The 115,343-nt window shown below is 66.1% G+C and carries 99 protein-coding genes, 1 other RNA gene and 2 pseudogenes (2 of these 102 running past the window's edge); 44 read left to right on the top strand and 58 right to left on the bottom strand.

The features are described from left to right. Positions 1-145, bottom strand: the start of a protein-coding gene (locus tag SB764_RS18605) for a DapH/DapD/GlmU-related protein (RefSeq protein ID WP_237181319.1). The gene continues 536 nt to the left of window position 1, outside the view; 145 of the gene's 681 nt are visible here — the first part of the coding sequence; it begins with the start codon at positions 143-145; the stop codon falls past the left edge of the window. A gap of 175 nt (positions 146-320) precedes the next feature. Between SB764_RS18605 and SB764_RS18600 the strand changes: the two genes are divergently transcribed. After that, the gene (locus SB764_RS18600; RefSeq protein ID WP_176080384.1) at positions 321-1,019 is read left to right on the top strand and encodes a hypothetical protein; all 699 of its coding nucleotides are present in this window, start codon (positions 321-323) and stop codon (positions 1,017-1,019) included. An 80-nt stretch (positions 1,020-1,099) separates the two neighbouring features. On the opposite strand, the gene SB764_RS18595 is transcribed toward SB764_RS18600, so the two are convergent. The 8 genes from SB764_RS18595 to SB764_RS18560 form a co-directional block, all read right to left on the bottom strand. Further along, entirely contained in the window at positions 1,100-2,443 is a 1,344-nt protein-coding gene (locus SB764_RS18595; protein ID WP_065065076.1) for a glycosyltransferase WbuB, read from the bottom strand. A 184-nt stretch (positions 2,444-2,627) separates the two neighbouring features. After that, a complete protein-coding gene (locus SB764_RS18590) occupies positions 2,628-3,587 on the bottom strand; it encodes a GDP-L-fucose synthase family protein (protein WP_065065077.1) in 960 nt (319 codons plus the stop codon). A gap of 5 nt (positions 3,588-3,592) precedes the next feature. Beyond that, positions 3,593-4,711 (bottom strand): GDP-mannose 4,6-dehydratase, encoded by a 1,119-nt coding sequence (gene gmd, locus SB764_RS18585; protein WP_065065078.1) that lies wholly within the window; start codon positions 4,709-4,711, stop codon positions 3,593-3,595. Positions 4,712-4,788: 77 nt separating this feature from the next. After that, a complete protein-coding gene (locus tag SB764_RS18580; RefSeq protein WP_321852830.1) occupies positions 4,789-7,014 on the bottom strand; it encodes a polysaccharide biosynthesis tyrosine autokinase in 2,226 nt (741 codons plus the stop codon). 108 nt (positions 7,015-7,122) lie between these two features. Further along, complete coding sequence (locus SB764_RS18575; RefSeq protein WP_410864285.1) at positions 7,123-8,511, bottom strand: undecaprenyl-phosphate glucose phosphotransferase; 1,389 nt, start codon at positions 8,509-8,511, stop codon at positions 7,123-7,125. 31 nt (positions 8,512-8,542) lie between these two features. Then, positions 8,543-10,024, bottom strand: a complete 1,482-nt coding sequence (locus SB764_RS18570; protein WP_074981754.1) for a mannose-1-phosphate guanylyltransferase/mannose-6-phosphate isomerase — start codon at positions 10,022-10,024, stop codon at positions 8,543-8,545. Positions 10,025-10,353: 329 nt separating this feature from the next. Further along, complete coding sequence (locus SB764_RS18565) at positions 10,354-11,349, bottom strand: GlxA family transcriptional regulator (protein ID WP_410864283.1); 996 nt, start codon at positions 11,347-11,349, stop codon at positions 10,354-10,356. Positions 11,350-11,807: 458 nt separating this feature from the next. Beyond that, positions 11,808-12,113 carry a hypothetical protein gene (locus tag SB764_RS18560; protein WP_124261797.1) on the bottom strand — a complete coding sequence of 102 codons (306 nt, stop codon included), beginning with the start codon at positions 12,111-12,113 and terminating at the stop codon, positions 11,808-11,810. A 223-nt stretch (positions 12,114-12,336) separates the two neighbouring features. On the opposite strand from SB764_RS18560, the gene SB764_RS18555 reads away from it, so the two are divergent. Both SB764_RS18555 and SB764_RS18550 read left to right on the top strand, forming a co-directional pair. After that, positions 12,337-14,220, top strand: coding sequence for a hypothetical protein (locus SB764_RS18555; RefSeq protein WP_143064401.1), 1,884 nt, complete (start codon positions 12,337-12,339; stop codon positions 14,218-14,220). Positions 14,221-14,500: 280 nt separating this feature from the next. After that, entirely contained in the window at positions 14,501-14,953 is a 453-nt protein-coding gene (locus SB764_RS18550; protein ID WP_065065084.1) for a GDP-mannose mannosyl hydrolase, read from the top strand. Positions 14,954-15,229: 276 nt separating this feature from the next. Here the strand turns inward: SB764_RS18550 and galU are convergent. Further along, positions 15,230-16,090: pseudogene (gene galU / locus SB764_RS18545) on the bottom strand (UTP--glucose-1-phosphate uridylyltransferase GalU); the annotation flags it as partial. A gap of 407 nt (positions 16,091-16,497) precedes the next feature. On the opposite strand from galU, the gene SB764_RS18540 reads away from it, so the two are divergent. After that, positions 16,498-17,430 (top strand): GlxA family transcriptional regulator, encoded by a 933-nt coding sequence (locus SB764_RS18540; RefSeq protein WP_231957756.1) that lies wholly within the window; start codon positions 16,498-16,500, stop codon positions 17,428-17,430. 97 nt (positions 17,431-17,527) lie between these two features. On the opposite strand, the gene hmpA is transcribed toward SB764_RS18540, so the two are convergent. Next, positions 17,528-18,730 (bottom strand): NO-inducible flavohemoprotein, encoded by a 1,203-nt coding sequence (gene hmpA / locus SB764_RS18535; protein WP_065065086.1) that lies wholly within the window; start codon positions 18,728-18,730, stop codon positions 17,528-17,530. 199 nt (positions 18,731-18,929) lie between these two features. Further along, positions 18,930-19,511: a cob(I)yrinic acid a,c-diamide adenosyltransferase gene (locus tag SB764_RS18530; protein ID WP_074981574.1), complete on the bottom strand. Its 582-nt coding sequence runs from the start codon at positions 19,509-19,511 to the stop codon at positions 18,930-18,932. A gap of 277 nt (positions 19,512-19,788) precedes the next feature. Between SB764_RS18530 and SB764_RS18525 the strand changes: the two genes are divergently transcribed. From SB764_RS18525 to proC, 6 genes are all read left to right on the top strand, one after another. After that, positions 19,789-21,204, top strand: a complete 1,416-nt coding sequence (locus SB764_RS18525) for an FAD-binding oxidoreductase (protein WP_321854910.1) — start codon at positions 19,789-19,791, stop codon at positions 21,202-21,204. Positions 21,205-21,381: 177 nt separating this feature from the next. Beyond that, positions 21,382-22,887 (top strand): FAD-linked oxidase C-terminal domain-containing protein, encoded by a 1,506-nt coding sequence (locus SB764_RS18520; RefSeq protein ID WP_065065089.1) that lies wholly within the window; start codon positions 21,382-21,384, stop codon positions 22,885-22,887. 282 nt (positions 22,888-23,169) lie between these two features. Continuing rightward, positions 23,170-24,258 carry a glycolate oxidase subunit GlcE gene (gene glcE / locus SB764_RS18515; RefSeq protein WP_410864373.1) on the top strand — a complete coding sequence of 363 codons (1,089 nt, stop codon included), beginning with the start codon at positions 23,170-23,172 and terminating at the stop codon, positions 24,256-24,258. 18 nt (positions 24,259-24,276) lie between these two features. Continuing rightward, positions 24,277-25,506 (top strand): glycolate oxidase subunit GlcF, encoded by a 1,230-nt coding sequence (gene glcF, locus SB764_RS18510; RefSeq protein ID WP_410864279.1) that lies wholly within the window; start codon positions 24,277-24,279, stop codon positions 25,504-25,506. A 271-nt stretch (positions 25,507-25,777) separates the two neighbouring features. Further along, the gene (locus SB764_RS18505) at positions 25,778-26,476 is read left to right on the top strand and encodes a YggS family pyridoxal phosphate-dependent enzyme (RefSeq protein WP_065065174.1); all 699 of its coding nucleotides are present in this window, start codon (positions 25,778-25,780) and stop codon (positions 26,474-26,476) included. Between the two features lie 21 nt (positions 26,477-26,497). Then, positions 26,498-27,313, top strand: a complete 816-nt coding sequence (gene proC, locus SB764_RS18500; RefSeq protein ID WP_065065091.1) for a pyrroline-5-carboxylate reductase — start codon at positions 26,498-26,500, stop codon at positions 27,311-27,313. Between the two features lie 216 nt (positions 27,314-27,529). Here the strand turns inward: proC and ubiA are convergent, their stop codons facing one another. The 6 genes from ubiA to recG form a co-directional block, all read right to left on the bottom strand. After that, positions 27,530-28,393 carry a 4-hydroxybenzoate octaprenyltransferase gene (ubiA, locus tag SB764_RS18495; RefSeq protein WP_065065175.1) on the bottom strand — a complete coding sequence of 288 codons (864 nt, stop codon included), beginning with the start codon at positions 28,391-28,393 and terminating at the stop codon, positions 27,530-27,532. A 232-nt stretch (positions 28,394-28,625) separates the two neighbouring features. After that, positions 28,626-29,114, bottom strand: a complete 489-nt coding sequence (locus tag SB764_RS18490; RefSeq protein ID WP_065065092.1) for a Dps family protein — start codon at positions 29,112-29,114, stop codon at positions 28,626-28,628. Positions 29,115-29,281: 167 nt separating this feature from the next. Next, positions 29,282-29,458 carry a hypothetical protein gene (locus SB764_RS18485; RefSeq protein WP_156773907.1) on the bottom strand — a complete coding sequence of 59 codons (177 nt, stop codon included), beginning with the start codon at positions 29,456-29,458 and terminating at the stop codon, positions 29,282-29,284. A 159-nt stretch (positions 29,459-29,617) separates the two neighbouring features. Then, positions 29,618-31,069 carry a catalase gene (locus SB764_RS18480; RefSeq protein ID WP_065065093.1) on the bottom strand — a complete coding sequence of 484 codons (1,452 nt, stop codon included), beginning with the start codon at positions 31,067-31,069 and terminating at the stop codon, positions 29,618-29,620. 427 nt (positions 31,070-31,496) lie between these two features. Further along, positions 31,497-32,456, bottom strand: coding sequence for a hydrogen peroxide-inducible genes activator (locus SB764_RS18475; RefSeq protein WP_065065094.1), 960 nt, complete (start codon positions 32,454-32,456; stop codon positions 31,497-31,499). Positions 32,457-32,638: 182 nt separating this feature from the next. Beyond that, positions 32,639-34,936 (bottom strand): ATP-dependent DNA helicase RecG, encoded by a 2,298-nt coding sequence (gene recG / locus SB764_RS18470; RefSeq protein WP_074981569.1) that lies wholly within the window; start codon positions 34,934-34,936, stop codon positions 32,639-32,641. A 317-nt stretch (positions 34,937-35,253) separates the two neighbouring features. Between recG and queA the strand changes: the two genes are divergently transcribed. The 5 genes from queA to secF all read left to right on the top strand — a co-directional run bounded on the left by queA (position 35,254) and on the right by secF (position 41,501). Beyond that, the gene (queA, locus tag SB764_RS18465) at positions 35,254-36,315 is read left to right on the top strand and encodes a tRNA preQ1(34) S-adenosylmethionine ribosyltransferase-isomerase QueA (protein WP_321854916.1); all 1,062 of its coding nucleotides are present in this window, start codon (positions 35,254-35,256) and stop codon (positions 36,313-36,315) included. A gap of 112 nt (positions 36,316-36,427) precedes the next feature. After that, on the top strand, positions 36,428-37,627 hold the full coding sequence (gene tgt, locus SB764_RS18460) for a tRNA guanosine(34) transglycosylase Tgt (protein WP_176080377.1): 1,200 nt from the start codon (positions 36,428-36,430) through the stop codon (positions 37,625-37,627). A gap of 337 nt (positions 37,628-37,964) precedes the next feature. Continuing rightward, complete coding sequence (gene yajC / locus SB764_RS18455) at positions 37,965-38,294, top strand: preprotein translocase subunit YajC (RefSeq protein ID WP_065065097.1); 330 nt, start codon at positions 37,965-37,967, stop codon at positions 38,292-38,294. A 186-nt stretch (positions 38,295-38,480) separates the two neighbouring features. Then, the gene (secD, locus tag SB764_RS18450) at positions 38,481-40,535 is read left to right on the top strand and encodes a protein translocase subunit SecD (protein WP_065065098.1); all 2,055 of its coding nucleotides are present in this window, start codon (positions 38,481-38,483) and stop codon (positions 40,533-40,535) included. Positions 40,536-40,550: 15 nt separating this feature from the next. Next, positions 40,551-41,501: a protein translocase subunit SecF gene (gene secF / locus SB764_RS18445; protein ID WP_065065099.1), complete on the top strand. Its 951-nt coding sequence runs from the start codon at positions 40,551-40,553 to the stop codon at positions 41,499-41,501. Positions 41,502-41,618: 117 nt separating this feature from the next. Here secF and SB764_RS18440 read toward each other — a convergent pair whose 3' ends face one another. Then, entirely contained in the window at positions 41,619-42,188 is a 570-nt protein-coding gene (locus SB764_RS18440; RefSeq protein ID WP_410864371.1) for a YceI family protein, read from the bottom strand. Positions 42,189-42,332: 144 nt separating this feature from the next. Further along, the gene (locus tag SB764_RS18435) at positions 42,333-42,869 is read right to left on the bottom strand and encodes a YceI family protein (RefSeq protein ID WP_065065178.1); all 537 of its coding nucleotides are present in this window, start codon (positions 42,867-42,869) and stop codon (positions 42,333-42,335) included. Between the two features lie 672 nt (positions 42,870-43,541). Here SB764_RS18435 and SB764_RS18430 point away from each other — a divergent pair. The 8 genes and pseudogenes from SB764_RS18430 to SB764_RS18395 form a co-directional block, all read left to right on the top strand. Continuing rightward, positions 43,542-44,153 (top strand): annotated as a pseudogene (locus SB764_RS18430) (paraquat-inducible protein A); the annotation flags it as partial. A gap of 311 nt (positions 44,154-44,464) precedes the next feature. After that, the gene (locus tag SB764_RS18425; RefSeq protein WP_065065100.1) at positions 44,465-45,130 is read left to right on the top strand and encodes a paraquat-inducible protein A; all 666 of its coding nucleotides are present in this window, start codon (positions 44,465-44,467) and stop codon (positions 45,128-45,130) included. Continuing rightward, on the top strand, positions 45,123-46,775 hold the full coding sequence (locus SB764_RS18420; RefSeq protein WP_110325454.1) for an intermembrane transport protein PqiB: 1,653 nt from the start codon (positions 45,123-45,125) through the stop codon (positions 46,773-46,775). The genes SB764_RS18425 and SB764_RS18420 overlap by 8 nt, the downstream gene beginning before the upstream one ends. Next, the gene (locus SB764_RS18415; RefSeq protein WP_074981564.1) at positions 46,772-47,530 is read left to right on the top strand and encodes a membrane integrity-associated transporter subunit PqiC; all 759 of its coding nucleotides are present in this window, start codon (positions 46,772-46,774) and stop codon (positions 47,528-47,530) included. The genes SB764_RS18420 and SB764_RS18415 overlap by 4 nt, the downstream gene beginning before the upstream one ends. Before the next feature lie 165 nt (positions 47,531-47,695). Continuing rightward, a complete protein-coding gene (locus SB764_RS18410) occupies positions 47,696-49,888 on the top strand; it encodes a site-specific recombinase (protein ID WP_110325450.1) in 2,193 nt (730 codons plus the stop codon). A 228-nt stretch (positions 49,889-50,116) separates the two neighbouring features. Beyond that, entirely contained in the window at positions 50,117-50,395 is a 279-nt protein-coding gene (locus tag SB764_RS18405; RefSeq protein ID WP_074981560.1) for a type II toxin-antitoxin system RelE/ParE family toxin, read from the top strand. Between the two features lie 23 nt (positions 50,396-50,418). Then, positions 50,419-50,727, top strand: a complete 309-nt coding sequence (locus tag SB764_RS18400) for a HigA family addiction module antitoxin (protein ID WP_065065105.1) — start codon at positions 50,419-50,421, stop codon at positions 50,725-50,727. A 162-nt stretch (positions 50,728-50,889) separates the two neighbouring features. Next, positions 50,890-52,194, top strand: coding sequence for a class I SAM-dependent RNA methyltransferase (locus tag SB764_RS18395; protein WP_410864273.1), 1,305 nt, complete (start codon positions 50,890-50,892; stop codon positions 52,192-52,194). Between the two features lie 102 nt (positions 52,195-52,296). Here SB764_RS18395 and SB764_RS18390 read toward each other — a convergent pair whose 3' ends face one another. Further along, the gene (locus tag SB764_RS18390; protein ID WP_074981558.1) at positions 52,297-53,091 is read right to left on the bottom strand and encodes a glycosyltransferase family 2 protein; all 795 of its coding nucleotides are present in this window, start codon (positions 53,089-53,091) and stop codon (positions 52,297-52,299) included. A 313-nt stretch (positions 53,092-53,404) separates the two neighbouring features. Between SB764_RS18390 and SB764_RS18385 the strand changes: the two genes are divergently transcribed. Both SB764_RS18385 and SB764_RS18380 read left to right on the top strand, forming a co-directional pair. After that, the gene (locus SB764_RS18385) at positions 53,405-53,797 is read left to right on the top strand and encodes a VOC family protein (protein ID WP_065065108.1); all 393 of its coding nucleotides are present in this window, start codon (positions 53,405-53,407) and stop codon (positions 53,795-53,797) included. A gap of 219 nt (positions 53,798-54,016) precedes the next feature. After that, the gene (locus SB764_RS18380) at positions 54,017-54,703 is read left to right on the top strand and encodes a helix-turn-helix transcriptional regulator (protein ID WP_110325446.1); all 687 of its coding nucleotides are present in this window, start codon (positions 54,017-54,019) and stop codon (positions 54,701-54,703) included. A 117-nt stretch (positions 54,704-54,820) separates the two neighbouring features. On the opposite strand, the gene SB764_RS18375 is transcribed toward SB764_RS18380, so the two are convergent. Genes SB764_RS18375 through SB764_RS18365 form a run of 3 tightly spaced genes read right to left on the bottom strand, consistent with a single transcriptional unit; the run spans position 54,821 to position 57,766 of the window. Beyond that, the gene (locus tag SB764_RS18375; RefSeq protein ID WP_065065110.1) at positions 54,821-56,275 is read right to left on the bottom strand and encodes an NAD(P)(+) transhydrogenase (Re/Si-specific) subunit beta; all 1,455 of its coding nucleotides are present in this window, start codon (positions 56,273-56,275) and stop codon (positions 54,821-54,823) included. After that, the gene (locus SB764_RS18370; protein WP_065065111.1) at positions 56,275-56,601 is read right to left on the bottom strand and encodes an NAD(P) transhydrogenase subunit alpha; all 327 of its coding nucleotides are present in this window, start codon (positions 56,599-56,601) and stop codon (positions 56,275-56,277) included. Before SB764_RS18370 ends, SB764_RS18375 begins: the two co-directional genes overlap by 1 nt. Before the next feature lie 13 nt (positions 56,602-56,614). Next, complete coding sequence (locus SB764_RS18365) at positions 56,615-57,766, bottom strand: Re/Si-specific NAD(P)(+) transhydrogenase subunit alpha (protein WP_074981556.1); 1,152 nt, start codon at positions 57,764-57,766, stop codon at positions 56,615-56,617. A gap of 350 nt (positions 57,767-58,116) precedes the next feature. On the opposite strand from SB764_RS18365, the gene SB764_RS18360 reads away from it, so the two are divergent. From SB764_RS18360 to SB764_RS18350, 3 genes are all read left to right on the top strand, one after another. Next, positions 58,117-58,641 carry an NUDIX hydrolase gene (locus SB764_RS18360; protein ID WP_176080375.1) on the top strand — a complete coding sequence of 175 codons (525 nt, stop codon included), beginning with the start codon at positions 58,117-58,119 and terminating at the stop codon, positions 58,639-58,641. A 33-nt stretch (positions 58,642-58,674) separates the two neighbouring features. Beyond that, positions 58,675-59,901, top strand: coding sequence for a tRNA 2-thiouridine(34) synthase MnmA (mnmA, locus tag SB764_RS18355; RefSeq protein WP_074981552.1), 1,227 nt, complete (start codon positions 58,675-58,677; stop codon positions 59,899-59,901). Between the two features lie 274 nt (positions 59,902-60,175). Continuing rightward, positions 60,176-61,783, top strand: a complete 1,608-nt coding sequence (locus SB764_RS18350) for an FMN-binding glutamate synthase family protein (RefSeq protein ID WP_065065115.1) — start codon at positions 60,176-60,178, stop codon at positions 61,781-61,783. 137 nt (positions 61,784-61,920) lie between these two features. Here the strand turns inward: SB764_RS18350 and SB764_RS18345 are convergent, their stop codons facing one another. Continuing rightward, positions 61,921-62,532 (bottom strand): glutathione S-transferase, encoded by a 612-nt coding sequence (locus SB764_RS18345; protein WP_065065116.1) that lies wholly within the window; start codon positions 62,530-62,532, stop codon positions 61,921-61,923. Between the two features lie 191 nt (positions 62,533-62,723). Here SB764_RS18345 and SB764_RS18340 point away from each other — a divergent pair, with 191 nt between their 5' ends. The 9 genes from SB764_RS18340 (at position 62,724) to SB764_RS18300 (ending at position 72,416) form a co-directional block, all read left to right on the top strand. Next, positions 62,724-64,175 carry an aminopeptidase P N-terminal domain-containing protein gene (locus SB764_RS18340; protein ID WP_156773908.1) on the top strand — a complete coding sequence of 484 codons (1,452 nt, stop codon included), beginning with the start codon at positions 62,724-62,726 and terminating at the stop codon, positions 64,173-64,175. Positions 64,176-64,201: 26 nt separating this feature from the next. After that, complete coding sequence (locus tag SB764_RS18335) at positions 64,202-65,515, top strand: UbiH/UbiF/VisC/COQ6 family ubiquinone biosynthesis hydroxylase (RefSeq protein ID WP_410864269.1); 1,314 nt, start codon at positions 64,202-64,204, stop codon at positions 65,513-65,515. A gap of 248 nt (positions 65,516-65,763) precedes the next feature. Next, positions 65,764-66,864 carry a tRNA dihydrouridine synthase DusB gene (dusB, locus tag SB764_RS18330; RefSeq protein WP_065065180.1) on the top strand — a complete coding sequence of 367 codons (1,101 nt, stop codon included), beginning with the start codon at positions 65,764-65,766 and terminating at the stop codon, positions 66,862-66,864. Beyond that, on the top strand, positions 66,861-67,094 hold the full coding sequence (locus tag SB764_RS18325) for a Fis family transcriptional regulator (protein ID WP_065065118.1): 234 nt from the start codon (positions 66,861-66,863) through the stop codon (positions 67,092-67,094). The genes dusB and SB764_RS18325 overlap by 4 nt, the downstream gene beginning before the upstream one ends. Before the next feature lie 64 nt (positions 67,095-67,158). Further along, positions 67,159-68,724 carry a bifunctional phosphoribosylaminoimidazolecarboxamide formyltransferase/IMP cyclohydrolase gene (gene purH, locus SB764_RS18320; RefSeq protein ID WP_065065119.1) on the top strand — a complete coding sequence of 522 codons (1,566 nt, stop codon included), beginning with the start codon at positions 67,159-67,161 and terminating at the stop codon, positions 68,722-68,724. A 185-nt stretch (positions 68,725-68,909) separates the two neighbouring features. Then, positions 68,910-69,452 (top strand): crossover junction endodeoxyribonuclease RuvC, encoded by a 543-nt coding sequence (gene ruvC / locus SB764_RS18315; protein WP_065065120.1) that lies wholly within the window; start codon positions 68,910-68,912, stop codon positions 69,450-69,452. Positions 69,453-69,578: 126 nt separating this feature from the next. Next, a complete protein-coding gene (ruvA, locus tag SB764_RS18310; RefSeq protein ID WP_410864266.1) occupies positions 69,579-70,160 on the top strand; it encodes a Holliday junction branch migration protein RuvA in 582 nt (193 codons plus the stop codon). Positions 70,161-70,348: 188 nt separating this feature from the next. After that, complete coding sequence (gene ruvB / locus SB764_RS18305; protein WP_065065122.1) at positions 70,349-71,437, top strand: Holliday junction branch migration DNA helicase RuvB; 1,089 nt, start codon at positions 70,349-70,351, stop codon at positions 71,435-71,437. A gap of 28 nt (positions 71,438-71,465) precedes the next feature. Then, the gene (locus SB764_RS18300; RefSeq protein WP_410864264.1) at positions 71,466-72,416 is read left to right on the top strand and encodes an oxygenase MpaB family protein; all 951 of its coding nucleotides are present in this window, start codon (positions 71,466-71,468) and stop codon (positions 72,414-72,416) included. Positions 72,417-72,541: 125 nt separating this feature from the next. On the opposite strand, the gene SB764_RS18295 is transcribed toward SB764_RS18300, so the two are convergent. The 4 genes from SB764_RS18295 to tyrS form a co-directional block, all read right to left on the bottom strand. Then, positions 72,542-73,687, bottom strand: coding sequence for a branched-chain amino acid ABC transporter substrate-binding protein (locus SB764_RS18295; protein WP_074981545.1), 1,146 nt, complete (start codon positions 73,685-73,687; stop codon positions 72,542-72,544). Positions 73,688-74,056: 369 nt separating this feature from the next. Further along, positions 74,057-74,728, bottom strand: a complete 672-nt coding sequence (locus SB764_RS18290) for a histidine phosphatase family protein (RefSeq protein ID WP_065065125.1) — start codon at positions 74,726-74,728, stop codon at positions 74,057-74,059. Positions 74,729-74,763: 35 nt separating this feature from the next. Then, entirely contained in the window at positions 74,764-75,246 is a 483-nt protein-coding gene (gene dtd / locus SB764_RS18285) for a D-aminoacyl-tRNA deacylase (protein WP_065065126.1), read from the bottom strand. Between the two features lie 49 nt (positions 75,247-75,295). Then, positions 75,296-76,561 (bottom strand): tyrosine--tRNA ligase, encoded by a 1,266-nt coding sequence (tyrS, locus tag SB764_RS18280; RefSeq protein WP_065065127.1) that lies wholly within the window; start codon positions 76,559-76,561, stop codon positions 75,296-75,298. A gap of 256 nt (positions 76,562-76,817) precedes the next feature. On the opposite strand from tyrS, the gene SB764_RS18275 reads away from it, so the two are divergent. Further along, complete coding sequence (locus SB764_RS18275) at positions 76,818-77,972, top strand: anhydro-N-acetylmuramic acid kinase (RefSeq protein ID WP_183712716.1); 1,155 nt, start codon at positions 76,818-76,820, stop codon at positions 77,970-77,972. Positions 77,973-78,050: 78 nt separating this feature from the next. Here the strand turns inward: SB764_RS18275 and erpA are convergent, their stop codons facing one another. The 3 genes from erpA to rplM form a co-directional block, all read right to left on the bottom strand. Further along, positions 78,051-78,416, bottom strand: a complete 366-nt coding sequence (gene erpA, locus SB764_RS18270) for an iron-sulfur cluster insertion protein ErpA (protein ID WP_065065128.1) — start codon at positions 78,414-78,416, stop codon at positions 78,051-78,053. A 213-nt stretch (positions 78,417-78,629) separates the two neighbouring features. Next, on the bottom strand, positions 78,630-79,022 hold the full coding sequence (rpsI, locus tag SB764_RS18265) for a 30S ribosomal protein S9 (protein WP_065065129.1): 393 nt from the start codon (positions 79,020-79,022) through the stop codon (positions 78,630-78,632). Between the two features lie 11 nt (positions 79,023-79,033). Further along, the gene (rplM, locus tag SB764_RS18260; protein WP_065065130.1) at positions 79,034-79,462 is read right to left on the bottom strand and encodes a 50S ribosomal protein L13; all 429 of its coding nucleotides are present in this window, start codon (positions 79,460-79,462) and stop codon (positions 79,034-79,036) included. A 669-nt stretch (positions 79,463-80,131) separates the two neighbouring features. Between rplM and SB764_RS18255 the strand changes: the two genes are divergently transcribed. Then, positions 80,132-80,554, top strand: a complete 423-nt coding sequence (locus SB764_RS18255) for an OsmC family protein (RefSeq protein WP_065065131.1) — start codon at positions 80,132-80,134, stop codon at positions 80,552-80,554. Positions 80,555-80,645: 91 nt separating this feature from the next. Here SB764_RS18255 and rnpB read toward each other — a convergent pair. The 3 genes from rnpB to pyrC all read right to left on the bottom strand — a co-directional run bounded on the left by rnpB (position 80,646) and on the right by pyrC (position 83,179). After that, positions 80,646-81,056: RNase P RNA component class A (gene rnpB / locus SB764_RS18250), an RNA gene on the bottom strand. Between the two features lie 87 nt (positions 81,057-81,143). Next, positions 81,144-82,118, bottom strand: a complete 975-nt coding sequence (locus tag SB764_RS18245; protein ID WP_410864369.1) for a DUF3025 domain-containing protein — start codon at positions 82,116-82,118, stop codon at positions 81,144-81,146. Between the two features lie 5 nt (positions 82,119-82,123). Continuing rightward, positions 82,124-83,179: a dihydroorotase gene (gene pyrC / locus SB764_RS18240; RefSeq protein WP_065065132.1), complete on the bottom strand. Its 1,056-nt coding sequence runs from the start codon at positions 83,177-83,179 to the stop codon at positions 82,124-82,126. A gap of 314 nt (positions 83,180-83,493) precedes the next feature. Here pyrC and SB764_RS18235 point away from each other — a divergent pair, with 314 nt between their 5' ends. Next, on the top strand, positions 83,494-84,414 hold the full coding sequence (locus SB764_RS18235) for a class II glutamine amidotransferase (RefSeq protein WP_082992260.1): 921 nt from the start codon (positions 83,494-83,496) through the stop codon (positions 84,412-84,414). Between the two features lie 164 nt (positions 84,415-84,578). Here SB764_RS18235 and SB764_RS18230 read toward each other — a convergent pair whose 3' ends face one another. The 7 genes from SB764_RS18230 to SB764_RS18200 form a co-directional block, all read right to left on the bottom strand. Further along, a complete protein-coding gene (locus SB764_RS18230) occupies positions 84,579-85,304 on the bottom strand; it encodes an amino acid ABC transporter ATP-binding protein (protein ID WP_065065134.1) in 726 nt (241 codons plus the stop codon). Further along, positions 85,301-85,978, bottom strand: a complete 678-nt coding sequence (gene gltK, locus SB764_RS18225; RefSeq protein ID WP_065065135.1) for a glutamate/aspartate ABC transporter permease GltK — start codon at positions 85,976-85,978, stop codon at positions 85,301-85,303. Before gltK ends, SB764_RS18230 begins: the two co-directional genes overlap by 4 nt. Further along, entirely contained in the window at positions 85,978-86,718 is a 741-nt protein-coding gene (locus SB764_RS18220; protein WP_065065136.1) for an amino acid ABC transporter permease, read from the bottom strand. Before SB764_RS18220 ends, gltK begins: the two co-directional genes overlap by 1 nt. An 81-nt stretch (positions 86,719-86,799) precedes the next feature. Continuing rightward, positions 86,800-87,693, bottom strand: a complete 894-nt coding sequence (locus tag SB764_RS18215; RefSeq protein ID WP_065065137.1) for a glutamate/aspartate ABC transporter substrate-binding protein — start codon at positions 87,691-87,693, stop codon at positions 86,800-86,802. 305 nt (positions 87,694-87,998) lie between these two features. Continuing rightward, positions 87,999-89,300 (bottom strand): Glu/Leu/Phe/Val family dehydrogenase, encoded by a 1,302-nt coding sequence (locus tag SB764_RS18210; protein ID WP_065065138.1) that lies wholly within the window; start codon positions 89,298-89,300, stop codon positions 87,999-88,001. 282 nt (positions 89,301-89,582) lie between these two features. Further along, entirely contained in the window at positions 89,583-90,539 is a 957-nt protein-coding gene (locus SB764_RS18205) for a LysR family transcriptional regulator (RefSeq protein WP_065065139.1), read from the bottom strand. A gap of 55 nt (positions 90,540-90,594) precedes the next feature. After that, entirely contained in the window at positions 90,595-92,385 is a 1,791-nt protein-coding gene (locus tag SB764_RS18200) for a tetratricopeptide repeat protein (RefSeq protein WP_410864258.1), read from the bottom strand. A 234-nt stretch (positions 92,386-92,619) separates the two neighbouring features. Between SB764_RS18200 and purB the strand changes: the two genes are divergently transcribed. Then, complete coding sequence (gene purB / locus SB764_RS18195; protein ID WP_321890815.1) at positions 92,620-94,008, top strand: adenylosuccinate lyase; 1,389 nt, start codon at positions 92,620-92,622, stop codon at positions 94,006-94,008. Between the two features lie 112 nt (positions 94,009-94,120). On the opposite strand, the gene SB764_RS18190 is transcribed toward purB, so the two are convergent. The 4 genes from SB764_RS18190 to edd form a co-directional block, all read right to left on the bottom strand. Then, entirely contained in the window at positions 94,121-94,624 is a 504-nt protein-coding gene (locus tag SB764_RS18190; RefSeq protein ID WP_065065142.1) for a gluconokinase, read from the bottom strand. A gap of 66 nt (positions 94,625-94,690) precedes the next feature. Next, positions 94,691-96,052, bottom strand: coding sequence for a GntP family permease (locus tag SB764_RS18185; protein WP_065065143.1), 1,362 nt, complete (start codon positions 96,050-96,052; stop codon positions 94,691-94,693). A gap of 432 nt (positions 96,053-96,484) precedes the next feature. Then, positions 96,485-97,126 carry a bifunctional 4-hydroxy-2-oxoglutarate aldolase/2-dehydro-3-deoxy-phosphogluconate aldolase gene (gene eda, locus SB764_RS18180; RefSeq protein WP_065065144.1) on the bottom strand — a complete coding sequence of 214 codons (642 nt, stop codon included), beginning with the start codon at positions 97,124-97,126 and terminating at the stop codon, positions 96,485-96,487. Between the two features lie 79 nt (positions 97,127-97,205). Beyond that, the gene (gene edd, locus SB764_RS18175) at positions 97,206-99,092 is read right to left on the bottom strand and encodes a phosphogluconate dehydratase (protein WP_065065145.1); all 1,887 of its coding nucleotides are present in this window, start codon (positions 99,090-99,092) and stop codon (positions 97,206-97,208) included. A 277-nt stretch (positions 99,093-99,369) separates the two neighbouring features. On the opposite strand from edd, the gene SB764_RS18170 reads away from it, so the two are divergent. After that, positions 99,370-100,227 carry a MurR/RpiR family transcriptional regulator gene (locus SB764_RS18170; protein WP_065065146.1) on the top strand — a complete coding sequence of 286 codons (858 nt, stop codon included), beginning with the start codon at positions 99,370-99,372 and terminating at the stop codon, positions 100,225-100,227. Between the two features lie 178 nt (positions 100,228-100,405). On the opposite strand, the gene SB764_RS18165 is transcribed toward SB764_RS18170, so the two are convergent. Continuing rightward, positions 100,406-102,106: a YadA-like family protein gene (locus tag SB764_RS18165; RefSeq protein ID WP_410864255.1), complete on the bottom strand. Its 1,701-nt coding sequence runs from the start codon at positions 102,104-102,106 to the stop codon at positions 100,406-100,408. 745 nt (positions 102,107-102,851) lie between these two features. Between SB764_RS18165 and SB764_RS18160 the strand changes: the two genes are divergently transcribed. Beyond that, positions 102,852-103,310 (top strand): nuclear transport factor 2 family protein, encoded by a 459-nt coding sequence (locus tag SB764_RS18160; RefSeq protein ID WP_065065148.1) that lies wholly within the window; start codon positions 102,852-102,854, stop codon positions 103,308-103,310. A 36-nt stretch (positions 103,311-103,346) separates the two neighbouring features. Here SB764_RS18160 and SB764_RS18155 read toward each other — a convergent pair whose 3' ends face one another. The 9 genes from SB764_RS18155 to SB764_RS18115 all read right to left on the bottom strand — a co-directional run bounded on the left by SB764_RS18155 (position 103,347) and on the right by SB764_RS18115 (position 113,206). Then, positions 103,347-103,763 (bottom strand): CopD family protein, encoded by a 417-nt coding sequence (locus SB764_RS18155; RefSeq protein ID WP_065065149.1) that lies wholly within the window; start codon positions 103,761-103,763, stop codon positions 103,347-103,349. A 36-nt stretch (positions 103,764-103,799) separates the two neighbouring features. Continuing rightward, positions 103,800-105,071: a glutamate-5-semialdehyde dehydrogenase gene (locus SB764_RS18150; RefSeq protein ID WP_065065150.1), complete on the bottom strand. Its 1,272-nt coding sequence runs from the start codon at positions 105,069-105,071 to the stop codon at positions 103,800-103,802. Between the two features lie 213 nt (positions 105,072-105,284). Continuing rightward, positions 105,285-106,481, bottom strand: coding sequence for a DNA polymerase III subunit delta (gene holA / locus SB764_RS18145; protein ID WP_110325426.1), 1,197 nt, complete (start codon positions 106,479-106,481; stop codon positions 105,285-105,287). An 83-nt stretch (positions 106,482-106,564) separates the two neighbouring features. Beyond that, positions 106,565-107,116 (bottom strand): LPS assembly lipoprotein LptE, encoded by a 552-nt coding sequence (gene lptE / locus SB764_RS18140; protein ID WP_321852817.1) that lies wholly within the window; start codon positions 107,114-107,116, stop codon positions 106,565-106,567. A gap of 80 nt (positions 107,117-107,196) precedes the next feature. Further along, positions 107,197-109,791: a leucine--tRNA ligase gene (gene leuS, locus SB764_RS18135; protein WP_321919728.1), complete on the bottom strand. Its 2,595-nt coding sequence runs from the start codon at positions 109,789-109,791 to the stop codon at positions 107,197-107,199. Between the two features lie 256 nt (positions 109,792-110,047). Next, a complete protein-coding gene (locus tag SB764_RS18130; protein WP_065065153.1) occupies positions 110,048-110,479 on the bottom strand; it encodes an ExbD/TolR family protein in 432 nt (143 codons plus the stop codon). 24 nt (positions 110,480-110,503) lie between these two features. Beyond that, a complete protein-coding gene (locus tag SB764_RS18125) occupies positions 110,504-111,238 on the bottom strand; it encodes a MotA/TolQ/ExbB proton channel family protein (protein ID WP_410864252.1) in 735 nt (244 codons plus the stop codon). Between the two features lie 46 nt (positions 111,239-111,284). After that, entirely contained in the window at positions 111,285-112,082 is a 798-nt protein-coding gene (gene dapB, locus SB764_RS18120) for a 4-hydroxy-tetrahydrodipicolinate reductase (RefSeq protein ID WP_065065155.1), read from the bottom strand. A 191-nt stretch (positions 112,083-112,273) separates the two neighbouring features. Next, positions 112,274-113,206, bottom strand: coding sequence for an outer membrane protein assembly factor BamE (locus SB764_RS18115; RefSeq protein WP_065065156.1), 933 nt, complete (start codon positions 113,204-113,206; stop codon positions 112,274-112,276). 136 nt (positions 113,207-113,342) lie between these two features. Here SB764_RS18115 and fur point away from each other — a divergent pair, with 136 nt between their 5' ends. After that, positions 113,343-113,771 carry a ferric iron uptake transcriptional regulator gene (gene fur / locus SB764_RS18110; RefSeq protein WP_065065157.1) on the top strand — a complete coding sequence of 143 codons (429 nt, stop codon included), beginning with the start codon at positions 113,343-113,345 and terminating at the stop codon, positions 113,769-113,771. A gap of 211 nt (positions 113,772-113,982) precedes the next feature. On the opposite strand, the gene gap is transcribed toward fur, so the two are convergent. Both gap and tkt read right to left on the bottom strand, forming a co-directional pair. Beyond that, positions 113,983-114,993: a type I glyceraldehyde-3-phosphate dehydrogenase gene (gene gap / locus SB764_RS18105; RefSeq protein WP_065065158.1), complete on the bottom strand. Its 1,011-nt coding sequence runs from the start codon at positions 114,991-114,993 to the stop codon at positions 113,983-113,985. A gap of 143 nt (positions 114,994-115,136) precedes the next feature. Then, positions 115,137-115,343, bottom strand: the 3' portion of a protein-coding gene (tkt, locus tag SB764_RS18100) for a transketolase (protein WP_074981522.1). The gene runs 1,836 nt beyond the window's last position; only the last 207 of its 2,043 coding nucleotides appear in the window; its start codon lies off the right edge, out of view — the gene reads right to left on this strand; the stop codon is at positions 115,137-115,139.

Raw genomic sequence — 115,343 nt, 5'->3', positions numbered from 1 at the left:
TCACGGGCAGATCGGCGGGCGTGGCAAACGTGGTGGACGTGGCGGACGCTTCCTGCGCGCGCAACGGCGGCGCCGCACCGCCTGCTGCGTGCGTCGCGCCGCCCGCATCGTGCCGCGCGGCGAGTCCTTCGACCAGATCAGCCATGAGCGCTCCTCGCCCGTTCGGGTCTGTGCGGGTGACGGCTCCATTATCCGGCGACGACCGGCGCGCCTCGCACGCGTGGCCGAGATGGCCGGGGTTTTGGCGCAGCGACGCGAAGCCGCGCAGGCACCATGCAAGCATGGCGCCGCACCGTTCGCGGCGCGCGGGAACCATGCTCATGACCACGCTTCGCCGACCGGGCCCACCGATTCCGCCGATTTCATCGCATGCCGCGTCGGCGAGGCGCGGCGCGGTGCGTTCGCCGGTGGCGTTCGCCGCCCGGACAACGACGCTGCTCGCCCTCTGCGCGGCGCTCGCCGCCTGGCCGTCGCCGACGCGTGCACAGGACGATGCCGCGTCCGGGGCATCGGCATCGGCGAACGGCCGGCACAGCGACTCCGACGACACCCTGACCTCCGCCGCGCGCCGCACGCGCGCCGACGCGCAACGTCTGCTCGGCAGCCCGACCGCCTCGCACAATCCGTACAGCGGCGGCGGCGCGTATAGCAGCGACGGTTCGTCGCCCGGCGCGCAGGAGAAAGCCTTGATGAGCGAGTCGCGCATGCGCATCGTGAGCCCGACCGACTTCTATACGACGGGCAGTCCGGCAGCAGGCGGCAGCGGCGGAACGCGCGCGGGCGCATCGAGCCGCGCACGCGGCGCGAGCGCGCTGAACAGCGCAAGCGGCAGCCGCAGCAGCACGCACAGCCGCCTCGCGCGCGCCGCGTCGCCCGACGCGGCATCGAGCGCCCAAGGCGGCGCGTGGGGCGCCTACGACTGGGGCGCGAGCACGACTTCGCCGAGCGCGAAGATCTACGGCAATCCGTACGGATCGCAGCGCGCGGCCGCCGCGCAGCTCTATCGCTCGCCGTGGTGAGGCGCGGCGTCGCGATACTTCGAACCCGCTTCTGAATGGCAGCGGCATCCTGCTTAATCGGCGCAAACGCCACTGCACACTCACGCGTCGCGATGCTCGACCTCGCTCAGCGCCGCGCCCTTCGCCTCGGCCCGCTCCTGCGCCGAGGCCTGTGCCGACGCCTGCGCCGCCACCACCGCTTCCTCGCCCACGATCGCGCCGACGAGTCCCGCCAGCCGCGCTTCCAGCGCGCCGATGATCGCGTGCGGCGACAGCATGCGCTGCGCGTAATGCCGCGCGGCCTGCCCGAGCGTCGCGCGCCGCGCCGGATCGGCGGCCAGCGCGACGATGGCCGATGCGAGCGCCGCGCCGTCTTCCGGCGGCACGACGATGCCCGTTTCCGCCACCACATCCGCGAGACTCGTGCCGGGCCGCGCCATCGCCACCACCGCGCGCCCGCTCGCGAGCATGCCGGTCAGCTTCGACGGCATCACGAGATCGGCGGCATCGTTACGCTGCGGCAGCACGTGAATGTCGGCGACGTTGAGCAGTTCGTTGAGCATCGCCGTCGGCTGCAAGGGCAGCACGTGGCAGTTCGGCAGCGGCGCACAACGCGCTTCGAGATCGGCTTTGCCCGCGCCGTCGCCGCAGAACACGAAGCTGATGTCGGGCCGCGCCGCGAGCGCCGCCGCGACATCCGCGAGAATCTCGATGCCCTGCTTCGCGCCCATGCTGCCCGAGTACAGCACGACCGTGTGATCGAGCGGAATGCCGAGCTTCGCGCGATAGACGCTCGGCTGCGGCAGCGGAAAGATCGCGTGCGTGTCGACCCAGTTCGGCAGCGACACGGCGCGCGCGGGCTCCACGCCCTTGTCGACGGCGCGCTCGACCATGCGCGGCGAAATCGACGACACCACGTCGAAGCGGCGCAGCACCGCGCGCTCGAACGCGCGCGCGAGATTGGCGACGCGCGAGCCCGCGCCGCCTTGCAGCAGCCCGAGATCGAACGCGGCATCGACTTCGAAATCCTGAATATGCAGCCAGGTTTTCGCGCCGATCAAGCGCGCCACCGTGAGCAGACCGGGCGCGCAAAAGAGCGTCGGCGCGATCAGCATCGCCGCCTGCGGACGCCAGCGCGCCTCGCGCACGAGCACCGGCAGCGACATCAGCGCGAAGCTCGCCAGATGCACGATGCGCTTGAGTCCGCCCGGCTTCGACGGCACCCACAGCGGCGCGCGCGACACCGGCACGCCGTGCCAGCTTTCGCGCCGGTAGCGCCACGCGCGATAGCCGTCCTGCACGCGCCATTGCGGGTAATACGGCGGCGCGCAGACCACGCGCACGTCGTGGCCGCGCGCCACGAGCTGGTCGACCATCTCGGCCGTGTACTTGCCCACGCCCGCGACTTCGGGCGCGAAGTTCAGTCCGTAGATCAGGATTCTCATCGGCTCGTGCCTGGTTCGTGTTCTGTCGCGATGTTCGCGATGTTGCGCGTTGCGTCGCGATGTATCGATTGCAAACAGCGCGCGCCGGCGCACCCGCGCGGCGCGAGGACGGACCGGAAAAAAAAGCGGGCGCCATTCGCCGGTCCGCACAGGACGCCCGCCGCCAACAACAACCGAATCCCGGTCAGGCTTGCGCGTGCGCTTCGAGCACCGGCGCGCCGTGCGTATGCAGAAAATCGCCGTAGGTGCGCGCGAGCCCTTCTTCGAGCCCGATATGCGCGCGCCAACCGAGTCCGCCGAGGCGCGACACGTCGAGCAGCTTGCGCGGCGTGCCGTCGGGCTTGCTGGTGTCGAACACCAGTTCGCCCTCGAAGCCCACCGTCTCGCAGACGCGCTCGGCCAGTTCGCGAATCGACAGATCCTCGCCGACGCCCACGTTGTAGACGCCGTCGCCGGTCTCGTGTTCGAGCACGAAGATCGTCGCGTCCGCGAGGTCGTCGACGTGCAGGAACTCGCGCCGCGGCGTGCCCGAGCCCCACACGGTCAGCGACGCCGCGCCGGATGCGCGCGCCTCGTGCGCCTTGCGGATCAGCGCGGGCAGCACGTGGCTGCTGCCGAGGTCGTAGTTGTCGTTGGGGCCGTACAGATTGGTCGGCATCAGCGAGACATAGTGCGTGCCGTACTGGCGGTTATACGCCTCGCAAAGCTTGAGGCCCGCGATCTTCGCGATCGCGTAGGCCTCGTTGGTCGGTTCGAGCGGCGACGTGAGCAGATAGGTTTCGCGGATCGGCTGCGGGCATTCGCGCGGATAGATGCACGACGAGCCGAAGAACACCAGCCGCTCCACGCCCGTTTGATACGCCGCGCGAATCACGTTGGTTTCAATCGCGAGATTGTCGTAGGCGAATTGCGCGGGCTGCGTCGAGTTCGCGAGAATGCCGCCGACTTTCGCGGCCGCGAGCAGCACCGCGTCGATCTGCGCGGTGTCGAAGAACGCGTCGACGGCCGACTGATCGGTGAGGTCGAGTTCCGCGCGCGTGCGCGTAACGAGGTTGCGGTAGCCGCGCGCCTGCAACGCGCGCACCAGCGCCGAACCCACCATGCCGCGATGGCCGGCCACGAAGATGCGGGAGTTCGTGTCCATGCCCGTCACTCGTGATGTTCGAGCGCGCGGAAGCCCGCGAGCGTGACGAGCGCGTCGCGCCGCGCGATCTGGTAGTCGGAGCGCACCATTTCCTTGACGAGCGAATGGAACGACGTGGTTGGACGCCAGCCGAGCTTTTCCTGCGCCTTGGTGGCGTCGCCGAGCAGCGTCTCCACTTCGGTCGGCCGGAAATAACGCGGATCGACGCGCACGATCACATTGCCCGGTTCGAGGCGCGTCTCGCGTCCTTCCACGTGCTCGACGATGCCCACTTCATCGACGCCATTGCCTTCGAAACGCACCGTCACGCCGAGTTCTTCCGCCGCCGTGCGCACGAAGTCGCGCACGCTGTACTGCACGCCGGTCGCGATCACGAAATCTTCCGGATGATCCTGCTGGAGCATGCGCCATTGCATATCGACGTAATCGCGCGCATGGCCCCAGTCGCGCATCGCCGACAGATTGCCCAGATACAGCTCTTTTTGCAGCCCGACCGCGATACGCGCGATCGCACGCGTGATCTTGCGCGTGACGAACGTCTCGCCGCGCTGCGGCGACTCGTGGTTGAACAGAATGCCGTTGCACGCGTAGATGCCGTGCGCTTCGCGATAGTTCACCGTGGTCCAGTATGCGAACAGCTTCGCAACCGCATACGGGCTGCGCGGATAGAACGGCGTGGTCTCGCGCTGCGGCACTTCCTGCACGAGCCCGTAGAGTTCCGAGGTCGAGGCCTGATAGAAACGCGTCTTCTGCGTGAGGCCGAGAATGCGGATCGCTTCGAGAATGCGCAGCGTGCCGAGGCCGTCGGCGTTCGCCGTGTACTCGGGTTCCTCGAACGACACCGCCACATGGCTTTGCGCCGCGAGGTTGTAGATCTCGTCGGGCGCGACGCGCTGGATCACGCGCAAGAGCGCCGTCGAATCGGTGAGTTCGCCGTGATGCAGTTGAATGCCCTGCTCCGGGTCGTGCACGTCGCGATACAGATGATCGATCCGATCGGTGTTGAACAGCGACGAGCGGCGCTTGATGCCGTGCACCTCGTAGCCCTTGCTCAACAGCAGTTCTGCCAGATACGACCCGTCCTGACCGGTGATGCCGGTGATCAACGCAACCTTCCGAGCCATCGTTCTCTCCTCGCGTCAAAGCGAAATGGATTGTTCGGCGCGCCGGCCGCCCGCATGCGGGCCGAGGCGCCGCTCACTTACCCTGCGATGCTTTCGTAACCGTAGTAGCCGCCGCGATAGCCGCCGCCGACGAATGCGCCCGTCTGCGGCACGTCCGTGAGCAGCACGCCGCACAGATTCACGCCGCCGTTGCGCAGCCGCTTGGCCGTCTCTTCCAGTTCGGAGAGCGGATGGCGGCCGTGCCGGATCGCGAGGAGCGTCGTGCCCGCATAACGCCCGATCACTGTCGAGTCGGTCACCGCGAGCACCGGCGGCGTATCGACGATCACGAGGTCGTACTTCGACTTCAGTTCTTCGAGCAGCCTTTCGAAACGCGCGCTCATCAGCAGCTCGGACGGATGCGCGTGCAGCGAGCCTTTTGCGAGCACGTCGAGACCCGGCAGCACTTCGCGCTGGATCGCCGCGTTCAGGTCGGCGCCGAGCAGCACATCGGAAAGGCCGGGCTGATGCGCGATGCCGAAGTGCGAGTGCACGTCGCCGCGCCGCATGTCGCCGTCGACGATCAACACGCGCTTGTTCACCGACGCGACCAGCGCCGCGAGATTGACCGAGAGGAACGATTTGCCGATGTCGGGCCGCGAGCCGGTGAGCATCACGATGTTGTTGCTCGCCTCGTTCAGCGACAGTTGCAGCGTGGTGCGCAGGCTGCGCACGCCTTCGACCGCGATGTCCTGCGGCGACTGCTGCGCGAGCACGTGCAGGCCGCGCCGGCGCGTCGCGACGTGATGTTGCAGACGCAGCTGCTTGTGGCTGCGCGGCACCACCGCGAAGACCGGCACGCCAAGCGCCGCTTCGAGTTCGTCGGGGCGCTCCACGCCGCCGTACAGCGACTTGCGCATGAAGGCGATCAGGATGCCCAGCACGATGCCCGCGCCGATCGACAGCACGATCACGAGCAGACGCTTCGGACGCACGGGATCGTCGGGCGCTTCCGCGAAGTCGACCACGCGCACGTCGCCGACCTGACCCGCCTTCGCCACGCGCAATTGCTGCGCGCTGTTCAGCAGGTTCGTGTAGAGCTCGGTATTCACGTGCACGTCGCGCAGCAGACGCACGGCCGCCTGTTCGGTATCGGGCAGACTCTTCACCTTGCCTTGCAGCGTGGCCTGCGAGCTGGCGAGCGCGGCGATCTGCGCATCGAGCGCGGCCACGGCCGGATGATGCTCGGTGAAGCGCTGCGCGAGTTCGGCGCGTTGCTGTTGCAGATCTTCGAGGCGTGTCTTGTTGTCCACGACCTGCTGAAGCAGCAGACGGCTTTCCTCGCCGAGATCGACGGTGCCGTGCTGGTTGCGGAAGTTGTTGTACTTCTGCTCGGCGTCGTCGAGCTGCTTGCGCAGTTGCGGCAACTGTTCGTCGAGGAACGCGAGCATATGCTCGGCTTCGGCCGAGCGGCTCTGCACGTCCTGGCGGATGAACTCGCGCGCCATGTTGTTGAGGATGTCGGCCGTGAGCTTGCTGTTGTGGCCTTCGAGGCTCGCGCGGATCACGCCCGACTGCAGCCCCACTTCGGACACGTCGAGCGCGCGTTGCAGGCGCTCGACGGTGGTGAGCGTGGAGGCGCGCGTGAGCGTGAACGGCGTGCCCGCGGGGCCGCTCAGGCTGTCGACGTGCAGCGAGATCGGACCGTCGGCCGTGTTGGCCGTCACGTCCTCGCCCACGCGGCCCTGCAGCAGCGCCGCGCCTTCGGCGTCGCGCAGCACGTACGCGCCGTCCTCGCCCGCGATCAGCGTGAAGTCCTGATCGTAGAGCGCGTCGGGCGTGTCGAAGCGCGACACCGCGATCGCGCCGCGTCCCCACGCGTAATTATTCGAGCGCAGGAACGACGGCAGCCGGATGCCCCAACTGCCGTTCTCCAAGCCCGCCAGCATGCCGCCGAGCACGGGCATTTCGCGCGGCCGCGCCGCGATGTCGAGGTGCAGCCGGTTCACGGTTTCCTGCGTGACGAGCCGCGACTTCAGCATCTCGATCTCGCCGTTGGCCGAAGTCTTTTCGTCGAACATGCCGTTGATCGGCGGCAGGCCCGGATCTTTCTTGCTGCTGTCCGTCTTGTCGACGAGATGGAACATCACGTCGGCGCGATACGTGGGCGTCGCGAGAAACGCGTAAGCCGCGCCCAGCAGCGTGACGGCGAACGTCACGACCACGATGGTGCGCCAGTTCGCGACGATCGTTTGCAGGTAGTCGCCCAGATACCGCTCTTCGGTGCTCACGGCGTAGCCGCCGTCAACATAGTTCATCGCCATCTTCCGTCTCCCGAGATCCGGTGAAGCCCATGCGCCGCACGTCGTCCGCGTGCGTTGCATGCGGGAGCCGCGCGGGGACCGGACCGCGCGGCTCCAGGGCCCGAGCGCTCAATACGCGTTCGGGCTGAACAGTCCGTGCGCAATCGTCGCCGCGATGATGCGCATGTCGAGCCAGAACGACCAGTGGCCCAGGTAGTAGAGATCGTGCGCCACGCGCAGCTCCATTTTTTCGAGCCGGTCGGTTTCGCCGCGAAAGCCGTTGACCTGCGCCCAGCCGGTGATGCCGGGCTTGATGCGGTAACGGTGGATGTAGCCCGTCACCACGCGCTGGTAGAGATCGTCGTGTTCGAGCGCGTGCGGACGCGGGCCGACCACCGACATGTCGCCGCGCAGCACGTTGTAGAACTGCGGCAGTTCGTCGAGACTCGTGCGGCGCAGGAACGCACCCACGCGCGTCACGCGGCGGTCGCCGCGCGTGGCCTGGCTGAGCGTGCCGGCCGCCTCGCTGTGCACGCGCATCGTGCGGAACTTGTAGATCGTGAACACGCGCCCGTCCGCGCCTTTGCGCCGCTGCTTGAACAGCACCGGTCCCGGCGACGAAATCTTCACCGCCAGCGCAATGCCGAACAGCACCGGCATCAGGCTCACGAGCGCGCACGTTGCGAACACGCGGTCGAACACGGCCTTCTTGAACTGCGCGCTCGCGGGCAGCGGCGAGGCCACCAGATTGATCGCGGGCACGCCGAGCAGTTCGATCACGCTGCTGGTGTCGAACAGCGCGAGCGAACGCACATCCGGAATGAAGCGGATGTTCACGAGATCGTTGCGAAACTCGGTGACGAGACGCACCACCGTGCGCTCCTCGGCGAGCGAGAGTGCGAGCCACAATTCATGCACATCGTGCTCGCGGATGAACTGCGCGAAGCCCTCGATGGTGTCGCACAAGGCGGCGCCGGTGCCGTTGCGCGGCGGCGTGTCGGGCACGGTGTTGTAGAGCGCCGTGGCGCGAAAGCCCGAGCCGGGTTCCGAATCGATGCGCCGCACGATCTCGTCGCATTGCGCCGCCGATCCCGCAATCGCCACCTGATGCAGATTCATGCCCGCGCGCCGCACGTGCGAGAGCACGCCATGCGCGATCACGCGCCACGCGATCAGCAGCCCGGCCGCCACCGCGGTCCAGTACGCGAACCACAGCCGCGACACCGCATCGACGTGATGCATGGTCGAGTACATGGCGATCAGCGCGCAGCCCTGCACGACGATCCACGCGAGCGCCACCTGGCCCGCCATCAGCGCCTTCGAGCGGCCGCGCCACGACTGATACAGTTCGAACGCCGGAAAGATCACGAGCACGAACGCCGCCGCCAGCAACACAAAAGCCTCGTTCATGCCGCGCGGCGCGAGATCGTCGAAACGGATCTGCGCCGCCACGCTCGCGCCGACGAATACCGCCGTCACGTCCAGCACTCTCGCCATCAGATTTTGAAGCTCGCGCATGTCGGTCACCTTGCCGATCGTGCCGGGCCGCTCAATTGCAGCGTCCGTAAGTGTCGTCGAAACGGACGATGTCGTCTTCGCCCAGATACGCGCCGGACTGCACCTCGATGATCTCGAGCGGCACCTTGCCGGGATTCTCGAGCCGATGGCGCGTGCCCAGCGGAATGTAGGTCGATTCGTTTTCGCTCAACAGGAAGGATTCCTCACCACGCGTGACGAGCGCGGTGCCGCGCACGACCGTCCAGTGTTCGGCGCGATGATGATGCAGTTGCAGCGAGAGCCGCGCGCCCGGCGTCACGACGATGCGCTTGACCTGAAAGCGCTCGCCATGATCGATCGAGTCGTAGAAGCCCCACGGGCGCTGCACCTTGCGGTGCGCGTCGGCTTCGGGCGCGTGCTGCGCCTTGATGCGCGCGACGAGCCCCTTCACGTCCTGCACTTTCGAGCGGTCGACCACGAGCACCGCGTCGGCGGTTTCGACCACCACGAGATTGGTCGTGCCCACGCACGCCACGAGCCGCCCTTCCGAATGCGCGTAGCTCGCCACGGCGCCTTCGAAGATCACGCGCCCGCGGCCCACGTTGCCCGCTTCGTCCTTGTCCATCGCGGCCCACACTGCGTCCCACGAGCCGAGGTCGGACCAGCCCGCGTCGAGCGCGACCACCACGCCTTCGGGCGCCCAGCCGTTGCTGCCGGACAGACGCTCCATCACCGCATAGTCGATCGAGTCGGCGGGCGTGCCCGCGAAGGCTTGCGCGGACGGACGGAACACGTCGCCGTCCTGCTGGCCGCCGACGAAGGACGCGAGACACGCCGCGTGCATGTCAGGCTGCAACGCGCGCAGCGCTTCGAGCCACACGCTCGCGCGCATCACGAAGATGCCGCTGTTCCACCAGTAGCCGCCTTGCGCCACGTATTGCGTGGCGAGTTCCGGCGCGGGCTTTTCGACGAAGCCGTCGATTCGATGCGCGCCCGCTTCGAGCGCCTCGCCGATGCGGATGTAGCCGAAGCCCGTTTCCGGCGAACGCGGCGGCACGCCGAGCGTGACGATGGCGCCGCGCTGCGCGTGGCGCGCGGCGCATTCGAGCGCGCGCTGCAAGGCCTTGACGTCGGCGATCGCGTGATCGGACGGCATCACGACGAGAATCGCATCGTCGCCGTTGGCGCTCGCGAGCGCGGCGCCGAGCGTGAGCGCGGGCGCAGTGTCGCGACGCGCGGGCTCGACGACGAGCCGCGCATCCATGCCGCACGCGTGCAACTGATCGGAGATCACGAATCGATGCGCCTCGCCGCACACCACGATCGGTGCGCCCGCGACCTGCCATTCGGGCGCGAAGCCGTCGAGACGATGCACGGTGGCCTGCAGCAGCGTGTCGCTGCCGACCACGCCGATCAACTGTTTCGGAAAGTGTTCGCGCGACATCGGCCACAAGCGCGTGCCCGAACCGCCGGCCAGCACGACGGGCACGATGCGCGTGCACGCGGTGTCCTCCGAGCGCGACGCTTGCGACATCGGCGTATCGGCCGTCGACGAAACCGGCGGCGACGACATCGGCTGCATCGGCGGCAAGGGAGCTTGAACCGTGGCCTGCTGAATCCCTGATCTTTGCATCATGTTCGGACTCCTGCATATCGGGCGGGATCGCCGTGTCTCGCGACAAGCGACCCGAAACCGCGAACAAGCGGCGGCAAAACGATATAGGCGATGGACGGCCGCGTCGGCGTGCGGGCAGGCGGCTATCGGACCTCTGGCTTGTGGCTCGGCCGCCGGGCGGCCGGCTCATGCGCCGCCGCGCCATACCGCGCAACCTCGCGCGGCATGCCGTCGAGCGGCCGCGAGGTTCATCCGCCGGCTTCCCGGCGGCTCTGCTCGCGATATTCGGAAGGTGAAATCATCATGCGTTTGCGGAAGATTTTCGCGAGACGGTCGCCGTTGCCCATGCCGGTACGGCGCGCGATCTTGTCGACCGGCAACTCCGAATCGGTGAGCAGACTGCAGGTGATCGCCAGCCGCGCATGCAATAGATAGTCCGATGGCGTGATGCCCATCTCCAGCTTGAAACGGCGCAGAAAATTACGCTCGCTCATCGCCGCAACCTGCGCGGCGTCGGCGATCGAAATGGTCCGCTGGCAGTTTTCCTGCAACCAGCGCGCGGCCGCCCTCACCTTGTCGGCGGGCGCGCTGCCGAGCGCATCGCCGAGAAACGGCAAGAGGTTGCCGCCCGAATCGGGGATCAGGCGCTCCGTCACGGCGCGCGCGACATCCACGCCGAGATCGCGTTTGACGAGCGTCAGCGCACTCTTCATCGACTCGAGCCGGTCGCCGGCGTCGCCGCCTGCGTCCTCACGCGTGTTCTGCATCGCGTAAGAGCCGAACTCGCGCTGCGTGCGCTGACCACACAGATTCGCGGCTTCGAGCAACGAACGCCCTTCACCGATCGGCCGGATGGTGGCGGTGTTCGCATGCACGTGACGCAGCCACGCAATCAGGCGTTCATCGTTGGCCGCGGCGAACGCGCCCTTCCCGCCCGCAACGAACAGCGCGTCGAAGCCGACGTAGTGGCGCGCATCGAGACCATCCGTCCAGACGCGTACCGACGACGAGCAGGTGACGTTGCCGCCATCTGCGGAAAGAATGCTGACATCGTAAGGCGAGCGCCTGGCGGTATCGGACGACAATTCATTGGCGACATGAAACACTTCCGCCACGATACCGGCACCAAGCAACGAACAGCCATCGAAAAGCAGTATTGCGATATGACGCACTTCACGACTCACACCCGCGGTAACGAAATGCGGATGAGCAAACGACGGCAAATCCAGACTTGCGTATGCCATGCTTTTCCCCTAAACAGCCCCCGTCCTAGTGAAAAGTCCTGGTAATAGCATTCCGTGTGCAGTGCATCATAGGCAGATAAAAAATCGCGCAACGACGACTGACCGAAAGTGGCGAGACATTGGCGCATTTAGTCCGGTCGCGGACCGATTTGAAGCATGCACATTACGGCTTTTATCGGAAACAATCCGCCCCGGCGGGAAATCGCTCAATGTGATGAACGAAAGCCGGTGGTCCGCGGAATGGCTCAGATTAAAGCTTCGACAAACGCACCATTGATACGACGAATACTGCGAAGTTTTCCGATCTTTACGCCAGGCGCAGGATGGAATGAGGCGGGAACTCAAAGACAGTGCGCTGATTCGTCTGATTTAAAGACGTGAAACCAGGCTGAAAACGCCATTTCTCTGCGCACTGAGAGGATATTAGACGTTTTTAAATCAGGTTGCAGCGCACAATATCAGATAACCATTACAGTTGTTTTATCGATACGCATTGCCATATTGGTGTGAATTATGTTGGGCAACGCACAGAATTGCGCGAAATGACTGGAGCCTGGCGGCGCACGCTCATCGGCAGCCTTTAGGCTTGCCTTTTGATGCTTTTTTAACCCGCGAAACCGGGCGAGGAATCCGCCGATGAATGCCATGCGCTTTCTTACGATGTCCGCATTCGCGTGTTCGAGTGATGCGTGGCCGACACACAAATCGGGCGACAGGCGATCGATACGCGTAGCGGCTGTTGCGACGCACACGACTGCATTCATCGCACGAGACGTAGTTGCAGCGCCATCGACAGACGTATCGAGCTCATCGGTCCCTGACGCGCGGCTGACGAGCAGCTTCCGAACAACCCTCTCGCGGCGCATCGCGCATGCGTCGGCACAACGAGAGCGTTCGAAACATCAGCACGATAGCAATGCGCAACGCGACGCATGCTGCACATTGGCGTGCTTCAAGCTCGCGCGCTTCAAGTTCGCATTCTTCGCCATGACACTGGTGTTCGGCGTGCTGGCTTCAGCAAGCTGCCGCGCCGACGAAGCCGCCTCGTGCCGCAGCGCGCCGGGCAACGCCGCCGCGCCCGCGGGCGACGAACCGATCACGGCCGATACCCCGGGCAGCGACGGCACGCGTCTCTTTGCGCGCGGCAAGAGCGTGCGCATCGACGTGGTGACGCGCGCGAAAGGCGACGACAAGGTGCAATGGCGGATCGACGATACATGGAGCCGCACGCAGGCCAGCGGCAGTTTCGCCGTGACCGGCGGCACGCGCGTGACGACGCTCACCTGCACGCTGCCGCAAGCGGGTTATTTCGCATTTTCGGCGACGCTCGCGTCGATGGCTTCGGACCCCACCGGCAGCTTGCCTCAACGCGGCACGCGGCCGGCCGGCATCACGAGCTTCGGCGTGTTGCCCGACGTGAACGCCGTGCTGCCCGCGCCGCGTTACGCGCGGCAGGACCTGCATCGCTTCGGCGGCCAGGGCACCGCGTTCATCGCGCCCGGCCAGCATTGCTGTGGCGGCGACGGCTATCGTCCGCTCTATACCGATCTCGGCCTCTCGTGGGCCAACGACGAGCGCAAGTGGTACACGATGGAGCCGAACGGGCCGAACACCTTCGATCCTTCGAAGCCGCAACTCGCAAGCTGGTTCGAGCGCGGCGACATCATGCGGCTGATCCTGCTCGACGGCATTCCGAAATGGGCCGCGCCGCCCGACAAGGCCGCGCAGATCACCGACACATTCACGCACAGCTACGCGCCCGCCTCGCAGGCCGCGCTGCGCGATTTCATGACGCGCGTGGGCACCGAGTCGGCGCGCGTGCGCGCGAAGACCTTTCCGCGCCAGTCGCGCAATTACTATCAGGTGACGTGGGAGCCCGACCCCGATGGCGGCCTGCCCTGGCGCGACACCGATGCGAATTTCGTCGCGACCTATGCGTCGGTGTATCAGGGCATTCACGCGACGGACCCGAACGGCGTCGTGATGGGGCTCACGTACTCGGGCGTCGGCGACAACGCGAAGTGGCTCAAACACTTCGCACAACTGGGTATTGCGCGCTATCTCGACGGCATGACGATCCACGGCTATTACGATTTCGGCACGAGTCCCTCGCATCCGCCCGAACGCGTGATCGATACAGGCGTCGGAAAAGGGCCCGCGCTGCCCACCGCGATGCGCGATCTGCGCGCGACCATGCGCGATCTGCTCAAGCCCGGCGCGCCGTTGTTCGTCACCGAAACCGGCATCAGCTACGACATCGGCAAGACCTACGGCCCGCACTATCCGGATGCGCAAACGCTCTACGCGCAAGGCGCGGTGGTCGCGCGCACGCATCTGATCATGCTCGGCGAAGGCGCGGACGTGACCTACGTGTTCTATTCGCAGGACATGCCGCAAACGTCGGCGGGCTATGGCGTGTTCTTCGAACTCGATCACGCGCAAGGCGCGTACGGCGCGGGCAACATCAGTCCGAAGCCCGCCGCGCTCGCGGTTGCGGCGATGACGCGTCTGGTCGACGGCACGATCACGCTCGGCCCGCTGCGCAACACGCCGCCGGGCGTCTATGCCTACGCGTTCGCGCGGCCCGACGGCAAGGTGATCACGGCGCTCTGGAGCCACGACGACGCGCGCTGGAGCGCGAGCGCCGGCTTCGACGCGAAGCGCGCGACCAACTGGACGTTGCAGGTGGACGCGCGCGGCAGCGCGGGCAACGTGAGCGTGTTCGACATGATGGGCAACGCGAGCACGATGAGCTACAAGGACGGCATGCTGCCGCTGAGCCTGACCGAATCGCCGGTCTACGTGGTGTCGGGCAACGCGGCCATCGCAAAAGCGAACGCGATCACGCCGGCGGGTTACGTCACGCGGTAGCGCTTGCGGAGGCCGCGCGGCCTCCGCCTTCATTTCGCGCCATTCCAATAGCTGGGATCGTGACGCCGATCGAACCGGCAAGGCAAGCGCGAATGCGCAACTTGGCCCGCGATAGCGAAACTTCGGCGGCAAACGACAGTGCGCCACGAAATTGACACGCCTAGACTGCTGTTGAACGCGCTGCGGCCTGCTTCGCCGGTTTCGTCCAGTCGTCCGCCACGCATACGAGGCGAGCGCGCGTCGGGTTGTGCCCTCTCCACTCCCACTGGACCGCTCGCTCATGCTGTCGCCAACCGAATTTCTCGACGTGGTGCGTCTCGCGCCGCTCGTCGCGATCGACCTGATCGTCGTGGACGCGCAAGGCCGCGTGCTGGTCGGCCAGCGGCGCAATCGTCCCGCGCGCGGCACATGGTTCGTGCCGGGCGGACGCATCCGCAAGGAGGAACGGCTCGACGCGGCGTTCACGCGCATCGTCGAAACGGAGCTCGGCATCGCGGGCATGCAACGCGCGGCGGCGCGCTTCGGCGGCGTGTACGAACACCTGTATCCGGATAATTTCGCGGCGGAGAACGGCATCGGCACGCACTATGTCGTGCTCGCCTACGCGTTCACGCTCGACAGCACGGTGCCGGTCGGGCGCTTCGATCAGCACAGTCAGTACGCGTGGCTCGCGCCCGAAGAACTGCTCGTGCGCGACGACGTGCATCCGAATACGAAGGCTTATTTTTCCTGAGCGATTGTTGTGGCGATGTGGCGATGTTGCCGGTGAAGGCGAACGCGCGCGAGCGCCAGGCGCGCGTTCGTGGGATGGCGTTTGCGTGAATGCGTTTGCGCGATCGCGTCTTCAGGTCGCCGTGAGCGGCGTGGCGAAGTCGTCGGCTGCGTCGGCGTCGGGTACATCGCGCACGAGATGCAGATCCGGCCCATCGTGCGGCGTGTGCGGCGTGTGCGGCTTGCGCGGCTCGCGCGCGGCCTGCGCCGTGTCACCCTCGTTGCCGTCGCTGCGCTCGCGCGCCTGCAGCCACGCGCCGAATGCCTCGCCCACTTCGGCGTGACGCAGCGCGTACTCGACGGTCGCCTGCAAGTAGCCGAGCTTGCTGCCGCAATCGAAGCGCCGCCCCGTGAAGCGATGCGCGAGCACCTGCTCGTCGGCGAGCATCGATTGGATCGCGTCGCTCAACTCCACTTCCTCGCCCGGCGCGGGACGCAAGCGGCGCAGATGATCGAAGATGCCCGGCATCAGCACATAGCGGCCGACCACGCCGAGCGTCGAAGGCGCCTCGTCGGGAGCGGGCTTTTCGACGATGCCGCACATGCGGAACACGTGCTCGTCCCACGCGCGCCCTTTGACGACGCCGTACGCGCCCGCATCCGCGCGCGCGATCTCCTCGACCGCGACGAGCGAGCAGTGATAGTGATCGAAGCGCCGCGCCATCTGCGTGAGCACGGGCGGCTGTGCGTCGATCAGATCGTCGGCGAGCAGCACGGCGAACGGTTCGTCGCCGATGATCTTCTGCGCGCACAGCACCGCGTGGCCGAGCCCGAGCGGCTCCGGCTGGCGCACGAAAATGCACTCGACGTGCGACGGCTTGATGCTGCGCACGGTCGCGAGCAGCTCCGCCTTGCCGCGCGCTTCCAGCTCGCGCTCGATCTCATAGGACTTGTCGAAGTGATCCTCGATCGCGCGCTTGCCGCGACCGGTCACGAAAATCAGTTCGGTGATGCCGGCGGCCACCGCTTCCTCGACGGCGTACTGGATCAGCGGCTTGTCGACCACCGGCAGCATTTCCTTGGGACTCGCCTTGGTGGCCGGGAGAAATCGCGTGCCGAGACCGGCAACCGGAAATACCGCCTTGCGCAGCTTGATCATGTTCGCCTCGCCGTTCGGTGGATCGCGCCGCCGCAAACGCCGGGCGCGGGAGTTGCCGTGGGGTTTGCCGCTTCGTCGTGAGCCTCGCGCGATCGCCGCGCGACGCTTGCCGGGTATCGATATTGCAGCGGCTCGCGCCGCGCCCGGTCACGAAGGATGCGAGGCCAGCTTAACCAGCGCATATCGAGCCATTCTGCCAATCTCTCGGCGTTTTCCGACTGCGGCGAGCGGCGCACGCGACACCGCGCCTATCATGAACCCCAGTCAAACGTGGCGCGCGAGCGCCCCGAACAATGCAACGTACTCCTGCGAATCCATCCTTGCGCGAGGAACCGGCCATGCACATCGATCGGGTGATCTGCCGGCAAGCCGCCTTACGGACGCGCCCCCACCTTAAGCTGGCGACCATGGCCAAACGTATCGGCATCCTGGTTTTCGAGGGCTTTCCGCTCGGCGACGTGAGCCTGCTCGCCGACGTATTTCGTATCGCGAACGATGCGGGCGTCGGGCCGCTGCCGGTCTATTCGCTCGCCGTGCTCTCGGAGGACGGCGGCAGCGTCGCGAGCGGATGCGGTCTGCGAATCTGGACCGATAGCGTGCACGGCCCGCTGCGCAACGGCTTCGATACGCTCTTCATCGCGGGCGGTCCCGGCGCCGAGGAGGCGCGCGAAAACGAGCGGCTGCTTGCGCGGTTGCAGGCGCTCGCGCCAAAGGTGCGCATCATTCGCGCGCTCGGCGAAGGACGCACCGTGCTCGCGGCCGCCGATGTCTCGTTTCTGCGCAGCGGCCTGATCGCGGCGGCGTCGGCGCAACGGCTGCGGCGCGCGCTCGAAGCGCATCACGCGTGCGCCTCGGTGGTCACGCCGCCCGAGGCGCTGATCGCCGCGCTCAAGGTGCTCAAGCGCAATCACGGCGTGGCGCTCGCGCAGCGCGTTTCGGACGATACGATGCCGGGCGCGTGGGAACGTCTCGGCCCGATGCTCGACGATGGCGAATCGGACAGCCCGAACGGCAAGATCAGCTCGGCCGCGCACTGGCTGCGCGAGAACTACCATCAGCCCATTTCGGTCGCCGACGCCGCGCGCGTCGCGCAAATGAGCATGCGCAACTTCCTGCGCCACTTCAAGACGCAGACCGGGCTCACGCCGTCCGAATATCTGCTGCGCGCGCGGCTCGACGCGAGTTGTCTGCTGCTCGCGCAGACCAATCTGCCGATCGACGAAATCGCGCAACGCTGCGGCGTGCCGCGCGGCGAGCGGCTTGCGCGGATCTTTCGACGCCGCCTGTCGATATCGCCCTCGGGCTATCGCGCGGTGAACCGGCGCGCGTCGAACGAGTGAGCGACAAACGCCATGCAAAACGCCGCGAGGTCGTGCAGACCGCGCGGCGTTTTTTGTGTCGCCATGGCGCCCTGAAAGCGCCTTCGCGTGAACCTGGTTACAGCATGCCCGAACCGAAGATCTCGGTGTGGATGCGCGCCGGATCGACACCGCGCGCCACGAGCGCTTCGCGCTGTGCGCGCATGAACGCGACCGGGCCGCAGAGGTAGTAGTCGGCATCCGGCAACATCACGTCGGCTTCGACGCGGCCGATGTCCAATCGGCCCTCGAAGTCGTAGTCGACGCCCGCGCGATCGTCAGCGCCGACCGCTTCGTAGAACACCACGCGCTTGAGGTTCGGATGCTCGGCGGCGCTGCGGCGCAGCCAGTCCTTGAACGCGTGCACGCGGCCGTTGCGGCAGGCGTGCACGAACGCGATCTTGCGCTCGCTGCGTTCCGCCAGCAGCGTGGCGAGCATCGACGTCATTGGCGTGATGCCGACGCCGCCGCTCATCAGCACGACCGGCGTGCTCTTCTTGCGGTCGAGCGTGAATTCGCCCATCGGCGCACTCACGTGCACGATCGTGCCCTCTTCGACATCGGCGTGCAGGATGTTCGAGACGTGGCCCGGTTGCGTGTCGGCGCGGCCATCCTCGCGCTTGACCGAAATGCGCAGCCAGCGGCCGTGCGGCGCATCGGAGAGGCTGTACTGGCGCGGCTGATCGACGCCCAGCTGGTCGACGTAGCGCGTCACGCTCACGTACTGGCCCGGTTCGAAGCCGCCCGCGCTCGCGCCGTCGGCCGGCGCCAGATAGAACGAGGTGATTTCGTCGCTCTCGACCTGCTTGCGCATCACCTTGAACGGACGGAAACCGCTCCACGACGCGGCTTCATAGAGCTTCGCCTCGGCGCCGATCATGATGTTCGCAAGCTGCTCGTAGGCCACGGCCCAGGCGTCGAGCGTCGGCTGATCGACCGCCTCGCCGAGCACGTCGACGACCGCCCCCAGCAAATGGCGACCGACGATCGGATAGTGCTCAGGACGGATGTTCAGGCTCGCGTGCTTGTGCGCGATGTGCGTGACCGCGCCGCCGAGCGCGCCCAGATTGTCGATATTGGCCGCGTACGCATAGACGGCGCGCGCGAGCGTTTCGGGCTGGCTGCCGCTCTTCTGGTGCGTCTGGTTGAAGATGTTCTTCAGTTCCGGATGCGCGTTGAACATGCGCTGGTAGAAGTGCTTCGTGATCGTCGTGCCGTGCTCGGCGAAAACGGGCGCGGTGGCCTTGACTCGGGCAATCTGGTCGGCGGTGAGCGCAGTCATGTGCGGCTTCTCCTCGTTAAAGATGTACGTACAATACATCTTTAACGAGGACGCGCTAACCCAGGCATTTTGTCGCACCCTGCGACAGATAATCCGACGCATCCACGAAATTAAGGGTGCGACCATAACGTGGACTGATGCAGTGCGCGGCGATCGTGTGCCGCTGTTCAGGACGTCCGCGCTTGCTCGCCGACTCAGCCTATTCGTTCGAGAATTCGGCGCCGCGTGCTGCGCCGCGGTCGTGACGCCAGTACACATCGTCGCCTCCCGCCGCGCGGTTGAGCACGCGTGAAAGCACGAACATCAGATCCGAAAGCCGGTTCACGTAGCGACGCGGCGCCGCCTCGATCGCCGCGCCCGACTCGCCGAGCGCCACGATTGCCCGTTCCGCGCGGCGGCAGGCCGTGCGGCACACGTGCGCGAGCGCGGCGGGACGCGAGCCGCCTGGCAGAATGAATTCCTTGAGCGGCGGCAGCGTGGCGTTCCAGGCCGCGAGCCAGTCGTCGAGGCGAGCCAGATGCGTGTCGGTCACCATCGTGTGGCCGGGCATGCAGAGTTCGCCGCCCAGATCGAACAGGTCGTGCTGGATCGCGACGAGCGCGGCGCGCACGTCGTCGGGCAGCGGCTCGCACAGCAGCACGCCAATCTGCGAATTGAGTTCGTCGACGTCGCCGATCGCCGCAATACGCGCGTCGTCCTTGCTGACGCGGCTGCCGTCGCCGAGTCCCGTCGTGCCGTCGTCGCCGGTGCGCGTGGCGATCTTGCTCAGGCGATTGCCCATCGTGTTTCTCCCAAAACGTAGATTCCGTAGATGCCGTCGATGCGCGAACCCGTCGTGCATCGACCGGATTGCGGCAGCATGTGCGCGGCTCATTATAGATAGGGCTGTGCGACCCGCCGCTGCCCGTCGTGCAGCGCAGCATGCGCCCGCGCGCGCCGACCGAGGCGCAAACGCGTACGCGAACGTTCAGCGTAAAATGAAACGCACCAGTTAGCACGACCCACACGCATAGAGGCCGGTCTGCGCGATCGGCCACGCCAACGAAGGAGACACCCGCGTGAATCATCCCGCGCCGCCGGCTCTCGCACGCCGCCCGTTCCCCGCCGAACTCCTCGACGCCTTGCGCAGCGCTTTCGGCGAGCGCGTCTCGACCGCCGAAGCCGTGCGCGCCCATCATGGCCGCGACGAGTCGCGTTTCGACCCGCAACTGCCCGACGCCGTGGTGTTCGCGCAGAGCACCGAAGACGTGCAAACCATCGTCAAGCTGTGCGCGCGCCACCAGGTGCCGATCATTCCGTACGGCAACGGCTCCTCGCTCGAAGGCCATCTGCTGGCCGTGCAAGGCGGCGTATCGATCGACCTCTCGCAAATGAACCGCGTGCTCTCGATCAACGCCGAAGACCTCACCGTCACCGTCGAGCCCGGCATCTCGCGCAAGCAGCTCAATGAAGCGCTGCGCGACACCGGCCTGTTCTTCCCGATCGACCCGGGCGCGGATGCGAGCATCGGCGGCATGTCGGCGACGCGGGCCTCGGGCACCAACGCCGTGCGCTACGGCACGATGCGCGAGAACGTACTGGGCCTGACCGCCGTCCTCGCGGACGGCCGAGTGATCAAGACCGGCACGCGCGCGCGCAAGTCGTCGGCGGGCTACGACCTCACGCGCCTGTTCGTGGGCTCCGAAGGTACGCTGGGCGTGATCACCGAAATCACCGTGCGCCTGTATCCGCAGCCGGAAGCGGTGTCGGCGGCGGTATGCGCGTTTCCCTCGATGGCCGAAGCCGTGCGCGCCGTGATCGAAACGATTCAGATGGGCGTGCCGATCGCACGCGTGGAATTCATCGACGCGCTCGCGGTGCGCGCAATCAACAAGCATTCGAACCTCGGCCTGCGCGAGAAGCACACGTTGTTCTTCGAGTTTCACGGCACCGAAGCGGGCGTGGCCGAACAGGCGCAAACCGTGCAGGAACTGGCGGCGCAAAACGGCGGCGAAGGGTTCGAATGGGCCACGCGCCCCGAAGACCGCAGCCGCTTGTGGAACGCGCGTCACAGCGCCTACTTCGCGATGCTGCAACTCAAACCCGGCTGCCGCGCCGTGACCACCGACGTCTGCGTGCCAATCTCGCGCCTCGCCGAATGCGTGGCGGAAACCGAAGTCGACCTGAAGGCCTCGGCGCTGCCCTGCCCGATCGTGGGCCACGTGGGCGACGGCAACTTCCACGTGGCGATCCTGATCGACCCCGACAAGCCCGACGAAATCGACGAGGCCGAACGCCTGAACCATCGCATCGTGCAGCGCGCGATCCGCATGGACGGCACCTGCACGGGCGAGCACGGCGTGGGGCTGCACAAGATGGACTTCCTCGTGGAAGAGCACGGCGCCGATACCGTCGACACCATGCGCGCCATCAAGCATGCGCTCGATCCGCATAATCTGATGAATCCCGGCAAGATTTTCAGCTGGGCGGCGTAAGCTGGCTGGTTGGTGCACGCGTTGCAAGCGTCGCAATGCGAGGCGCGCCGCGAGACGCGCGCCCGCCAAGTCTGCAGCGGCTGACACGACAGAGACGACTGACACGGCTGCGGCCAGCGCAGTAGCATCGGCAGCTACCGCCGCCGCACGCGGCGAACCCCACGAGCAGGAGGAGACATGAACGCACCCGAGGCGAAGATGCCCGAACTCTCGCCCGAAGCCCTCGCGCAGCGGCAGCGCGAGGTGGTTCAGGCACTGATGGCGGTGCTGCCCGCGCATTGCCTGCTGCACCGGGAAGAAGACACCGTGGCCTACGAGTGCGACGGCCTCGCGGCCTACCGGCGCCTGCCGCTCGCGGTGGCATTGCCGGAAACCGAGTCGCAGGTCCAGCGCATCGTGCAGATCTGCCGACGCCTCGACGTGCCGATCGTGCCGCGCGGCGCGGGCACGGGCCTGTCCGGCGGCGCCATGCCGATCCGCCACGGCATCGTGCTTTCGCTCGCGCGCTTCAAGCGCATTCTCGAAGTCGATCCTTACGCACGCACGGCCACCGTACAGCCGGGCGTGCGCAATCTGGCCGTTTCCGAGGCGGCCGCGCCTTACGGTCTCTATTACGCGCCCGATCCGTCGTCGCAGATCGCCTGCACGATCGGCGGCAATGTTTCCGAAAACTCGGGCGGCGTGCACTGCCTCAAGTACGGCCTCACCGTGCATAACGTGCTGCGCGTGCGCGCGGTCACGATGGACGGCGAGATCGTGGAGTTCGGCTCGCTCGCGCTCGACGCGCCGGGGCTCGATCTGCTCGCAGTCATGATCGGCAGCGAAGGCATGTTCGCCATCGTGACCGAAGTGACGGTCAAGCTGATCCCGCGTCCGCAGACCGCGCAGGTCATCATGGCGAGCTTCGACGACGTGGTGAAAGGCGGCGACGCCGTGGCCGGCATCATCGCGTCCGGCATCATTCCCGCCGGTCTCGAAATGATGGACAAACCCGCCACGCGCGCCGTGGAGGAATTCGTGAAGGCGGGCTACGACCTCGACGCAGCCGCGATCCTGCTGTGCGAGGCCGACGGCACGCCCGAGGAAGTCGCCGACGAAATCGCGCGCACGACCGTCGTGTTGCGCGAACATGGCGCGACGCGTATCCAGATCTCGCGCACCGAGGAAGAACGCCTGCGCTTCTGGTCGGGCCGCAAAAACGCCTTCCCCGCCGCCGGGCGCATCTCGCCCGACTATTACTGCATGGACGGCACGGTGCCGCGCCGCGCGATTGGGCCGCTGCTCGCGCGCATCCACGAAATGGAGGCGCAGTACCGGCTGCGCTGCATCAACGTGTTCCACGCGGGCGACGGCAACATGCACCCGCTGATTCTCTTCAACGGCAACGATCTCGACGAATGGCACCGCGCCGAGGCCTTTGGCGCCGATATCCTCGAAACCTGCGTCGAACTGGGCGGCACGGTCACGGGCGAGCACGGCGTGGGGATCGAAAAGATCAATTCGATGTGTGTGCAGTTCTCGCCCCAGGAGCGTGATGCGTTCCATGCCGTAAAGCACGCGTTCGACCCGGCGGGCCTGCTCAATCCCGATAAAGGCATCCCCACGCGCGCGCGCTGCGCCGAATACGGCCGCATGCACGTGCGCGGCAATCTGCTGCCGCATCCCGATCTGCCGCGTTTCTGAGCCACGCGCCGACGCGGGCGCGCGCCGCGCTGCGGCGGCTTCATCGAGCCTGCGCGGCGGCAGCCACACGGGACGATGCGAGGAGGCACGCGGCTGCGCACGCCGAATCGGCCCGCTCGGCATGCGCAGCGCATGCGCTTTGCGGGGTGTCATGCGCGCCGGGTCGCGCCCTCGGTCAACCACCCTTGCGAACGCGCGCCATGCGGGCCTGCCCCGGGTTGTCAGCACGGGGCGCGTCAGTACAATCGAACGCACCACAACGACAAACGCGCCATGGACGACATGGAAGAAGAGGACATCGTCGCGAGCTGGTCCGAGCGCATTCGCGCGGCGACCGCCGACGGCCAGCCGCTGCGTATTCGCGGCGGCGGCACGAAAGACTGGTATGGCCAGGCGCTCGAAGGCGAGGTGCTCGACACGCGCGCGCACCGCGGGATCGTCGCCTACGATCCCGCCGAACTGTTGGTCACGGCGCGCGCGGGCACGCCGCTGCTGGAGATCGAGCAGACACTGGCGGCGCGCGGCCAGATGCTGGCGTTCGAGCCGCCCCACTTCGGCACCCAGGCCACGCTCGGCGGCTGCGTTGCCGCGGGCCTCGCCGGGCCCCGGCGTGCGGCGGCAGGCGCGGCGCGCGACTTCGTGCTGGGCGCCGTGGTCATGAACGGCCACGGCGAGGTGCTGCACTTCGGCGGCCAGGTCGTGAAGAACGTGGCGGGCTACGACGTGGCGCGGCTCATGGCGGGGTCGCTCGGCACGCTCGGCCTCATGCTCGAACTCTCGGTCAAGGTACTGCCGGTGCCGCAGGCCGAAACCACGCTGCGCTTCGACATGAACGGCACCGACGCCGTGCGCAAGCTCAACGAATGGGGCGGCCGCCCGCTGCCGATGACGGCCAGCGCCTGGCGCAACGGCACGCTGGCCGTGCGTCTGGCGGGCGCCGAAGCCGCCGTGAAGTCCGCGCGCACCGCGCTCGGCGGCGAGGTGGTGGACGCCGTGGAAGCCGAACGCTTCTGGGCGGGCCTGCGCGAGCAAACCGACCCGTTTTTCGCCTCCATCGCGCCCAATGCCGCGCTCTGGCGTCTCGCACTGCCCTCGATCGCCGAGCCGCTGCAATTGCCCGGCGCGCAGTTGATGGAATGGGGCGGCGCGCAGCGCTGGTGGATTACCGAAACCGACGCGCAGACGGTGCGCATCACCGCCAAGCAGGCGGGCGGCCACGCCACGATGTTCCGCACCGGGCACGAGTACGACCGCAGCGCGGGCGTGTTCACGCCCCTGCCCGCGCCACTGATGAAGATCCATCGCGGCCTGAAAGCCGCGTTCGACCCGGCCCGCATCTTCAATCGCGGCCGCCTGTATTCCGACTTCTGACCTGACCATCACGCGGCGATGCAGACGAACCTCGCGGACTTCATTCGCAACACCCCCGACGGCGACGAAGCCGACGCGATCCTGCGCAAGTGCGTGCATTGCGGCTTCTGCACCGCGACCTGCCCGACGTACCAGTTGCTCGGCGACGAACTCGACGGCCCGCGCGGGCGCATCTATCTGATGAAACAGATGGTGGAAGGCGCGACGGTCTCGAAAAGCACGCTCACGCACCTCGACCGCTGCCTCACCTGCCGCAGTTGCGAGACGACCTGCCCCTCGGGCGTGCAGTACGGCCGGCTCGTGGAAATCGGCCGCAAGCTCGCCGAAGAGCGCGTGCCGCGCCCGCTGCGCCAGCGTCTGACCCGGCGTTTTCTGGCGGGCTTCCTGCCGCGCCGCATGCTGTTTTCGCCGGCCATGCGCTTCGCCCAGCAAGTGCGCGCCCTGCTGCCGCGACGGCTGCGCGACAAGGTGCCGGTGCGCCAGCGCCCGCTCGCCTGGCCGACCGCGAAACACGCCCGCAAGATGCTGATGCTCGCCGGTTGCGTGCAGCCTTCGATGATGCCCAACATCAACGTGGCCACGGCGCGCGTGCTCGACGCGCTGGGCATCGAAACCGTGGTGGCCCCGCAGGCGGGCTGCTGCGGCGCGATCCGTCTGCACATGGGTTACGCCGACGACGCCCTGAACGACGTGCGCGCGAACATCGACGCCTGGTGGCCGCATATCGAGCAAGGCGTGGAGGCGATCGTGATGAACGCCTCCGGCTGCGGCACGACGGTCAAGGAATACGCGCACCTGATGCGCCACGACCCCGTCTACGCGGAGAAGGCGCGGCGGGTTGCGGAACTCACGCGCGACCTGGCCGAGATCCTGCCGCCATTCGAGGACCAGTTGCTCGCGGCCACGCGGCGGCGCGGCATTCATACCGTGGCGTACCACCCGCCCTGCACGCTGCAACACGGCCAGCAGTTGCGCGGCGGCGTGGAGCACGTGCTGCGCGCGCTCGGGCTCGACGTGCGTCTGCCCGTGGACAGTCACCTGTGCTGCGGCTCCGCGGGCACCTATTCGATCACGCAGCCGCGCCTCTCGTACACACTGCGCAATCAGAAGGTGGATCGGCTCAAGGCGCTGGAGCCGCAACTGATCGTCTCGGCCAACATTGGCTGTATCGCACACCTGCAAAGCGGCACGGCGATTCCGGTCACGCACTGGATTGAGTTGATCGAACATATGCTGGCGGCGAATTGAGGCCGGCAAGGCGCCGGACGTCGAAAAAACACGTCCCAGCGTAGCGATTCGCCGATCGCGCCAACAGTCGGCCGGATGGCGTAGGAGCCAATCCGTCAGGGCTCGCGACGCCGATGCGCACCGTCAGAAATTGCCCCCCGCATGACGCCGAAAAGCCCTACGTCTTTCGGCGGAGGTTTCGCGGCCCGGCGCAGTCCGTATAATTGCCTTCGTTCGTTTCATGTGCGCCGTAACGGCCGCGGGCAGCGCTGCGCGGCCGGCCTCCAATCCGATGACCGATCTCGTCCACAACCTCGAAGCCGTCCATGAGCGCATCGCCGCCGCCGCCCGCAGTGCGGGGCGCGCGCCGGAATCCGTTGCGCTGCTCGCGGTGTCGAAAACCTTCCCCGCCGACGACGTGCGCGCCGCGCATGCCGCCGGTCAGCGTGCGTTCGGCGAGAACTACGTGCAGGAAGCGGTGGACAAGATCGAGGCGCTCGCGGACCTGCGCGCGAGCCTCGAATGGCATTTCATCGGGCCGCTGCAATCGAACAAGACGCGGCCCGTGGCCGAGCGTTTCGACTGGGTCCATTCGATCGATCGACTGAAGATCGCCCAGCGCCTGTCGGAACAGCGACCCGCGGGCATGCCGCCGCTCAACGTGTGCCTGCAGGTCAACGTGAGCGGCGAAGCTTCCAAGAGCGGTACCGCGCCGGAGGAAGCCGTACAAATCGCACACGCCATCGCCGCGTTGCCCAACCTGCGCCTGCGCGGGTTGATGTCCATTCCCGAGCCGGCTGAAACGCCCGAGGCGCAACGTGCGCCGCACCGGCAGCTGCGCGAGCTGTTCGACGCGCTGCGCGCCGACGGCCTCGCGCTCGACACGCTCTCCATGGGCATGTCGGCCGACCTCGAAGCGGCCGTGCTCGAAGGCGCCACGATCGTGCGCGTCGGCACCGCGATCTTTGGCGGGCGCGATTATTCTCACTGATTCAAGTACGCACTCCACACCATGAAAATTGCCTTCATCGGCGGCGGCAACATGGCCGCCGCACTCATCGGCGGTCTGATCCGCAAGGGCGTTCCCGCCGCCAACCTGTATGCGATCGATCCGAACGAGGACGCCCGCAAGCGCAGCGAGGAACAGTTCGGCGTGCGCACCGGCGCGGGCGCCGACGCGGCGCTGGCCGACTACGACGCCATCCTGCTCGCGGTGAAGCCGCAGATCGCCAAGGTCGTCGCCGAATCGCTCGCCCCGCATCTGGGCGCGCATCAGGTCGTCATCAGCATTCTCGCGGGCATCCGCATCGAAGATCTGTCGCGCTGGCTCAAGGGCCACACGCGCATCGTGCGCACGATGCCCAACACGCCCGCGCTGATCGGCATGGGCGCGACCGGTCTCGTCGCGAGCGGCGGCGTGGACGCGGCGGGCCGCGAACTCGCCTCGAACGTGCTGGGCGCGGTCGGCCAGACCGTCTGGTTCGACGACGAGAGCAAGATCGACGCCGTCACGGCCATCTCGGGCAGCGGTCCGGCCTACGTGTTCTATTTCATCGAAGCGCTCGAGGAAGCCGCCCGCCAGCTCGGCATGGACGAGCAGCAAGGCCGCGCGCTCGCCATCGCCACGTTCGCGGGCGCGGCGCAACTCGCGCTGCAGTCGGATGAAACGCCCGCGGTGCTGCGCGAGCGTGTCACGTCCAAGGGCGGCACCACGGCGGCGGCGCTCGCGTCGTTCGACGCCTCGGCCGTGAAGGACGCCATCGTGCGCGGCGCACTGGCCGCCGACGCGCGTGCGAAGGAAATGGGCGAAGAGTTCGGCAAGCAGTAAGCCGCACGAGCCGCAGGCGCGGCGGTAGGGAGTCGCTGTCACGCGGCGTCTCACCGTGCGTCGCGGTGTTTGCCATGTGGTCGCGCGGTGTTTGCCACGTGTTCACCACGTCGCGCATCGCGCGTCATGCGTGATTCGCTGCGCCAACCGGCAGCGCAAAGAAAAAGCGCCTCGAATTTCGAGGCGCTTTTTTTACACTCGCAACGTGCGTCGCGCTTACGAACCGGCCACGAGGTAATGCGCGGCGATGCCCACGAACAGCACGCCGCCGAGCCAGTTGTTGTGACGGAACGCGGCGAAGCACGCCATGCGCTCGCGGTGCTGGATAAGCGTGTAGTGATAGATCGCGCAGCCCACGGCCGCCGCCCAGCCGAGCCAGTAAAGCCAGCCGAATTGCAGCGTCATGCCCACCCACACGTAGATGCCGAGCGTGACCGCATAGCAGAGCATGATTGCGAACACGTCGTAGCGGCCGAACGTGAGCGCCGAGGTGCGAATGCCGATCTTGATGTCGTCGTCGCGGTCGACCATCGCGTACTCGGTGTCGTAGGCCACCGACCAGAACACGTTCGCGATCAGCATGATCCATGCGAGCGCAGGCACGTGGTCCTGAATCGCGGCGAAGGCCATCGGAATGCCGAAACCGAACGCAATGCCCAGATACGCCTGTGGAATCGCGAAAAAGCGCTTGGTGAACGGATAGGACGCGGCCACGAACAGCGCCACCACCGACAACTGCTTCGTGAGCCCGTTGAGCGGCAGGATCAGCAGAAACGAGACGATCGCGAGACCGGCGGCGATTGCCACCGCTTCCCACGCGCGGATGCGGCCCGAGGTGATCGGCCGTTCGGCGGTGCGTTTGACGTGACGGTCGAAATCGCGGTCGGCGTAATCGTTGATCGCGCAGCCCGCCGAGCGCATCAGCACCGTGCCCACCGTGAAGATCACGAGCAGCGAGAGCGACGGATGGCCGTTCGAGGCGATCCACAGCGCGTTGAGCGTCGGCCACAGCAGCAACAGGCTGCCGATCGGCTTGTCCATGCGGACGAGCCGCAGATAGAGCGGGAGTCGGGCGAACATGATGGGAGCGCGAAAAACGATGCCGCTATTGTAGGCCACGGCGGCGGCGCTTCGCCGCGAGTTCATCATCGGCGCGCGCGGGAAATCGGGCACGATGCGTCCGCGAAGCCGCGCTCGCACGCCCTCGAACACGCACCGTCAATGAAAAAGCCCGCCGGATCAACCAGCGGGCTTTGTGTCCCGGCATCGGCGCGTGGCGCTTTAACCGGGGATCATGCACATCAACCGTGTATCAAGCCAGCAGCGAACGCAGCATCCACGCGGTCTTTTCATGCGTCTGCATGCGCTGCGTGAGCAGGTCGGCGGTCGGCTCGTCGTTGGCGGCTTCCGTTGCCGGGAAGATCGCGCGCGCGGTGCGCACCACGGCTTCCTGGCCTTCCACGAGCTGGCGGATCATGTCTTCGGCGGCCGGCACTCCGTCGGCTTCCGGAATCGACGAGAGCTTCGCGAAGTCCTTGTAGCTGCCCGGCGCGTGCACGCCCAGCGCGCGGATGCGCTCGGCGATCGCGTCGACGGCCAGCGCCAGTTCGTTGTACTGCCCTTCGAACATCAGGTGCAGCGTATTGAACATCGGACCCGTGACGTTCCAGTGGAAGTTGTGCGTCTTCAGATACAGCGTGTAGGTGTCCGCGAGCAGGCGCGAAAGACCGTCCGCGATCTTCTTGCGATCCTTGTCGCTGATGCCGATATTCACGTGCTGCACAGCAGATTTCTTGGCCATGATGACTCCTATTTATAGCAGTGAGACTTCCGGTCGCTGGCGTCGCGTTCGCCTCGATACCGCAGGCGCCCCGCAAACGCTCGATCGGGCGTCAGTGTAGCGTAAAACCCAAGGGCATCCGGCCCCAAGGTCGGACAAGGCACAAGCAGCGCGTGTTCCCGGCGTCGTCAGCGCGCGACGAAATGCGCCAGAGCCTGTGCGGCGATCGCCACGAGCGTGCTCGTCAAGATGCCGTAGCTCACCACGCGGCGCACGAACTGCGTGCCCTGCGCGCGCGTGCGCGCCATCTCGGCGCCGCGTCCCGCGCCGACGGTCTTGAGCGTCATCGTCATCGTTCTGGTCATGATCCTGCTCCTTTGCTTGAGGCTCGCGGCCTCGTCCTCGGTTCCTGCGGCGCGGATGATGGGCGCGGATGATGGGCGCGGCGGGACGTCGATACGCCCCGCCGCTGCTTTCAGCACCACTCCGTGCACTACTCCCTGATTTACCTGCCTTTTATCGCTTTACTTCGACTTCGTTTCCGCGAGCGCCGCCATCGCGGCGATCACGCCTTCCGCGTAAGCCGGATCGGCACGGCGGAAATGTTCGAGTTGCACCTGTACGATTTCCGACGGCACGCCGGCGATATGCCGCGCGATGTTCGCGAAGAGACGCTCGCGCTGACCGGCGTCGAACAGGCGGAACAGCGCGCCCGGCTGGCTGTAGTAATCGCCGTCCTCGCGATGATCGTAGTGATCGACCGCACCGGCCGCGAGCGGCGGCTCGCCTGCGCCGGGACGCTGCGCGAAGTCGCCGAAACGGTTCGGCTCGTAATTCACGTTGCCGCCGAGATTGCCGTCGGTGCGCATCGCGCCATCACGGTGATACGAGTGGAACGGGCAGCGCGGCGCGTTCACGGGAATCTGGTGATGGTTCACGCCGAGGCGGTAACGCTGCGTGTCGCCGTACGAGAACAGCCGGCCCTGCAACAGACGATCCGGCGAGAAGCTGATGCCCGGCACCACGTTCGCAGGCGTGAACGCAGCCTGCTCGACGTCGGCGAAATAGTTCTCCGGATTGCGGTTCAGTTCGATCGTGCCCACGTCGATCAGCGGGTAATCCTTGTGCGGCCACACCTTCGTGATGTCGAACGGGTTGTACGGCACCTTCGCGGCATCGGCTTCCGGCATCACCTGCACGCGGAAATGCCACTTCGGGAAATTGCCCTTCTCGATCTCGTTGAACAGATCGCGCTGCGCCGATTCGCGGTCCTGCGCCACCACTTGCGCGGCTTCGGCGTCGGTGTAGTTCTCCACGCCCTGCGCCGACTTGAAGTGGAACTTCACGTAGAAGCGCTCGTTGTTCGCGTTGATGAACGAGAACGTGTGCGAACCGAAGCCGTGCTGCTGGCGATAGTTCTTCGGAATGCCGCGATCGCTCATAAGGATCGTCACCTGATGCAGCGATTCCGGATGACGCGACCAGAAGTCCCACGCCGCCACGTTGCTGCGCATGTTGGTGCGCGGATCGCGTTTTTGCGTGTGGATGAAGTCGGGGAACTTGAGCGGATCGCGGATAAAGAATACCGGCGTGTTATTGCCGACGATGTCCCAGTTGCCCTCTTCCGTGTAGAACTTGATCGAGAAACCGCGCACGTCGCGCTCGGCGTCGGCGGCGCCGCGCTCGCCTGCAACCGTCGAGAAGCGGATGAAGAGCGGCGTTTCCTTGCCGACTTCGCCGAACACCTTCGCCTTCGTGAAGTGCGAAATGTCGTGCGTGACCTTGAGCGTGCCGAACGCGCCCGAGCCCTTGGCATGCACGCGACGCTCGGGAATCACTTCGCGGTCGAAGTGCGCGAGCTTTTCGAGCAGCCAGACGTCCTGGAGCATCACGGGGCCGCGCGGGCCGGCGGTCTGCGAATTCTGGTTATCGACGACGGGGGCGCCTGCGGCCGAGGTGAGAGTGCGTTCGGTCATCCTGGACTCCTGGGTTTCGTGGGGATTGAGGCGTACAGCCAATTGCGGGGATTCGATGCGGCGCGGAATTCGATGCGGCGGATATTCAGGCCGATTCAGGCCGACAGCGCGCGGTCGACGAGCAGCGAAAACGCGACGGTGCGCAAACTCGACGCAACGCGCGACGGTGCGTGGTTGACAGCGGACGTGTTGGCCTGGTTTTGCATCGCTTCCTCCGGTTGATCGTGTTGGGGATCGGTTGAGGAAACTGTATCAAACGCTATTGATAGTGATAAGTTGATTTATTTAATCTATCGAATAGACTGAGTTTATTGGGGTCGCAAGGCGTGTCGGAATTGAGGAATGGGAGCGCGGACGAATGCCTGCGCGGAGGGAGGAAAACGCCGCGCCCTATGTCAGGGCGCGGCGCGACAACGGAAGGAAAGCGTTAGACCGCCTCGACCGGCGCTTCGATCTTCTTCACGCCGGGCAATTCGCAGGCGTGAATCGCATCGACGATCGCTTCGATCGCGGGCATGCGCGTGAAGCTCTTGCGCCATGCCAGCACGACGCGGCGATCGGGCACGGGTTCGTCGAACGGCACGTACGAAAGCAGGCCCGAATCGACGCCGCCCGCATGCGGCTTGACCTCGGTCACCGACATACGCGGCAGCACCGTAATGCCCACGCCGCTCGCGACCATGTGACGGATGGTTTCCAGCGACGAGCCCTCGAAGGTTTTCTGGATGCCGTCCGCGTTCTGCGAGAAGCGCATCAGTTCCGGACACACGCCGAGCACGTGGTCGCGGAAGCAATGACCGCTGCCGAGCAGCAGCATGGTTTCCTGCTTGAGATCGTCCGGATCGATCTTCGGGCGCTTTTCCCACGCATGGCCCGAAGGCAGCGCGACCACGAACGGTTCGTCGTAGAGCGGACGCAGCGTGAGGCCCGTTTCCGGGAACGGCAGCGCCATGATGGCCACGTCGATCTCGCCCTGCTTGAGCAACTCGATCAGCTTGAGCGTGTAGTTCTCCTGCAGCATCAGCGGCATCTGCGGGACGCGCTTGATCATCTGCTTGACGAGCGTGGGCAACAGATACGGCCCGATGGTGTAGATCACGCCGAGGCGCAGCGGCCCGATCAGCGGGTCCTTGCCCTGCTTGGCGATTTCCTTGATGGCGAGCGTCTGCTCCAGCACGCGCTGCGCCTGCGTGACGATCTGCTCGCCGATTGGCGTGACGCTCACCTCGCTCGTGCCACGCTCGAAAATCTGCACGTTGAGTTCGTCTTCGAGCTTCTTGATCGCCACCGACAGCGTCGGCTGGCTCACGAAGCAGGCTTCCGCGGCCCGTCCGAAGTGGCGCTCGCGAGCAACCGCGACGATGTATTTCAATTCAGTGAGCGTCATTTCTAGGGACCAATCAAAAAGGGTGAATCAATAGTTTGTACTTATACACCTATGGCGGCGATTCGCCAATAATCAACGCCCCTATGCGGGGCGGGATCACGAACAGGGTCAGACGGCGAGAACGCGCGCAGGTTCCGCGCGCGTGCCGTCAGCATGAGAAATGATCTGTTTACGCCTTCAGATTACGCCTTCAGGTACTGCTCGCGCGCACCCAGCCAGCGGTTCAGATGCTGCGTGACCACGTGCGGATACTCGTGCAGCAGGCGTTCGGCCGCGTCGCGGGCCGGGTCGATCAGCCAGGTGTCGGTTTCGAGATTGGCGAAGCGCAGCATGGCCGCGCCCGACTGGCGCGCGCCGAGAAACTCGCCGGGGCCGCGAATTTCGAGGTCGCGGCGCGCGATCTCGAAACCGTCGGTGGTTTCGCGCATGGTTTGCAGACGCGCGCGGCCCGTGGGCGACAGCGGCCCGGTGTAGAGCAGCACGCAGACCGACGCTGCCGTGCCGCGCCCCACCCGCCCGCGCAACTGGTGAAGCTGGGCGAGACCGAAGCGCTCGGCGTGCTCGATCACCATCAGCGACGCATTGGGCACGTCCACGCCCACTTCGATCACCGTCGTCGCCACCAGCAACTGCACTTCGTTGCGCGAGAAGCCGTCCATCACGGCCGCCTTGTCCGCCGACGCGAGGCGCCCGTGCACGAGCCCGACGGTCAGTTCGGGCAGCGCGGCCACGAGCGTTTCATAGGTCTCCACCGCCGTCTGCAACTGCAGCGTTTCGCTTTCCTCGATCAGCGGACACACCCAGTACACCTGACGCCCCGTGAGCGCCGCCGCGCGCACGCGCGCGATCACTTCCTCGCGGCGCGCGTCGGAGACGAGCTTGGTCAGAATCGGCGTGCGGCCAGGCGGCAGTTCGTCGATGGTCGACACGTCGAGGTCGGCGTAATAGGTCATCGCCAGCGTGCGCGGGATCGGCGTCGCGGTCATCATCAACTGATGCGGCTGGAACTCGCGTTTCGCGTCGTCCGGCGACTTCGCGTTCTGCGCCTTCGCGCGCAAGGCAAGGCGCTGCTCCACGCCGAAGCGATGCTGTTCGTCGACGATCACGAGACCGAGGCGCGCGAATTCCACGGCGTCCTGAATGATCGCGTGCGTGCCGATCACGAGCTGCGCGGTGCCGAGCGCGGCGGCTTCGAGCGCGGCGCGCTTTTCCTTCGCCTTGAGGCTGCCCGAGAGCCACGCCACCTGCACGCCGAGCGGTTCGAGCCAGCCGCGCAGCTTGCGCGCGTGCTGCTCCGCGAGGATTTCGGTGGGCGCCATGAGCGCGGCCTGATAACCGGCGTCGATGGCCTGAGCCGCCGCGAGCGCCGCGACCACGGTCTTGCCCGCGCCCACGTCGCCTTGCAGCAGGCGCTGCATCGGATGCGGCTGTTCGAGATCGTGCGCGATTTCGCCCACCACGCGTTCCTGCGCGTTCGTCAGCGTAAACGGCAGTTGTTCGCGCAGACGCGCGAGCAGCGTGGTCTCGCTCTTGCGGCCCGCGACGTGGCGCGGCATGGCGGGCGCGGCGCGCGTGCGGCGTTCCTCGTGCGCGCGCTTGAGCGAGAGCTGCTGCGCGAGCAGTTCGTCGAACTTGATGCGCGTCCAGGCGGGGTGCGTGCCGTCGATCAGCGCGTGCTCGTCGGCGTTGATGGGCGGATGGTGCAGCGTGCGCACCGCGTCCATCAGGCCGGGCAGATCGAGCGGCGCCATGAACTCGCGCGCGACGGATTCCGGCAGCAGTTCGGGCAGATGCGCGCGCGACAGCGCGTTGTCGATGGCCTTGCGCAGATACGCCTGGCTCACGCCCGCCGTCGACGGATAGACCGGCGTGAGCGCCTGCGGCAGCGGCGCGTCGCCTTCCACGACCTTCACGGCCGGATGCACCATCTCCATGCCGAAGAAGCCGCCGCGCACGTCGCCGCGCACGCGCAGGCGTTTGCCGACGGCCATCTGCGTGACCTGCGAGCCGTAGAAGTTCAGGAAGCGCAGATGCAGTTCGTCGCCGTTGTGGTCGCGCAGTTTGACGACGAGCTGGCGGCGCGGCCGATACGCGACTTCGTTGTCGAACACCACGCCTTCGGTCTGCGAGACGCCGCCGGGCAGCAGCTCGCCGATGGGCGTGAGCGTGGTTTCGTCCTCGTAGCGCATGGGCAGATGCAGCACGAGGTCGATGTCGCTGCGCAGGCCGAGCTTGGCGAGCTTGTCGGCGGTTTTGGCGAGCTTGGGTTTGTCCTTCTCTTTTGCGCTTTCTTTCGCGCTTTCCTTCGCCTTCGCTTTCGCGTCGTCTTCCGCCGGTTTCGCGGCGCTTTTCTTCGCGGCCGCGCGCTTGCGCGGCGCGGGCGCGTCCGCCGTTTCGTCGCGCGCGTCCGCACGCGGGTCGTCGTGCGGGACGCTCGCGGGATCGGCTTCGGACATCATTCGACTAACGGACGAGGGCATGGGCGGCTTCGCAAGTACAATATCGGCTTTCCGGTCAGGCGCGGCGCATCGGCGCGACTGCCTGCCGTGCAGGCCGCCTCGTCGTGCGTACCCCCGCAATCATAGCGTTTCAGGGCGCGCGGGCAGACAGTCCGGGCGCTTTTTTGGGGCGCGAGCGGGCCGCCCGGGCGAGTTCCGGGTACGTTCCAGGTGCGTTCCGAACGTGTTCCCGGCGCACTCCGGGCGCGGCACAGACCGCCGCAACAACCGCTTTTCACCGCCGCGCGCCGCACCGTCGGCGTAGTGCCGTTTGGCGCATTTCCGTTTCATCAGGCCGCATGTTCAAGCTTTCCGATTTCGATTTCGATCTTCCCGAAGCACTGATCGCGCAGATCGCCCTGCCCGAGCGCAGCGCGAGCCGCCTTCTGGAAGTGGACAATTCCGTCCAGCCCGCGCGGCTGACCGACCGCACCGTCGCGGATCTGCCCGCGTGCATCGCGCCCGGCGATCTGCTGGTGTTCAACGATACCAAGGTGCTGAAGGCGCGTTTCTTCGGCCAGAAGGCCAGCGGCGGCAAGATCGAGGTGCTCGTCGAGCGCCTGACCGGCGCGCGCACGGCGCTCGCGCAGATCCGCGCGAGCAAGAGCCCGGCGCCCGGCACCACGCTGCGTCTGGCCGACGCCTTCGACGTGACGGTGGGCGAGCGCGTCGAGCCGTTCTACACGCTGCACTTCCCCGACGACTGCCTCACGCTGATCGAGCAGTTCGGCCGTCTGCCGCTGCCGCCGTACATCACGCACGACGCCGACGCCGGCGACGAAACCCGCTACCAGACCGTGTTCGCGCAGAATCCGGGCGCGGTGGCCGCGCCCACGGCGGGCCTGCACTTCGACGACGCGCTGTTCGCGAAGCTCGACGCCCAGGGCGTGGAGCGCGCAACGCTCACGCTGCACGTCGGCGCGGGCACGTTCCAGCCGGTGCGCGTGGAAAACATCGCCGATCACACGATGCACAGCGAGTGGTATCAACTGCCGCAATCGCTCGTCGACAAGATCGCCGCCACGCGCGCGCGCGGTGGCCGCGTGATCGCCGTGGGCACCACCTCGATGCGCGCGCTCGAAGCCGCCGCGCGCGACGCCGAGCGCGAAGGCCACCCGCTCGCGGCCACCCAGGCCGAAACCGACATCTTCATCACGCCGGGCTATCAGTTCCGCGTGGTGGACCGGCTCGTGACGAACTTCCACCTGCCGAAATCGACGCTGCTGATGCTGGTGTCCGCGTTCGCGGGCATCGAAACGATTCGTGCGGCGTATCGTCACGCCATCGCCGAGCGTTATCGCTTCTTCAGCTACGGCGACGCCATGCTGCTCACGCGCACCGCAGACGCGCTCAAGGCATAAAGCCAGGCATTAAAGCCGCCACCGTTCCCCGCCGCCGCGCGCGTCAAACGTCGCGCGGCGGCGCATCACCATCCGCGCCGGACTGTTTTCCGGTTGCACAGGAGTCAAACGCATGACCGACGGTCAGCAAAGCAACGCACGCGCCGAACACGGCGCCTATCTGGGCGAACGCCCGCAAAACGGCCTGAAATTCGAACTGCTCGGCACCGACGGCCTCGCGCGCCGCGGCCGCGTCACGCTCAATCACGGCGTGGTCGAAACGCCGATCTTCATGCCCGTGGGCACCTACGGCACCGTCAAGGCGACCCAGCCGCGCGAGCTGGAGGAGATGAAGGCACAGATCATCCTCGGCAACACCTTCCACCTCTGGCTGCGTCCGGGTCTGGAAACCATCGAAGCGCACGGCGGCCTGCACCGCTTCATGGGCTGGAACCGGCCGATCCTCACCGATTCGGGCGGCTTCCAGGTGTTCTCGCTCGGCGACCTGCGCAAGATTTCCGAAGACGGCGTGCGCTTCGCCTCGCCCGTGAACGGCGACAAGCTGTTCCTCTCGCCCGAAGTGTCGATGCAGATCCAGAAGGTGCTGAACTCGGACATCGTCATGCAGTTCGACGAATGCACGCCCTACGCGACCAACGGCGTGCCGACCACGCACAAGGAAGCCGCCGACTCCATGCGCATGTCGATGCGCTGGGCGCAGCGCTCGATCGACGAGTTCAACCGCCTCGGCAACCCGAACGCGCTGTTCGGCATCGTGCAGGGCGGCATGTTCGAGGATCTGCGCGACGAATCGCTCGCCGGTCTGTCGCAGATGCCGTTCCACGGCTACGCGATCGGCGGGCTCTCGGTGGGCGAGCCGAAGGAAGACATGATGCGCGTGCTCCAGCACGTCGCGCCGAAGCTGCCCGCCGACAAGCCGCATTACCTGATGGGCGTGGGCACGCCGGAAGATCTGGTGGCGGGCGTGGCCGCGGGCGTCGACATGTTCGACTGCGTGATGCCGACCCGCAACGCGCGCAACGGCTGGATCTTCACGCGTTTCGGCGACATCAAGATCCGCAACGCCACGCACAAGAACTCGCTGCGTCCGCTCGACGAGCAGTGCGGCTGCTACACCTGCCGCCACTTCACGCGCGGTTATCTGCATCACCTGCACCGCGTGGGCGAGATTCTCGGCGCGCAGCTCAACACGATCCACAACCTGCATTACTACCTGGAACTGATGAGCGAGATGCGCGCGGCAATCGAGACGAAGACCTTCGAGGCCTTCCGTCAGCGTTTCGCCGAAAACCGCGCGCGCGGGGTGGACTGAGCCGGACCGACTCTGATCGAGCCCCGATCGGGTCCCGATCGCAGCGCCGGCGCGCGCTTTCGAAGGTTTCCGATCGCGCGCGACGGCGAGTGCCGCCAGACTTTACAATTACCTTTCGCGACAGCGCCGCCCAGGCGGGCAAATCGCCGTTCGGGCCGCCCTGCACCGGTCGCACCCGCGCAACCCATGCTTCGCGCAGCGGGGCAACCAGGTGTTAACAGCTTGATCGGAAAGCCCATTTGGCGTCGTCGTCGCGTATTAAGCCGGTGGTAGAATAATCGGCTCGCTTTTTGATCGTACCTTTGATCGTAGTGATCGTATAAACGGAGAGACCAACGTGTCGTTCATTTCCAATGCCTTCGCCCAAGGCTCCGCAGCCGGCGGCGCAGAATCCAGCCTGATGAGCTTCCTGCCGCTGATTCTGATGTTCGCCGTGCTGTACTTCATCATGATCCGTCCGCAGATGAAGCGCCAGAAGGAACACCGCAACATGCTCGCCGCCATGGCCAAGGGCGACGAAGTCATCATCAGCGGCGGTATCGTCGGCAAGGTCACCAAAGTCAGCGAAGCCTATGTGGGCGTCGAAATCTCCGACGGCACGGAAGTCACCGTGCAAAAGTCGTCGGTTACGACCATCCTGCCGAAGGGCACGATCAAGTCGCTGTAAGCGCCAGACGATCGATCACCCCGTCGATCACTTCAGGCCGTGGCTGAGTCCGCGGTCTGGTGCGTCCGGCCCGGCCCCCTGCATCACCCTGAGGCGCGCTGAAGCGCCTCGCGCGGGGCGGCAAGCGGGCCTTGCCGGACGCGCTCGCATCGAGATGGCCATCCCCCTCCCCCGTTGGGCCAACCAATGAACCGTTATCCCCTCTGGAAATATGTCGTGATGCTGGTGGCGCTAGTCATCGGCCTCGTGTACACATTGCCCAATTTCTTCGGCGAAGCGCCCGCGGTCCAGGTGTCGAGCGGTAAAGCCACCGTGAAGCTCGACTCCGGCACGCTCGCGCAGGTCGAAGCCGCAGTGGCGGCGGCCAACATCAAGGCCGACGACGTCACCTTCGACAACTCGTCGATGAACGCGAACATTCGCGTGCGCGTGGCCGACACCGACACCCAGCTACGCCTCAAGGACGCGCTGAACAAGGCGCTGAACGCCGACCCGAGCGATCCGCAGTACATCGTCGCGCTGAACCTGCAGAGCGCCTCGCCGCGCTGGCTGACCGCGCTGCACGCGCTGCCGATGTACCTCGGTCTGGACCTGCGCGGCGGCGTGCACTTCCTGCTCCAGGTCGACATGAACGGCGCGCTCAACAAGAAGCTCGACTCCGACGCTTCGGACGCCCGCACGCTTCTGCGCGACAAGAATATCCGCGACGGCGGCGTGAACCGCGTCGGCCAGAGCGTCGTGATCAATTTCGCCGATCCGGCCGTCGCCGACCAGGCGAGCAAGCTGCTGTCGGGCACCGGCGGCATCAGCGAACTCGTGTGGGCCACGCAGAACGCGCCGGAAGGCGGCGTGCAGCTCGTCGGCACCTTCACGCCGGCGGTCAAGAAGGCCGTGCAGGACGCCGCGCTCAAGCAGAACATCCAGACGCTGCATAACCGCGTGAACGAACTGGGCGTGTCCGAGCCCGTGATCCAGCAGCAAGGCGACGACCGCATCGTGGTCGAACTGCCGGGCGTGCAGGACACCGCGAAGGCGAAGGACATCATCGGCCGCACGGCGACGCTCGAAGCGCGCCTCGCCGACCCGAACGGTCTGCATCCGAATCCGGGCGACCCCGTGCCGCCGGGCGACGAGCTGTTCACGCAAGGCAACGCCGCGCCGGTGCTGCTGCGCAAGGCCGTGATCTTCACGGGCGACCGCATCATCGACGCGTCGGCGGGCTTCGACGAGCATCAGCGTCCGTCGGTCAACATCCGTCTCGACTCGGCGGGCGGCCGCGCGGTGCGCAGCGTCTCGCGCGACAACATCGGCAAGCCGATGGCGATGGTGCTGTTCGAAAAGGGCAAGGGCGAAGTGCTGACGGTGGCCACGATCCAGTCGGAACTGGGCGACCGCTTCCAGATCACGGGCCAGCCCACGCCGCAAGCCGCCGCCGACCTCGCGCTGCTGCTGCGCGCCGGTTCGCTCGCGGCGCCGATGGACATCATCGAAGAACGCACGGTCGGTCCGAGCCTTGGCGCGGACAACATCCGCAAGGGCTTCGACTCGGTGGTCTACGGCTTCGCCGCGATCGCCGTGTTCATGATCGCGTACTACATGCTGTTCGGCATGATCTCCATGATCGGCCTGTCGGTGAACCTGCTGCTGCTGGTGGCCGTGCTCTCGATGATGCAGGCCACGCTCACGCTGCCGGGCATTGCCGCTATCGCGCTCGCGCTCGGTATGGCGATCGACGCGAACGTGCTGATCAACGAGCGCGTGCGTGAAGAACTGCGCAACGGCGCGCCGCCGCAACTGGCCATCCAGAACGGCTACGCGCACGCCTGGGCGACGATTCTCGACTCGAACGTCACCACGCTGATCGCCGGTCTCGCGCTGCTCGCGTTCGGCTCGGGCCCGGTGCGCGGCTTCGCGATCGTGCACTGTATCGGCATCCTGACCTCGATGTTCTCGGCCGTGTTCTTCTCGCGCGGTCTCGTGAATCTCTGGTACGGCGGCAAGAAGAAGCTCAAGTCGCTGGCCGTCGGTCAGGTGTGGCGTCCGGAACCGGAAGCGGCGGGCGCGCCCGCACTCTCCGACGCGGACACCGACACCGACACGGGCCGTGCGCTCGCCAGCAACACCGCCAGCGCAGCCAAGCGCGAATCGGCCAAGGCCGGCGCGAAGGGCGCCGCACGCGGCAAGCCCACCGTGCGCCGCCGCAATGCGAGCGGCCCGGACAACACCGGCTCGTCCCGCTGATACGGAGACTAGAAAATGGAATTTTTCCGCATCCGCAAAGACATCCCGTTCATGAAGCACGCGTTGATCTTCAACGCGATCTCCTTCATTACGTTCATCGCGGCGGTGTTCTTCCTGTTCCACCGCGGCCTGCATCTGTCGATCGAATTCACGGGCGGCACGGTCATCGAAGTGCAGTACCCGCAGGCGGTGCCGCTCGAACCGGTGCGTGACTCGCTCGGCAAGATCGGTTACGGCGACGCCCAGGTGCAGAACTTCGGCACCTCGCGCGACGTGCTGATCCGCCTGCCGATCAAGCAGGGCCTCTCCTCGGCGCAGCAAAGCGACCAGGTGATGAACACGCTCAAGGCCGACAATCCGCAAGTGCTGCTGCAGCGCGTGGAGTTCGTCGGTCCGCAGGTGGGCAAGGAACTCGCCACCGACGGTCTGCTCGCGCTCGCGTGCGTGGTCGTCGGCATCATCATCTATCTGTCGTTCCGCTTCGAGTGGAAATACGCCGTGGCCGGCGTGATCGCCAACCTGCACGACGTGGTGATCATTCTCGGCTTCTTCGCGTTCTTCCAGTGGGAGTTCTCGCTCTCGGTGCTCGCGGCGGTGCTGGCGGTGCTCGGTTATTCGGTCAACGAATCGGTCGTTATCTTCGACCGGATTCGCGAGACCTTCCGCCGCGAACGCAAGATGAGCGTGGTGCAGGTCATCAACCACGCGATCACGAGCACGATGTCGCGAACCATCATCACCCACGGCTGTACGGAAATGATGGTGCTGTCGATGTTCTTCTTCGGCGGTCCGACGCTGCATTACTTCGCGCTGGCGCTGACGGTGGGTATTCTGTTCGGTATCTACTCGTCGGTGTTCGTGGCCGCTTCGCTTTCGATGTGGCTCGGCGTGAAGCGCGAGGACCTCATCAAGGAAAAGAAGGACAAGTTCGATCCGAACGATCCGAACGCCGGCGCGCAGGTTTAAGTCACACCTGCGCCGCGTTCCCTCGAACGCAGACGGACAAAAAAAGCCCCGCGAATCTCGCGGGGCTTTTTTCTTTTTGCGCTTCTTTTTGCGCCCGTGAAGCGTAAAGCGCGGCGCTTACTGCTTGATGCCTTCGGCCTGGATGTGCAGCTTCGTCTCCATCTTGAAGCCGTATTTCTTGCCCATGTCCATGCCGAACGCGTCGCGGTCGAACTCGGCTTCGGCTTCCACGCCGCACACTTCGCGCTTGAGCATCGGGTGCTGCATGCACTTGAACGATTCGATCTCGAGCTTGAGCGGCTTCGTCACGCCGTGCAGCGTGAGCGTGCCGATCACTTCCTTGGGCGTGTCGCCGTCGAACACGATCTGCGTGCCCTTGTAGGTGGCGGTGGGATATTTCGCGACGTCGAAGAACTCCTCGCCGCGCAGATGCTTGTCGAGTTCCGTGTTGCCCGTCTGCACCGAAGCCGGGTCGATCGTCACGTCGACCGTGCCGGTCTTGCCCGAGCGGTCGAGCGTGACCGTGCCCGTGGTCTTCGTGAACTTGCCGCGCCACACCGAGAGGCCGCCGAAGTGGTCGGACTCGAAGCTCGGGTAGGTGTGGTTCGGATCGAGCTGATACACGTCGGCGGCGTGCGCGAGCGAGGCGGTGAGGACCAGCGCGACGGCGGCGGCCGCTTTCGGCAAGGCGTGCTTAGTGGCGTGCTTCGTGGCGTGCTTCGCTACATACTTCGCGGCGTACTTTGCGTTGTGCAAGGCGTTCTTGTTCAAGTGCGTCTCCTGAGTCGGCAACGTCATGGAAAAGAAACGCGCCGCCGCGTGCGTTGCCCCCTACCGGTGCGCGACGACGATATGAAACTTGATCAGCACTTCGTCCGCGACGGTCGACGTGTCCTTCCACTGGCCCGTGCCGATGCCGAACGCCAGACGGTGGATCGGCAAGGTGCCGTCGAACGTCTGCGTGCCGCCCTGCTGCGTGAGCACGACGGGCGCCGTCACGGGCTGCGTGCGGCCCTTGATGGTCAGGTTGCCGCTCACGCTGTACTGGTTCGGCCCGGTCGAGGTGATCGACGTGGACACAAAAGTGGCCTGCGGATACGCCTTCGCGTCGAACCACTCGGGACCGCGCACCGAATCGTTGTACGTCGGGCTGCCGAGGTCGTAGCTGCCGGTATCGACGGTGATGCGCGCCGTGCCGCCCGCGGGCTTCGCCGGATCGAAGGCGATCTGCGCGTCGAACTTCATGAAGCGCCCTTCGACCGGCACGTTCATTTGCCGCGAGATCGCCACGAGTGTGCTCCTGTCGGCGTCGATCTGCGCGAACGCCGCGCCGCCGGGCACGAGCGCCGTCAATAGCGTGCAGACCATGCCAATCAGCACCGTGCCCCACCGCGCGACCGGCGCGACCGGCACCCGAACCGCCCTCGCCCTGCCCGCCAGCGGGCCCAGTCGCCGCCTCCCGCTGACTAAACGCGCCAGCCCGGACAATCCTTCCATGATCTTCCCCGATGCGGGCGCCGGTCTCCTCCGACAACGACGCCCGCCGCCCGCGCGAGCCCCGAGGAGGGAGGGCCGTCGAATCGGCCTCTCAGCTGCAAAGATAGCCTATGCGCGTGACTGCAAACATCTGCGGATAGAGAATAGCGCGGCTAGCCGCGCACTCGCGCCCGGCGTGGCATCGCCCGGCGCCGCGCAGCCGGCATGCGCGGCCATGCTGGCTCGCGCGCATCGGCGGCGCAAACGTGGCACACTCCTCGCCCGTCATGCAGCCCGGATCGCCGGGGCGGTCGAGCGGGTCGCCGGAATGGCCGCAAGGGCCCGGCCCGCAAATTGCTACAGCTTGCCGATGCTCGCGCCGAAAGGCCGCCTACGTGCTGTTGCCCGCTGTCCAGACGCTACCCGCGCACGCCGCGCAAGCAAACGCGCGCGTCAGGTGCCCTTTGGTAACATGGCCAGGCGCGCCGCGCGTGTCGCGTTGCCATGCTGCCGTTCGGCCCGCGCTGCATGTCCCGTTCACGTCGTTTTGCGCCACCTGCCCGCATGGCCCAGGAAAAACTGATCGCGTGTCACGAATGCGACGCGCTCTACCGCAAACCTCGCCTGCTCGGGCGTGAAACCGCGCGCTGCACGCGCTGCGGCGCCACGCTCTATCACAGCGCCTCGTCGCAGCTCGACCGCATCTGCGCGATCACGATCGCCGCGCTGCTCACCTTCATCATCGCGCAGTCGTTTCCGATCATCGAACTCGACGCCAACGGCATCACCACGGAATCGAGCCTGTTCGGCGCGCTCGTGGTGCTGTGGAACGAGGACATGCAGATCGTCGCGGTGATGGTCTTTTGCGCAACCATCCTTTTCCCGCTCACCGAAATGGTGGCGCTGCTCTACGTGCTGCTGCCGATCCGGCGCGGCTTCATCCCGCCCGGCTTCGATCTCGTGCTGCGCGCGATCCAGTTCGTGCGGCCCTGGGGCATGCTCGAAGTGTTCATGCTCGGCGTGCTGATCACGATCGTGAAGATGGTCAGCCTCGCGCGCGTGATTCCGGAGACGGCGCTGTTCGCGTTCGGCGCGCTCACGCTGATGTTCACCGTGGTCGTGACGTTCGATTCGCGCACGCTCTGGGATATCGCCGACGCCCTGCGCGAAAGCGCGCTCGCCGCGCGCCGCGGCCGCTCGGGTCCGGCGGCGGAGGGCGGCGCGAACGGCGGTCCGGGCCTGCCTGGCGGTAACGGAGGGAACGGCGGCCACGGCGGCAACGACGGGCTGGACACGCCCGCCACCCCGCACACGGCCGACGGCCACGACATCGACCCGCGCGGGCTGCTCGATCCGGGCGTGCCCTCGGTGCTCGCGCATGTCGCCGGATCCGACGCGCTCGCCGATCCGGAAATTCGCGGCACCGCGCGCGACGCCGGGCAAGACGCGCCACCCGACACCCCGCCCGCCCGTCCCGAGGGTTCGCGATGAAAAAATACCTCACCGCCGCCGACGCCGGCCTGATCTCCTGCCACGCCTGCGGTCACGTCCAGCCGTTGCAGCGCGGCATCGCGCATCCGCGCTGCCTGCGCTGCCACTCGCCGCTGCACACGCGCCACCCGGACAGCCTGATGCGCACCTGGGCGCTGCTGATCGCCGCCGCGTTGCTCTACATTCCGGCCAACATCCTGCCGGTCATGCACACGGCCTCGCTCGTCGGCGACGAGGACGACACCATCATGAGCGGCGTCGTCTACTTCTGGACCTCGGGCGACGCGCCGCTCGCCGTAATCGTGTTCATCGCCAGTATTCTGGTGCCCATGCTCAAGCTGTCGGTGCTCGGGCTGCTCTGCTTCACCTCGCAGCGCCGCTCCACGTGGCGTCCCGCCGAGCGCACCAAACTCTACCGGCTGGTCGAATTCATCGGCCGCTGGTCGATGCTGGACGTCTTCGTTGTCACCCTGACCGTGGCGCTGGTACGCTTCCAGTCACTTGCGGTGATCACGGCGGGCCCAGGCGCCATCGCGTTCGGCTCGGTCGTGATCCTGACGATGATCGCGTCGATGCAGTTCGATCCGCGCCTCATCTGGGATCCGGTGGACGAAGACAAGCAACAACCCACGCAACACTCTCAGGATCACCCACATGAATAGTCCGAAAGGACCGACCCCGGCCCCCGGCGGGGCGGGTTCCGGCGGCGGCGGCTTGCCGCCCGACCTGCCCGAACCGGACATCGTCAAACCCCGGCGCTGGCTGCCCTCGCTCGTCTGGATCGTGCCGCTCATCGCGGCGCTGATCGGCGTGGCGCTCGTGGTGAAGTCGGTGGCCACCCGCGGGCCCACCATCACCATCAGCTTCATGAGCGCCGAAGGCCTCGAACCCGGCAAGACCAAGGTCAAGTACAAGGACGTCGATATCGGTTCGGTGCGCGCCATCAAGCTCTCGCCGAACCTCTCGCGCGTGCTCGTGACCGTCGAACTCACCAAGGATGCCGAAGACTTCGCCAAGAAGGACAGCCGCTTCTGGGTGGTGCGTCCGCGCGTGGGCGCGAGCGGCGTCTCGGGCCTCGGCACGCTGCTCTCGGGCTCGTACATCGGCGCCGACGCGGGCCGTTCGGAAGAAACCGCCAGCGACTTCACCGGACTGGAAACGCCGCCCGCCGTCACCATCGACGAAAAAGGCCACCGCTACACGCTGCACAGCGAAAACCTCGGCTCGCTCGATATCGGCACGCCGATCTTCTATCGCCGCATCCAGGTCGGCCAGGTCACGGGCTATTCGCTCGACAAGGACGGCACGGGCGTGACCGTGCAGGTGTTCGTCAGCGCCCCGTACGACCAGTACGTCGGCACCAATACGCGCTGGTGGCATGCGAGCGGCGTAAACGTACAGCTCGATTCGAGCGGCTTCAAGGTCAACACGCAGTCGCTCGCGACGGTCGTGACGGGCGGTCTCGCCTTCCAGGCGCCGCCGGGTCAGGCGATGGGTCCGCAGGCGCCCGACGCCGCGACCTTCACGCTCGCCTCCGACGAAAGCGAAGCGATGCGCGAGCCGGACGGCGCGCCGGTGCGCGTGGTCATGTACTTCAACCAGTCGCTGCGCGGCCTCGCCGTGGGCGCGACCGTGGACTTCCGCGGCATCGTGCTCGGCCAGGTAACCGATATCGGCATCGAATACGATCCCAAGGAGCACAACTTCACCATGCCGGTGACGATGGATCTGTATCCGCTGCGTCTGTCGCGCCGCACGCGCGGCGAAGCGCCCGCGCCGCATACGCCGCAGAGCCACGAACTGATCAAGCGGCTCGTCTCGCGCGGCCTGCGCGGCCAGTTGCGCACCGGCAACCTGATCACCGGCCAGCTCTACATCGCGCTCGACATCTTCCCGAAGGCCGGTCCGGCCAAGGCGGATCTCGACCGCGACCCGATGGAGCTGCCGACGGTGCCGAACTCGCTCGAAGAGCTGCAGCTTCAGGTGGCCGACATCGCCAAGAAGCTCGATCAGATTCCGTTCGACAAGATCGGCAACAACCTGAACGAATCGCTCAAGAGCGCGAACCAGCTGTTCGGTCAGGTCAACGACCAGCTTCTGCCGCAGATGCGCGGCACGCTGGACGAGGCGCAGAAGACCTTCAGCGCCGCCCAGTCCACCTTGCAGCAGGATTCGCCGCTGCAATCGGACGTGCATCAGGCGCTGCAGGAACTGACGCGCACGCTGCAATCGCTCAACGCGCTCTCGGATTACCTCGAGCGCCATCCCGAATCGCTGCTGCGCGGCAAATCAGGAGACAAGCCATGACGTATCGCCGGCGCCCGCTCCGGCGCCTTGCCGCCCTTGCTGCCCTCGCCGCGCTGACGGCGCTGGCGGGCTGCGCCTCGCCCAGCAGCCACTTCTACACGCTGAGTCCGACCGACGACGCGGCGCGGACCCAGCCCGCCGCCGCGACGAACGGCAATCCGGCGTGGCTGATCGAACTCGCGCCCGTCGACGTGCCGCCGCAGGTCGCGAAGGCGCAGTTCGTGGTGCAGACCGACGCCACCCAGGTGCGCGTGCTCGAACAGGAACGCTGGGCGTCGATGCCCGGCGACGAGATCCGCCGCGCGCTGTCGGGCGACCTCACGCAGCAGTTGAACACGATCGACGTGTACGGCTCGCCGCATCCCGAAGGCGTGCCGGTCTATCGCGTGAGCGTGAACGTGCAGCGCTTCGAATCGTGGCCGGGCTCGCATGCGCTGATCGACGCGGTCTGGAGCGTGCGCTCGCTCGACTCCCAGACCGTCATGACTTGCCGCAGCGTGCTCAACGAACCGGTCGGCGACGGCTACGACGCGCTCGTGGTCGGCCACCGGCGCGCCGTCGCATCGCTCTCGCAGGCCATTTCGAGCGGCGTGCGCGCGCTCGCGGCCACGCCGCGGGTGACGGGCGCCGCGGCAGCGGTGGCGGCGGCGGTGTCGAAAGGCGGCGCCAAGGCCGCCGTCGTCAAAACGAAGCCCGTCAGCATCGCCTGCCCGCAAGTCGCGCCGGTCGCTGAATCGGCGGGATCGGGGGGGTAAAGGCTCGCTCATCGCGCGCCGCTTCCTCGACGGAACGCGGCGCGCGCTCCCACCCGCGTCTCGCCAGTCGGCGCCGCGCTCATGCCGCGCCGGCCCATCTCAAACGGTCAAACGCACGCCGCCCGCGATAATGTCGCGTTGCCTTGTCGCTTTGACCGTTTGCCTATGTTTCGCTCCTTCCCCACGCTCTGGAAAAAATGGCGCGCCTCGCGCAGCGCCGGCCAGCAGCTCGACGCCCTGCTCGCCACCGCCGACGCCGACGCGCCCTACGCCGAACGCAGCGACTGGCTGATCGAACTCGCCCACTGGATCCACCGGCGCGGCAAGCTCGACGGCGCCGGCCGGGTGGTGCCGTCCGCGCCTGACACGTTCGCCGACTCCGCTCACGCCTACGCCACTGCAACCGACGCCGACGCCGACGCCCCGCCGCCGCCCGAACACGCGCGCCTGCGCTACCTGCTGCACGTGCTCGACCGCAATCCGGGCTGGAAGGCGAACGTCGGCGCCATCGTGCGCAAGCTGCTGCGCGAAAGCGACAGCATCTCGCTGCTGTGCGACGCCGGCATGCCGGTGCACTCGGGCCTGTTCGGCGCGCTGGTCGGCCGCGTCCAGGCGCAACTGATACCGCCCGCACCGAACCGCCGCGATCTGGCCGCGCTCGTCACGCTGATGTTCCCCGCCACGCACGATCCCGAGTGGATCGCGACGCTGCCGCCCGACGTGCTCGCACGCCTGCGCGCGTTGATCGCCGAGCCGCAAGCGCTTGCGCAAACCGCATCCGCTTCGCCCGACGACATCCGCGCCAGCCGCGCCCCGCAAGGCACCGAATTCACGCTCGACCTGTTGACCGCGCTGCACAACCTCAGTTGCCAGATCAGCTCGACGGGCCTCTCGCCGACCGTGCGCAGCCGCCTGTCGCGCGACGAATCGCACGTCGCCGTCGAAAAGCTGCCGTTCTTCCGCCTCACGCGCGCGATGCTCGCCGTCGAAAACGCGCGCGACTCGGGCGACGCCGCGCGGCTGCGCCAGGAAGTGACGTGGCTGCGCCTGCTGCTCGACGAATGCCGCAAAGCCACCGACGACGTCTTCGCCCATCTCTACCGCCACGGCGTGCGCGTCGACACCGTGTTCCAGGTCGAACGCATGCGCATGCGCATCGTGCGCGCCGAGCATCTGCTCGACGCCTGGATGTCCAGCGACGACGCCCGCACGCAGGCGCGCCTCGCCGCCGATCTCGTCCGGGCGAACCAGGCGAGCCAGAGCGTCTCGCACCTCGTGCGCAGCAATTTCGCGCTGCTCTCGCGCAAGGTCGTCGAGCTGTCCGCCGACACCGGCGAGCACTACATCGCACGCGACCGCGCCGAATATCTGACGATGTTGCGCATGGCGGCGGGCGGCGGCCTCGTCACGGCGGTGACGGTGTACGTGAAATTCGGCATCACGGGCGCGCATCTGCCGTCGATGATCGAAGGGCTGTTCGCGGGCATCAACTACGCGCTGAGCTTCCTCGTGATGCACTTCTGCCACTTCTCGCTCGCGACCAAGCAGCCCGCGATGACCGCGCCCACGCTCGCGCGCGAACTCGACGGCGCGAACGAAGCGCCGGGACGCGTGCGCTTCGTCTCGTCGGTGGTGGCGCTGATCCGCACCCAGGCGGCGGCCGTGCTCGGCAACGTGCTGCTCGTGTTTCCGGCCTGCCTCGCGATCCAGCTCGTGTGCGGCTGGCTGTTTCACGCCGATCTGATCTCGCCCGCCAAGGCGCACGCAACGCTGCAATCCTTCTCGCTGATCGGCCCGACGCCGTTCTACGCCGCGCTCACGGGCGTGCTGCTGTGGGCGTCGAGCCTGTTCGCCGGTTGGGCCGACAACTGGTTCGTGCTCCATCGCGTCGAGGACGCGCTGGCGTGGAACCGCCGTCTGCGCATGACGCTCGGCACCTCGGGCGCTGCGCGGCTCGCGCGTTTTTGCCGCCTGAACGCGGCGGGCGTGTGGGGCAATCTCGTGCTCGGCATGATGCTCGGCCTCGTGCCGGCGATCGTCTCGGCGGTCGCGTTTCACTTCGAGGTGCGCCACGTCACGCTCTCGGCCGGTTCGATCGGCGTGGCGATGGGCGTGCTCGGCCCGGCGACGCTCAAGAGCGGCGAGCTGTGGTGGGCCGTGGCGGGCGTCGCGAGCATGGCGGTGCTCAACGTGACGGTGAGCTTCGCGCTCGCCTTGCAGATGGCGCTGCGCTCGCGCGACCTCGCGCGCAAGGATGTGCGCCCGCTTATGCGCGCGTTCTGGCGGCGCGTGACGCGGCATCCTGCCGACCTGGTGTGGCCGATGCGCCGCGGCCAGTTGCGTGAAGACAACGAGTGAAACGCGCGTTTTGATCTGCCGTTCGGCCAACGTTACCGCCCAGGTTGACGCCGGCCATCGCGTCCTCACCGCGCCGGCGCGACGCTGAGGGACGCATCCGCCTCGCACGCTGTTTGCACTTTGTGTGCATGCATTTTTCCGTCTGCGAGGCGTTCCTCACGTTTGATCTACGTCGCGGCACGCCACCGGAGGCCGTTGCCGCGTGTAGTCACCTGGGCTACAGTCCTCATGATTCGAACCTTTCGGCACAAAGGTCTTGCATCGTTTTTTCTGGAAGGCAGCAAGGCGGGCATCCAGGCGCACCACGCGTCGCGTCTGCGCCTGCTGCTCGGCGCGCTGGATCAGGCGCGCGGGCCGCAGGACATGAACGCGCCGCCGTGGCGCCTGCACGCGCTGCAAGGCAGTCTCGCCGGGCATTGGGCGGTGTGGGTCAACGGCAACTGGCGTCTCACTTTCCTGTTCGAAGGCGCCGACGCCATCCTCGTCGACTATCAGGATTACCACTGAGGATTACCCCTAAGGGCACACGTATGAGCAGAATGCACAATCCGCCGCATCCCGGCGAAGTCCTGCGCGAATGGATTCCGCCGGAGATCACCGTGACCCAGGCGGCGCACGATCTGCATATCAACCGCGTCACGCTGTCGAACCTGCTCAACGGCAAGGCGGGCATGACGGCGAATCTCGCGCTGCGGCTGTCGGCGTGGCTCGGCACCACGCCCGAACACTGGCTCGGGCTGCAGACGCAGTGGGATCTCTGGCAAGCGCGCCGGCAGCCGCGTCCGCGCATCCGGCCGCTTGCGCGTGCGGCCGCGCAAGCCGTCGTGGCGGCGCGCTGAGGGCCGCCTGACGCGGTCCCACGCCCTCTGGCGCGCGCCTTTGCATGCCCATGCGGGCAGCAAGCGCCCGACTTCCGGCGCCCTGGCGGACACGCGCTCCGGCCCGCCCCCACAACCCGCGTACAATAGCGCCTTCCCCCGCAGCGTCACCTCTCTTTTCTCATGTCTTTCGATTTCTTCGCCCCCTGCCCGCGTGGCCTCGAAGCCGCGCTCGCCGCCGAACTCGCGGAAACCGCGCAACGGCGCCTGCCGCCCGGCGCGCTCCAGGTCGGCGCCGAAGTGCCCGGCGGCGTACATTTCCGCGGCAACTGGGCCGGCGGCATGGCCGCGAACCTGCATTCGCGCATCGCGAGCCGCGTGCTCCTCAAGATCGCCCAGCGTCCGTATCGCGGCGAGCAGGACATCTACGCGCTCGCCCGCGAGCAACAGTGGGAAAAGTGGTTCTCGCCGAACGAGACGATCCGCATCGACATCACCGCGATCAAGTCACCGCTGCGCAGCCTCGAATTCGCCACGCTGCGCGTGAAGGACGCGATCTGCGACCGCATGCGCGACAAGGCCGGTTCGCGTCCGAGCGTCGATACCGCTTATCCCGACGTGCGCATCTTCGCCTTCCTGACCGCCACCGAGTGCACGCTCTATCTCGACACGTCCGGCGAGCCGCTGTTCAAGCGCGGCTGGCGTCTCGACAAGGGCGCGGCGCCGCTGCGCGAGAATCTCGCGGCCGGCATCCTGCGCCTGACGGGCTGGACGCCCGAGCAGCCGCTCTACGATCCGATGTGCGGCTCCGGCACCTTCCTCGCGGAAGCGTGGCAAGTCGGCCTCGACATCGCGCCGGGTCTGGAGCGCAGCTTCGGCTTCGAACGCCTCAAGCAGGCCGATTCGGCCGCCTGGCGTCACCTCAAGAGCGAGGCCAACACGGCGCGCAATACGGCGCTGAGCCGCGCGCAGGATCTGCGGATCTTCGGCAGCGACATTTCGGACGTGATGCTCGACAAGGCGCGCGCCAACTTCGCGCGCGCCGGGCTCGGCAAGGTGCCGCTCAAGCAGCTCGACGCCCGCAACATGACGCCGCCCGCCGAGGGCGAAGGCATTCTGGTGGCGAATCCGCCGTACGGCGAGCGTATCGAGGTGCGCGGGCGCAACGCGCGCGGCGAGCTGCGCGAGCGCAATCCGCGTAACGAAGACGACTACGATGCACCGGACGCCTTCCGACGCGCCCACACCGACGCGCCCGACGCCGAGTTCTTCCAGGCGCTCGGCGACGCGCTCAAGCAGCGCTTCACGGGCTGGCGCGCGTTCATCCTGACCTCGGACCGCAAGCTGCCGGGCCAGTTGCGCCTGCGCGAATCGGCCAAGACGCCGCTGTTCAACGGCGCGCTCGAATGCCGTCTGTTCCGCTTCGACCTGATCGCGGGCAGCGTGCGTCAGCGTCCGGCGGCGGGTAACGCCGACGCGGGCAGCTAGCCCGCCGACTCGCGCGACTAAATCGCGCGACTAAACTGCGCCTCGACCGGCGCGGCTCCCCGCCGCGCCGGTATCCACGACTTCACTCCGCCCACCTCGCGCTCACACGCGCGACGGCCCCACTTTCGCTCCGCCAGCATCGACCGGCAGCGGATACCCTTCGTACTCCGGAAAGAGCTTCGGCAACAAGAAGTCCGGCAAGCTGTGGCGCGAAAAACAGCGCGACGTCGAAGCCGGATGGATCAGATGCAAGCAACTCCCGCGCGCATCCTCGGCGGCGAGCACGTTCTTGCCCGCGCTCACCACACGCCGGATAAAGCTTTCGTCCTCGCCGAGATTCACATCGTCGAAGCGCGCGATCTCGAACAGCGACTTGCGATACACGTAGGCGAAACCGTAAAAGAGGATGAAGTCCGCGCCGATCTGCATCTTCTCGTGGAACGTCACCGTGCTCACCTCCTGCCCCTTCAGCACATAGTGCAGCCCGACGCGCGCGTTCAGATCCATGTAGCCGAGAAAACGCGTGTGCGGCGCGTACATCCAGAACGTCGAGAGCTTGATCAGCGCGGCGTCGTTCTGGCGCAGCAACGCGGTCATATCCGCGAGATAGTGCGAGGCGTAGTGGTCGTCGTCATCGAAATGGGCGATCAGTTCGCCGCGCGCCTCGCTCACGAGCCGGTTGCGCTTGGCGCCGATCGTCATCGGCTCGCTCGACCAGAGGTAGCGCACGCGGGCGTCGCGCTGCGCGAGATCGCGCATGAACGCGTTCGGCTCGGGGCTGTCGTCGAGCACGAGCCACTCCCAGTCGGCCTGCTGGCGCGCCACGCAGCGCGCGATGGCGGGCAAAAACGCGGCGCGGTTCGCCGTGGGCGTGATGATGGAAACGTTTGGAGACATGAGCGATGCGGTGAGCGCGGCGGCAAGCGGCCGCGGATGAAGGAGGCGATGGAAACGATTACAGCAGAGTCGCGTCCGCGCCTCTCTCAGAAAAACTCGAAAACGCGTCGCGCGAAGATAAAGACGTTGAGCGCAGCCTACTGACAGGACGCTGTCAGCAGGCGGGCCGCACACTCCTCTCCACGCCGTCCGAACACCACCACGCCCGGCGAAACTCGGCACAAAACGCGGCACGCGCGGCGCGCGCCACGTGCCGTGATCTGCTGCCAGTTTTCATCCATCTCGTCCAACCTGCTCATTCGAGGAGCGCATCATGTCGACCGTTGAAGCCACCCGCGTCATTTCCTGGTTCGAAATCCCCGCGCACGATCTGGAGCGCGCCGCCCGGTTCTACGAAACCGCCTTCGATACGTCCTTGCAGCGCGAAGTCATGGGCGGCGTGCCGATGGCCCTGTTCGCGCATACCGACAACGAAACCGGCGGCTGCATCGTGTTCAATCCGCGCGACGCCCGCCCCGACACCAAGGGCGTGCTCGTGTATCTGAACGCGCAGCCGTCGGTCACGGCCGTGCTCGATCGCGTCGAAAAGGCGGGCGGCCGCAAGGAAGGCCCGGCGCTGGAACTGCCGAACAATTACGGCTACATCGGCTTTTTCATCGATACGGAAGGCAATCGCGTCGGGCTGCACGCGGCCAAGCTGGGCTGAACGCGGCGCGGCGGAGGCGCGGCGGCGGCGTATCGGAGGCGTATCGGCGGCATGTCAGCAGCGCATTAGCGACGGCACGCGGCAAGGCGCGGTGCGCGCGCGGCGCTATCATCTGCGCAACGCAATCCGCACAACGCAATTTATGCAGACGCCCCGCGCCGCGGCCCAGCCCGCAAAACGCGCCGTTCCCGCCCATCGAGGCTCCCGCGCCCGACCGCCATGACCCGCCGCGCCGACCGTCTTTTCCGCATCGCCGAACTGCTGCGCGGACGCCGTCTCACCACGGCGCAGCAGCTTGCCGAATGGCTCGAAGTCTCGCCGCGCACCGTCTATCGCGACGTGCGCGACCTGCAACTGTCGGGCGTGCCGATCGAAGGCGAAGCGGGCATCGGCTACCGGCTCGCGCGCACCGCCAGCCTGCCGCCGCTGACCTTTACCGCCGACGAACTCACCGCGCTCGCCGTCGGCGCGCGCATGGCCGAGTCGTGGGGCGGCGCGGCGCTCGGCACGGGCGCGCGCGGCGCGCTCGCGAAGATCGCCGCCGCCATGCCCGCCGAAAAACGCGCGGTGCTCGAACGCATCGCCGTGTTCGCGCCGTCGTATCACGTCGATCGCGCGTATTCGGAGAAAGTGGATGCGCTGCACCGCGCCGTCGATTCGCGGCTCGTCGTGCGCTTCGCGTATTGCGACCGCATCGGCGCGCAGACGCTGCGGCGCGTCTGGCCGCTCGGGCTGGTCTATTGGGGCGCGCAGTGGACGGTCGGCGCGTGGTGCGAAATGCGCGAGGGCTTTCGCAACTTCAACATCGAGCGCATGGAAAGCGTGGAAGTGCTCGAACCGTTTCCCGACGTGAGTGGACGCCGGCTCGCCGATTATCTGCGGCACGTGAATGCGCCGTCGCGCTGAGGCTTGCCTCTTGCACGATGAATGTGCGTGAAGCACCGCGCCAATAAAAAAGCGCGCATCGCTGCGCGCTTTTTCTTCTGCATGGTCCACCGGCCAGGCCGCCGATGAACGCAGCGCTTACTCCACTGCCTTCACCATATCCTCGATCACCTTCTTCGCGTCGCCGAACACCATCATGGTTTTATCCATGTAGAAGAGTTCGTTGTCGAGCCCCGCGTAACCGGCCGCCATCGACCGCTTGTTGACGATGATCGTGCGCGCCTTGTACGCCTCGATGATCGGCATGCCCGCGATCGGCGACTTCGGATCGTTCTTCGCGGCCGGATTCACCACGTCGTTTGCGCCGAGCACCAGCACCACATCGGTCTGGCCGAACTCGTTGTTGATGTCCTCCATCTCGAACACCATGTCGTAGGGCACTTCGGCTTCGGCGAGCAGCACGTTCATATGGCCCGGCATGCGGCCCGCGACCGGGTGAATCGCGTAACGCACGTCCACGCCTTTTTCGACGAGCTTGTCGGTGAGTTCCTTGAGCGCATGCTGCGCGCGCGCCACGGCGAGGCCGTAACCCGGCACGATCACCACGCTTTCGGCGTTGCCGAGCATGAACGCGGCGTCGTCGGCGGAACCCGACTTCACCGGACGCTGCTCCTGCGCGCCGCCCACCGCCGCCGCGCCCGCTTCCGCGCCGAAGCCGCCGAGCAGCACGTTGAAGAACGAGCGGTTCATCGCGTGGCACATGATGTACGAGAGGATCGCGCCCGACGAACCCACCAGCGAACCGGCGATGATCAGCATCGCGTTGTTCAACGAGAAGCCGATGCCCGCCGCCGCCCAGCCCGAGTACGAGTTGAGCATCGAGACCACCACGGGCATGTCCGCGCCGCCGATCGGAATGATGATGAGCACGCCCAGCGCGAACGCGATCAGCGTCATGATGATGAACGGCAGCCACGACTGCGTGACGAAGAACAGAATGCCGAAGCCGATCATGCCGAGCGCGAGCATCAGGTTGATCAGATGCTGGCCCGGATACACCACGGGCGCGCCCTGAAACAGCCGGAACTTGTACTTGCCCGAGAGCTTGCCGAAGGCGATCACCGAGCCGCTGAACGTAATCGCGCCCACGAAGGTGCCGATAAACAGTTCGATGCGGTTGCCGTACGGAAGGAAGCCCGGATACGGCGCGTCTTCCGCGACGAGTCCGAAGGCCGCCGGCTCCGACACCACCGCATACGCGATGCACACCGCCGCGAGACCGATCAGCGAGTGCATGGCCGCGACGAGTTCGGGCATCTTCGTCATTTCGACGCGCGCGGCCACGAACGCGCCCAGCCCGCCGCCGACGATCAGCGCCGCGAACAGCAGCCCGAGGCCCAGCCCGAGATTCGAGCCGAATTGCGCGGATTCCTTGACGATCAGCGCAATCGTCGTGAGGATCGCGATGGCCATGCCGACCATGCCGAACAGATTGCCGGCGCGCGCGCTGCGCGGATTCGACAGCCCCTTGAGCGCCTGAATGAAGCAAACCGACGCCACCAGATAAAGCAGCGTAACGACGTTCATGCTCATCACGCGCCCTCCTTGCCGGCCGCCGGGAGCTTCTTCGGCTCTTTCTTGCGGAACATCTCCAGCATGCGCCGCGTGACCAGAAAGCCGCCGAACACGTTCACGGCCGCGAGCAGCACGGCCAGCGTGCCGAAGAACTTGCCCGCGAAGCCCACGGTCAGGCCGGTGGCGAGCATCGCGCCCACGATCACGATCGCGGAGATCGCATTGGTCACGGCCATGAGCGGCGTGTGCAGCGCGGGCGTGACGTTCCAGACCACGTGATAGCCCACGTACACGGCCAGCACGAAGATGATCAGATTGATGACGGTATGGTTGATGAGTTCCATCTCGGTCTCCTCGTCATGCCTTGCGCGTGACGGCGCCGTCGCGAGCCAGCAGCGTGGCCGCGACGATGTCGTCCGCGAGGTCGATGTTGAGCGTGCCTTCCTTCGTGACGATCAGCTTGAGGAAGTCGAGCAGATTGCGCGCGTAGAGCGCCGAGGCGTCGGCGGCCACCATCGACGCGAGATTCGTGTAGCCGCAGATCTGCACGCCGTGCGCCGTCACCACCTGGTCCGCGACGGTCAGCGGGCAATTGCCGCCGCGCCGCCCGGCGGCCGCGTCGGCGATCGGTCCGCGGCCGGCCGCGAGGTCGATCACGACCGAACCCGGCTTCATCGCCTGCACGGTTTCCGACGGCAGCAGCGTGGGCGCGTCGCGGCCCGGAATCAGCGCGGTCGAAATGACGATGTCGGCCTGACGCGCGCGCTCGTGCACCAGCGCCGCCTGGCGCGCGAGCCACGACGGCGGCATGGGCCGCGCGTAGCCGCCCACGCCTTGCGCAGCGTCGCGCTCCTCGTCGGTTTCGTAGGGCACGTCGAGGAATTTCGCGCCGAGCGATTCGATCTGCTCCTTCACCGCCGGACGCACGTCCGACGCCTCGATCACCGCGCCCAGCCGCCGCGCCGTGGCGATCGCCTGCAGGCCCGCCACGCCCGCGCCGAGGATCAGCACGCGCGCGGCCTTCACGGTGCCGGCGGCGGTCATCAGCATGGGCATGAAGCGCGGATACAGGTTCGACGCCACCAGCACCGCCTTGTAGCCGGCGATATTGGCCTGCGACGACAGCACGTCGAGGCTTTGCGCGCGCGTGGTGCGCGGCGCGGCTTCGAGCGCGAACGCGGTCAGGCCCGCATCGGCGAGCCGTTGCGCATTGTCCGCATTAAAGGGATCGAGCATGCCGGCCAGCACCGCGCCGCGCTTCATGAAGGCCAGTTCGCTGACGCTCGGCGACTGGACCTTGAGCACGAGATCGGCGCCGAATGCGGCAGCCGCGTCGGCGATCTGCGCGCCGACGGCCGTATAGGTTTCGTCCGGAAAGCTCGCGCCGACACCGGCGCCTGCCTGGATGGTGACCGTATGGCCCTGCGCGACGTATTTCTTGACGGTCTCGGGCGTCGCGGCCACACGGCTTTCGTTCGCCCGGGTTTCTGCGGGCACTCCGATATGCATCGTTGTTTCCTCCTCGGCCTGCTTCTCTTTCTGATCTGGCTCGAATCGAGCGGAGTAAGGCCGACGAGGCGCGCCGGCTCTTATTGCAACGTTCTCGACATTCTCAAACGGGCAAGGCAACGGCAAACGACGCACCACTTTAACCGAAAGGGGCGCGGCCTTTGAAGCGGGATTTATCCCCTTTTTTCGCATCGCCTACAACGCGGCATGTCGTCCGACCGGACGGTTGGCGGCGCGCCTGGCGAGCCGCCCGGCAGATTGGCAAGGCATCCCAGGCATCGCCGTCCGCGCGTCGCGCCGACGATCCGGCCCCGGGCAGCGTTTGGCGCGTCCCGGTAAAATAGCGGCCCATGAACGATGAAACCTGGGCACCCCACGTCACCGTGGCCGCCGTCGTCGAGCGCGACGGGCGTTTTCTGCTCGTCGAGGAGCACACGGCGAACGGCCTGCGCCTGAACCAGCCCGCCGGCCATCTGGAGGCCGGCGAGACGCTGCACGAAGCCGTCGTACGCGAAACGCTCGAGGAAACCGCCTACGCATTCGCGCCCGAGGCGCTCGTCGGCATGTACATGACGCACTTCGGCAAGCCGGGCGAGTCCGGCACGACCTATCTGCGCTTCACGTACTGCGGCAGCGTCGCGGCCGAGCCGGAAGATCGCGCGCTCGATCCGGACATCGTCCGCACGTTGTGGATGAGCGTCGACGAGCTGCGCGCCGCGAGCGAGCGCCATCGCACGCCGCTCGTGATGCAATGCGTCGACGATTACCTCGCGGGCAAGCGCGCGCCGCTCGATTTCGTGCAGACGCACGCGGTCGGGCCGAAGGCGAGCGGCACGGCAGGCACAGTGGGACCCAAAGTGGCACCCAAAGGCTAAGCGCCGCGATCCGGCGCAACAAGGCAGCAGAAGATGAGCAAACGTAGAGTGGTGGTAGGCATGTCGGGCGGCGTGGATTCGTCGGTGACCGCATGGCTGCTCAAGGAGCAGGGTTACGACGTCGTCGGTCTGTTCATGAAGAACTGGGAAGACGACGACGACGGCGAGTACTGCTCGACGCGTCAGGACTGGATCGACGTGGTGTCGGTCGCCGACCTGATCGGCATCGACGTCGAAGCGGTGAACTTCGCCGCCGAGTACAAGGACCGCGTGTTCGCGGAGTTCCTGCGCGAGTATTCCGCGGGCCGCACGCCGAACCCCGACGTGCTCTGCAACGCCGAGATCAAGTTCAAGGCCTTCCTCGACCACGCGATGACGCTGGGCGCGGAAACCATCGCGACCGGCCATTACGCGCGCGTGCGCCAGAACGAAAGCAACGGCCGCTTCGAACTGCTCAAGGCGCTCGATCACACCAAGGATCAGTCGTACTTCCTGCATCGTCTGAACCAGGCGCAGCTCTCGAAGACGATGTTCCCGCTCGGCGAGATTCCCAAGACGAAGGTGCGCGAGATCGCCGAGCAGATCGGCCTGCCGAACGCGAAGAAGAAGGATTCGACCGGCATCTGCTTCATCGGCGAGCGGCCCTTCCGCGACTTCCTGAACCGCTATCTGCCGACCAAACCGGGCCCGATGATGACGCCCGACGGCAAGACGGTCGGCGAGCATATCGGCCTCGCGTTCTACACCTTCGGGCAGCGCAAGGGCATTGGCCTCGGCGGCAGCAAGGACGGCAGCGGCGATCCGTGGTTCGTGGCGGGCAAGGACATCGCGTCGAACACGCTTTATGTCGTGCAGGGCCACGATCACCCGTGGCTGCTCGCGCACGATCTGCGCGCGGGCAACGTGAGCTGGGTCGCGGGCGAGCCGCCGGCCGACGGCCACGCGTGCGGCGCGAAGACGCGCTATCGCCAGGCCGATGCGCCCTGCTCGTTCGCGAATGCGGCTGAGTTCGGCGACGGCCAGTTCTCGCTGCATTTCCCGGACGCGCAATGGGCCGTGACGCCCGGCCAGTCCGCCGTGCTCTATGACGGCGAGGTGTGCCTCGGCGGCGGCATCATCGAAGCGGTCACGACGCTCGAACCGCACGTGCCCGCCGTGCTGCCACCGGTCGCGCCGAAGAAGAAGCGCTCGCCGCGCAAGAAACCGGCACAATTTGCCGCCGGTGCGAAAACCGGCGCCGCGACGGCCGGCCAGGCCTGAGCAGACTCAAGCTCAATTTCAGGCTCAGGCTCGACACGCGCGGCGCACCCTGCGCCGCGCGCTCCCTCCTCCTCCCTCGCTTGGCGAATCGCTGCGCAAATCTTGCGCGCAGCTTTCCTCGCGCATTTGTCAATGCGGCAAATTTGCCCGCCTCCCGGCTAGTTTCACGAACTTGCGGCATCATTCGGGCACGCCGCCGCCGTTACCCGGGCGCGGCGAACGCGCGCCGCCCGACCGGCTGGCGCGACGACACAAGAGATCGAGGAGTCCCCGAATGTTTTCCCGACGTTACCTCGCCATGTGGTGCGCGGTGCTGCTGCTCGCAGCCTGCGTGATCGCAGCGGCGCTCCATCACCTGTCGTGGCTGTGTGCCGCAGTGCCCGCGCTGATCGTCGCGCTCGGCCTCTGGGACATGACCCAGCAGCGCCACGCGATCCTGCGCAATTACCCGCTCTGGGGCCACCTGCGCTTCCTGTTCGAATTCGTGCGGCCCGAGATCCGCCAGTATTTCGTCGAAGACGACACCGACGAAAAACCGTTCTCGCTCGTGCAGCGCAGCGTGGTTTATCAGCGCTCGAAGAACGTCGTCGACAGCCGCCCGTACGGCACCGAACTCGACGTGAAGGCCGTCGGCCACGAGTGGATCAGCCACTCGCTCGCGCCGACGAAACTCGACAGCAGCGACTTCCGCATACTGGTCGGCGCGACCCGCGAACAGCCGTACTCGATGTCGCTCTTCAACGTCTCGGCGATGAGCTTCGGCGCGCTTTCCGCGAATGCGATCCGCGCGCTCAACCTCGGCGCGAAAAAAGGCGGCTTCGCGCACGACACGGGCGAAGGCTCGCTCTCGAAGTATCACCGCGAACACGGCGGCGACATCATCTGGGAAATCGCCTCGGGCTACTTCGGCTGCCGCAACGACGACGGCACCTTCAGCGCCGAAAAATTCCAGCGCCTCGCGCACGAGCCGCAAGTGAAGATGATAGAGGTGAAGCTTTCGCAAGGCGCGAAGCCGGGCCACGGCGGCATGCTGCTGGCCGCGAAGGTCACGCCCGAAATCGCCGAAACGCGCGGTATTCCGATGGGGCAGGACTGCGTGTCGCCGTCGCGCCATTCGGAGTTCTCCACGCCGCGCGGCCTGCTCGAATTCGTCGAGCGCCTGCGCAAGCTCTCGGGCGGCAAGCCGACCGGCTTCAAGCTCTGCATCGGCCATCCGTGGGAATTCTTCGGCATCGCCAAGGCCATGCTCGAAACCGGCATCCTGCCCGACTTCATCGTCGTGGACGGCGCGGAAGGCGGCACGGGCGCGGCGCCGATCGAGTTCACCGATCACATCGGCACGCCGCTCCAGGAAGGGCTGCTGCTGGTGCACAACACGCTCGTCGGCATCGGCCTGCGCGACAAGATCAAGATCGGCGCGAGCGGCAAGATCATCACCGCGTTCGACGTGGCGCGCACGCTCGCAATCGGCGCGGACTGGGTCAACTCGGCGCGCGGCTTCATGTTCGCGGTCGGCTGCATCCAGGCGCAGAAGTGCCACTCGGACCGCTGCCCGACCGGCGTCGCCACGCAGGACCCGGTGCGCCAGCGCGCGCTCAACGTGCCCGACAAGGGCGAGCGCGTCTACAACTTCCATCGCAACACGCTGCACGCGCTGCAGGAACTGATCCAGGCCGCCGGTCTCGCCAGCCCCGCCGATCTGCGCGCGCATCACATCGTGCGGCGCGTGTCGTCGTATGAAGTCAAGCTGATGTCGGAGCTGCTCAAGTATCTGAAGCCCGGCGATCTGCTCGAAGGCCGCTATCGCTATCAGTTGTACGAGAAGTGGTGGCCGGTCGCGCGCAGCGATTCGTTCGCGCCGGAAGTGGAAAAGATCGTCTGACGACGGAGTCATTGACGCAGCGATCGATGCATGCGCAACGTCATCGGCGTAGCGCACGCATGGCAAAAAAAAGCGCGCAGAGCGAATCTGCGCGCTTTTTTTATGTCCGCGAGACCGAGCCTCGCGGGCGGCGGACCTCAGCCTTGCGGCACGGTGTCCGCGAACGACGCGCGCTGCATCAGCTTCTCGAAGTGCTTCGCGAGATTCGGATACGGCTCGCGCCAGTCGAGTTCCGGCTGGCGGAAGTCGAGATAGCCGAGCGCGCAGCCCACGGCGATATCCGCGAGCGTGTAGCGGTTGCCCGCGCACCACGCGTTGGCGTCGAGACCCTTGGCCATCGCCTTCAGACCTTCCTGAATCTTGCGCTGCTGACGCTCGATCCACGCTTCGCTGCGCTGCTCGGGCGTGCGCTGCGTGTATTCCGAGCGGATCAGGACGGCGGCGTCGAGCATGCCGTCGGCGAGCGCTTCCCAGCACCGCACTTCGACGCGCTCACGCCCGTTCTGCGGAATCAGCTTGCCGACCGGCGAGCGCATGTCCACGTATTCGCAGATCACGCGCGAATCGAACACCGCCTCGCCGTCCTCCATCACGAGACACGGCACCTTGCCCAGCGGGTTGAAATCGTGGATGGCGGTTTCCTCGCCCCACACGTTCTCAAGCACCAGCTTGTAGTCGATTTTCTTTTCAGCGAGCATGATCCGCGCCTTGCGGACATACGGGCTGCCGAGCGAACCGATAAGTTTCATCGCACCTGCCTTTTCTGTAATCCGGCCGAAGTATACGTTGGATTCGCCAAATTCTGACGGGTTGACTTCGGTCACGCAGGATTTTGCCGACAGATGCGTCAGGAAGACGACAGCCTGGACGCCCCGCGCCGCAGCATCGGGACACCTGTCGGACCCGACAATCAGACGCTGCGATCGCACGCTACAATCGCATGATGGACACGACCCTCACGGAAAGCGCCTCGGCCGCTTCGCGCGCCGCTGCCGATGCGCCGCGCGGCCCCGACGGCGGCGCAGAGCTTTACCGCGCGCGCCGCGAACGCGTACTCGCCGCGCTGCGCGCCCAGGGCGGCGGCGTGGCGCTGGTGCCGACCGCGCCCGAAGTGCTGCGCAACCGCGACGCCGATTATCCCTACCGGCACGACAGCTATTTCTACTACCTGACCGGCTTCACGGAGCCGGAGGCGCTGCTCGTGCTCGACGCGAACGCGGGCGAGAACCAGCCGTCGTCGGTCCTCTTTTGCCGCGCGAAGAACGTCGAGCGCGAAACGTGGGAAGGCTTCCGCTTCGGGCCCGACGGCGCGCGCGAGGCGTTCGGCTTCGACGCCGCGCTGCCATTCGACGACCTCGACGCGCAGATCCCGCGTCTGATCGCGAACCGGCCCGCGCTGCATTACGCGCTCGCGGCGTCGGAGCGTTTCGACGCCCAGGTGAAGCGCTGGATCGACGCCGTGCGGGCGCAGGCGCGCGGCGGCACGAGCGCGCCCGCCGCCGCGTACGACCTGATTCCGCTGCTCGACGACATGCGGCTCATCAAGGACGCGCACGAACTCGACACCATGCGCCGCGCCGGCCACATTTCCGCGCTCGCGCATGTGCGCGCGATGCAGGCCTGCCGCCCCGGCATGCACGAGTACGAGATCGAAGCCGAACTGCTCTACACGTTCCGCAAGCACGGCGCGCAGTCGCCCGCCTACGGCTCGATCGTCGCCGCGGGCGCGAACGCCTGCGTGCTGCACTATCCGGCGGGCAACGCCGTGGCGCGCGACGGCGACCTGATCCTGATCGACGCCGCGTGCGAGCTGAACGGCTATGCTGCCGACATCACGCGCACGTTTCCCGCGAGCGGACGCTTCACGAGCGCGCAGCGCGAGCTGTACGACATCGTGCTGGCCGCGCAGCAGGCCGCCATCGACGCCACGCGCGCGGGCGTGAACTTCGAGGCGCCGCACGACGCCGCCGTGCGCGTGCTCGCGCAAGGGCTGCTGGACACCGGCATCATCGACAAAACCCGCTTCGCCTCGGTCGACGACGTGATCGCCGAACGCGCCTACGCGCGCTTCTACATGCATCGCACGGGACACTGGCTCGGCATGGATGTGCACGACGTCGGCGATTATCGCGAGCGCGGCGTGCAACCCGGCGCGCAAGCCGACGCCCCGCCGCCGTGGCGCACGCTGCGCGCCGGCATGACGCTGACGATCGAGCCGGGCCTTTACGTGCGCGCGGCCGAAGACGTGCCCGAGCGCTATTGGGACATCGGCATCCGTATCGAGGACGACGCGATCGTCACCGAAACCGGCTGCGAGCTGATCACGCGCGGCGTGCCCGTCCATGCCGACGAAATCGAAGCCCTGATGCAGGACGCGCGCCGCGGCGCGTGAGCACGACGAGAACCGACAGAACCACTATGAACGCAGCGACCGACCCTTCGACGCACGCCGACCGCGCGCCCTACGACTACGACGTGCTGATCGTCGGCGCGGGGCCGGTGGGGCTCGCGCTCGCGGGCTGGCTGGCCGGACGCAGCGCGACGGCGCAACTGTCGGTCGCGCTGATCGACGCACGCGAACCCGAAGACTGCGCGGGCGACCCGCGCGCGATCGCCGTCTCGCAAGGCAGCCGCACGCTGCTGCAAGCGCTCGCGTGGCCGCAGGACGCGACGCCCATCGAGCGCATCCACGTCTCGCAGCGCGGTCACTTCGGCCGCACGCTGATCGACCGTCACGATTACGCGTTGCCCGCGCTCGGTTACGTCGCGCGCTACGGTGCGATCGTGCAGTCGCTCGCGCACGCGCTCAAGGCGGCGCTGCCCGGCACGCGCGTGCACTGGCTGCATCACACGCAGGCGCACGAACCCACCGTCGATCACGACGGCGTGACGCTGCCCGTGGAAAGCGCGGGCGTCGTGCGCTCGCTGCGTGCGCGCATTCTCGTGAACGCGGAAGGCGGGCTGTATCGCGCGCAATCGGAACGGAAAAAGAAGCAGGAAGCTTCTGAGGAATCGCGCGCTGAAGCCGATGTTGATATCGATATCGATGAAGCCGACTCCGCGCCCGAATCGCCGGCGCAAAAGCGCACGCGCGATTACGGCCAGACGGCGCTCGTCGGCGTGGTGACGGTCTCGGCGCCGCAGCCGCACGTGGCGTGGGAACGCTTCACCGAGGAAGGCCCGATCGCGCTGCTGCCGATGGGCGGCGTGCGCGGCGCCGATTACGCGCTCGTCTGGTGCAGCGCGCCGGACGAAGCCGAACGCCGCGCGGCCCTTTCCGACACCGATTTCCTCGCCGAACTCGGCGCGGCGTTCGGCGCACGCATGGGCCGCTTCACGCAGATCCACGGACGCGCATCGTTTCCGCTCGGCCTCACGGCGCTCGACACGCTGGTGTCGGGCCAAAGCCGCATCGCGGCGGTCGGCAACGCGGCGCAAACCCTGCATCCGGTCGCGGGACAAGGTCTCAATCTCGGTCTGCGCGACGCCCACGCGCTCGCCGACGCGCTCGCGCAACACGGCGCCACGCCGCTCGCGCTCGCCGATTTCGCGGGCCGCCGCGCCCTCGACCGCCGCCTGACGATCGGCGCCACCGACACGCTCGCGCGTCTGTTCACCATCGATTTCCCGCCGCTCGCGACGCTGCGCGGCCTCGCACTGACTGCGCTCGAATTCGTGCCGCCCGTAAAGGCGGCGCTCGCGCGGCAGATGATGTTCGGGCAGCGCAGTTGAGGCGGCACAGCGTCCGCGGTTGAAATTGCGCTCAGGGTCGAATCGTATTTAAAAGCAGCGCGCCGGGGCGTCCCCGCCCGGCCCGCGCAGCCTCGATTCCATCAACGCCCCGCCACACCAGGGTCCGCGACCCGAGCCCCCGCATCTTGTTAACGCTAAAATAGACGTTTCCCCTTTTGAGCCGCCGCGCCGCCTGCTTCGACCTCTGTCGGAGCCAACCGGGCGCGCCGCTGCATTTTTCGCGCGTCATGTCCACATCCGGGTCCCCCCTCGGCCTTACCATCGGCCGTCACAGCCTGCGTAACAACCTGTTCGTCGCCCCGATGGCGGGCGTCACCGACCGGCCGTTCCGCCAGTTGTGCAAGCGTCTCGGCGCGGGTTACGCCGTGTCGGAAATGGTCGCGTCGAACGCGCAGCTCTGGAAGAGCGAAAAGACCATGCGCCGCGCCAATCACGCGGGCGAAGTGGAACCCATTTCCGTGCAGATCGCGGGCGCCGACCCGCAGATGATGGCCGAAGCGGCGCGGTATAACGTCGCAAACGGCGCGCAGATCATCGACATCAACATGGGCTGCCCGGCAAAAAAGGTCTGTAACGTGGCCGCCGGTTCCGCGCTGCTGCAAAACGAGCCGCTCGTCGCACGCATCGTCAAGGCCGTGGTGGACGCCGTGGGCGTGGGGCCGGACGCCGTGCCCGTCACGCTCAAGATCCGCACCGGCTGGGACCGCGACAACCGCAACGCGCTGACCATCGCGCGCATCGCCGAGGAAAGCGGCATCGCCATGCTCACCGTGCACGGCCGCACGCGCGCCGACCTCTATCACGGCGACGCGGAGTACGAAACGATTGCCGCCGTGAAGGCCGCCGCGCGCATTCCGGTCGTCGCCAACGGCGACATCCGCACGCCGCAGAAGGCGCAGCACGTGCTCGCCGTCACCGGCGCCGACGCGATCATGATTGGCCGCGCGGCGCAGGGGCGTCCGTGGCTGTTCCGCGAAATCGAGCATTTCCTCGTCACCGGCGAGTTGCTGCCGTCGCCGCGCGTGGACGAAATCCAGACCATCATGAATGAGCATCTGGAGGACCACTACGCGTTTTATGGCGAGTTTACGGGCGTGCGTACTGCGCGCAAGCATATCGGCTGGTACACTCGCGGCCTTTGCGGCGCCAATACCTTCCGGCACCGCATGAATACGCTGGACACCACGCGCGAACAGCTCGCCGCCGTCAACCAGTTCTTCGACGAGCAGAAGGCCGTATCCGACCGTCTCGTCTATGTCGACGAAGAAAGCGGCGCGGAAGGCGAGCAAAACGGCGGGCGCGAACCAACCGATCGACTGGCAGCATGAGCAAGCACAACATCGAACAATCCGTCCGCGAGAGTCTGGGCATGTATTTCCAGGACCTCGACGGCTCCAATCCGCACGACGTCTATGAAATGGTGATGGCGTGCGTCGAAAAACCGATGCTCGAGGTGGTGCTCGAGCAGGCCGGCGGCAACCAGTCGCTGGCCGCCGAGTACCTCGGCATCAACCGCAATACGCTGCGCAAGAAGCTCCAGCAGCACGGCCTGCTGTAACGGCCGTCGCCCGCCTGCCGCTTCCGGCGCTCACCCCTCGATCTCCCGGCAACTCTCCCCCATCATGATCAAGCAAGCGCTCATCTCCGTTTCCGACAAGTCAGGCATCGTCGACTTCGCGAAATCGCTGTCGGACCTCGGCGTCAAGATCCTTTCGACCGGCGGCACCGCGAAACTGCTCGCGGACGCGGGCCTGCCCGTGACCGAAGTCGCCGACTACACCGGCTTTCCGGAAATGCTCGATGGGCGCGTGAAGACGCTGCATCCGAAGGTCCACGGCGGCATCCTCGCGCGCCGCGACCTGCCGGAACACATGGCCGCGCTCGAAAAGCACGACATCCCGACGATCGACCTGCTGGTCGTGAACCTCTACCCGTTCGTCCAGACGATCTCGAAGGAAGAGTGCTCGCTGGAAGACGCGATCGAGAACATCGACATCGGCGGCCCGACCATGCTGCGCTCGGCGGCGAAGAACCATCGCGACGTCACGGTGGTGGTCGACCCGACCGACTACGCCACGGTGCTCGAAGAGATGCGCGCGAACGGCAACAACGTCGGCTACGCCACGAACTTCCGCCTCGCGACCAAGGTGTTCGCGCACACGGCGCAGTACGACGGCGCGATCACGAACTATCTGACGAGCCTGACCGAAGCGCTGGAGCACAAGTCGCGCAACGCCTACCCGGCCACGCTGAACCTCGCGTTCGACAAGGTCCAGGACCTGCGTTACGGCGAGAACCCGCACCAGAGCGCCGCGTTCTACCGCGATCTGGCCTCGCCCGCCGGCGCGCTCGCGAACTACAAGCAGCTCCAGGGCAAGGAACTCTCGTACAACAACATCGCCGACTCCGACGCGGCGTGGGAATGCGTCAAGACCTTCGACGTGCCGGCCTGCGTGATCGTCAAGCATGCGAATCCGTGCGGCGTGGCGGTGGGCACGGACGCGCTCGAATCGTATTCGAAGGCGTTCCAGACCGATCCTACCTCGGCGTTCGGCGGCATCATCGCTTTCAACCGCGAAGTGGACGAAGCCGCGGCGCAAGCCGTGTCGAAGCAGTTCGTCGAAGTGCTGATCGCGCCGTCGTTCTCGGACGCGGCCAAGGCCGTGTTCGCGGCGAAGCAGAACGTGCGTCTGCTCGAAATCGCGCTGGGCGAAGGCCATAACGCGTTCGATCTGAAGCGCGTGGGCGGCGGCCTGCTGGTGCAGTCGCTCGATTCGAAGAACGTGCAGCCGCACGAACTGCGCGTCGTGACGAAGCGTCACCCGACGCCGAAGGAAATGGACGATCTGCTGTTCGCCTGGCGCGTCGCGAAGTTCGTGAAGTCGAACGCCATCGTGTTCTGCGCGAACGGCATGACGATGGGCGTGGGCGCGGGCCAGATGAGCCGCGTGGACTCGGCGCGCATCGCCAGCATCAAGGCGGAAAACGCGGGCCTGAAGCTCGCGGGTTCGGCTGTGGCGTCGGACGCGTTCTTCCCGTTCCGTGACGGCCTCGACGTGGTGGTCAACGCGGGTGCGACCTGCGTGATCCAGCCGGGCGGCTCGATGCGCGACGACGAAGTGATCGCCGCCGCCGACGAGCACAACATCGCCATGGTCATGACGGGCATCCGCCACTTCCGTCATTGATTCATCGCTGATCCGCAGCTGATCGGCACGCCTTAACAGGCGAAAGCCCGCTGGACCACGCGTCCAGCGGGCTTTTTCTTTGCGGCGCGCCGCACGTGCATGAGGCCACGCCGCGCCGCGCATGGCTCGCGGCATCGCCGGCATTCGTTGTACCATCCGAAACACACTCGTTTTTCCCGCATTTCATGAGAATTCTCGGCATCGACCCCGGCTTGCGCGTCACGGGCTTCGGCGTGATCGAACGTCACGGCCACACGCTTTCCTACGTCGCGAGCGGCGTCATCCGCACCGCCGATGCCGATCTGCCGACGCGCCTGGGCACGATCTTCGAAGGCGTATCGACGCTGATCCGCCAGCACGCGCCCGATCAGGCCGCGATCGAAAAGGTCTTCGTCAACGTCAATCCGCAGTCGACGCTGCTGCTCGGCCAGGCGCGCGGCGCGGCCATCTGCGGGCTGGTTTCCGGCGGCGTGCCGGTGGCCGAATACACCGCGCTGCAGCTCAAGCAGGCCGTGGTCGGCTACGGCCGCGCGACCAAGGAGCAGATGCAGCAGATGGTCGTGCGCCTGCTGAACCTCGCCGGCACGCCGGGCACCGACGCCGCCGACGCGCTCGGCATGGCGATCTGCCACGCTCACGGCGGCGACACGCTCGCGACGCTCGGCGGCATTGCGCCCGCGCTCGCGAAAAAAGGCGTGCGCGTGCGGCGCGGGCGATTGATTGGTTGATTGGTTGATTGGTTGATTGGCTGACCGGCTGATCGCGCCGCAAAATCCTGGCCGGACGGCTAACGTTGACCGCGCGCGCGCCGCGCTCCGCTACACTCTGCGCTTTCCCTCATCACTGAATCCGCCATGATCGGTCGCATTGCCGGCGTACTGCTGGAAAAGAACCCGCCGCACCTGCTCATCGACTGCAACGGCGTCGGCTACGAAGTCGACGTGCCGATGAGCACGTTCTACAACCTGCCCAGCAATGGCGAAAAAGTCGTGCTGCTCACGCAGATGATCGTGCGCGAAGACGCGCATCTGCTCTACGGCTTCGGCACGATCGAAGAACGCGCCACGTTTCGCGAATTGCTCAAGATCAGCGGCATCGGCGCGCGCATGGCGCTCGCGGTGCTCTCGGGCATGAGCGTCAACGACCTCGCGCAGGCGGTCTCCATGCAGGACTCCGCGCGCCTCACGCGCGTGCCCGGCATCGGCAAGAAAACGGCCGAACGTCTGCTGCTCGAACTCAAGGGCAAGCTCGGCGCCGACCTGGGCGCGATGGCCGCTGCGGCGTCGCCGTCCGATCACGCCGGCGACATCCTCAACGCGCTGCTCGCGCTCGGCTATTCCGAAAAGGAAGGCGTCGCGGCCGTCAAGAACGTGCCGGCCGGCACGGGCGTGTCCGAAGGCATCAAGCTCGCGCTCAAGGCGCTGTCGAAGGGTTGAGCGTCCGCCGCGCTCGCGTGGGGCGCAGGACGTCGCACGCTGCGTGAAGCGCCGCACGCGATCTAGCGTCGGCTGTTAGTTGCGAAGAAATTTCGAAGCGGAACATCGCCTCGCTCGCCGCGCGCACAACGCGACGCGCGGCCTGAAAGCGCCCTGCCCGCGCCCAGGTCGCGCGGTACAATCGCTGCATGATCGAAACCGACAAACTCGCCGCCAACCGCGTCAGCGCCGCGCCCGAGCGCGTGATTTCCGCCTCGCCCGCCTCGTCCGGCGAAGAGGCGTTCGAGCGCGCGCTGCGCCCGCGTCAGCTCGAGGAATACGTCGGCCAGGAAAAGGTGCGCGGCCAGCTCGAAATCTTCATCGAAGCCGCCAAGCGCCGCTCCGAGCCGCTCGACCACGTGCTGCTGTTCGGGCCGCCCGGTCTGGGCAAGACCACGCTCGCGCACATCATCGCGCGCGAAATGGGGGTCAATCTGCGGCAGACGTCGGGACCGGTGCTCGAACGCGCGGGCGACCTCGCCGCACTGCTCACCAATCTCGAAGCGCACGACGTGCTGTTCATCGACGAAATTCACCGGCTCTCGCCGGTCGTCGAGGAAATCCTGTATCCGGCGCTCGAGGACTATCAGATCGACATCATGATCGGCGAAGGTCCGGCCGCGCGCAGCGTGAAGCTCGATCTCCAGCCGTTCACGCTCGTCGGCGCGACCACGCGCGCGGGCATGCTCACGAACCCGCTGCGCGACCGCTTCGGCATCGTCTCGCGGCTCGAGTTCTACAACGCGGGCGAACTCTCGCGCATCGTGCAGCGCTCGGCCGCGCTGCTCGGCGCGCAGATTCATCCCGACGGCGCGCTCGAAATCGCACGCCGCTCGCGCGGCACGCCGCGTATCGCCAACCGCCTGCTGCGTCGCGTGCGCGACTACGCCGAAGTGAAGGCCGACGGCTCGATCACCGCGCAGGTCGCCGACGCCGCGCTGCGCATGCTCGACGTCGATCCCGTGGGCTTCGACCTGATGGACCGCAAGCTGCTCGAAGCGATTCTCTACAAGTTCGACGGCGGCCCGGTGGGCGTGGACAACCTCGCCGCCGCGATCGGCGAGGAGCGCGACACGATCGAGGACGTGCTTGAGCCGTATCTGATCCAGCAGGGCTTTTTGCAGCGCACGCCGCGCGGACGCGTGGCCACGCAGCTCACCTATCGCCACTTCGGCCTGACGGTGCCCGACGACGCCCGCGACGCGCGCGGCACCGACTGGGAGCCGGACGCGTCGTAAGGCGCGCCGTCCCGCGAGCGAGTCCACGATGTCCGAGCACGCCGGCCGCCGCCACGACGCTCCCGAGCCGAGCGGCTTCGTCGGCCAGCTCTCGCATCGCCTGCGCATGGCGCTCGCCGAGAGCGTCACGCATCTCACCACGGGCAGCGGTCCGAAGCTCGATTATTCGAATCCGCCGGGCGATCCCGGCCTGTTCGGCCCCGACGCCATCTGCTGGAAAGTGCACGCCGACTTCGCGGGCATGATGGCGGGCGGCATCAGCGCGCTGCTGTTGCAGGCGCTTCATCCTCTCGCGCTCGCGGGCGTCTGGGACCACTCCACCTTTCGCACCGATATCCTCGGCCGCCTGCGCCGCACCGCGACCTTCATCGCGGGCACGACCTACGGCAGCCGCGCCGACGCGCTCGCGCTGATCGCACGCGTCAAAACCATCCACGAAAGCGTGACCGGTTTCGCGCCCGACGGACGCCCGTATCGCGCCAGCGACCCCGCGCTGCTCACGTGGGTGCATGTGGCCGAGGTGTCGAGTTTTCTCGCGGCGTATCTGCGCTATGTGAATCCCGCGCTGCCGGGCGCGCAGCAGGATCAGTACTACGCCGAAGTCGCGCGCATCGCGCAGTTGCTGGGCGCGACCGAGGTGCCCACGTCGCGCGCGGAAATCGCCGCCTACCTCGAAGCGATGCAAGCCGAACTGGTTGCGAGCGAGCGCACGAGCGAAGTCGTGCGCGTGCTGATGGACGCGCCCACGCCGCGCCCCGCGATGCGGCCGGCCGGCGCGCTGATGCGTCAAGCGGGCATCGACCTGCTGCCGCCGTTCGCGCTGCGGCTGCTGGGCTTCGAGCGCTTCGCCCTGGCGCGCCGCGCCGTCGTGCAGCCCGGCATGCGCGCCGTGGCGCCGGTGCTGCGCTGGGCGCTCGTCAACGGCGTCTCGAAACGTGCGCGCCGACGCGCGGCCGCCCCGCCGGCATCGTCCACGTAAAAGAAAACGGCCAGCCCGCTCGCGCAGACTGGCCGCCTTGCATCGCTTTCGCACCGGCGCCGCATCACGCTTGCCGCGTAACCCGGCGTGAATCAGCGCAACACAACGTGACGCGGCGCGCGCACTTACATCTTCACCACGTCGAGCAGCGTCTTCTTGCCCGCCTTGTAGTTGTAGAGCGAGATCACGCCGTGCTTCAAATCGCCCTTCGAATCGAACGCGGTCTCGCCAATCACGCCCTTGTAGTTCGTGCTCGGGATTTCCGCGAGGATCTTCGCGTGGTCGGTCGAGTTCGCGCGCTTCATCGCATCGACGACGATATACACCGCGTCATAGGTGAACGGCGCATCGTATTCGACCGGATGGCCGAAGCGCTTCTGATACTTCGCCGAGAACGCCGCGCCGCCGTCCATGCGCTCGAGCGCCATGCCGGCCTGCGAGCAGACGATGTTGTCCGCCGCCGCGCCCGCGAGCTGCGCGAGGCTTTCCGTGCAGACGCCGTCGCCCGCCAGCACCTTCGCGCGCAGGCCGAGCTGGCGCGCCTGCTTGGCGAACGGACCGCCGGTGGAATCCATGCCGCCGTACATGATCGCGTCCGGATTCTCGCCCTTGATCTTGGTGAGAATCGCGCGGAAATCGACGGCCTTGTCGTTGGTCGCGTCGTGCGAAACGACCTTCATGCCGAGCGATTTCGCGGTCTTTTCGAACTCGTTCGCGAGGCCCTGGCCGTAGGCGGTCGAGTCGTCGACCACGGCAACGCTCTTCACGTTCAGGCTCTTGAGCGCGTAGTCGGCGAGCGCCGGACCTTGCTGCGCGTCGGTGGCGACCACGCGGTACGTGGTCTTGAAGCCCTGCTGCGTATAGGACGGATTCGTCGACGACGGCGAGATCTGCACGATGCCGGCGTCGCTATAGATCTTCGAGGCGGGAATCGATGCGCCCGAATTCAGATGGCCGATCACGGCGACGACCTTGTCGTCGACGAGCTTCTGCGCGACCTGGGTGGCCTGGCGCGGGTCGGCACCGTCGTCCTGACCGTCGAGCGCGAGCGTGATCTTCTGGCCGCCGATCGTCAGACCCTTGGCGTTGATCTCTTCGATCGCGAGACGCGCGCCGTTTTCGTTGTCTTTGCCGAGGTGGGCCGAGCCGCCCGTGAGCGGGCCGACGTGACCGATCTTGACCACCTGATCCGCGGATGCATTCGCGCACATCGCGCCGAACGCGAGCACGGCGGCGCTGACCGGCAACAGCGTGTGAAGCTTGAACGTCATTGAAAATCTCCTGCGATTTGTTCTGGAAACTGCCTTTCGTATGCAACCTCGGCTTCGTCGGCACCGCCTGCCCGTGGTGCGCGCGCACGCCTCTTCAACGCGCGGCCGGCGCCCGCGGCCATCGCCCGGAACACGGGAAATCGCGGCGAGGCCCCACCGATGCGGCAAAGCACAAAGGTCGGATGAATGGTATCAGGCGCCCCCGCATCGCGGTTGGCCTTTGGAAAGGCGTCGTAAGTGACGGGTAAGCCGATTTGACGGCAATGCGGAGGGGATGCCCGGGCCGGATGGCCCGAGGCGGTGGGATGCGCTCAGTTGGCGCTCAGATGACGCTTATCCAGCGCTCAAGTGACGCACGCACGCGCACGCTCAGGTCGCGCGCTTGAGGCCGTCGTCGTCGCTGGCCGTGGGCAGATGCGAGACATCGCCCCAGTTGACGACGCTCGCCTGCGTCACACTGCCGTCGCGCGTGAAATCGACGACATTGACGCTCGTGTTCAGCAACGGCCACGCGCGCGGCGCGGCCAGTTCGACGCCGTTGGCGAAACGGTAGATGCAATCGAGCACGCCGCCATGCGCGACGACCGCGATGCGGCCTCCCGAATGTTTTGCGAGGATCGGTTCCAGCGCGTGCAGAACGCGGTGATAAAACGTGCGCTGCGACTCGCCCTCGGGCGGCTCGAAACCGGGATCGCGCGTTTGCCAGTGCGCGTATTCATCGGGAAAACGCTCGGCGATCTCGTTGCTGTCGTGGCCCTGGAACGCGCCGTAGTTGCGCTCGCGCACGCCTTCGGTCAGTTGCAGCGGCAAGCCGAGCGCGTCGGCAATCGGCTGCGCCGTTTGTTGCGCGCGCATCAGGTCGCTGGACCATACCGCATCGAGTCGCGTCCCCGCATGCGCGGCCTGCGCGATCTTCGCAGCGAGCCGCTGTGCCTGCTCGACGCCGCTCTCGGCGAGCGGAATGTCGATATGGCCCTGGATGCGCTTGATGCGGTTCCAGGCGGTTTCACCGTGACGGATGAAAAGAATCTGCGTGGTCATGAGTCGGCGATGAAAGAGCGGAACGGAAACCGCGGTTAGTTGCGTGCGCCAGCGGATGCGTCGTTGCGCACCTGAAGCCAGAACGTCACGGGACCGTCGTTGACGAGCGACACCTGCATGTCGGCGCCGAATTCGCCGGTTTCCACGACGGGATGCTTCGCGCGCGCCGCAGCGACGAAATAGTCGAACAGACGGCGGCCCTCGTCGGGCGGCGCGGCCGGCGTGAAGCTCGGGCGCAGGCCGCTGTTCGTGTCGGCGGCGAGTGTGAACTGCGACACCAGCAGCAGTCCGCCCGCCGCCCCGTTGCCGTCGATGTTCTGCACCGGCAGATTCATCTTGCCCGCCGCGTCGCTGAACACGCGGTAGCCCAGCAGCTTCGCGAGCAGTTTGTCGGCGTTCGCCTCGGTGTCGCCGCGCTCCGCGCAGACGAGCGCGAGCAGCCCCTGGCCGATCGCACCGGTCACGCGTCCTTCGACATCCACCTGCGCGCGGCGCACGCGTTGAATCAGCGCGATCATCGTGCGCGCGCCTTCGACGCGCGCGCGCCGTTCAAGCCCGAACGCGCCATCACGCGGTCAGCGTCACGCGCGCGAAGCGGCGCTTGCCGACCTGCACGACGAACTCGCCCGCTTCGACCTTCAGGCCCTTGTCGGACACGGTGGCGCCGTCGATCTTCACGCCGCCCTGCTCGATGTTGCGCAGCGCTTCGCTGGTCGACGGCACGAGGCCCGCCTGCTTGAGCAACTGGCCGATCGCCAGCGGCGCGCCCGCGAGCGTGACCGACGGAATATCGTCCGGCACGCCGCCCTTCGCGCGGTGGTTGAAGTCTTCGAGCGCGCGCTCGGCGTCGCCTTGCGAGTGGAAGCGCGCGACGATTTCCTGCGCGAGCAGCACCTTGAAATCGCGCGGATTGCGGCCCGCTTCGATTTCACGCTTGTAGCCTTCGATCTCGTCCATCGGACGGAACGAGAGCAGCGTGAAGTAACGCCACATCAGCGTGTCGGAAATCGACATCAGCTTGCCGAACATGTCGTTCGGCTTTTCGCTGATACCGACGTAGTTGTGCTTCGACTTCGACATCTTTTCGACGCCGTCGAGACCTTCGAGCAGCGGCATCGTCAAGATGCACTGCTGTTCCTGGCCGTACTGCTTTTGCAGTTCGCGGCCGACCAGCAGATTGAACTTCTGGTCCGTGCCGCCGAGTTCGAGGTCGGCGTTGAGCGCGACCGAGTCGTAACCCTGCATCAGCGGGTAAAGGAACTCGTGGATCGAGATGGGCACGCCGCTCTGGAAGCGCTTGGTGAAGTCCTCGCGCTCCAGAATGCGCGCGACCGTGTAGCGCGACGCGAGCTTGATCATGCCGTCGGCGCCGAGCGGCATCGACCATTCGCTGTTGTAGCGGATTTCGGTCTTTTCGCGGTCGAGCACGAGCGCGGCCTGCTCGAAATACGTCTTGGCGTTCGACTCGATCTGCTCGCGCGTGAGCGGCGGACGCGTGGCGTTGCGGCCCGACGGGTCGCCGATCAGCGAGGTGAAGTCGCCGATCAGGAAGATCACGGTATGGCCGAGATCCTGCAACTGGCGCATCTTGTTGAGCACGACCGTGTGGCCGATGTGGATGTCGGGCGCGGTCGGATCGAGGCCGAGCTTGATGCGCAGCGGCTTGCCGGTGGCCGCGCTTTTCGCGAGCTTCTGCTCGAATTCTTCTTCGATCAGCAGTTCGTCGACACCGCGCTTCGTGACGGCGAGCGCGTGACGAACTTCGTCGGTGACCGGAAAGGCGGGTTTGGCGCCGCTGTTGGCGCCATTGGAAGATGCGGAATCGGTGCTCATGCTTCGATCGATTGGAGTGCGTTAGGTCTGGGACTAACCCGGGATTTTACGTGATTCGACTGACAGGGCCGAGGATTGCGGCGGCATGCGCCGTTTTTCACGGCGAATCGCGCTCGCGGACGCGTCCGGGAACCAGCACACAGGGTCGCACAATCCGCCGATCCGCTCCATTCGTCCGAACGGCTTACGCCGAACGGCTATTGCCCCGATAATCATCGTCAGATTCCCTTCTTAGCCTTTCCGAGAGGAGCAGAACGTGGCGCCACGCGAAGCACGAAAAGACAGCGCACATCCCGCCGACGGCGTGTATTTCGGCCTGATGTCGGGCACCAGCATGGACGGCGTGGACGGCATCGCCGTGCGCTTCGAGCAGGGCCAGCGGCCGGTCGTGCTGGCCGAGGCATTCGTCGGTTTCGCGCAGGGGCTGCGCGAGGCGCTCTTTTCGCTGCAGCAGCCGGGCGAAAACGAGATCGAGCGCGCCGCGCTTGCGGGCAACGCGCTCGCGGCCCGTTACGCGGTCTGCTGTCACGAACTGCTGCGCGCGGGCAACGTGAACGCCGGCGAGGTGCGTGCGATCGGCGCGCACGGCCAGACCATCCGGCATCGGCCCGAAAAAGGCTTCACGGTGCAGATCCAGAATCCGGCGCTGCTCGCCGAACTCGCGCATATCGACGTGATCGCCGACTTCCGCAGCCGCGACGTCGCCTCGGGCGGCCAGGGCGCGCCGCTCGTGCCCGCATTCCACGCGACGCTGTTCGGCTCGCAGGAAGAAACGCGCGTCGTCTGCAATCTGGGCGGCATCAGCAACATCACGATTCTGGACGCCACGGGCTCGGTGCGCGGCTTCGACTGCGGCCCGGCCAATGCGCTGCTCGACCTCTGGTCGGAGCGCCATCTGGGCAAGCCTTACGACGAGAACGGCCAGTTCGCCGCCAGCGGCACCTTGCAGCAGCCTTTGCTGAACGCCCTGCTCGACGAGGCGTTTTTCGAGCAGCAGCCGCCCAAGAGCACCGGACGCGATCTGTTCAATGCGCAGTGGCTCGACGCCAAGCTGAAGGATTTCGGCACGCTCGCGCCCGCCGACGTGCAGGCGACGCTCGTCGCGCTGACGGCCGTGAGCGTCGCGCGCGAGATCGAGCGTCATGCGGGCGATTGCCGCGCCGTGTACGTGTGCGGCGGCGGGGCGCGCAATCCGGTGCTGATGGACGCGCTGCAGAAGGCGCTGGAGACGGGCGGCGTGGCCGGCGTGCCGGTCATGACGACCGAAGCGCTCGGCGTGCCGCCGCAGCAGGTGGAGCCGCTCGCGTTCGCGTGGCTGGCGATGCGCTGCGTGGCGCGCGAGCCGGGCAATCTGCCGGCGGTCACGGGCGCGGCGGGCGAGCGCGTGCTGGGGGCGATTTATCCACGTTGAAGACCGCGGCGCGAGATCGGCGATGTAAACGAGAAAACGGGGCATGACGCCCCGTTTTTTACGACTGCTGCGCTTCGTTCAGACCGAGAACGACGAGCCGCAACCACAGGTGGTCGAGGCGTTCGGGTTCTTGATGACGAATTGCGCGCCGTTCAGATCGTCCTTGTAGTCGATCTCGGCGCCGACGAGGTACTGATAGCTCATCGAGTCGATCAGCAACTGGACGCCGTTCTTGTTCATCACGGTGTCGTCTTCGTTGACGGTCTCGTCGAACGTGAATCCGTACTGGAAGCCCGAGCAGCCGCCGCCTTGCACGAACACGCGCAGCTTCAGCTCCGGGTTGCCTTCCTCGTCGATCAGTTGCTTGACCTTGTCAGCCGCTGCGTCGGTAAAAACGAAGGGACCGGGCATTTCAGTCACGGGGGTCTCGGTGACAGCGTTCATTCGAACTCTCCAAAAAAGCTTCTAGCCGCTATTGTAGGGCTGTTCCTGAGATCGTGCTTAAGCCCAGGAAATCAAGGGTTTCTCGCCACATTCTTGACTCATATCTCGAATAGGGGCGTGTCCCGTAAACGAAAAAACCGCCAGGCGCATTCCTGCGCGAGGCGGTTTTTGCAGTAACGTGCGCCTCCGCGAGGAGCGCACGCCAAAGCGCGATTAACGCTTCGAGAACTGCTTGCGGCGACGTGCCTTGTGGAAACCGACCTTCTTACGTTCCACTTCACGTGCGTCACGCGTCACGAAGCCAGCTTGCGACAGTGCCGGCTTGAGCGTTGCGTCGTAGTCCATCAGCGCGCGCGTGATGCCGTGGCGAACTGCGCCGGCCTGGCCGGTTTCGCCGCCGCCGTTCACGTTCACCTTGATGTCGAACGTCGCGCCGTGGTTCGTGAGTTCCAGCGGTTGACGCACGATCATCAGCGACGTTTCGCGCGAGAAGTAGTCGGCGATGGGCTTACCGTTGACGATGATGTCGCCCTTGCCCGACTTGATGAAGACACGAGCGACTGCGCTCTTGCGGCGGCCCGTACCGTAATTCCAGTTACCGATCATGTGGGCTCCCCTTAGATCTCGAGCGCCTTCGGCTGTTGTGCCGAGTGCGGATGCGTTGCGTCTGCGTAGACCTTGAGCTTCTTGATCATCGCGTAGCCCAGGGGGCCCTTCGGCAGCATGCCCTTAACTGCCTTCTCGAGCGCGCGGCCCGGGAAGCGTTCTTGCATCTTGCCAAACGTCGTTTCGTAGATACCGCCCGGGTAACCCGAGTGACGGTAGTACTTCTTGTCCGTGGTCTTGTTGCCCGTGACCTTCAGCTTGCCGGCGTTGATGATGACGATGAAATCGCCAGTGTCGACGTGCGGGGTGAACTCAGGCTTGTGTTTGCCGCGAAGACGGCGCGCCACTTCGCTGGCGACACGGCCGAGAACCTTATCCGTCGCGTCAATCACGTACCATTCGCGCTGCACTTCATGTGCCTTGGCGGAAAAAGTCTTCATGATCGATCCAAAAAATAACTTGTGCCCTGATTCGGTCCTGCTTGTGTAGTGGCACTCGTTGGCGCCGGCGCAGGCTCTCCCTGGTCGGGCTTCCCTTTGTTTTCATCGGGTTACCCGTTTCTCCCGCGGGCATGAATGCGGGAAACCTTGGATTATAAAGGGAAATTTGAGCAGCGGTCAAAATTTGTGCGGACTTTCTGCTGGCGAGGCGCCAGGCGCACAGGATCGGGCACAAAAACGCGGACGAAAAAAAGCCCAAGCGTGTTGGCTCGGGCTTAATCCACCTTTTGGAGGAGGGTGGAGGAGACATGCTGAGGTGTCGTGAAGCACGACAACCAATGAGACGAATTATACGGATCGGCCTTGTGCGACGCAAGGAAATTTATATTGTGAAAGACGAAACCATAATGTGAAATTTTGATTTCGCGCGGCGCTTGCGATTTTTCCCATAACAATCAATGAACTAAGAAATTGCGTCAGCGCGCACGTGCAGGACAACTAGAGCGATCTCCCTAATTGCGTCAGGGAAATCCCTCTTGATCGTGGGATGTGGCGCCGCAACATGCAAGCGACGGGCATAAGCCGCACGCGCCATGTCCCCCCGGACATACCTGTAAGACGCGGGCTACAATGCCGGCTGAATCGAGAATATTGAGCTGAGGCAAGCGCATGGAATGCAAAGTTAGCTGGATGGGTCAGGACGGCATGGCCTTCGCCGCCGAAACGGGCAGCGGTCACCTCGTCAACATGGATGGCGCACCGGAAGGCGGCGGCCACAACCTCGCGCCGCGTCCGATGGAAATGGTGCTGCTCGGCACGGGCGGCTGCACGGCCTACGACGTGGTGCTGATCCTGAAGAAGAGCCGTCAGGAAGTGAGCGGCTGCAGCGTGACGCTCAAGGCCGACCGCGCGAGCGAAGACCCCAAGGTGTTCACGAAGATCCACTTCCACTTCACCGTGACGGGCAAGAACCTGAACCCGGCGACCGTGGAACGCGCGATCAATCTGTCGCACGACAAGTACTGCTCGGCGTCGATCATGATCGGCAAAACCGCCGAGATCACGCACTCGTTCGAGATCGTCGCAGCGTAAGACACGCGCACACCGGCGATTCCGGCGGCAGCAAATGAAAAAAGCCGGCGCGGTTCTCAATGAACCGCGCCGGCTTTTTGTCGATATGAGGCGGCAAAGCAGGCCGATAAGCCGGATTCTGTGCACACGCCGCGTCCGAGGACGCGCCGCGCGTGGCAGCCATTCCTCTAGGCGCGCCATTGCTGACGCGCTCAAGCTTCCTACCCGCAGACGAAATGGGGGCCCCATCCTGCATCCCGAAGATGCGCGCCTGCCTACTTGGAATTGCTCCGGGTGGAGGTTACCGTGCCGTCTACGTCACCGCAGACGCGGTGCGCTCTTACCGCACCGTTTCACCCTTACCTGATCCCGACCGAAATCGGGCCATCGGCGGTCTGTTCTCTGTTGCCCTGTTCCGCGTGTCGCCACGGATGGCCGTTAGCCATCACCCTGCCCTGTGGAGTCCGGACTTTCCTCGCCCCCTTGGCCGAAACCTCGGGGCCGCGACTGCCTGGCCTGCTTTGCGGGCGCGATCTTAGCACGGTCACGCGGACTGTGCCCGCCGCGCCTGAACTATGCGCCGACTACGCAGCGACCAGGCAGGCGCGATTCAGCGCGCGCGTCGGCCCGAACGGAACACCGTGGCGTCGTCGTAGAATGTGCCGTTTTTGTTGGGCGTCCACCAGCCGGGAATGCCGAGCACCGGCAGCGGCGCGAAGCTGCGTCCGCTCAACTGCTCGCTCGCGGCGAGTTCGGCGCTGACAGTGGCGTCGAGATACGCGTTGCGTTCGGCGCGCGGCCACGTGAAATAGGCCTGCGGCACCGCGACGATCCACGCATGCGCCGTGCACGCGGCATAGGGCGCGATGAGCTTTTCGAGCAGCGCGTGGCCGAACACGCGCACTTCGCAGCGCGCCGCGCCGTCCAGCGTTTCGCCGATCGCCGATTCCCAGTGCGTGCGCGCCGTCACGAACAGCGTGCGCCAGTCGAAGCCGCGCAGCGCCTGCGTGAGCGCCGGATCGGCGCACGCGAACAGCACGGCGTTTTCGTCGAATAAAGTGAGCGCGTCGCGCACGTCGCCGCGCCTCGGACCCACGCCCAGCACATCGATCGCCGCCGCCTGACGCGCGTTGAGCGCCGCCTTGATGCGCGGAAACGCGAACCAGTGCAGCGCGTTGAAGAAGTCGTGGAGGTTGTGGCGCGTGGGCACGCCGCCTGTCGCGGCGATGTGCCCTTCGTAGGACGCGCCCTCGGGCAGATCGTCCTGAGCGATGAAGCCGAGCGCCTCGCCGCGCCCGGTGCGATGACCGGCCGCGCGCGCATCGGCGTTCAGTTCATCCAGATAGCGCGCATAGCTCGCGAGCGCCGCCTGCTGCCAGCGCCGCCCGCGCGCCGCGTGCTGGGCGAACCACGGCCGCGCCCAGTCGATGTCCGCGAAACTGCCTTCGGGCAGGCTGCGGCGCTTGAGCGAAGCCGCAGATGCCGCAGGCTCGGCGCGCGCCGCACTCGATGCGTGCGCATCGAGCGCCTGCGGCACCGCGCCGGACACCGCGCCTTGCGTCATGCCGGACGTCTCGCCGGACATCAAACTCAAACCAGCTTCCAGCCGATCGTCTCGCCGCCGCGCAGCGGCACGACGGGCACGTCGCCGGCCAGCACTTCGGCGGGCAGCGTCCACTCTTCGCGGCGCAGCGTGACCTTCTCGGCGCTGCGCGGCAGGCCGTAGAAGTCCGCACCGAAGAAGCTCGCGAAGCCTTCGAGCTTGTCGAGCGCGCCCGCGTTGTCGAACGCTTCGGCGTAGAGCTCGAGCGCGTGCAGCGCCGTGTAGCAACCCGCGCAGCCGCAGGCGTGTTCCTTCAGGCCCTTCGCGTGCGGCGCGCTGTCGGTGCCGAGGAAGAAGCGCGCGTCGCCCGACGTGGCCGCCTCGACCAGCGCCACGCGATGCGTCTCGCGCTTGAGGACCGGCAGACAGTAATAGTGCGGACGGATGCCGCCCTGGAAAATCGCGTTGCGGTTGTAGAGCAGATGGTGCGCCGTGATCGTCGCGCCGAGCAGGCCGGGCGCGGCGTTATCGGCGCGGATGTAATCGACGGCGTCCTTCGTCGTGATGTGCTCGAACACCACCTTCAAGCCCGGGAAGTCGCGGCGCAGCGGCGTCATCACGCGGTCGATGAAGACCTTCTCGCGATCGAACAGGTCGATGTCGGCGCTCGTCACCTCACCGTGCACGAGCAGCGGCATGCCCACTTCCTGCATCGCTTCGAGCGTCTTCGCGCACTTGCGGATGTCGGTCACGCCCGCGTCCGAATTTGTGGTCGCGCCCGCCGGATACAGCTTCACGCCATGCACGAAACCGCTCGCCTTCGCGCGGCGAATTTCCTCGGGCGGCGTGTTGTCGGTCAGGTACAGCGTCATCAGCGGCTCGAACTTCAGGCCCGCGGGCAGCGCCGCGAGGATGCGGTCGCGATACGCGGAAGCCAGCTCGGTCGTCGTGACCGGCGGCTTGAGGTTCGGCATGATGATCGCGCGGCCGAACTGGCGCGCCGTGTGCGGCAGGACCGCCGCCAGCATCGCGCCGTCGCGCACGTGAAGGTGCCAGTCGTCGGGGCGGGAAAGCGTGAGGGTCGTGGGGGAAGATGCGTTCATGGCGTGATGTGAGGCGCGGCTAGGGATCGATCGGAGCGCCGGCGGCGGCGTTCCGTACATTCCATGCATATCGCGGGCGGCGCGCGGCGCGTCTGATCACCTGCCAGCACGTCCGACGACGGAAGGCGTCGCGTGCGCACGACAACGCGCGACCTGACACGACTCGCCGATGCCCGCGCGGCGGCCTTGTGAGCCCGGGCGGAAAGCATCCGACAAATTTCGTATTGGCGCGCGGCGGGCCGGTGATATGCTTGGAAAATCATCATTGTACCGGGTCACGCGCCCAGCTTCGCCCGCAGCACGACACCAGCACCATGTGCCAACTTCTCGGAATGAACTGCGCCGCGCCGACGGACGTCACGTTCTCCTTCACAGGATTCGCGGCGCGCGGCGGCGCCACTGACCACCACGCCGACGGCTGGGGGATCGCGTTCTTCGAGGACAAGGCCTGCCGCCTCTTCATCGACAATCAGGCGTCGGCGCGCTCGCCCATCGCCGAGATGGTGAAGAACTACCCCATCAAGTCGCGCAACACCATCGCGCATATCCGCAAGGCCACCCAGGGCAGTTGCGCGCTGGAGAACAGCCATCCGTTCCAGCGCGAACTGTGGGGCCGCCACTGGATCTTCGCGCACAACGGCGACCTGCAGGACTTCAATCCGGTGATGTCGGGCGTCTATCAGCCGGTGGGCACCACCGACAGCGAACGCGCGTTCTGCCTGCTGCTGCAAGGGCTGCGCAAGGCGTTTCCGACTTCGCAGCCGCCGCTCGAAGAACTGTTCGCCACGCTCGAAACGCTCACGCGCGAGATCACGCAGTTCGGCGTCTTCAATTTCCTGATGTCGAACGGTCAGGCGCTGTTCGCGCACTGCTCCACGCATCTCTACTATCTGGTGCGGCGCTGGCCGTTCTCCACGGCGCATCTCGTCGATGCCGACGTGTCGATCGACTTCGCGAAGTACACGACGCCCGAGGACCGCGTGGCCGTGATCGCTACCGCTCCGCTCACCGACAACGAAGTCTGGACGCGTTTCGCGCCCGGCGACCTGCTGATGTTCCAGCACGGCGAAGTCGTCGCGCAGACCAGCGTGCCGGTGCCGCAGAAGGTGCTCGACAAGCTCAAGAATCCGTCGCTCGATGCGTCGGCGAGCGCGTCGCGCGTGTCGCCGTGCGCGCAGCAGCCCGGCGCCGTCGATCCGGAAGCCGTGGCGGCGTTGCAGAGCTGGGGCGAATAAGGCCTTTTTATCCGCGCAACTTCGCGCAACGTCACGCCGCACCACGCCACATCACACACGCAAAAAAGCCGCGCAAGCCCGAAGGGCCGCGCGGCTTTTTTGTTGGCCGCCGTACTGCGGCCAACCAGAACGCGCGCCGGAAAAACCGGCGCGAATTCACCCCGTCAGTGCAGGATCTTCGCCAGAAAATCCTTCGCGCGATCCGACTTCGGATTGGCGAAGAAGTCTTCCTTGCGGTCGTCCTCGACGATGGCGCCCTTGTCCATGAAGATCACGCGGTGCGCGACCTTCTTCGCAAAGCCCATTTCGTGCGTCACGCACATCATGGTCATGCCTTCCTGGGCGAGTTCGACCATCACGTCGAGCACTTCGTTGATCATCTCGGGGTCGAGCGCCGAGGTGGGTTCGTCGAACAGCATCGCGATGGGATCCATCGAGAGCGCCCGCGCGATCGCCACGCGCTGCTGCTGGCCGCCCGAAAGCTGACCCGGGAATTTGTCTGCATGCGCGCGCAGACCCACGCGATCGAGCAGCTTGAGGCCCTTCTCGCTGGCTTCGTCCTTGCTGCGGCCGAGCACCTTCACCTGCGCGAGCGTGAGGTTTTCGGTGATCGACAGATGCGGGAACAGCTCGAAATGCTGGAACACCATGCCCACTTTCGAGCGCAGCTTCGAGAGATTGGTGCGCTTGTCGCCCACCGACTCGCCGTTCACGAGGATCTCGCCCTGCTGGAACGGCTCGAGACCGTTAACGGTCTTGATCAGCGTGGACTTGCCCGAACCCGACGGGCCGCACACGACCACGACTTCGCCCTTCTTCACTTCCGTCGTGCAGTCGGTCAGCACCTGGAACTGGCCGTACCACTTCGAAACGTTCTTAATTGAAATCATCTTGCGACCTTTTTCTGAAGACCTTTCACAAGGCTCGACGCGATCACGCAGATCACGAAATAGCATGCGCCCGCGAACAGTACCATCTCGACCATCGTCCCGTCACGGTCGCCCACGTTGGCGGCCGTGCGGAAGAAGTCGGCGAGACTGATCACGTAGACGAGCGAGGTGTCCTGAAAGAGCACGATGGCCTGCGTGAGCAGCAGCGGCACCATCGCGCGAAACGCCTGCGGCAGCACCACGAAGCGCATGGCCTGGCCGTAACGCATGCCGAGTGCGAACGACGCGTTCACCTGCCCGCGCGGCACCGCCTGAATGCCCGCGCGAATGATTTCCGAATAATACGCGGCCTCGAACAGCGAGAACGCGATCATGGCGGACGCGAGGCGAATGTCGATGTCGGGCGAGAGGCCCAGCAAATTCTGCAGGACCTGCGGCACGATCAGGAAGAACCACAGCAGAACCATCACGAGCGGAATCGAGCGGAACACCGTGACGTAGCCCTTCGAGAACCACTCGAGCGGCTTGACGCCCGAAAGCCGCATGAGCGCGAGCAGGGTGCCCCACAGCACGCCCACGACGATCGCGCAGAGCGTGATCTTGAACGTGACGATGGCGCCGGTCCACAACGTAGGCAGTGCGCCCGGAATACCGCTCCAGTCGAAATGATGCATCACTTGCCTCCGATATAGCCGGGCAGCCGGGTTTTCGCTTCGACCCAGCGCATCAGCATCATGACGATCAGGTTGATCAGCACGTAGGCGAGCGTGACCGCGATGAACGACTCATAGGTCTGCGCCGTGTAGTCGACGAGCTGACGCGCCTGCGCCGAAAGATCGAGCAGACCGATGGTCGACGCGACCGCCGAGTTCTTGAAGATGTTGAGAAACTCGGACGTGAGCGGCGGCACGATGATGCGGTACGCGACCGGCAGCAGCACGTAGCGGTAGGTCTGCCATTGCGTGAGGCCCATCGCGAGACCGGCGGCGCGCTGGCCGCGCGGCAGCGCGTTGATGCCCGAGCGCACCTGCTCGCACACGCGCGCGGCCGTGAAGAGGCCCAGACAGATCACCGACGCCGAGAAGAACTGCACGCCCGGCGGCAGTTGCTTGAAGGCGTTGCCGATTGAAGGCGGCAGGATTTCCGGCAACACGAAGTACCAGATGAAGAACTGCGCGATCAGCGGAATATTGCGGAAGATCGCCACGTAGACCGTGCCGAGACCCGCGAGGAATGTGTTCGGCACCGTGCGCAGCACGCCGAAGATCGAACCGACGACGAGCGCGATCACCCACGCGCACAGCGACACCGACACCGTCACCCAGAGACCCGAAATGAGCCAGCCGAGGTAGGTCGTGGGTTCGCCCGTCGAGACCGGGCTGAGCAGAATGGCCCAGTTCCAGTGATAGGACATGAAGAGACTCCAACAAAAAGAACGGAAGAAGCGCCGCTTCTTCCGTTCCGTTCTAAACGCTGATCAATGCCGCGACCGGACTTAGTCGATGGCCTTGTCGTTGGGGCTCTTGAAGAGCGCCTTCATGTCTTCGCTTTCCGGGAAGTTCAGGTTGAGGCCCTTCGGCGGAATCGGCGACTCGAACCACTTCTTGTAGATCGCGTCGGCGTCGCCCGAGGTCTCGACCTTGGCGATCGCGTCGTCGGCGACCTTCTTGAACTCGGGGTCGTTCTTGCGCAGCATGCAGCCGTACGCTTCACGCGATTGCGGCGTGCCGACGATCACGAAATCGCCCGGATTGTTCGACTTCGCGCGTTCGCCCGCGAGCAGCGCGTCGTCCATCATGAACGCGACGGCACGGCCCGTGGAGAGCGTCAGGAACGACTCGCCGTGGTCCTTCGCGCTGATGATGTTCATGCCCAGGTTCTTGTCCTGGTTCATCTTGCGCAGCAGACGCTCCGAGGTCGTGCCCGCCGTCGTCACGACGGTCTTGCCCTTGAGGTCGGCGAAATCCTTGATGCCCGAATCCTTCTTGGTCATCAGACGCGTGCCGATCACGAAAATCGTGTTCGTGAACGCAGCTTGCTGCTGGCGTTCCGCGTTGTTCGTGGTCGAGCCGCATTCGATGTCGACCGTGCCGTTCTGCACGAGCGGAATGCGGTTCTGCGACGTGATCGGAACCATCTTGACCTTGAGGTTCGGCATATTCAGCTTCTGCTTCACGGCTTCGACGATTTTCATCGCGAAGTCCTGCGAGTAGCCGATCACGTTCTGCTTGTCGTCATAGTAGGAAAACGGGATCGACGATTCGCGGTGGCCCAGCGAAATGACGCCGGTGTCCTTGATTTTTTTCAGCGTCCCCGAGTCCTGCGCCTGAGCACTCGCGGCGACCAGTCCGAGAGTGGCGAGAACGAGCGCGGCCTTTTTGATTTTCATCTGTGATCTCCTTTGCAAGAATCGCGGCCAGTGTAGCAAAGTAATTATTTTGAAAGTATATGGATGGACCCTGGCGTTGTAAGCGCGCACGCGCGCGCGTGTAAGGCTTGCCGCACACACGGAAGCCACATTGCCGGCCTGCCTGGAACGCCCAAAAGAAAAGCCCAAAGAAAAGGCGGACGGCCCCTTGTGGAGACCGTCCGCCTTGACGCGCGGCCTGGGTAGGCCGCACGTATTTTGTACCGATGCCGCGCGCATGCCGCCCGGAAATCGGGCGCCGCGCGGCAAACGTAAACATTCGTCAATCAGGGATACAGGCCGCGCATTTCGCGCGCCATGAGGATGCGCTTGCACGCAACGATGAACGCCGCGGTACGCATCGACACGCCCTGCTCGCTCGACACCTGCCAGACCGCCGTGAACGCTTCGCGCATCACGCGTTCGAGGCGCTCGTTGATCTCGCCTTCGGTCCAGAAGAAGCTCGAGAAGTCCTGCACCCATTCGAAGTACGAGACCGTCACGCCGCCCGCGTTCGCCACCACGTCCGGAATCACCAGCACGCCCTTGTCGTGCAGGATGTCGTCGGCGGCCGTCGTGGTCGGGCCGTTCGCGCCTTCCACGATGATCTTCGTGCGGATCTTGCCGGCGTTGTGCTCGGTGATCTGGTTTTCCAGCGCTGCCGGAATCAGGATGTCGGTTTCGATGGTCCAGAATTCGTCGTTGCCGAGCATGTCGGCGCCGGCGAAGCCCGCCACGCCGCCCGTCTTCGCGACGTGGTCGAGCAGCGCGGCTGCATCGAGACCCGTCGACTTGTAGATCGAGCCGGTGTGATCCTGCACGGCGACGACCTTCGAGCCGGCTTCCTGGAACAGGCGGGCAGCGATGCCGCCCACGTTGCCGAAGCCCTGCACGGCGATGCGTGCGCCTTCGATCGACAGACCCTTGCGGCGCGCGGCTTCGCAGCCGACCACGAACACGCCGCGGCCCGTCGCTTCCTTGCGGCCCAGCGAGCCGCCGAGCGAGATGGGCTTGCCGGTCACGACGCCCGTGGCCGTCTGGCCCTGGTTCATCGAGTACGTGTCCATCATCCACGCCATGATCTGCTCGTTCGTGTTGACGTCCGGCGCGGGAATGTCGGTGTTCGGTCCGATGATGATGCCGATTTCGCTGGTGTAGCGGCGCGTCAGGCGCTCGAGCTCACCACGCGAGAGCGTGCGCGGATCGACGCGGATACCGCCCTTCGCGCCGCCGTACGGCACGTTCACGGCCGCGTTCTTCACCGACATCCATGCCGACAGCGCCATCACTTCGGACAACGTAACGTCCTGGTGATAACGCACGCCGCCCTTGCCGGGACCGCGCGAAACGTTGTGCTGGACGCGATAGCCTTCGAAGTGCGCCACGGTGCCGTTGTCGAGTTCGATCGGGCAATCGACGATCAGAATACGCTTCGGACGCTTGAGCGTCTCGAGCCAGCGCGACAGCGAACCGAGATACGGCGCGACGCGGTCGACCTGACGAAGATAGTTGCCCCACGGACCGAGTGCGTCCGCGTGAAGATACGAAGGAACCGACGAAGACACTGCAGACTGCTGTTGGGAAGACATGAACGCTCCAGCGATCGAAGAAGTGGTGCCATTGTCAGAAAAGGCCCACATCTATGCCAATGCCGTTTGGTCATCGCGTCATGCTTTTCTTGCATAACGTCATGAAAGTCGAAAAAACTTGTCGCTGGATCCGCTATTTACGGGCGTTTTACGACTGCGCAGGCGCGGCGGCGCGCATTGTTGCTGCGCGCGAAAAAGACCTTCTACGCGAATGCGCACGAACGCGCGCGGCTACTGCGCATCAGTCGGTACCGCGTTTGCATCGAGCGATTTTCGTGACGGTTATGCGCCGTTGCGCGCGAGTTCATCGCTGACCGCGTCCCAGACCGCGCGCACGAGCGCTTCGCGCGCGTCGTTGCCTTGCGCGGCGAGCTTGTCGCGATAGAGGCGGATTTCCATATCGAGCGTAAACTGGCCTTCGGGCGCGCCGCGCGTGCCGCGGTCGAGGCGGATCAGCTTGCCTTGCGCGACGGCGTCTTCCACCGCGCTGTGCGGCAGAAACGCAATGCCGTGGCCCGCCAGCGCCATCGCCTTGAGCCCTTCGGCCATATCGGTTTCGTAGACGCGGTCCAGATAGAGGCGCGCGGGCGCGTTCGCCACGATCACTTCGGTCATCCGTCCGAGATAGGCGTTCGGCGTGTAGGAGAGATACGGCGCGGGCGCGTCCGGCGTGCCCGGCAGCGTGTAGCGTGCACGTCCGGCGCGCTGCGGCGCCGAATACGGGCTGATCGATTCGATGCCGAGCGTGAGCGTGTCGTAGCGCGCGGGATCGAGCGTGACCGGATGGCTCGGATGGTGATAGCCCATCACGAGATCGCAGCCGCCTTCCACGAGCGAGAGCACAGCGTCGTGCACGTTGAGCGCGCGCAGCCGCGTGTGGATGCGCCCGAGCTTGGCCTCGACGCGTTGCAGCCAGCGCGGGAAATACGTGAGCGACAGCGTGTGCGGCACCGCGAATTCGATGGTCTCCGCGGGCGTGGCCGTATGCCCGCGCAGCAGCGTGCGCGCTTCGTGGAACTGCGAAAGCATCGCGAGCGCCTGCTCGTAGAACACCTGCCCCGCCGGCGTGAGACGCGTCGGATAAACCGAACGGTCGATCAGTTCGGTGCCGAGCCACGCCTCCAGCGCCTGGATGCGGCGCGAGAACGCCGGCTGCGTCACGTGCCGCAGTTCGGCCGAGCGGCTGAAACTATGCGTTTCCGCCAGCGAAACGAAGTCTTCGAGCCATTTGAGTTCCATGCGGGACCGGCGAGCAAATGAGAAGTCCGCATTCTAGGCCCGCGCGCGGGCGCTGTCAGCGCAGCGCGGCCTCCAGTTCCGCCACCACGCCGCGCCAGTCGCCGAGCGTGGTCTGCCGGAACAGCCGCGCGGACGGAGACCAGACCGAATCGGCGCGGCCCATGCCCCAGCGCCAGTCGGGCTGCGCGGCGAGCAGCACCCACACCGGCTTGCCGAGCGCGCCGGCCAGATGCGCCACCGAGGTATCGACGGTGATCACCAGATCGAGCGCCTCGATCAGCGCGGCCGTGGCGGCGAAATCGGGCAGATCGTCGCCGACCGCGTGCAGCGGCCAGCGGCCCGCCACGTCGGGCAGTTGCCGCACGCCCTCGCCCTTCTGGATCGCGAACCAGGCGTGGCCGCCGAGCGCGGCGAGCGGCAGCAGCGCCTTCAGCGGCAGCGAGCGGAAGGCGTCGAAATGATGACGCGGATTGCCCGCCCAGACGAGCCCGATGCGCCGCCGCACACCGCCCGAGCGGGCCGCCACGCGCATGCGCCACATCTCGACGAGGGCCGGATCGGCGTGCATATAGGAAGTCGGCGCGTAAATCGGCCGGCCGGGAAATTTGAGCGGCAAGCTCATCACGTCGCAGCAGAAGTCGTAGTCGCGCGCCATATCGGCGTCGCCGGGCGCGGCGTCGAGCACGCGCGCGACGCCCGGCACCGTCGCCACCAGCGGCGCCAGTTCGGGCGCGACCCACGCATCGACCTGCGCGCCCTGTGCGGCGAGCCACTGCGCGTAACGCACGAACTGGATCTGATCGCCCACGCCCTGCTCGCGCGCAATCAGAAAACGCTTGCCCGCAAGCGGCTCGCCCTGCCATTCGGGCGGCGGCAGCTTGCGATAGTTCGGCTTGCCGAATGCGGTGGTCTTGCGGTTCTCGAACAGCGGCCAGCCTTGTGCGTATTCCTGGCGGCGCAGCAGCAGCATGCCGAGCTGAAAGCGCGACTCCGGCAGATCCGGATTCAATTCCAGCGCGCGCCGATAGTGCGTTTCGGCTTCGTCATAGCGCGCAAGCGCCGTGTAGGCAAACGCGAGATTGTTGACGACGCCCGCCGCGTCGGGCCGCAGTGCCGCGGCGCGTTGATAGAGCGCGATCGCCTCGTCATAGCGATGCATCGCGTCGTAGGCGTAGCCGAGTTCGAAGAGCGCGTGTGCGTTGTCCGGCTCGCGCGCGACGATCGCCTCGAAGCAGGCCGCCGCCTCGGCATGTTCGCCCGCCGCGCGCAGCAGCTTGCCCAGATGCGCGAGCGTCGCCGTATCGTGCGGCGCGAGCGCGCGCGACGCGCGAAATTGCGCGATGGCGGCGTCCGCGCGTCCCGCCTTTTCGAGCGCGCGCCCCAGATTGAAGGCGAAATGCGCCGATTGCGGATCGATCTCGCGGGCGCGCGCGTAATGGTGCTCGGCACCCGCGAGGTCGCCCAGCGCCATGAACGCGTTGGCGAGATTGTTGTGCGCGTTGGCGAAATCGGGCGACCACGCGAGCGCCTTGCGCTGGAACATCGCTGCGCGCGCTTGATCGTTCTGCCGCGCGGCCACCACGCCGCGATTGCTCAAGCACTCGGCATCGGCGGGCGTATGCGCCAGCGCGCGATCCATGAGTTCGGCGGCGCGGGCAAGCTCGCCGCGGCTCATCGCCAGTACGCCGAGATAGTGCAGCGCACGCGCGCAGCGGGGATCGCGAGCGAGGGCGCGCTCGTACAGCGTCTGCGCGGCGTCGAGCCGCCCGGCGCGGTGTTCGGCGAGCGCGGCATCGACGAGTGCAGTTGCGTCGTCGAGCGGAGGAAAAAGGGAATCGCGGTTCATGCGGATCGGAAAACGAGAAGCGGCCAACGCCGCCGACCTCATCACCGTATGCCGCCGCCCTCCCTATGTCTGTCAGACAGTTCCGAAACTCTGACGCAGCGCGCCTCACGCGACCAGGCGGCCCCGCCTGCAAGCCGCCCCGAATCCCCGACCGGACGCTGTCAGCGTGGTGATAAAATACCCGGCTCCCCCCGGTTCCTTTCTGATCGTAACGCCACACGTTACGTCCCCATCATGTCCGACACTCGTCCCGATACCCTCTTCGCGCTCAACGCGCTCTCCCCGCTCGACGGCCGCTACGCCTCGAAAACCGAAGCCCTGCGCGACTGGCTCTCGGAAGCCGCCTTCATGCGCAATCGCGTGACCGTGGAAATCCACTGGCTGATCGCGCTGTCGCAAGCCGGTTTCGCGGAAGTGCCGCGCTTCTCGGAAGCGTCGGAGCAGTTCCTGCTCAAGCTCGCCGAGAACTTCACGGCGCACGACGCCGCGCGCATCAAGGACATCGAGCGCGTGACGAACCACGACGTGAAGGCGGTCGAGTACTGGCTCAAGGAATCGGTGAAGGGTCAGCCGGAACTGGAGCGCGCCAGCGAGTTCATCCACTTCGCCTGCACCTCGGAAGACATCAACAACACGTCGCACGGCCTGATGCTCGCCGGCGCGCGTGAGCACGTGATCCTGCCGGCGCTGCGCTCGGTGCATCAGCGCCTCGTGGCGCTCGCGCACGCACAGGCCGACCAGCCGATGCTCTCGCGCACGCACGGTCAGCCCGCCAGCCCGACGACGCTCGGCAAGGAAGTCGCCAACGTCGCCGCCCGTCTCGCGCGCGCAATCACGCGCATCGAGAAGGTCGAACTGCTCGGCAAGATGAACGGCGCGGTCGGCAACTTCAACGCGCACCTCTCGGCGTATCCGGAATTCGACTGGGAAGCGTTCTCGAAGAACGTCGTCGAACAGCGCCTGAAACTCACGTTCAACCCGTACACGATCCAGATCGAGCCGCACGACTACATGGCCGAACTGTTCGACGCCGTCGCGCGCGCGAACACGATCCTGCTCGACCTCGACCGCGACGTGTGGGGCTACATCTCGCTCGGCTACTTCAAGCAGAAGCTGAAGGCCGGCGAAATCGGTTCGTCGACGATGCCGCACAAGGTCAATCCGATCGACTTCGAAAACTCGGAAGGCAACCTCGGTCTCGCGAACGCCACGCTGCGTCACCTCGCCGACAAGCTGCCCGTGTCGCGCTGGCAGCGCGACCTGACCGACTCGACGGTGCTGCGCAATATCGGCGTCGCGTTCGGTTACTCGCTGCTCGCCTATGACGCGCTGATCCGCGGCATCGACAAGCTCGAAGTGAACCCGCAGCGCCTGAACGACGACCTCGACGCCACGTGGGAAGTGCTGGCCGAGCCGGTGCAGACCGTGATGCGCCGCTACGGCATCGAAAACCCGTACGAGCAGTTGAAGGAACTCACGCGCGGCAAGGGCATCACGCGCGAAGCGCTGCAAACCTTCGTTTCGGGTCTCGCGATTCCCGAAGACGCGAAGCAGCGTCTGCTGGACATGACGCCCGCGTCGTACATCGGCAAGGCTGCCGAACTCGCGAAGCGCATTTCGTAAATCCGTTTCGTAAGTCTGTTTTGGCAAGCGCCCTGGCGGCGGTGCCAAACAAAAAGCCCCGGTGCGAAACCGGGGCTTTTTTATTTGCAGCCGTTCAAAACCGCCGTGCGGATCAACCCACGCGGCGCGTTTCGAGCTGCTTGAGCACGTCGTCGACGATCTGCTCGGGCGTGAGCTCGATACTCACCTCGATCGCTTCGTCGGCGCCCGGCACTTCGAGCGTGTCGAGCTGGCTTTGCAGCAGCGACGGATCGAAGAAGTGGCCGGTGCGCGTGGCGAGGCGCTCGTGCAGCACTTCGTACGAGCCCTTCAGATACACGAACACGACGTCGTGATCGCCGCCGCGCAGGATGTCGCGGTACGAACGCTTGAGCGACGAGCACGTGAACACGGCCGTCTCGTGCGCGCGCTGCTTTTCCTCGATGGCGGCGCGAATCGTGCGCAGCCACGGCCAGCGGTCGTCGTCGGTGAGCGGAATGCCGTCGTGCATCTTCTTCTTGTTGGCTTCGCTGTGGAAAGCGTCGCCGTCGGTGAAGGCACACTTGAGGCGCTCGGCCAGCATCTCGCCGATACGCGTCTTGCCGGCGCCCGACACGCCCATTGCAATCAGAATCATCTACTGCTCCTCAGTCGGCGGCCGCCCGGCGTGAATGCCGCGCGCCGCCTCATGCAAATTTACCTGTTACACCACTGCCGAGAGCGCGAACGTCAGTCCGAGGCCCAGCAGCGAAATGATGGTCTCCAGCAGCGACCAGGTCTTGAACGTCTGACCCACGGTCATGCCGAAATATTCCTTGATCAGCCAGAATCCGCCGTCGTTGACGTGCGAGAAGATCAGCGAGCCCGAACCCGTGGCGAGCACGAGCAGTTCCGGCTGAACCGTGACGCCGGCCGCCGAGGCGATCGGCGCGACGATGCCGCAGGCGGTGGTCATCGCGACCGTGGCCGAGCCCGTCGCGAGACGGATCAGCGCGGCGACCAGCCAGCCGAGCAAAAGCGGTGACAGATGCGCCGTCTGTGCGAGTTCGACGATCTGCTTCGAGACGCCGCTGTCCATCAGCACGCGGCCGAAACCGCCGCCCGCCCCCACGATCAGCGTGATGCCGGCGATCGGCGCGAGGCAGTCGCCGCAGAACTTCTGGATCTGCTCGCGATTGAAGCCGCGTTGCGCGCCGAAGGTCCAGAAGCTTACCAGCACGGCGATCAGCAGCGCGACATCCGAGGTGCCGATGAAGTGCAACAGATTGTTCGGCAGCGTCTTCGGCGCGAACACGAGGTCCGCCCACGAGCCGACCAGCATCAGGATCACCGGCAGCAGAATCGTGAAGAGCGTGATGCCGAAGCTCGGCAACTCGCTGTCGGGCTTCGGATCGGCCTTGCTCACGAACTGCGCGGAGAGCGGATTGTTCTCCGGCAGCTTGATGAAGCGGTGGATGAACAGCGCGAACAGCGGTCCGGCGACGATCGCCGTCGGAATACCGACGATCAGACCATACGCGATGGTCCGGCCGATGTCGGCGTGATACGCCTGCACGGCGAGCAGCGCGGCCGGGTGCGGCGGAATCAGGCCATGCACGACCGAGAGACCCGCGACCATCGGCAGACCGATCAGCAGCAGCGACTTGCCGGTGCGCTTGGCGACGTTGAACGCGATCGGAATCAGCAGCACGAAACCGACTTCGAAGAACACGGGCAGGCCGACGATCACGGCCACGCACATCATCGCCCAGTGGATGTTCTTCTCGCCGAACCAGCGTATCAGCGTGGTGGCGATACGTTCGGCGCCGCCCGATTCGGCCATCATCTTGCCGAGCATCGTGCCGAGGCCCACCACGATCGCGATGTGGCCGAGCGTGTTGCCGTTGCCGGTTTCGAACGATTTGACGATCTGATCCATCGGCATGCCGACGGCGAGGCCGAGCAGCAGCGAAACGATGATCAGGACCAGAAACGGATACACCTTGAAACGCGTGATCAGCAGGATCAGCGCGGCAATCGCGACGAGCGCGTAAATCAGCAGCGAACTGCCGTGGGCCACTCCCATGAGGCTCCTCTCCAGGTAGTTGTTCGGTATCCCCGCGCCGCCGCGCCTGCGGCATCTTGAAAAACGCGCACGTGGAAAACGCAGGGGGTCGGCCGTCGCCGGGCCGGGATTGTAGAGGTTATAACGACTTTCCGGGTTGTCTGCTCGAAAGACGAGCGAGCCGCGCAAGGCGCACGCCCTCTCGGGCGCAGCCTGCGCGGCTCGTGAAAACACGCGACGGAAACGGGCGGGAAAGCACGTCGGCACCGCCGGGCTGAACGGCCGGTCCAGGCGGTGCGGGCGGTCCGGAAATCGCCCGCCCGGCGACGGCGATCAGCACCTTATTTAGCGTGCCGAAGCGCCGACTCGTGCGGCGCGCGCTTGCGCCCGTTGTCCGTCGATCGTGAATCAAACTTCAGTTAGTTGCCTTTCCTCGTCGATCGAGCGGACGCCTTAGCGCACCGGACGCGAAAGCTCGCTCGCCGCGCGCGCGAGACGCGTGACTTCGGCCCAGTCCTGCGCCGCGAGCGCGGCCTTCGGCGTGAGCCACGAGCCGCCCACGCACACCACGTTGGGCAGCGCGAGGAAATTCGGCGCGGTTTCGGCGCTGATGCCGCCGGTCGGGCAAAACTTCAGCGTCGGGAACGGGCCGTGGAATGCCTGCAGCATGTTCAGGCCGCCCGCGGGAACGGCCGGGAAGAACTTGACGATCTCGTAGCCGAGTTCCATCGCGACGATGATGTCCGTCGGCGTCATGACGCCCGGCAGCAGCGGCAGACCGGCGTCGAGCGACGCCTGATGGATTTCACGCGTGAGGCCCGGCGAGACGCCGAACGTCGCGCCCGCCTTCTTCGCCAGCGCGCAATGCTCGGGCTTCGTGATCGTGCCGACGCCGACGGCGATATCCGGCGCGATCTGCGCCGCGCGCTCGATCGCTTCGAGACCGGCCTTGGTGCGCAGCGTGATTTCCAGCACCTTCACGCCGCCCGCGTGCAGCGCGCGCGAAACGTGCTCGCCCTGTTCGGGCGTTTCGAAGGCCAGCACCGGAATCACCGGGCCAAGGCGGACAATGTCGGCCACCGTGCTTTGTGCCATGTTCAGGCTCCTTGATGATGAATTCTGTTCGTTGCGTTGCCGCGTCGCGGTGACGTCGGCCGCTCAGGCGCTCAGTTGTTCAGGCGCTCGCGGTCTGCGGCGCGTGCTGCGTGGCCGACGCACTGGCCGGCACTTCGCCGACGAGCGGGCCGAACACCGTCGCGCCCAGCTCGGCCGGCGCCGCGGCGGCGCGAAACACGCCGAACAGCTCGCGGCCGAAGCCCACTTCATTGCTTTCCTGATGCGCCGGTTGCGCGACCGGGCGCGCGTCCCATTCGGCCTGATCGACTTCGATGTCGAGCACGCCGCGTTCCGCATCGATCACGATCGTATCGCCGTCGCGCACCTTGCCGATCGGGCCGTGCAGCAGCGTTTCCGGCGACACGTGGATCACCGCGGGCACCTTGCCCGACGCGCCCGACATCCGCCCGTCGGTCACGAGCGCGACATGGAAGCCCTTGTCCTGCAGCACGCCGAGCAGCGGCGTGAGGCGGTGCAGCTCCGGCATGCCGTTGGCGCGCGCGCCCTGGAAGCGCACGACCGCCACGAAATCGCGCTCCAGCTCGCCGCGATCGAACGCTTCCTGCACCGCTTCCTGCGAGTCGAACACGATTGCGGGCGCGCTCAGCTTGCGATGCTGCGGCGCAACCGCCGAGACCTTGATGACACCGCGACCGAGCTTGCCCTGCATCAGTCGCAGACCGCCGTCCGGCTGGAACGGCGTGGCGAGCGGACGCAACACGGCGTCGTCGGCGCTCTTTTCCACGGCCGGCACCCACGTGAGCTTGCCGTCGAGCAGCTTCGGCTCCTCGGTGTAGTGACGCAGCCCTTCGCCCGCCACCGTCTTCACGTCTTCGTGCAGCAGGCCGCCGTCGAGCAGTTCGCGCACGAGGAAAGCGATGCCGCCCGCCGCGTGGAAGTGGTTCACGTCGGCCTTGCCGTTCGGATAGACGCGCGCGAGCAGCGGCACGGCCGCCGACAGTTCGTCGAAATCGTTCCAGTCGATCAGGATGCCCGCCGCACGCGCCATCGCCACGAGGTGCAGCGTGTGGTTGGTCGAGCCGCCCGTCGCCATCAGCGCGACGATGCCGTTGATCACGGACTTTTCGTCGACCACGTGGCCGATCGGCGTGTAGTTGCCGCGCTCGACCGTCAGTTCGAGCACGCGGCGCGCGGCAGCGGCGGTGAGTTCGTCGCGCAGCGGCGTATGCGGATGGATGAAGGCCGAGCCCGGCAGATGCAGGCCCATCACTTCCATCAGCATCTGGTTGCTGTTGGCCGTGCCGTAGAACGTGCAGGTGCCGTGGCCGTGATACGCGGCGGCTTCGGATTCGAGCAGCGCGTCGCGGTCGCACTGGCCGGTCGCGAACTTCTGGCGGACCTTGGCCTTGTCGTCGTTCGAGATGCCGCTCGTCATCGGGCCAGCGGGCACGAAGATCGTCGGCAGATGGCCGAACTGCAGCGCGCCGATCAGCAAGCCCGGCACGATCTTGTCGCACACGCCGAGGCACAGCGCCGCGTCGAACATGTTGTGCGTGAGCGCGACCGCCGTGCTCATCGCGATCACTTCACGCGAGAACAGCGACAGCTCCATGCCGGCATTGCCCTGCGTGACGCCGTCGCACATCGCCGGCACGCCGCCCGCGAATTGCGCGACGCCGCCGCCTTCGCGGGCCGCCTTCTTGATGATGTCGGGAAAGTCTTTGTACGGCGCATGGGCCGAGAGCATCTCGTTGTAGGACGAGACGATGCCGATGTTCGGTTCGCGGATCGCCTTGATGGCAATCTTGTCGCGCCCTTCGAGACCGGCGAAACCGTGAGCGAGATTCGCGCACGAGAGCGCACCGCGTGCCGGGAAACGGTCCTGCGCCGCCGTGATGCGCGCGAGATAGGCCTCGCGCGTCGGCTTGCTGCGCTCGATCACGCGTTGCGTGACCTTCATCAACTGCGAATGCGGGGAAACCATCGAATCTCCTTCCTTGTTATCTCGCTCAGGCGCTCGGGGACACATCACGCGGTCCAAACAGCGATGGCGCGATGTTAGTAGAAAAACTACACGGTCGCAATCCCGGTTTTGCCCTGGGATCGAATGGTGCAAGCGCTGCAAAAACCTCTATTTAGCTTGATTTCATTCGATCCGGCACAACCCCCAATTGCACCATCGGTCAGGATTCTGTAGTTTTTGTACATGACCCATGATCCGCTATAGTCCACGGATCTTTCAGCATAGTGCGAGTTTCCCAATGCTGCTGTCCCAGGTGAAGGCCATCCGCGAGCAATTGCGTCCATCGGAGCGCAAGCTCGCCGATTACATCGTCGACGCGCCCCGCGAGCTGCTCGATCTTTCGATGACCGAAGTTGCCCAGCGCGCCGGCGTGAGCCAGCCGACGATCGCGCGTTTTTGTCACGCGCTCGGCTTCTCGGGGTTCCGCGAGTTCAAGATCCGGCTCGCGCAGGCCGTGGCTGGCGATCTGCCGAGCGCCCTGCCGGCCGTTTACCGTGATGTGAGTCCCGACGAGCCGGTGCCAGGCGTCGCGGCGAAGGTGCTCGAACGCACGATCGGCGCGCTGCTCCAGGTGCGCAACAACCTCTCCACCGACGCACTCGGCGCCGCGATCGATCTGCTCGCGAAAGCGGCGCGCATCGAGTTCTACGGCGCGGGCGGTTCGGGCATCGCGGCGCAGGACATGCAGCACAAGTTCTTCCGCCTCGGCATGCCGAGCGTCGCTTACTCGGACCCGCACACGTTCCTGATGTCGGCGGCCTTGCTCGGTCCCGGCGACGTGGTCGTGGCCATTTCGAATACGGGACGCACGCGCGACGTGGTGGACGCCGCCCGCACCGCGCTCGATCGCGGCGCGAAGGTCATCGCGATCACGCACGGCACCTCGCCGCTTGCCCGCCTCGCGAGTGTGGGCTTGCACGCAAACGTGGACGAAGACACCGATGTTTTTTCGCCGATGACCTCGCGCACTTCGCACCTCGCGATCGGCGACATCCTGGCGGTGGGCGTTGCGCTCCAGCGCGGCCCGGAGCTCGCGGAAAAGCTCGCCGGCGCGAAAGACATCATCGATCGTCGCAGACTCGACGCCAACGGTTGAACGCTCGACGCCCCGCGCTGCAGCGGCGAACATCGAGCAAAAAAAAGCGGACTCCCAAGGGAGTCCGCTTTGCCTTATAGCCGGGCATGCTGAGCGGTGCGCTGCCGCACGCCCCGGCCGAATCCGGCGCGATCAGAAGCGGGCTGGCTGCCCCGCCTCCGCGCTCGCCGTCAGGCGCTTACCACTGGTAGGACATACCGCCGCCCCACGTGGTGTCGCCGCCCGCGCTGTAACCCGCGCCCATCTTGACCTTGACGTTCTGCGTAATGCGCGCCGACACGCCGAGCGCCGTGGCCTGGTAGCCCTTGTAGTTGGCGGTACCGATGCCCACCGCAATGGTCTTGCCCTGGTCGACGTCCGGAATCATCGTCAGCGCCGTGGCCGCCGCGATACCGCCGTAGGCGTTGCGCTGCATCTCCGTCATGCCCGACTGGAACTGGCGCATGTTCACAGCGTCCGTGCCCGCTACGCCATCGGCGACGTTCGTGATGCGGCGCTCGTTGCCCGCCGAACCGACGGACACCGTGTTCGCCTGATCCGCCACCGAATTCGCACCCAGCGCGACCGAGTTCTCTCCCGTGGCCGACGCCTTGTCGCCGATCGCCGTCGAGCTCGCGCCCGATGCGTTCGCACCGCCGCCCATGGCAATCGAGTTGCTGCCCGACGCCGAAGCCGGACCGCTCGTCGAATTGACCGCAACATACGGCGAACTCGTATCGCCGATGTTCTGGACTGCCTGGGTCAGTGCCGCGACGTTCTCGTTCGTGGCATACAACTGGCCACCCGTGACCGCGTCGGTGCTCGAGGCCGACGAGATGTCGCCGTCGGCGAGATTCGTCAGCTTCACGGCCGCAGAGGCGTCGGTGCCGCCGAGCGTGACCTTGTCGTGCGCGGCGCTGTCGTACTGCACCGCATTTTCCACCTTGCCGACAACGGTAGTTTCCAGCGTCGTCACGCGGGCATCGATGTTGGTCAGAGCTCCGCCGACGTTGTTGTAGGTATTGCCGCCAATGTTGTAGGTCGGCGCCGTGACCTTGCCTTCGCCGTCGACCGTCGAGCCGCCGCCCAACCCGTCGGCCACACTCGATGCGAGCGTGTAGAGCTGTGCACCGTTCACTGCGTCGGAGCTATTGGCTGCAACCGTATTCGCCTGAGTCGAGACCGAGCCCGTACCGAGCGCGACCGAATCGTTCGCCTTCGCGTACGACTGGGTGCCCAACGCCATGCTGCCGTTACCGTCGGATTGCGTGTTCGATCCCATGGCGATACTGCCCAGCCCGACCACGCGCGCCGCGTCGGTCGGAGCGGCCGAACCGGCCGCATTGGCGATGCCCTTGATCTGCGTGTACCACGCAGCCGTCTTGAACGACGTGTTCAGATCACCTGTGTCGATGCCCGAGGAGGCCAGCGAAGCGCCAAGCAACGGCGCGCTATTCATGGCCAACATCTGAACACCACCGCTGCCGCTGGCCACCGGCGCAGCGCCGACGACCGGCGCCACCTGCCCGAGGTTCACCGCAAAGGCGCCTTGCATGCCGTCCGCCTGGCTACCCACGGCCACACCCGGCAGCAGCCCCAGGCCGCTGTCCGCATACGAACCCGTGCCGTAAGCGACCGCCGCGTTGTCGAGCGAGGCGACGGAGTCGGTGCCGACGGCAACAACGCGCGCGGCGGAATTGTCGGCGACGGTGTCTGCGTGCGCGGACGTGGCCAGCGCCGCGCCGCCCATCACGCCAATGACATTGAGAACGCCGACGATCCCGCTCGCGCCTGCAATCACAGCCTTCGAGGAACGCTTGCCGCGCGCCGCCGCGTCCTCTTGCACCGCGACCCACGTCCCCGTGGTCTCGTTCCAGATTGATCTGTATGTCTTGTTCATTTCGTGCCCTGATTCGTGACGGAATAGCTAGCGGAATACTCCTTGCACGCAAACAGCAGAGATCACGACCAGATTCACGAAGTAATCTGGCGACGCTGCTTTCCATGCAAAGAAAGCACTGACTTGAAATGTCAGCGGTTCTCGTCGAATTCGCCGAGCCTTGAAACCCGAATCACATGCATCGATCACGGGAACGCCTTGGCTGGCGATGACACTGGCGACTGTATTAAGCAGTCACTAAGCAGAACATACGAAAATTCTTAAACACCGAGTAGCAAAGATTTTGGCAAAAAATAACCTGCTGAATATTTACTTATTCACCGCAAAAGGCATCCCCGAGAATTTTCTTATTAATCGGATAACAGCCGAAAGAAAATATCGCTCCGCAATCGCCAACTCCCAGTTTCAGCACTGAAAAAAATGGGCAAAATACTTGCTGACTACCGTGCAACGCTTTTTGACATCCTCAATATCGACCCGTCATCACACGATGCAACGGCACGCCAGACACGGACGTCCGCTTTTGAGATTTGTCCTATTCCGCTAAATCTGTCAGATAAATAGACTGGTTTTGAGAGGAAACGCTGAACGAGGTCAACGCCTCGCGATGCCACTCAGGCAGTCACGATCCCGCGATTCACGTGCAAACGGCACGCGCCTTCACGCTGGTCAGTCCCCCGCATCTCCCAACGTTTCCCCGTTCGCGCGAGCCACGCCGGTTCGCGGTCTCACGTCAGGAAACGTCATGAAACGCATGCAGATTCTCGTCGCCGCCAGCGCGCTCACGCTGTCGGTTGCCGCCCTCGCGAGCGCCGCCGCGCCCACGAGCAATCCCCTTTCCGAAACGCTTCAGGTTCAGATGCTCGAATACCAGTGGACGCAAGCCGCATCGACGGGCGACCGCCCGGTACTCAACGACCTGCTCGACGATAAGTTCTTCGAAGTATTTCCCGGCGACGTGCGCCGCAGCAAGCGCGAACTGCTGGCCGCCGCCGCGCAGCCGCAAGGCGGCTCGCAGGTGCTTAGGGACGTGCGCGTGCAGGTGCTCGGCGATATTGCCGTCGCGACAGGCATCAACCGCTATACGCCCGCGTCGGGCTACAAGGCGGTCGAATACCGCTTCACCGACGTGTTCGTGAAGCGCGCGGATGGCTGGCGCGTGGCCGCGTCGCGCATGCGCAGAAAAGAAACGGGCAGCATCTGAGGCTGCCCGTCGCGGGAAAAACGTGAGGAAGGGAAATCAGAACGGCTTGATCACAGCAAGCGCCACGGCCGCCAGCATGCCCAGCACCGGCAGTTCGTTGAACATGCGATACCACTTGTCCGATCGCGTATTTTCGCCGCGCTCGAAGGTCTTGAGCAGGCGCCCGCAATACGCGTGATAGAAGATCAGCAGCACCACCACGCCCACCTTCGCGTGGATCCAGCCCTGGCCGCGCCCGATGCCCACCACGAGCCACAGCCACAGCCCGCACAGCAGTGCGGGCACGGCGATCAGCGTCATGAAGCGGTACAGCTTGCGCGCCATGATCAGCAGGCGGTTGATGGCGGCGGGCTCCGTTTCCATCGCGAGATTGACGAAGATTCGCGGCAGATAGAACAGACCGGCGAACCACGAGGCGATCAGCACGATATGAAACGTCTTGACCCAAAGCATCGGTAATCCTTGTTGTTTTTGGGGATGCGCCGCGCTCTACTGGCGGCCTTCGCCGTGGCCGAGCACCACGTATTTCATCGACGTCAGCCCTTCGAGGCCGACCGGGCCGCGCGCGTGCAGCTTGTCGTTCGAGATGCCGATTTCTGCGCCCAGACCGAACTCGAAGCCGTCGGCGAAACGCGTCGAGGCGTTCACCATCACGCTTGCCGAATCCACTTCGCGCAGGAAGCGCATCGCGCGGTCGTGGTCTTCGGTGACGATGGCGTCGGTGTGATGCGAGCCGTACAGGTTGATGTGATCGACGGCCTGATCGAGGTTGTCCACGATCTTGATCGCCAGCACCGGCGCGAGGTACTCGGTGCGCCAGTCTTCTTCCGTCGCGTCCACGAGCGGGCCGATGTTGGCGTCCGCGAGGATCGCACGCGCTGCGGCGTCCACGCGCAGCTCGACGTCCTTGTCGCGATAGAGACGGCCCAGCGGCGGCAGCACGTCGTGCGCGATGCCGCGTGCGACCAGCAGCGTTTCCATCGTGTTGCAGGTGCCGTAGCGATGCGTCTTCGCGTTGTCGCACACGGTGAGCGCCTTCGCGAGATCGGCGCGGTCGTCCACGTAGACGTGGCAGATGCCGTCGAGGTGCTTGATCATCGGCACGCGCGCTTCGGCGATCAGGCGTTCGATCAGGCTCTTGCCGCCGCGCGGCACGATCACGTCGACGAACTCCGTCATGGTGATGAGCTTGCCCACCGCCGCGCGGTCAGCCGTTTCCACGACTTGCACCGCGTCTTGCGGCAGACCCGCCGCCGCCAGCCCTTCGCCGATCAGCTTCGCGAGCGCCGTATTGCATTCGAGCGCTTCGGAGCCGCCGCGCAGGATCGTGGCGTTGCCCGATTTCAGGCACAGCGCCGCGGCGTCGATGGTCACGTTCGGACGCGATTCGTAGATGATGCCGATCACGCCGAGCGGCACGCGCATCTGGCCGACCTGGATGCCGCTCGGGCGGAACTTCATGTTGCTGATCTCGCCGATCGGATCGGACAGCGCCGCGACCTGGCGCAGCCCTTCGACCATCGTGCCGATCGCTTTGTCGGAGAGCGTGAGGCGGTCGATGAAAGCCGCGTCGTGGCCCTTCTCCTTCGCGCGCGCGAGGTCGCGAGCGTTGGCGTCCTTCAGTTGCTGCACGTCGCGCTCGATGGCCTGGGCCACCGCTTCGAGCGCGGCGTTCTTCGCGGCCGTCGAGGCACGCGCCATCGCGCGCGATGCCTTGCGTGCGCGGCGGCCGAGGTCGGTCATGTACTGGTCGATATCCATGATGTCTTCGTGATGCGGCGCGTCCGGCGCGAATGCAGCAAGGCGGCGGGGTGCGCGGTTCAGATCAGGTCAATTTTAAAGGGAACGGGCCAGCTTTGCTGGGCGCGGCGGGATTCAGCGACGTTCAGCGAGGTTCAGCCAGGCGCCGTGATCAAGCCGCGATCGCGCCAGAACGGATGCAGGTGCGGGAGCGGGGACGCCGCGCGTATCGCGCTAGCTGGTCCGACGCCCCGGCCCTGCGGTGCGCGGTCGGGCGGCGGCGGCCGCAGCAGCAGCCGCGGCGGCCGGGTTTGCTGGCGCGGCGCGGCGGGCGTCGCCCTCGCTGCGCGCGCCGGTACGCGGCGGCGGCGCGGTGTCGCGCGGCGCGGCCACCATCATCGCGAGTTCGAACAGGCCATCCCATGCATCGGGCGGCAGCGCATTGCGCCAGTCGCCGCGCGCCTGCCCCGAGAGGCCCTTGACCTGCCGGTCGAGCCGCGCCGCGAGCGCGAGACCGCGCTCCAGCGTCGCTTCGGAAAGGCGCGAAAGCGCCGGCCCGATCAGGCGCTCGCGCGGTCCCCAGACGCGGTTTTCACGCAGCAGCATGGCGAGCGGTTTGCCCGCGCCCACACCGCGCTTGATGCGCAGCAACGTGCGGATTTCCTCGACGACGGCCCACAGCACCAGCACCGAGGCTTCACCCTCGCCCTGCAACCCGTCGAGCATGCGCGCAAGGCGGCCCGCGTCGCCGGTCAGCATCGCTTCGTTGAGCTTGAAGACGTCGTAGCGCGCCACGTTGAGCACGGCGTCGTGAATCTGCTCGAAGCTCAGGACGCCTTGCGGATACAGAAGCCCGAGCTTCTGGATTTCCTGATGCGCCGCCAGCAGGTTGCCTTCGACGCGCTCCGCGACGAACTGCAGCGAACGGCGGCCATCTTCGCCGGGCGCGACGCGCTGGCCCTGCATGCCCAGACGCTGGCCGATCCAGTTCGGCAGCGCGGCGCGCTCGACCGGATCGATCTTGATCGCCACTCCGCCTTCGGCGAGCGCCGTGAACCACGCGGACTTCTGCGTGGCCGCATCGAGACGCGGCAGCGTGACGAGCGTCAGCACGTCGGGATTGCCCGACTTCGCGAGCGTCTTCAGCGCATCCGCGCCTTCCTTGCCGGGCTTGCCGGTCGGAATGCGCAACTCGACCAGTTGGCGATCGCCGAACAGCGACATCGACTGGCTCGCGCCGAGCAGCGCGCTCCAGTCGAAACCGCGCTCGACCGTGAACACCGAGCGGTCGGTAAAGCCCGCGGCGCGCGCGCTCGCCCGGATGCGGTCGCACGCCTCCTGGGCGAGCAGGTGCTCGTCGCCGAAGACGACGTACAGGCCGGCCATCCCCTTGGCGAGGTGCGGCTCGAGTGCGTCCAGTCGCAGTTGCATGAAGAGCGCTTTAGTAGGAGAACAAAAACAGCGTCAGCGCGGGCCGATCCGTGCAGGAATCGACCCGGCGACCGACTGAGCGATCAGAGCGGCGGCGGTGGCAGCGGCGCGCGCGGCGCAACGCCCGGCACGACCTGATCAGGCGTCGGATGCAGCGTCTTGAGCACCGCGAGGCGGCGCGTGAGCTGATCGACCGCGTCGTTCTGCATGTCCGCGAACAGCAGATCCGACTCGGTCACCTTCGCGGTCGAATACTGGTCGCTATAGGTCATCGCGCGGTTCAGCGCGATCGTGCTCGGGCGGATCAGCGGCGAACCGTCCGGCGCCATCAGCGCGTAGTTGAGCGAATAGTTGACCTGGTATTCCTCGACGGCGCCGAGCGAGCTCAGCGTCAGCGTGCTGAAGCCGCGCGATTCGCCCACGCGCAGCACGGCGTCGGCGTTGGCCGTGGAATCGACCACGACCGAATCGCTGCCGCCTTCGATCATGCGCGTGAGGCGCGCCGCCACGGGCGGGGGCGCGCCGACGATGGCAAGGCGCTTGAACGCGTAGTTCTGCTCGCCGCGCAGCTGAAAACCGCACGCCGAGAGCATCAGGGCGCTGCTCGCCACTAACAGGAACGATCTGCGAATCACGTGGACTCCTGGGTTCGCGACAGATTCAGTTCGGCCGGCGCGCGGTGCGTTGGCACGCGCGCGCCGGCCTGGGAGGCACGTCAGACGACGACGTTCACGAGACGGCCCGGCACGACGATGATCTTCTTCGGTGCGCGGCCTTCCGCGAACTTGACGAACATCTCGTGAGCGAGCGCTGCCGCTTCGATCGCGTCCTTCGGCGCATCCTTGGCGACGGTCACGGCGCCACGCACCTTGCCGTTCACCTGGAGCACGAGTTCGATCTCGGCCTGTTCGAGCGCCTGTTCGTCGACCTTCGGCCAGGGCGCGTCGAGCAGCGTGCCGTATTCGTCGGCGTAACCGAGCAGCTTCCACAGTTCGAACGTGAGGTGCGGAACGACCGGATAGAGCACGCGCAGCAGCACGCCGAACGTCTCGCGCTGCACGCCCGCGCCGGCGGTCTTCGCACCGTCGATGGCGTTGAGCATCTTCATCGCCGCCGACACGACCGTGTTGTATTGCAAACGCTGATAGTCGAAGTCGGCCTGCTTGAGCACGCCATAGACTTCGCGGCGCAGCGCCTTTTCGGCGTCCGTGAGCGCGGCGGCGTCGAACGTCGCGCGCGAGCGGATCGCTTCCGCGTTCGTGTAGCCGAACGACCAGACGCGGCGCAGGAAACGGCTCGCGCCTTCCACGCCCGCGCCCGACCATTCGAGCTGCTGCTCGGGCGGCGCGGCGAACATCGTGAAGAGACGCGCGGTGTCGGCGCCGTACTGGTCGATCAGCACCTGCGGATCGACGCCGTTGTTCTTCGACTTCGACATCTTCTCGATGCCGCCCAGCACGACGGCCTGACCGTCGCTGTTGAGCGTCGCGCCGGTCGGACGGCCCTTGTCGTCGTGCGTGACCGTGACGTCGGCCGGGTTATACCAGGTCTTCTTGCCCGACGCGTCTTCGCGATAGAACGTTTCGTTGAGCACCATGCCCTGCGTGAGCAGGTTCTTCGCCGGTTCGCCGAACTTCACGAGGCCGAGATCGCGCGAGACCTTCGCCCAGAAACGCGAGTACAGCAGGTGAAGAATCGCGTGCTCGATGCCGCCGATGTACTGGTCCATCGGCATCCAGTAGTCGGTGCGCTCGTCGACCATGTTCACTGCGTCCGGCGCCGCGTAGCGGTAGAAGTACCACGACGAGTCGACGAAGGTGTCCATCGTGTCGGTTTCGCGCTTTGCGTCGGCGCCACAGCTCGGGCACTTGCAGTTCAGGAACGCTTCCGACTTCGCGAGCGGGTTGCCCGTGCCGTCCGGCACGAGGTCTTCCGGCAGCACGACCGGGAGGTCCTGCTCGGGCACCGGCACGTCGCCGCAGCTCGGGCAGTGGATGATCGGGATCGGCGTGCCCCAGTAGCGCTGGCGCGAGATGCCCCAGTCGCGCAGACGCCACGTGACCTGCTTGTCGCCGTAACCGTGCGCCTTCAGGTCCGCCGCCACGGCGTCGACCGCCGCCGCGTAATTCAGGCCATCGTACTTGCCGCTGTTCACGGTGACGGCACGATCCTTGTCGCCGTACCACTCCTGCCAGCCGTCGAGCGAGTACGTCTCGCCTTCCGCCGCGATCACCTGCTTGATCGGCAGGTCGTATTTCTTCGCGAACGCGAAGTCGCGCTCGTCGTGGCCCGGCACGCCCATTACCGCGCCTTCGCCATAGCTCATCAGCACGTAGTTGCCGATCCACACCGGCACCTGCTCGCCCGTGACCGGATGCGTGACCGTGAAGCCCGTGTCCACGCCCTTCTTTTCCATCGTGGCCATGTCGGCTTCGGCGACGCCGCCGCGCTTGCATTCGTCGATGAAAGGCAGCAGTTCCGGCTTGTCCTGGGCGATGCGCGTGGCGAGCGGGTGCTCGGCGGCGATCGCGCAGAACGTCACGCCCATGATCGTGTCGGCGCGCGTGGTGAACACGCGCAGCAGCGCCTTCTCGCCGTCGAGTTCGTACGGGAAACCGAAGTTCACGCCGAAGCTCTTGCCGATCCAGTTCTGCTGCATGATCTTGACGCGCTCGGGCCAGCCGAGGCCGTCGAGGTCGTTCAGCAGCTCATCGGCGTACTGCGTGATGCGCAGGTAGTACATCGGGATTTCGCGCTTTTCCACCAGCGCGCCCGAGCGCCAGCCGCGGCCGTCGATCACCTGCTCGTTGGCGAGCACGGTCTGATCGACCGGATCCCAGTTCACCGTGCCGGTCTTCTTGTAGGCGATGCCCTTCTCGAGCATCTTCAGGAAGAACCACTGGTTCCACTTGTAGTAGTCGGGCTTGCAGGTGGCGATTTCGCGCGACCAGTCAATCGCGAGGCCCATCGACTGCATCTGGCCCTTCATGTACTCGATGTTGCTGTACGTCCACTGCGCGGGCGGCACGCCGTTGGCCATCGCGGCGTTCTCGGCGGGCATGCCGAACGCGTCCCAGCCCATCGGCATGAGCGTGTTGTAGCCGTTCATGCGCAGATAGCGGTACATCACGTCGTTGATCGTGTAGTTCCGCACGTGGCCCATGTGCAGTTTGCCCGACGGATACGGCAGCATCGAGACGCAATAGAACTTGGGCTTGTCGGCCTTTTCGGCCGTCCGGTAAGCGTCGCTGTCGCGCCATTCGCCTTGCGCGGCGGATTCGACGTCGGAGGGAACGTATTTTTCGAGCATGGTGTGGATGGGGTAACGCGGAATCTGGCGGATTCTGGCCCGATTCAGTTCAAATTCAGGCGGAGTCGGTGCCGGATGCACCGGACCGGTCGTTCGCAGCCGGACTGCGACGCCGGCGGGTGGCGGGCTACGCTGGCTAAACGACCCCGTGATAAGCGGGGAAACGCTGATTATACCGTTGACTGAGCCGGGCTTTCCGCCCGGTTTGACATGAGCGCGCCGGCGCCGGGCGCGGCGTGCCCGCGGCGCGCGACGATCAATGCTGCGCGGGTGCCGGATCGGTCACGAAACCGATGCGCGCGAGGCCCGCAGCCTGCGCCGCGCCCATCACCTGGGCGATGATGTCGTAGCGCGTGTCGCGCGCGGCGCGTAGCTGCAAGTCGGGCTGCTGCGCCTCGGGCGCCTTGCCCGCGTCGGCGAAACGCTGGCGCAGCTCGTCGAGTGAAATGGGCGCGGCGTTCCAGTAGAGCTTGCCCGCGCCGTCGATGGACAGCGTGACGGTCTGCGGCGTCTGCCGCGCGGCCTCGGCGGCCACCTGCGGCAGGTCGAGCCGGATCGCGTGCGTGAACAGCGGCGCGGTGATGATGAAGATGACGAGCAGCACGAGCATGACGTCGATGAGCGGCGTCATGTTGATCTCGGCCATCGGTGCCGAATCGCGCTTCTTTTCGAGTCCGCCGAATGCCATGCGTGCCTCCGTGTCAGCGGCGCGTCAAAGCGCCCCGGCGCGCGTGACGCCTTCGCTGCGAGCGGCCAGCGGGAGATCGCGCGCTGCGGCGCCGTCGTCCGGCGCGCAGGCGTAAGCATGCAGATCGTGCGCGAAGCCGTCGAGATCGTCGGAGATCTGGCGCACGAGGCGGCCGAGCACGTTATAGGCGAGCACCGCGGGAATCGCCACGACGAGGCCGAAGGCCGTCATGATGAGCGCCTCGCCCACCGGGCCGGCCACGTTTTCGATCATCGCCTGGCCGCTCGCGGCAATGCTGCCGAGCGCGTGATAGATGCCCCAGACGGTGCCGAGCAGGCCGACGAACGGCGCCGTGCTGCCCACCGAAGCCAGCAGCACCTGACCGAACTCCAGCCGCCGTTGCGAGCCCTGAAGCGCGCCCCGCAGCGCGCGCAGCACACGCTCGCCGCGATCCACACGGGCCAGCAAGGCGCCGGGCGCGTCGGATTCGACGACTGCGAGCGTCGCTTGCGCGAGCGGCAAAAACACGCGCTCGCGATCGACCGCGCGCATCGCATTCACACCCTCGGCGAGCGAATGCGCTTGCCAGAAGCGCGCCACGGCGCGCGGCCCCTGGCGCTTCGCACGCACCAGCATCCAGCTTTTGACGATCAGAAAACACCAGCTCGCGATCGACATGGCCAGCAACACCCACGCGACCGCGTGGGTGACGGCGTCGCTCGTCTGCAGATAGTGGATGACTCCGGAACTCGCTGCCATCGGCCCTCGTCTCGCGGCGGGACTGCCGCGTTGGTGTCAGGTTCGCTCAGCGCAGGCCGAGCACGTCCTGCATATCGTACAGGCCGCTTGCCTTGTCCTGCAGAAACAGCGCGGCGCGCACGCTGCCTTGCGCGTACGACAGGCGGCTCGACGACTTGTGCGTGATCTCGATGCGCTCGCCGATGCCCGCGAACAGCACCGTATGGTCGCCGACGATGTCGCCGCCGCGAATCGCCGAAAACCCGATGGTCGACGGATCGCGCTCGCCGGTCACGCCGTTGCGGCCGTACACGGCGCAGTCGTCGAGATTGCGGCCGAGCGCGTGCGCCACGGCTTCGCCCATCGCAAGCGCGGTACCCGAGGGCGCGTCGACCTTGTGGCGATGGTGCGCCTCGATGATCTCGATGTCGTAGCCCTTGTCGAAGAACTGCGCGGCGTATTCGAGCAGCTTGAGCGTGACGTTCACGCCCACGCTCATGTTCGCGGCGAACACCACGCCGACCTTCTGCGCGGCGGCGCCGAGCTGCGCCTTCTGCTGCGCGTCGAAGCCGGTCGTGCCGATCACCATCTTCACGCCGTGGCGCTGCGCGGCTTCGAGGTGCACGAGCGTGCCTTCGGGGCGCGTGAAGTCGATCAGACAGTCGCTCTGCGAGAAGACCTGTTCGATGTCATCGGTGATCTGCACGCCGGTTTGCTTGCCGAGGAACGCACCCGCGTCCTGGCCGAGAGCGGCCGAGCCGGTGCGGACGAGCGCGCCCGAGAGCGTGCAGTCAGGCGAGTTGAGAACGGCTTCGATGAGCATGCGGCCCATGCGGCCCGATGCGCCGGCGATTGCGATTTTCATGACGGTCCCTGCAAACGTGAAACTGGCCGAGTCCGCGCACGGGACACACCGCGCGCGGCCACCACCAAAAAACGCGGCGGCCGAAGCCGCCGAGGAGAGGCGCAGCGCGAGGCGCTACGCCCGTACGAATTGTCCGATACGACGCACCGCGCGGCGGACCGCGCGACGCGCTGCGCCGTCGGACCGCGCGATCAGTTGCCCGTGGCCGCGGCGCCCGAGGCGGGCACGGTGGGCGGCGCGGTCAGCGGCGCGTTTTGCGACGGCGGCGGCGGATTCGTGTCGCCGGTGCCTTGTGCGCCCGCGGTCGGACCGACCGGATTCGACGGCGGCACGCCCTGGATCTGCGGCGGCGGCTGACGGCGCAGCTGGACCTGCGAGGGCATCGTGCCGACGTTCGGCGGCAGCGCCGCCGACGTGGGCGTACCCGAGCGCACCGACGGCGTCACGCCGGCCGGCGTTTGCACCGCTTCCGTGGCGCGGTTCGCGGCGGCGGCGGCCTGCGCGTTGGCGTCCTGCGGCAGTTGCGAGGTGGCGGTGCCGAGTTCCGACGACGGCGTGCGCGCCGTGTCGGTGACAGCCGGCGCCGACGCGCCCGGGCTGCCGGCAGCCGGCGCCAGCGACGCAGCCGTGGCGCCCGACGCGCCAGAAGCAGCGGCAGCCGCAGCGGCCTTGGCCTTCTTGCCCGATTTGTCGCCGTCGATTTCGGCGAGCAGTTCCAGATTCGACGGCAGATCTTCGCCGCCCGACCAGCTGGCCACGCGGTCGCCCTCGAACATCACGACGAAGTCGCGCTGCTGGACAACGGCGGTCGAGCCGCGCTTGAAGTAGAAGACGTAGTCCCAGCGGTTCGCGTGGAACATGTCGGTGAGCAGCGGCGTGCCAAGCAGTTGCTTGACCTCGGCGCGCGACATGCCCACATGCATCTGGGCGGCCATTTCGCTCGAAACGAAGTTGCCTTGCACGATGGTGATGCGGTACGGCGTAATGCTCTGCGCGATGCGCTGCGTCACGCCGTCATAGGTCTTGCAGCCCCCGAGGGTTGCGAACGCGGCAGCGGCCAGCAGGGTGCACGCCACGCGGCTGCCGCTCAGACGGCGGCCGATCGTTGTGAATTCTGGAATCATTTCCCTCACCGTGCGGGCTTGTCGCGAAGCCGCGCGTATTCTGTAGAAGTTCGTTCGAAGTTCTGCCGAAAATGCCCGGAACGGCAAAAACGCATTAACATAAGAACCTAGCATTGTACTCCAGGGACTTATCGTCATGACCAATCCAACCGATCTCAAGAACATCGGTCTGAAGGCGACGCTGCCGCGCCTCAAGATCCTGGAGATTTTTCAGCACAGCCCGGTACGCCACCTGACGGCGGAAGACGTGTACCGCAACCTGCTGAACGAGGAGCTCGACATCGGCCTCGCCACGGTCTACCGCGTGCTCACGCAGTTCGAGCAGGCAGGCCTGCTCACGCGCAGCAACTTCGAGTCGGGCAAAGCCGTCTTCGAACTCAACGAAGGCAGCCACCACGACCACCTGGTGTGCCTCGATTGCGGCATCGTCGAGGAATTCTTCGACCCCGAAATCGAGAAACGCCAGCAGATGATCGCCAACGAGCGCGGCTTCAAGCTGCAGGAGCACGCGCTTGCGCTTTACGGCGCGTGCACGAAGGAAAACTGCCCGCACCGCAAGCATTGAGCGTGCTTACGGTATGCCCGGGCCCGCCCGGCATACCGCTCATGCACCGCTTATCGCGGAAAAACGCCACGCTTCGCCGTGGCGTTTTTGTTTTATCCGGTAATGTTTTGCGCGGTCGCGGCAATCATTAGCCAGATTTGCGTGGCGCGCACGCCACGCGACGGCGTAAAAAAACCGCCCCGAAGGGCGGTTTTTCGTCCAGCAAGCGTACTTACTTCGCGTTCGCGAGCGCCACAGCCGTGTCCAGCATGCGGTTCGAGAAGCCCCACTCGTTGTCGTACCAGCTCGACACCTTGACCAGGCGGCCCGAGACCTTCGTGAGCGTCGAGTCGAACGTCGACGATGCCGGGTTGTGGTTGAAGTCGATCGACACCAGCGGTGCGGTGTTGTAGCCCAGGATGCCCTTGAGCGCGCCTTCCGAGGCTTCCTTCATGATCGCGTTGACTTCTTCGACGGTCGTGTCGCGCTTGGCGATGAACGACAGGTCGACGATCGACACGTTGATGGTCGGGACGCGGATCGCGTAACCGTCCAGCTTGCCGTTCAGTTCCGGCAGCACGAGGCCGACAGCCGATGCCGCGCCCGTCTTCGCCGGGATCTGGCTGTGCGTGGCCGAGCGCGCGCGGCGCAGGTCTTCGTGGTACACGTCCGTCAGAACCTGGTCGTTCGTGTAGGCGTGGATCGTCGTCATCAGACCGGTTTCGAGGCCGATCTTGTCGTTCAGCGGCTTGACGAGCGGCGCGAGGCAGTTCGTCGTGCACGATGCGTTCGAGATGACCGTGTCCGAAGCCTTCAGCACGTTGTGGTTCACGCCGTAGACGATGGTCGCGTCGACGTCCTTACCGCCCGGCGCCGAGATGATGACCTTCTTTGCGCCGCCCTTCAGGTGGGCGCTCGCCTTTTCCTTGGTCGTGAAGAAGCCCGTGCATTCGAACACGATGTCGACGCCCAGCTCGCCCCACGGCAGTTCTGCCGGGTTGCGGTTGGCCAGCACGCGGATACGGTCGCCGTTGACGACGAGGTAGTCGCCGTCGACGCTAACTTCGCCCGGGAACTTGCCGTGAGCCGTGTCGTATTGCGTCAGATGCGCGTTGGTCTTCGCGTCACCCAGGTCGTTGATCGCCACGATCTGGATGTCGTGCTTCTTGCCGTTCTCGTAGAACGCGCGAAGCGTGTTACGGCCGATACGGCCATAGCCGTTGATAGCGACGCGAATCGTCATGGTTCATCTCCTGATGGTTAAAAATTCTGAGACGGACGCCGTGCGGCCGCTCCGTTCGCCGTCGCGTGCGAGCGCGACGCTGCGGGGCGCACACGGCAAACGGGCCCGCCGTCTGGTAGGCGGCGAGCCCGTGTGAAGCATGCTTAGTTGTCCAGCGCGGCCTTGGCCGTCGCGACGACGTTCTCGACCGTGAAACCGAAGTGCTTGAACAGCACGCCAGCCGGGGCCGATTCGCCGAAGGTGTCGATCCCGACCACCCCGCCTTCGAGGCCGACGTACTTGCGCCAGAAGTCGGTCTGCGCGGCTTCGATCGCGACGCGGCGCACGCCCTTGGGCAGCACGCGCTCCTT

Source organism: Paraburkholderia sp. SIMBA_027, assembly GCF_046535315.1.
Taxonomy (GTDB): domain Bacteria; phylum Pseudomonadota; class Gammaproteobacteria; order Burkholderiales; family Burkholderiaceae; genus Paraburkholderia; species Paraburkholderia tropica.
The sequence above is the reverse complement of the archived record's forward strand: the minus strand, read 5'-3'. Positions and strand labels throughout refer to the sequence as shown.

Coding starts and splice junctions, on each gene's coding strand:
- SB764_RS18385 (WP_065065108.1), top strand. CDS start 53,405: ATGTCGACCGTTGAAGCCACCCGCGTCATTTCCTGGTTCGAAATCCCC.
- SB764_RS18255 (WP_065065131.1), top strand. CDS start 80,132: ATGGAATGCAAAGTTAGCTGGATGGGTCAGGACGGCATGGCCTTCGCC.
- SB764_RS18415 (WP_074981564.1), top strand. CDS start 46,772: ATGACGTATCGCCGGCGCCCGCTCCGGCGCCTTGCCGCCCTTGCTGCC.
- SB764_RS18340 (WP_156773908.1), top strand. CDS start 62,724: ATGATGGACACGACCCTCACGGAAAGCGCCTCGGCCGCTTCGCGCGCC.
- SB764_RS18360 (WP_176080375.1), top strand. CDS start 58,117: ATGAACGATGAAACCTGGGCACCCCACGTCACCGTGGCCGCCGTCGTC.
- ubiA (WP_065065175.1), bottom strand. CDS start 28,393: ATGTTCGCCCGACTCCCGCTCTATCTGCGGCTCGTCCGCATGGACAAG.
- SB764_RS18380 (WP_110325446.1), top strand. CDS start 54,017: ATGACCCGCCGCGCCGACCGTCTTTTCCGCATCGCCGAACTGCTGCGC.
- SB764_RS18290 (WP_065065125.1), bottom strand. CDS start 74,728: ATGACCACGCAGATTCTTTTCATCCGTCACGGTGAAACCGCCTGGAAC.
- SB764_RS18475 (WP_065065094.1), bottom strand. CDS start 32,456: ATGACGCTCACTGAATTGAAATACATCGTCGCGGTTGCTCGCGAGCGC.
- erpA (WP_065065128.1), bottom strand. CDS start 78,416: ATGAACGCTGTCACCGAGACCCCCGTGACTGAAATGCCCGGTCCCTTC.
- dtd (WP_065065126.1), bottom strand. CDS start 75,246: ATGATCGCGCTGATTCAACGCGTGCGCCGCGCGCAGGTGGATGTCGAA.
- gap (WP_065065158.1), bottom strand. CDS start 114,993: ATGACGATTCGCGTCGCTATCAACGGCTATGGCCGTATCGGCCGTAAC.
- SB764_RS18150 (WP_065065150.1), bottom strand. CDS start 105,071: ATGGATATCGACCAGTACATGACCGACCTCGGCCGCCGCGCACGCAAG.
- proC (WP_065065091.1), top strand. CDS start 26,498: ATGAAAATTGCCTTCATCGGCGGCGGCAACATGGCCGCCGCACTCATC.
- SB764_RS18205 (WP_065065139.1), bottom strand. CDS start 90,539: ATGGAACTCAAATGGCTCGAAGACTTCGTTTCGCTGGCGGAAACGCAT.
- SB764_RS18335 (WP_410864269.1), top strand. CDS start 64,202: ATGAACGCAGCGACCGACCCTTCGACGCACGCCGACCGCGCGCCCTAC.
- SB764_RS18210 (WP_065065138.1), bottom strand. CDS start 89,300: ATGTCTTCCCAACAGCAGTCTGCAGTGTCTTCGTCGGTTCCTTCGTAT.
- pyrC (WP_065065132.1), bottom strand. CDS start 83,179: ATGAACGCATCTTCCCCCACGACCCTCACGCTTTCCCGCCCCGACGAC.
- SB764_RS18215 (WP_065065137.1), bottom strand. CDS start 87,693: ATGAAAATCAAAAAGGCCGCGCTCGTTCTCGCCACTCTCGGACTGGTC.
- SB764_RS18405 (WP_074981560.1), top strand. CDS start 50,117: ATGATTCGAACCTTTCGGCACAAAGGTCTTGCATCGTTTTTTCTGGAA.
- SB764_RS18555 (WP_143064401.1), top strand. CDS start 12,337: ATGACACTGGTGTTCGGCGTGCTGGCTTCAGCAAGCTGCCGCGCCGAC.
- SB764_RS18370 (WP_065065111.1), bottom strand. CDS start 56,601: ATGGAACTCATCAACCATACCGTCATCAATCTGATCATCTTCGTGCTG.
- glcF (WP_410864279.1), top strand. CDS start 24,277: ATGCAGACGAACCTCGCGGACTTCATTCGCAACACCCCCGACGGCGAC.
- SB764_RS18365 (WP_074981556.1), bottom strand. CDS start 57,766: ATGCATATCGGAGTGCCCGCAGAAACCCGGGCGAACGAAAGCCGTGTG.
- SB764_RS18350 (WP_065065115.1), top strand. CDS start 60,176: ATGTTTTCCCGACGTTACCTCGCCATGTGGTGCGCGGTGCTGCTGCTC.
- dusB (WP_065065180.1), top strand. CDS start 65,764: ATGTCCACATCCGGGTCCCCCCTCGGCCTTACCATCGGCCGTCACAGC.
- SB764_RS18505 (WP_065065174.1), top strand. CDS start 25,778: ATGACCGATCTCGTCCACAACCTCGAAGCCGTCCATGAGCGCATCGCC.
- purB (WP_321890815.1), top strand. CDS start 92,620: ATGTCCGACACTCGTCCCGATACCCTCTTCGCGCTCAACGCGCTCTCC.
- SB764_RS18575 (WP_410864285.1), bottom strand. CDS start 8,511: ATGCGCGAGCTTCAAAATCTGATGGCGAGAGTGCTGGACGTGACGGCG.
- SB764_RS18190 (WP_065065142.1), bottom strand. CDS start 94,624: ATGATTCTGATTGCAATGGGCGTGTCGGGCGCCGGCAAGACGCGTATC.
- SB764_RS18200 (WP_410864258.1), bottom strand. CDS start 92,385: ATGAACCGCGATTCCCTTTTTCCTCCGCTCGACGACGCAACTGCACTC.
- glcE (WP_410864373.1), top strand. CDS start 23,170: ATGGAAGAAGAGGACATCGTCGCGAGCTGGTCCGAGCGCATTCGCGCG.
- SB764_RS18590 (WP_065065077.1), bottom strand. CDS start 3,587: ATGGACACGAACTCCCGCATCTTCGTGGCCGGCCATCGCGGCATGGTG.
- SB764_RS18480 (WP_065065093.1), bottom strand. CDS start 31,069: ATGACCGAACGCACTCTCACCTCGGCCGCAGGCGCCCCCGTCGTCGAT.
- ruvB (WP_065065122.1), top strand. CDS start 70,349: ATGATCGAAACCGACAAACTCGCCGCCAACCGCGTCAGCGCCGCGCCC.
- SB764_RS18400 (WP_065065105.1), top strand. CDS start 50,419: ATGAGCAGAATGCACAATCCGCCGCATCCCGGCGAAGTCCTGCGCGAA.
- tgt (WP_176080377.1), top strand. CDS start 36,428: ATGACCGACGGTCAGCAAAGCAACGCACGCGCCGAACACGGCGCCTAT.
- SB764_RS18235 (WP_082992260.1), top strand. CDS start 83,494: ATGTGCCAACTTCTCGGAATGAACTGCGCCGCGCCGACGGACGTCACG.
- SB764_RS18165 (WP_410864255.1), bottom strand. CDS start 102,106: ATGAACAAGACATACAGATCAATCTGGAACGAGACCACGGGGACGTGG.
- SB764_RS18155 (WP_065065149.1), bottom strand. CDS start 103,763: ATGCTTTGGGTCAAGACGTTTCATATCGTGCTGATCGCCTCGTGGTTC.
- SB764_RS18595 (WP_065065076.1), bottom strand. CDS start 2,443: ATGAGAATCCTGATCTACGGACTGAACTTCGCGCCCGAAGTCGCGGGC.
- SB764_RS18295 (WP_074981545.1), bottom strand. CDS start 73,687: ATGACGTTCAAGCTTCACACGCTGTTGCCGGTCAGCGCCGCCGTGCTC.
- SB764_RS18220 (WP_065065136.1), bottom strand. CDS start 86,718: ATGTCCTATCACTGGAACTGGGCCATTCTGCTCAGCCCGGTCTCGACG.
- SB764_RS18570 (WP_074981754.1), bottom strand. CDS start 10,024: ATGTCGCAAGCGTCGCGCTCGGAGGACACCGCGTGCACGCGCATCGTG.
- gmd (WP_065065078.1), bottom strand. CDS start 4,711: ATGGCTCGGAAGGTTGCGTTGATCACCGGCATCACCGGTCAGGACGGG.
- SB764_RS18185 (WP_065065143.1), bottom strand. CDS start 96,052: ATGGGAGTGGCCCACGGCAGTTCGCTGCTGATTTACGCGCTCGTCGCG.
- SB764_RS18520 (WP_065065089.1), top strand. CDS start 21,382: ATGAACGCACCCGAGGCGAAGATGCCCGAACTCTCGCCCGAAGCCCTC.
- SB764_RS18485 (WP_156773907.1), bottom strand. CDS start 29,458: ATGACCAGAACGATGACGATGACGCTCAAGACCGTCGGCGCGGGACGC.
- SB764_RS18160 (WP_065065148.1), top strand. CDS start 102,852: ATGAAACGCATGCAGATTCTCGTCGCCGCCAGCGCGCTCACGCTGTCG.
- SB764_RS18560 (WP_124261797.1), bottom strand. CDS start 12,113: ATGAATGCAGTCGTGTGCGTCGCAACAGCCGCTACGCGTATCGATCGC.
- SB764_RS18580 (WP_321852830.1), bottom strand. CDS start 7,014: ATGGCGATGAACTATGTTGACGGCGGCTACGCCGTGAGCACCGAAGAG.
- SB764_RS18420 (WP_110325454.1), top strand. CDS start 45,123: ATGAATAGTCCGAAAGGACCGACCCCGGCCCCCGGCGGGGCGGGTTCC.
- edd (WP_065065145.1), bottom strand. CDS start 99,092: ATGGTTTCCCCGCATTCGCAGTTGATGAAGGTCACGCAACGCGTGATC.
- gltK (WP_065065135.1), bottom strand. CDS start 85,978: ATGCATCATTTCGACTGGAGCGGTATTCCGGGCGCACTGCCTACGTTG.
- queA (WP_321854916.1), top strand. CDS start 35,254: ATGTTCAAGCTTTCCGATTTCGATTTCGATCTTCCCGAAGCACTGATC.
- SB764_RS18115 (WP_065065156.1), bottom strand. CDS start 113,206: ATGATTCCAGAATTCACAACGATCGGCCGCCGTCTGAGCGGCAGCCGC.
- SB764_RS18425 (WP_065065100.1), top strand. CDS start 44,465: ATGAAAAAATACCTCACCGCCGCCGACGCCGGCCTGATCTCCTGCCAC.
- SB764_RS18410 (WP_110325450.1), top strand. CDS start 47,696: ATGTTTCGCTCCTTCCCCACGCTCTGGAAAAAATGGCGCGCCTCGCGC.
- secF (WP_065065099.1), top strand. CDS start 40,551: ATGGAATTTTTCCGCATCCGCAAAGACATCCCGTTCATGAAGCACGCG.
- rpsI (WP_065065129.1), bottom strand. CDS start 79,022: ATGATCGGTAACTGGAATTACGGTACGGGCCGCCGCAAGAGCGCAGTC.
- SB764_RS18390 (WP_074981558.1), bottom strand. CDS start 53,091: ATGTCTCCAAACGTTTCCATCATCACGCCCACGGCGAACCGCGCCGCG.
- fur (WP_065065157.1), top strand. CDS start 113,343: ATGACCAATCCAACCGATCTCAAGAACATCGGTCTGAAGGCGACGCTG.
- holA (WP_110325426.1), bottom strand. CDS start 106,481: ATGCAACTGCGACTGGACGCACTCGAGCCGCACCTCGCCAAGGGGATG.
- SB764_RS18565 (WP_410864283.1), bottom strand. CDS start 11,349: ATGGCATACGCAAGTCTGGATTTGCCGTCGTTTGCTCATCCGCATTTC.
- tyrS (WP_065065127.1), bottom strand. CDS start 76,561: ATGAGCACCGATTCCGCATCTTCCAATGGCGCCAACAGCGGCGCCAAA.
- leuS (WP_321919728.1), bottom strand. CDS start 109,791: ATGCTCGAAAAATACGTTCCCTCCGACGTCGAATCCGCCGCGCAAGGC.
- SB764_RS18395 (WP_410864273.1), top strand. CDS start 50,890: ATGTCTTTCGATTTCTTCGCCCCCTGCCCGCGTGGCCTCGAAGCCGCG.
- secD (WP_065065098.1), top strand. CDS start 38,481: ATGAACCGTTATCCCCTCTGGAAATATGTCGTGATGCTGGTGGCGCTA.
- SB764_RS18245 (WP_410864369.1), bottom strand. CDS start 82,118: ATGTCCGGCGAGACGTCCGGCATGACGCAAGGCGCGGTGTCCGGCGCG.
- SB764_RS18540 (WP_231957756.1), top strand. CDS start 16,498: ATGGCCAAACGTATCGGCATCCTGGTTTTCGAGGGCTTTCCGCTCGGC.
- SB764_RS18435 (WP_065065178.1), bottom strand. CDS start 42,869: ATGGTCTGCACGCTATTGACGGCGCTCGTGCCCGGCGGCGCGGCGTTC.
- ruvC (WP_065065120.1), top strand. CDS start 68,910: ATGAGAATTCTCGGCATCGACCCCGGCTTGCGCGTCACGGGCTTCGGC.
- dapB (WP_065065155.1), bottom strand. CDS start 112,082: ATGAAAATCGCAATCGCCGGCGCATCGGGCCGCATGGGCCGCATGCTC.
- SB764_RS18300 (WP_410864264.1), top strand. CDS start 71,466: ATGTCCGAGCACGCCGGCCGCCGCCACGACGCTCCCGAGCCGAGCGGC.
- rplM (WP_065065130.1), bottom strand. CDS start 79,462: ATGAAGACTTTTTCCGCCAAGGCACATGAAGTGCAGCGCGAATGGTAC.
- SB764_RS18375 (WP_065065110.1), bottom strand. CDS start 56,275: ATGAGCATGAACGTCGTTACGCTGCTTTATCTGGTGGCGTCGGTTTGC.
- ruvA (WP_410864266.1), top strand. CDS start 69,579: ATGATCGGTCGCATTGCCGGCGTACTGCTGGAAAAGAACCCGCCGCAC.
- mnmA (WP_074981552.1), top strand. CDS start 58,675: ATGAGCAAACGTAGAGTGGTGGTAGGCATGTCGGGCGGCGTGGATTCG.
- SB764_RS18600 (WP_176080384.1), top strand. CDS start 321: ATGACCACGCTTCGCCGACCGGGCCCACCGATTCCGCCGATTTCATCG.
- SB764_RS18125 (WP_410864252.1), bottom strand. CDS start 111,238: ATGGCAGCGAGTTCCGGAGTCATCCACTATCTGCAGACGAGCGACGCC.
- eda (WP_065065144.1), bottom strand. CDS start 97,126: ATGGCACAAAGCACGGTGGCCGACATTGTCCGCCTTGGCCCGGTGATT.
- SB764_RS18130 (WP_065065153.1), bottom strand. CDS start 110,479: ATGGCATTCGGCGGACTCGAAAAGAAGCGCGATTCGGCACCGATGGCC.
- SB764_RS18530 (WP_074981574.1), bottom strand. CDS start 19,511: ATGGGCAATCGCCTGAGCAAGATCGCCACGCGCACCGGCGACGACGGC.
- recG (WP_074981569.1), bottom strand. CDS start 34,936: ATGCCCTCGTCCGTTAGTCGAATGATGTCCGAAGCCGATCCCGCGAGC.
- SB764_RS18345 (WP_065065116.1), bottom strand. CDS start 62,532: ATGAAACTTATCGGTTCGCTCGGCAGCCCGTATGTCCGCAAGGCGCGG.
- purH (WP_065065119.1), top strand. CDS start 67,159: ATGATCAAGCAAGCGCTCATCTCCGTTTCCGACAAGTCAGGCATCGTC.
- hmpA (WP_065065086.1), bottom strand. CDS start 18,730: ATGACTGCGCTCACCGCCGACCAGATTGCCCGAGTCAAGGCCACCGCG.
- SB764_RS18230 (WP_065065134.1), bottom strand. CDS start 85,304: ATGATTTCAATTAAGAACGTTTCGAAGTGGTACGGCCAGTTCCAGGTG.
- SB764_RS18325 (WP_065065118.1), top strand. CDS start 66,861: ATGAGCAAGCACAACATCGAACAATCCGTCCGCGAGAGTCTGGGCATG.
- SB764_RS18490 (WP_065065092.1), bottom strand. CDS start 29,114: ATGGCCAAGAAATCTGCTGTGCAGCACGTGAATATCGGCATCAGCGAC.
- SB764_RS18170 (WP_065065146.1), top strand. CDS start 99,370: ATGCTGCTGTCCCAGGTGAAGGCCATCCGCGAGCAATTGCGTCCATCG.
- SB764_RS18550 (WP_065065084.1), top strand. CDS start 14,501: ATGCTGTCGCCAACCGAATTTCTCGACGTGGTGCGTCTCGCGCCGCTC.